Source organism: Pseudomonas sp. HK3 (genome assembly GCF_052920985.1).
Map to the genome: position 1 here is coordinate 1,275,416 of NZ_JBREXD010000001.1, position 115,343 is coordinate 1,390,758.

At 43.3% G+C, this 115,343-nt stretch carries 101 protein-coding genes, 1 tRNA gene and 3 pseudogenes (2 of these 105 running past the window's edge); 53 read left to right on the forward strand and 52 right to left on the reverse strand.

Translation table 11 applies throughout. The features are described from left to right. From ACU6U9_RS05930 to ACU6U9_RS05940, 3 genes are all read right to left on the reverse strand, one after another. On the reverse strand, positions 1-5,571 hold the 5' portion of the coding sequence (locus ACU6U9_RS05930) for an Ig-like domain-containing protein (RefSeq protein ID WP_446734135.1). It extends 24,453 nt beyond the left edge of the window; only the first 5,571 of its 30,024 coding nucleotides appear in the window; it begins with the start codon at positions 5,569-5,571; its stop codon lies beyond the left edge, outside the window. Beyond that, a complete protein-coding gene (locus ACU6U9_RS05935; RefSeq protein WP_446734136.1) occupies positions 5,564-7,615 on the reverse strand; it encodes an Ig-like domain-containing protein in 2,052 nt (683 codons plus the stop codon). The genes ACU6U9_RS05930 and ACU6U9_RS05935 overlap by 8 nt, the downstream gene beginning before the upstream one ends. A gap of 355 nt (positions 7,616-7,970) precedes the next feature. Further along, positions 7,971-8,633, reverse strand: a complete 663-nt coding sequence (locus ACU6U9_RS05940) for a TetR/AcrR family transcriptional regulator (protein ID WP_446734137.1) — start codon at positions 8,631-8,633, stop codon at positions 7,971-7,973. Between the two features lie 233 nt (positions 8,634-8,866). On the opposite strand from ACU6U9_RS05940, the gene ACU6U9_RS05945 reads away from it, so the two are divergent. The 7 genes from ACU6U9_RS05945 (at position 8,867) to elyC (ending at position 16,001) form a co-directional block, all read left to right on the forward strand. Continuing rightward, positions 8,867-10,309, forward strand: coding sequence for a coniferyl aldehyde dehydrogenase (locus ACU6U9_RS05945; RefSeq protein ID WP_446734138.1), 1,443 nt, complete (start codon positions 8,867-8,869; stop codon positions 10,307-10,309). An 11-nt stretch (positions 10,310-10,320) separates the two neighbouring features. After that, complete coding sequence (locus tag ACU6U9_RS05950; RefSeq protein ID WP_446734139.1) at positions 10,321-10,872, forward strand: twin-arginine translocation pathway signal protein; 552 nt, start codon at positions 10,321-10,323, stop codon at positions 10,870-10,872. Positions 10,873-10,893: 21 nt separating this feature from the next. Beyond that, entirely contained in the window at positions 10,894-12,486 is a 1,593-nt protein-coding gene (locus ACU6U9_RS05955; protein WP_446734140.1) for a GMC family oxidoreductase N-terminal domain-containing protein, read from the forward strand. 86 nt (positions 12,487-12,572) lie between these two features. Continuing rightward, on the forward strand, positions 12,573-13,052 hold the full coding sequence (gene coaD, locus ACU6U9_RS05960; protein ID WP_446734141.1) for a pantetheine-phosphate adenylyltransferase: 480 nt from the start codon (positions 12,573-12,575) through the stop codon (positions 13,050-13,052). A gap of 42 nt (positions 13,053-13,094) precedes the next feature. After that, a complete protein-coding gene (locus tag ACU6U9_RS05965) occupies positions 13,095-13,340 on the forward strand; it encodes a YfhL family 4Fe-4S dicluster ferredoxin (RefSeq protein WP_446734142.1) in 246 nt (81 codons plus the stop codon). A 152-nt stretch (positions 13,341-13,492) separates the two neighbouring features. Then, a complete protein-coding gene (gene ggt / locus ACU6U9_RS05970; protein WP_446734143.1) occupies positions 13,493-15,193 on the forward strand; it encodes a gamma-glutamyltransferase in 1,701 nt (566 codons plus the stop codon). A 55-nt stretch (positions 15,194-15,248) separates the two neighbouring features. Beyond that, complete coding sequence (gene elyC, locus ACU6U9_RS05975) at positions 15,249-16,001, forward strand: envelope biogenesis factor ElyC (RefSeq protein ID WP_446734144.1); 753 nt, start codon at positions 15,249-15,251, stop codon at positions 15,999-16,001. A 338-nt stretch (positions 16,002-16,339) separates the two neighbouring features. On the opposite strand, the gene ACU6U9_RS05980 is transcribed toward elyC, so the two are convergent. From ACU6U9_RS05980 to ACU6U9_RS06015, 8 genes are all read right to left on the reverse strand, one after another. Further along, entirely contained in the window at positions 16,340-16,954 is a 615-nt protein-coding gene (locus ACU6U9_RS05980) for a hypothetical protein (RefSeq protein ID WP_446734145.1), read from the reverse strand. Between the two features lie 64 nt (positions 16,955-17,018). Then, positions 17,019-17,711, reverse strand: a complete 693-nt coding sequence (locus ACU6U9_RS05985) for an HAD family hydrolase (protein ID WP_446734146.1) — start codon at positions 17,709-17,711, stop codon at positions 17,019-17,021. Position 17,712: 1 nt separating this feature from the next. Next, positions 17,713-18,372: a DUF484 family protein gene (locus tag ACU6U9_RS05990; protein WP_446734147.1), complete on the reverse strand. Its 660-nt coding sequence runs from the start codon at positions 18,370-18,372 to the stop codon at positions 17,713-17,715. A gap of 369 nt (positions 18,373-18,741) precedes the next feature. Beyond that, positions 18,742-19,581: a diaminopimelate epimerase gene (dapF, locus tag ACU6U9_RS05995; protein ID WP_446734148.1), complete on the reverse strand. Its 840-nt coding sequence runs from the start codon at positions 19,579-19,581 to the stop codon at positions 18,742-18,744. An 11-nt stretch (positions 19,582-19,592) separates the two neighbouring features. Then, positions 19,593-20,846 (reverse strand): diaminopimelate decarboxylase, encoded by a 1,254-nt coding sequence (gene lysA, locus ACU6U9_RS06000; protein ID WP_446734149.1) that lies wholly within the window; start codon positions 20,844-20,846, stop codon positions 19,593-19,595. 8 nt (positions 20,847-20,854) lie between these two features. After that, positions 20,855-20,986 carry an LPS translocon maturation chaperone LptM gene (lptM, locus tag ACU6U9_RS06005; protein WP_446734150.1) on the reverse strand — a complete coding sequence of 44 codons (132 nt, stop codon included), beginning with the start codon at positions 20,984-20,986 and terminating at the stop codon, positions 20,855-20,857. 79 nt (positions 20,987-21,065) lie between these two features. Then, positions 21,066-23,042, reverse strand: coding sequence for a class I adenylate cyclase (locus tag ACU6U9_RS06010; RefSeq protein ID WP_446734151.1), 1,977 nt, complete (start codon positions 23,040-23,042; stop codon positions 21,066-21,068). Then, positions 23,035-23,934: a class I adenylate cyclase gene (locus ACU6U9_RS06015; protein WP_446734152.1), complete on the reverse strand. Its 900-nt coding sequence runs from the start codon at positions 23,932-23,934 to the stop codon at positions 23,035-23,037. The genes ACU6U9_RS06010 and ACU6U9_RS06015 overlap by 8 nt, the downstream gene beginning before the upstream one ends. 353 nt (positions 23,935-24,287) lie before the next feature. On the opposite strand from ACU6U9_RS06015, the gene rpmB reads away from it, so the two are divergent. The 4 genes from rpmB to ACU6U9_RS06035 all read left to right on the forward strand — a co-directional run bounded on the left by rpmB (position 24,288) and on the right by ACU6U9_RS06035 (position 26,321). After that, complete coding sequence (rpmB, locus tag ACU6U9_RS06020) at positions 24,288-24,524, forward strand: 50S ribosomal protein L28 (RefSeq protein WP_283788708.1); 237 nt, start codon at positions 24,288-24,290, stop codon at positions 24,522-24,524. 20 nt (positions 24,525-24,544) lie between these two features. Beyond that, a complete protein-coding gene (gene rpmG / locus ACU6U9_RS06025) occupies positions 24,545-24,700 on the forward strand; it encodes a 50S ribosomal protein L33 (RefSeq protein WP_349632031.1) in 156 nt (51 codons plus the stop codon). A 381-nt stretch (positions 24,701-25,081) separates the two neighbouring features. Then, the gene (mutM, locus tag ACU6U9_RS06030) at positions 25,082-25,912 is read left to right on the forward strand and encodes a bifunctional DNA-formamidopyrimidine glycosylase/DNA-(apurinic or apyrimidinic site) lyase (protein WP_446734153.1); all 831 of its coding nucleotides are present in this window, start codon (positions 25,082-25,084) and stop codon (positions 25,910-25,912) included. A gap of 76 nt (positions 25,913-25,988) precedes the next feature. Further along, positions 25,989-26,321, forward strand: a complete 333-nt coding sequence (locus ACU6U9_RS06035; RefSeq protein ID WP_446734154.1) for a hypothetical protein — start codon at positions 25,989-25,991, stop codon at positions 26,319-26,321. 63 nt (positions 26,322-26,384) lie between these two features. Here ACU6U9_RS06035 and ACU6U9_RS06040 read toward each other — a convergent pair whose 3' ends face one another. Both ACU6U9_RS06040 and ACU6U9_RS06045 read right to left on the reverse strand, forming a co-directional pair. Next, entirely contained in the window at positions 26,385-27,047 is a 663-nt protein-coding gene (locus ACU6U9_RS06040) for an SDR family NAD(P)-dependent oxidoreductase (protein ID WP_446734155.1), read from the reverse strand. Positions 27,048-27,063: 16 nt separating this feature from the next. Further along, entirely contained in the window at positions 27,064-27,243 is a 180-nt protein-coding gene (locus tag ACU6U9_RS06045) for an NAD(P)-binding domain-containing protein (protein ID WP_446734156.1), read from the reverse strand. A 124-nt stretch (positions 27,244-27,367) separates the two neighbouring features. Here ACU6U9_RS06045 and ACU6U9_RS06050 point away from each other — a divergent pair, with 124 nt between their 5' ends. The 5 genes from ACU6U9_RS06050 (at position 27,368) to ACU6U9_RS06070 (ending at position 32,858) form a co-directional block, all read left to right on the forward strand. After that, positions 27,368-28,270 (forward strand): hydrogen peroxide-inducible genes activator, encoded by a 903-nt coding sequence (locus tag ACU6U9_RS06050; RefSeq protein WP_446734157.1) that lies wholly within the window; start codon positions 27,368-27,370, stop codon positions 28,268-28,270. After that, positions 28,255-30,345, forward strand: a complete 2,091-nt coding sequence (gene recG / locus ACU6U9_RS06055) for an ATP-dependent DNA helicase RecG (protein WP_446734158.1) — start codon at positions 28,255-28,257, stop codon at positions 30,343-30,345. Before ACU6U9_RS06050 ends, recG begins: the two co-directional genes overlap by 16 nt. Before the next feature lie 63 nt (positions 30,346-30,408). Continuing rightward, the gene (locus ACU6U9_RS06060) at positions 30,409-31,161 is read left to right on the forward strand and encodes a substrate-binding periplasmic protein (protein ID WP_446734159.1); all 753 of its coding nucleotides are present in this window, start codon (positions 30,409-30,411) and stop codon (positions 31,159-31,161) included. 174 nt (positions 31,162-31,335) lie between these two features. Further along, positions 31,336-31,476: a hypothetical protein gene (locus ACU6U9_RS06065; RefSeq protein ID WP_446734160.1), complete on the forward strand. Its 141-nt coding sequence runs from the start codon at positions 31,336-31,338 to the stop codon at positions 31,474-31,476. After that, entirely contained in the window at positions 31,473-32,858 is a 1,386-nt protein-coding gene (locus tag ACU6U9_RS06070; protein ID WP_446734161.1) for an HDOD domain-containing protein, read from the forward strand. Before ACU6U9_RS06065 ends, ACU6U9_RS06070 begins: the two co-directional genes overlap by 4 nt. On the opposite strand, the gene ACU6U9_RS06075 is transcribed toward ACU6U9_RS06070, so the two are convergent. The 6 genes and pseudogenes from ACU6U9_RS06075 to ACU6U9_RS06100 all read right to left on the reverse strand — a co-directional run bounded on the left by ACU6U9_RS06075 (position 32,776) and on the right by ACU6U9_RS06100 (position 37,246). Further along, the gene (locus ACU6U9_RS06075; RefSeq protein ID WP_446734162.1) at positions 32,776-33,582 is read right to left on the reverse strand and encodes a hypothetical protein; all 807 of its coding nucleotides are present in this window, start codon (positions 33,580-33,582) and stop codon (positions 32,776-32,778) included. The two genes, ACU6U9_RS06070 and ACU6U9_RS06075, sit on opposite strands and share 83 nt — an antisense overlap. A 2-nt stretch (positions 33,583-33,584) precedes the next feature. Next, the gene (locus ACU6U9_RS06080) at positions 33,585-34,895 is read right to left on the reverse strand and encodes a dicarboxylate/amino acid:cation symporter (protein WP_446734163.1); all 1,311 of its coding nucleotides are present in this window, start codon (positions 34,893-34,895) and stop codon (positions 33,585-33,587) included. A 2-nt stretch (positions 34,896-34,897) separates the two neighbouring features. Continuing rightward, entirely contained in the window at positions 34,898-35,266 is a 369-nt protein-coding gene (locus ACU6U9_RS06085; RefSeq protein ID WP_446735062.1) for an SCP2 sterol-binding domain-containing protein, read from the reverse strand. A gap of 146 nt (positions 35,267-35,412) precedes the next feature. Further along, a pseudogene (locus ACU6U9_RS06090) lies at positions 35,413-35,689 on the reverse strand (HU family DNA-binding protein). 28 nt (positions 35,690-35,717) lie between these two features. Then, positions 35,718-36,861: pseudogene (locus tag ACU6U9_RS06095) on the reverse strand (FAD-dependent oxidoreductase). A 208-nt stretch (positions 36,862-37,069) separates the two neighbouring features. Continuing rightward, positions 37,070-37,246 (reverse strand): rubredoxin, encoded by a 177-nt coding sequence (locus ACU6U9_RS06100; protein WP_446734164.1) that lies wholly within the window; start codon positions 37,244-37,246, stop codon positions 37,070-37,072. A gap of 167 nt (positions 37,247-37,413) precedes the next feature. Here ACU6U9_RS06100 and ACU6U9_RS06105 point away from each other — a divergent pair, with 167 nt between their 5' ends. The 4 genes from ACU6U9_RS06105 to phoR all read left to right on the forward strand — a co-directional run bounded on the left by ACU6U9_RS06105 (position 37,414) and on the right by phoR (position 40,997). Continuing rightward, positions 37,414-37,944, forward strand: coding sequence for a chorismate--pyruvate lyase family protein (locus tag ACU6U9_RS06105; protein ID WP_446734165.1), 531 nt, complete (start codon positions 37,414-37,416; stop codon positions 37,942-37,944). Positions 37,945-37,980: 36 nt separating this feature from the next. Continuing rightward, on the forward strand, positions 37,981-38,856 hold the full coding sequence (gene ubiA / locus ACU6U9_RS06110) for a 4-hydroxybenzoate octaprenyltransferase (protein WP_446734166.1): 876 nt from the start codon (positions 37,981-37,983) through the stop codon (positions 38,854-38,856). 98 nt (positions 38,857-38,954) lie between these two features. After that, positions 38,955-39,653, forward strand: a complete 699-nt coding sequence (gene phoB / locus ACU6U9_RS06115) for a phosphate regulon transcriptional regulator PhoB (RefSeq protein ID WP_446734167.1) — start codon at positions 38,955-38,957, stop codon at positions 39,651-39,653. Between the two features lie 36 nt (positions 39,654-39,689). Beyond that, positions 39,690-40,997 (forward strand): phosphate regulon sensor histidine kinase PhoR, encoded by a 1,308-nt coding sequence (phoR, locus tag ACU6U9_RS06120; RefSeq protein ID WP_446734168.1) that lies wholly within the window; start codon positions 39,690-39,692, stop codon positions 40,995-40,997. Between the two features lie 14 nt (positions 40,998-41,011). Here phoR and ACU6U9_RS06125 read toward each other — a convergent pair whose 3' ends face one another. From ACU6U9_RS06125 to ACU6U9_RS06160, 8 genes are all read right to left on the reverse strand, one after another. Next, complete coding sequence (locus tag ACU6U9_RS06125; protein WP_446734169.1) at positions 41,012-41,944, reverse strand: response regulator; 933 nt, start codon at positions 41,942-41,944, stop codon at positions 41,012-41,014. A 94-nt stretch (positions 41,945-42,038) separates the two neighbouring features. Next, positions 42,039-42,845: a hypothetical protein gene (locus ACU6U9_RS06130; protein WP_446734170.1), complete on the reverse strand. Its 807-nt coding sequence runs from the start codon at positions 42,843-42,845 to the stop codon at positions 42,039-42,041. Positions 42,846-43,598: 753 nt separating this feature from the next. Then, positions 43,599-44,354 carry a S1/P1 nuclease gene (locus ACU6U9_RS06135; protein ID WP_446734171.1) on the reverse strand — a complete coding sequence of 252 codons (756 nt, stop codon included), beginning with the start codon at positions 44,352-44,354 and terminating at the stop codon, positions 43,599-43,601. Between the two features lie 67 nt (positions 44,355-44,421). Next, a complete protein-coding gene (locus ACU6U9_RS06140; RefSeq protein WP_446734172.1) occupies positions 44,422-44,757 on the reverse strand; it encodes a DUF3392 family protein in 336 nt (111 codons plus the stop codon). Positions 44,758-44,988: 231 nt separating this feature from the next. Continuing rightward, positions 44,989-46,488, reverse strand: coding sequence for an ATP-binding protein (locus tag ACU6U9_RS06145; RefSeq protein ID WP_446734173.1), 1,500 nt, complete (start codon positions 46,486-46,488; stop codon positions 44,989-44,991). Continuing rightward, positions 46,478-47,176 (reverse strand): response regulator, encoded by a 699-nt coding sequence (locus tag ACU6U9_RS06150; RefSeq protein WP_446734174.1) that lies wholly within the window; start codon positions 47,174-47,176, stop codon positions 46,478-46,480. Before ACU6U9_RS06150 ends, ACU6U9_RS06145 begins: the two co-directional genes overlap by 11 nt. 109 nt (positions 47,177-47,285) lie before the next feature. Beyond that, a complete protein-coding gene (locus tag ACU6U9_RS06155; protein WP_446734175.1) occupies positions 47,286-47,996 on the reverse strand; it encodes a spondin domain-containing protein in 711 nt (236 codons plus the stop codon). Positions 47,997-48,009: 13 nt separating this feature from the next. Next, positions 48,010-48,708 (reverse strand): spondin domain-containing protein, encoded by a 699-nt coding sequence (locus ACU6U9_RS06160; RefSeq protein ID WP_446734176.1) that lies wholly within the window; start codon positions 48,706-48,708, stop codon positions 48,010-48,012. A gap of 454 nt (positions 48,709-49,162) precedes the next feature. Here ACU6U9_RS06160 and ACU6U9_RS06165 point away from each other — a divergent pair, with 454 nt between their 5' ends. Then, a complete protein-coding gene (locus tag ACU6U9_RS06165) occupies positions 49,163-49,666 on the forward strand; it encodes a hypothetical protein (protein ID WP_446734177.1) in 504 nt (167 codons plus the stop codon). Positions 49,667-49,712: 46 nt separating this feature from the next. Here ACU6U9_RS06165 and ACU6U9_RS06170 read toward each other — a convergent pair whose 3' ends face one another. The 7 genes from ACU6U9_RS06170 to ACU6U9_RS06200 form a co-directional block, all read right to left on the reverse strand. After that, positions 49,713-52,205 (reverse strand): Ig-like domain-containing protein, encoded by a 2,493-nt coding sequence (locus ACU6U9_RS06170; RefSeq protein WP_446734178.1) that lies wholly within the window; start codon positions 52,203-52,205, stop codon positions 49,713-49,715. Between the two features lie 132 nt (positions 52,206-52,337). Further along, a tRNA-Thr gene (locus ACU6U9_RS06175) sits at positions 52,338-52,413 on the reverse strand. A 171-nt stretch (positions 52,414-52,584) separates the two neighbouring features. Beyond that, a complete protein-coding gene (phoU, locus tag ACU6U9_RS06180; RefSeq protein ID WP_446734179.1) occupies positions 52,585-53,307 on the reverse strand; it encodes a phosphate signaling complex protein PhoU in 723 nt (240 codons plus the stop codon). A gap of 179 nt (positions 53,308-53,486) precedes the next feature. Continuing rightward, positions 53,487-54,278 carry a phosphate ABC transporter ATP-binding protein PstB gene (gene pstB / locus ACU6U9_RS06185; protein ID WP_446735063.1) on the reverse strand — a complete coding sequence of 264 codons (792 nt, stop codon included), beginning with the start codon at positions 54,276-54,278 and terminating at the stop codon, positions 53,487-53,489. A 159-nt stretch (positions 54,279-54,437) separates the two neighbouring features. Next, on the reverse strand, positions 54,438-56,114 hold the full coding sequence (gene pstA, locus ACU6U9_RS06190; RefSeq protein ID WP_446734180.1) for a phosphate ABC transporter permease PstA: 1,677 nt from the start codon (positions 56,112-56,114) through the stop codon (positions 54,438-54,440). 11 nt (positions 56,115-56,125) lie between these two features. Next, on the reverse strand, positions 56,126-58,384 hold the full coding sequence (locus ACU6U9_RS06195) for an ABC transporter permease subunit (RefSeq protein WP_446734181.1): 2,259 nt from the start codon (positions 58,382-58,384) through the stop codon (positions 56,126-56,128). 146 nt (positions 58,385-58,530) lie between these two features. After that, complete coding sequence (locus tag ACU6U9_RS06200; RefSeq protein WP_446734182.1) at positions 58,531-59,496, reverse strand: PstS family phosphate ABC transporter substrate-binding protein; 966 nt, start codon at positions 59,494-59,496, stop codon at positions 58,531-58,533. 230 nt (positions 59,497-59,726) lie between these two features. Here ACU6U9_RS06200 and ACU6U9_RS06205 point away from each other — a divergent pair, with 230 nt between their 5' ends. From ACU6U9_RS06205 to ACU6U9_RS06215, 3 genes are all read left to right on the forward strand, one after another. Further along, positions 59,727-60,239, forward strand: a complete 513-nt coding sequence (locus tag ACU6U9_RS06205) for a TRAP transporter small permease subunit (RefSeq protein WP_446734183.1) — start codon at positions 59,727-59,729, stop codon at positions 60,237-60,239. Further along, a complete protein-coding gene (locus tag ACU6U9_RS06210) occupies positions 60,239-61,606 on the forward strand; it encodes a TRAP transporter large permease (protein ID WP_446734184.1) in 1,368 nt (455 codons plus the stop codon). The genes ACU6U9_RS06205 and ACU6U9_RS06210 overlap by 1 nt, the downstream gene beginning before the upstream one ends. A 154-nt stretch (positions 61,607-61,760) precedes the next feature. After that, on the forward strand, positions 61,761-62,159 hold the full coding sequence (locus tag ACU6U9_RS06215) for an acyl-CoA thioesterase (RefSeq protein ID WP_446734185.1): 399 nt from the start codon (positions 61,761-61,763) through the stop codon (positions 62,157-62,159). Between the two features lie 255 nt (positions 62,160-62,414). On the opposite strand, the gene ACU6U9_RS06220 is transcribed toward ACU6U9_RS06215, so the two are convergent. The 5 genes from ACU6U9_RS06220 to uvrD all read right to left on the reverse strand — a co-directional run bounded on the left by ACU6U9_RS06220 (position 62,415) and on the right by uvrD (position 69,160). Then, positions 62,415-63,762, reverse strand: a protein-coding gene (locus tag ACU6U9_RS06220; protein ID WP_446734186.1) for an IS1182 family transposase whose coding sequence is annotated in 2 segments (ribosomal slippage) — positions 62,415-62,582 and positions 62,584-63,762 — 1,347 coding nt in all. Because the reading frame shifts where the segments join, the coding sequence is not laid out codon by codon here. A gap of 80 nt (positions 63,763-63,842) precedes the next feature. Next, the gene (locus tag ACU6U9_RS06225) at positions 63,843-64,544 is read right to left on the reverse strand and encodes a hypothetical protein (RefSeq protein WP_446734187.1); all 702 of its coding nucleotides are present in this window, start codon (positions 64,542-64,544) and stop codon (positions 63,843-63,845) included. 528 nt (positions 64,545-65,072) lie between these two features. Further along, the gene (locus ACU6U9_RS06230; protein ID WP_446734188.1) at positions 65,073-65,690 is read right to left on the reverse strand and encodes a hypothetical protein; all 618 of its coding nucleotides are present in this window, start codon (positions 65,688-65,690) and stop codon (positions 65,073-65,075) included. A 32-nt stretch (positions 65,691-65,722) separates the two neighbouring features. Continuing rightward, a complete protein-coding gene (locus ACU6U9_RS06235; protein ID WP_446734189.1) occupies positions 65,723-66,808 on the reverse strand; it encodes a TRAP transporter substrate-binding protein in 1,086 nt (361 codons plus the stop codon). A 150-nt stretch (positions 66,809-66,958) separates the two neighbouring features. Continuing rightward, positions 66,959-69,160, reverse strand: a complete 2,202-nt coding sequence (gene uvrD, locus ACU6U9_RS06240) for a DNA helicase II (RefSeq protein ID WP_446734190.1) — start codon at positions 69,158-69,160, stop codon at positions 66,959-66,961. 151 nt (positions 69,161-69,311) lie between these two features. Between uvrD and ACU6U9_RS06245 the strand changes: the two genes are divergently transcribed. Continuing rightward, positions 69,312-70,178, forward strand: a complete 867-nt coding sequence (locus tag ACU6U9_RS06245) for a MurR/RpiR family transcriptional regulator (protein ID WP_446734191.1) — start codon at positions 69,312-69,314, stop codon at positions 70,176-70,178. Between the two features lie 154 nt (positions 70,179-70,332). Next, positions 70,333-70,518 (forward strand): PA3496 family putative envelope integrity protein, encoded by a 186-nt coding sequence (locus ACU6U9_RS06250; protein WP_446734192.1) that lies wholly within the window; start codon positions 70,333-70,335, stop codon positions 70,516-70,518. 62 nt (positions 70,519-70,580) lie between these two features. Here ACU6U9_RS06250 and aroE read toward each other — a convergent pair whose 3' ends face one another. From aroE to ACU6U9_RS06275, 5 genes are all read right to left on the reverse strand, one after another. Then, the gene (aroE, locus tag ACU6U9_RS06255) at positions 70,581-71,408 is read right to left on the reverse strand and encodes a shikimate dehydrogenase (RefSeq protein ID WP_446734193.1); all 828 of its coding nucleotides are present in this window, start codon (positions 71,406-71,408) and stop codon (positions 70,581-70,583) included. 38 nt (positions 71,409-71,446) lie between these two features. After that, the gene (gene hemF / locus ACU6U9_RS06260; RefSeq protein WP_446734194.1) at positions 71,447-72,349 is read right to left on the reverse strand and encodes an oxygen-dependent coproporphyrinogen oxidase; all 903 of its coding nucleotides are present in this window, start codon (positions 72,347-72,349) and stop codon (positions 71,447-71,449) included. Between the two features lie 5 nt (positions 72,350-72,354). Continuing rightward, positions 72,355-72,906 carry an L-threonylcarbamoyladenylate synthase gene (locus ACU6U9_RS06265; RefSeq protein WP_446734195.1) on the reverse strand — a complete coding sequence of 184 codons (552 nt, stop codon included), beginning with the start codon at positions 72,904-72,906 and terminating at the stop codon, positions 72,355-72,357. A gap of 66 nt (positions 72,907-72,972) precedes the next feature. Further along, positions 72,973-74,097 carry a DNA-processing protein DprA gene (gene dprA, locus ACU6U9_RS06270; RefSeq protein WP_446734196.1) on the reverse strand — a complete coding sequence of 375 codons (1,125 nt, stop codon included), beginning with the start codon at positions 74,095-74,097 and terminating at the stop codon, positions 72,973-72,975. A 121-nt stretch (positions 74,098-74,218) separates the two neighbouring features. Further along, positions 74,219-75,268 (reverse strand): LysM peptidoglycan-binding domain-containing protein, encoded by a 1,050-nt coding sequence (locus ACU6U9_RS06275; protein ID WP_446734197.1) that lies wholly within the window; start codon positions 75,266-75,268, stop codon positions 74,219-74,221. Positions 75,269-75,395: 127 nt separating this feature from the next. Here ACU6U9_RS06275 and def point away from each other — a divergent pair, with 127 nt between their 5' ends. The 5 genes and pseudogenes from def to ACU6U9_RS06300 all read left to right on the forward strand — a co-directional run bounded on the left by def (position 75,396) and on the right by ACU6U9_RS06300 (position 81,281). Next, positions 75,396-75,911 (forward strand): peptide deformylase, encoded by a 516-nt coding sequence (gene def, locus ACU6U9_RS06280; protein WP_446734198.1) that lies wholly within the window; start codon positions 75,396-75,398, stop codon positions 75,909-75,911. A gap of 4 nt (positions 75,912-75,915) precedes the next feature. Next, positions 75,916-76,905 carry a methionyl-tRNA formyltransferase gene (gene fmt / locus ACU6U9_RS06285; RefSeq protein WP_446734199.1) on the forward strand — a complete coding sequence of 330 codons (990 nt, stop codon included), beginning with the start codon at positions 75,916-75,918 and terminating at the stop codon, positions 76,903-76,905. Next, the gene (rsmB, locus tag ACU6U9_RS06290) at positions 76,906-78,216 is read left to right on the forward strand and encodes a 16S rRNA (cytosine(967)-C(5))-methyltransferase RsmB (RefSeq protein ID WP_446734200.1); all 1,311 of its coding nucleotides are present in this window, start codon (positions 76,906-76,908) and stop codon (positions 78,214-78,216) included. It abuts the gene before it with no gap. Between the two features lie 146 nt (positions 78,217-78,362). Next, positions 78,363-79,743: pseudogene (gene trkA, locus ACU6U9_RS06295) on the forward strand (Trk system potassium transporter TrkA). 89 nt (positions 79,744-79,832) lie between these two features. After that, positions 79,833-81,281, forward strand: a complete 1,449-nt coding sequence (locus tag ACU6U9_RS06300; protein ID WP_446734201.1) for a TrkH family potassium uptake protein — start codon at positions 79,833-79,835, stop codon at positions 81,279-81,281. 63 nt (positions 81,282-81,344) lie between these two features. Here the strand turns inward: ACU6U9_RS06300 and ACU6U9_RS06305 are convergent, their stop codons facing one another. Continuing rightward, positions 81,345-82,235, reverse strand: a complete 891-nt coding sequence (locus ACU6U9_RS06305) for a lysophospholipid acyltransferase family protein (protein ID WP_446734202.1) — start codon at positions 82,233-82,235, stop codon at positions 81,345-81,347. Positions 82,236-82,354: 119 nt separating this feature from the next. Between ACU6U9_RS06305 and ACU6U9_RS06310 the strand changes: the two genes are divergently transcribed. The 7 genes from ACU6U9_RS06310 to ACU6U9_RS06340 all read left to right on the forward strand — a co-directional run bounded on the left by ACU6U9_RS06310 (position 82,355) and on the right by ACU6U9_RS06340 (position 93,494). Then, positions 82,355-83,989, forward strand: a complete 1,635-nt coding sequence (locus ACU6U9_RS06310; protein ID WP_446734203.1) for a response regulator — start codon at positions 82,355-82,357, stop codon at positions 83,987-83,989. Positions 83,990-83,997: 8 nt separating this feature from the next. Then, positions 83,998-84,651, forward strand: coding sequence for a sensor histidine kinase (locus ACU6U9_RS06315; protein ID WP_446734204.1), 654 nt, complete (start codon positions 83,998-84,000; stop codon positions 84,649-84,651). Between the two features lie 107 nt (positions 84,652-84,758). Then, positions 84,759-85,772: a glycine--tRNA ligase subunit alpha gene (gene glyQ, locus ACU6U9_RS06320; protein WP_446734205.1), complete on the forward strand. Its 1,014-nt coding sequence runs from the start codon at positions 84,759-84,761 to the stop codon at positions 85,770-85,772. Continuing rightward, positions 85,772-87,856: a glycine--tRNA ligase subunit beta gene (gene glyS / locus ACU6U9_RS06325; protein WP_446734206.1), complete on the forward strand. Its 2,085-nt coding sequence runs from the start codon at positions 85,772-85,774 to the stop codon at positions 87,854-87,856. The genes glyQ and glyS overlap by 1 nt, the downstream gene beginning before the upstream one ends. Positions 87,857-88,021: 165 nt before the next feature. After that, a complete protein-coding gene (gmhB, locus tag ACU6U9_RS06330) occupies positions 88,022-88,576 on the forward strand; it encodes a D-glycero-beta-D-manno-heptose 1,7-bisphosphate 7-phosphatase (RefSeq protein ID WP_446734207.1) in 555 nt (184 codons plus the stop codon). A gap of 123 nt (positions 88,577-88,699) precedes the next feature. Continuing rightward, positions 88,700-92,803 carry a GlyGly-CTERM sorting domain-containing protein gene (locus ACU6U9_RS06335; protein ID WP_446734208.1) on the forward strand — a complete coding sequence of 1,368 codons (4,104 nt, stop codon included), beginning with the start codon at positions 88,700-88,702 and terminating at the stop codon, positions 92,801-92,803. Between the two features lie 148 nt (positions 92,804-92,951). After that, entirely contained in the window at positions 92,952-93,494 is a 543-nt protein-coding gene (locus ACU6U9_RS06340) for a hypothetical protein (protein WP_446734209.1), read from the forward strand. A 73-nt stretch (positions 93,495-93,567) separates the two neighbouring features. Here the strand turns inward: ACU6U9_RS06340 and ACU6U9_RS06345 are convergent, their stop codons facing one another. The 5 genes from ACU6U9_RS06345 to dnaA all read right to left on the reverse strand — a co-directional run bounded on the left by ACU6U9_RS06345 (position 93,568) and on the right by dnaA (position 100,334). After that, positions 93,568-93,900: a YegP family protein gene (locus ACU6U9_RS06345; protein ID WP_446734210.1), complete on the reverse strand. Its 333-nt coding sequence runs from the start codon at positions 93,898-93,900 to the stop codon at positions 93,568-93,570. A 96-nt stretch (positions 93,901-93,996) separates the two neighbouring features. Then, positions 93,997-96,423, reverse strand: coding sequence for a DNA topoisomerase (ATP-hydrolyzing) subunit B (gene gyrB / locus ACU6U9_RS06350; protein ID WP_446734211.1), 2,427 nt, complete (start codon positions 96,421-96,423; stop codon positions 93,997-93,999). Positions 96,424-96,447: 24 nt separating this feature from the next. Next, positions 96,448-97,533, reverse strand: a complete 1,086-nt coding sequence (recF, locus tag ACU6U9_RS06355) for a DNA replication/repair protein RecF (protein ID WP_446734212.1) — start codon at positions 97,531-97,533, stop codon at positions 96,448-96,450. A gap of 252 nt (positions 97,534-97,785) precedes the next feature. Continuing rightward, positions 97,786-98,889, reverse strand: a complete 1,104-nt coding sequence (gene dnaN / locus ACU6U9_RS06360; RefSeq protein ID WP_446734213.1) for a DNA polymerase III subunit beta — start codon at positions 98,887-98,889, stop codon at positions 97,786-97,788. A gap of 14 nt (positions 98,890-98,903) precedes the next feature. After that, entirely contained in the window at positions 98,904-100,334 is a 1,431-nt protein-coding gene (gene dnaA / locus ACU6U9_RS06365) for a chromosomal replication initiator protein DnaA (protein ID WP_446735064.1), read from the reverse strand. 482 nt (positions 100,335-100,816) lie between these two features. On the opposite strand from dnaA, the gene rpmH reads away from it, so the two are divergent. From rpmH to mnmE, 5 genes are all read left to right on the forward strand, one after another. Beyond that, positions 100,817-100,951, forward strand: coding sequence for a 50S ribosomal protein L34 (rpmH, locus tag ACU6U9_RS06370; protein WP_283788779.1), 135 nt, complete (start codon positions 100,817-100,819; stop codon positions 100,949-100,951). Positions 100,952-100,956: 5 nt separating this feature from the next. Further along, positions 100,957-101,346, forward strand: coding sequence for a ribonuclease P protein component (gene rnpA, locus ACU6U9_RS06375; protein ID WP_446734214.1), 390 nt, complete (start codon positions 100,957-100,959; stop codon positions 101,344-101,346). Next, positions 101,309-101,590 carry a membrane protein insertion efficiency factor YidD gene (gene yidD, locus ACU6U9_RS06380; RefSeq protein ID WP_446734215.1) on the forward strand — a complete coding sequence of 94 codons (282 nt, stop codon included), beginning with the start codon at positions 101,309-101,311 and terminating at the stop codon, positions 101,588-101,590. Before rnpA ends, yidD begins: the two co-directional genes overlap by 38 nt. A 6-nt stretch (positions 101,591-101,596) precedes the next feature. After that, positions 101,597-103,252: a membrane protein insertase YidC gene (gene yidC / locus ACU6U9_RS06385; protein ID WP_446734216.1), complete on the forward strand. Its 1,656-nt coding sequence runs from the start codon at positions 101,597-101,599 to the stop codon at positions 103,250-103,252. A 188-nt stretch (positions 103,253-103,440) separates the two neighbouring features. Next, complete coding sequence (gene mnmE, locus ACU6U9_RS06390; RefSeq protein ID WP_446734217.1) at positions 103,441-104,814, forward strand: tRNA uridine-5-carboxymethylaminomethyl(34) synthesis GTPase MnmE; 1,374 nt, start codon at positions 103,441-103,443, stop codon at positions 104,812-104,814. A 69-nt stretch (positions 104,815-104,883) separates the two neighbouring features. Here mnmE and ACU6U9_RS06395 read toward each other — a convergent pair whose 3' ends face one another. Both ACU6U9_RS06395 and ACU6U9_RS06400 read right to left on the reverse strand, forming a co-directional pair. Then, entirely contained in the window at positions 104,884-105,717 is an 834-nt protein-coding gene (locus ACU6U9_RS06395) for an N-acyl homoserine lactonase family protein (protein ID WP_446734218.1), read from the reverse strand. A gap of 427 nt (positions 105,718-106,144) precedes the next feature. Next, positions 106,145-106,465 carry a hypothetical protein gene (locus tag ACU6U9_RS06400; protein WP_446734219.1) on the reverse strand — a complete coding sequence of 107 codons (321 nt, stop codon included), beginning with the start codon at positions 106,463-106,465 and terminating at the stop codon, positions 106,145-106,147. Positions 106,466-106,667: 202 nt separating this feature from the next. On the opposite strand from ACU6U9_RS06400, the gene mnmG reads away from it, so the two are divergent. From mnmG to atpA, 10 genes are all read left to right on the forward strand, one after another. Continuing rightward, positions 106,668-108,554: a tRNA uridine-5-carboxymethylaminomethyl(34) synthesis enzyme MnmG gene (gene mnmG, locus ACU6U9_RS06405; protein ID WP_446734220.1), complete on the forward strand. Its 1,887-nt coding sequence runs from the start codon at positions 106,668-106,670 to the stop codon at positions 108,552-108,554. A 98-nt stretch (positions 108,555-108,652) separates the two neighbouring features. Further along, entirely contained in the window at positions 108,653-109,270 is a 618-nt protein-coding gene (gene rsmG / locus ACU6U9_RS06410) for a 16S rRNA (guanine(527)-N(7))-methyltransferase RsmG (RefSeq protein ID WP_446734221.1), read from the forward strand. Positions 109,271-109,346: 76 nt separating this feature from the next. Then, on the forward strand, positions 109,347-110,120 hold the full coding sequence (locus tag ACU6U9_RS06415) for a ParA family protein (RefSeq protein ID WP_446734222.1): 774 nt from the start codon (positions 109,347-109,349) through the stop codon (positions 110,118-110,120). Between the two features lie 30 nt (positions 110,121-110,150). Further along, the gene (locus tag ACU6U9_RS06420; RefSeq protein ID WP_446734223.1) at positions 110,151-111,056 is read left to right on the forward strand and encodes a ParB/RepB/Spo0J family partition protein; all 906 of its coding nucleotides are present in this window, start codon (positions 110,151-110,153) and stop codon (positions 111,054-111,056) included. A 265-nt stretch (positions 111,057-111,321) separates the two neighbouring features. After that, positions 111,322-111,693 carry an ATP synthase subunit I gene (locus tag ACU6U9_RS06425; RefSeq protein ID WP_446734224.1) on the forward strand — a complete coding sequence of 124 codons (372 nt, stop codon included), beginning with the start codon at positions 111,322-111,324 and terminating at the stop codon, positions 111,691-111,693. Between the two features lie 24 nt (positions 111,694-111,717). Continuing rightward, a complete protein-coding gene (gene atpB / locus ACU6U9_RS06430; RefSeq protein ID WP_446734225.1) occupies positions 111,718-112,632 on the forward strand; it encodes a F0F1 ATP synthase subunit A in 915 nt (304 codons plus the stop codon). Between the two features lie 122 nt (positions 112,633-112,754). Continuing rightward, a complete protein-coding gene (atpE, locus tag ACU6U9_RS06435) occupies positions 112,755-112,982 on the forward strand; it encodes a F0F1 ATP synthase subunit C (protein ID WP_446734226.1) in 228 nt (75 codons plus the stop codon). A 45-nt stretch (positions 112,983-113,027) separates the two neighbouring features. Then, positions 113,028-113,498, forward strand: coding sequence for a F0F1 ATP synthase subunit B (locus tag ACU6U9_RS06440; RefSeq protein WP_446734227.1), 471 nt, complete (start codon positions 113,028-113,030; stop codon positions 113,496-113,498). Positions 113,499-113,510: 12 nt separating this feature from the next. Then, on the forward strand, positions 113,511-114,047 hold the full coding sequence (locus tag ACU6U9_RS06445) for a F0F1 ATP synthase subunit delta (RefSeq protein ID WP_446734228.1): 537 nt from the start codon (positions 113,511-113,513) through the stop codon (positions 114,045-114,047). 16 nt (positions 114,048-114,063) lie between these two features. Then, positions 114,064-115,343, forward strand: the 5' portion of a protein-coding gene (atpA, locus tag ACU6U9_RS06450; protein ID WP_446734229.1) for a F0F1 ATP synthase subunit alpha. The gene runs 265 nt beyond the window's last position; only the first 1,280 of its 1,545 coding nucleotides appear in the window; its start codon is at positions 114,064-114,066; its stop codon lies off the right edge, out of view.

Sequence of the window (115,343 nt, forward strand, 5' to 3'; positions counted from 1 at the left end):
TATGTCATCAGTTGCATTAATTTGCACCAGTACTGATTGCCCTTCAGTATATTCCGAGCCATCCAAGGGCGCAGCAATAGCAATCACTGGTTGCTCATCTTCTACAATTTTTAATGTTAAAGATTCAATGACTCTATGCTTATCTAAGTCGCCAGTTACTTCACCATAGGTATCTACCGCCTCAACCTTAAGGATTATTTTATTTCTTGATGCGTTTTCAGAATCAAAATCAGGGATATCAACAAAATAATTATAGGGTCCGCCTATCAATTTTCGTTCTGAAATCAAATTCTCTTGAGACGACTCTTCATGATATGCAAACAAGCGCACATATGCCAAACCAACATCATCAAAAGCATGCACGTTTACATATAAACGATCCCCTTCAATCACTTGAGAACCTAATACTGGCTCTACAATATCAAGGACGGGTCTTTCATCTACTCTAACAGGGAAGCTCAGTTCGCGAACTCTGCTATTCCCATTCGTATCTGTCACAACCATTTTCACCCAAAAATCTACTCTGTGATTCTCAGTGAAGGTATCTATTAACCCACCACCCAGTGAATTTAAAATGTCTTTCAAGTAAGGGACATGTAACAACCGTTTATATTCGGGTGTATCTATATTCACACTTGATGCTGGCACCGCATCATCTGCTGGTATCCCCGTAATATTTAAAAACTTATTATCAAAAGTTGGTGCTTGATAGCTACCATCAGGATAGCTCACTCCAAATCCAGTATATGCAGCAATAGAGTCGACTTTGACGTTATCAAAAGCTGAAATTCGCACTGTGAAGTCAGTATTCTCAATTGGTGCGTATGAAAAATCTGGATCTTTAATCACAAGCTCTGGTTTTATTTCATCGGCTACTACATTCAGCAATATGATATGTGAATTTATTGAGCCATCTACATCGGTAATTACCGCTTTAACTTCAACTTGTTCACTTTGTCGAACAATTCCTTGAGGCATCCTGATTTTATACTTTGCAACACCTGAATTGCGACTATCCTTACGACCAAATTGGTTTGCGATTGATTGAGTATATTTATTTTCTAATCTGTCATAAATAACATCAAACGCTGCATCGACCTCCATTACAGAGTCATCAACTGCTTTACTCGATGTTTCATAGCTAGACATAGCACCGTTTACAAAAAATTGAATTTGTTTCTTTGCATCTATTGTTCTGTCGTCAGCATATGCAACCATAGCTGTTAAATTAATCGAACCCGCTGCTATAAATTGATTTTCAACTGGAGAAAAAATCTGTACCTGAGGCTGAATATTTTCCATCGGATGAACAAAGAACTTTACAGACCGTACTTGGCCAAGTGTATCCATCACCTCTACTTCATACTCTGTTGTTTCTACTTGATCAAACGTGATCTCAAACTCTGGTCTATCCGTTTTTTGCCAAATAACTGCACATGGCTTGTCATAAAGATAAGGATCAGATACTAAAATTTTCTCACCAGTTCTAGTCAAACGATAAGCTTTTGCATGTTTTAAACCCACATCATCAGCAAGCTTAAATTTAGTAGAAAAATTAGCGCCAGCCCTAACCCAAAACTCACCATAATTTAAGCGCGTTTTATCCGTATATTCTATGGTACTAGACTCAAATGATTCCCAAGATATGGTTGGAGTATTGTTCTCTAACACATGAAGTTTCATTTCTTTAGTTACAACATTGCCGCCTCGATCTTTTACTAGCAATTCAAGCTTAGCGTCACCAGAGATGTACCTAAATGGATGCTCATATGTTAATGAAAGATTATTTAAACCATAAATACCTGTTGAACTTGACTGTTTTTCACCATTTAACCATAGAGACACCTCTCCTATTCCATAGCTATCATCCTTTGCCGAGAACTCTATGGCTTTTCTATCGCCTGGTTTGATGTTGCTCAATAATGTATTAAGCGTTAAATCTGGTGCTGTCTGATCTTGTTTAGTAATTTTTGTAAGCAAATGTTGAACATCGATATTTTGTCGAATGACGCTTTGGTAATCCGTTGCAAAAAACAATATGCTTAAATCATTATCGACTGTAACTGGAAGTAAAAATCTATTCTCTGTTTTCGATAATGCAGAACTTGATAAACTAGGTATTAGTCCGACTTCTGATATACCTGATACACTATCGGCAAGTATTACATTGATTTTTGTATACTTAGTCGTTCCAACAAAATCCTTCATTTCATCATATGTTAACGGATTAAATCTTGATAACGATGAAATTTCTTGATGTATTGATTTAATCGGCGAATCTTCATTTAATATATTGATTTTGATCCATGACAATTTTTGTATTTCGTTATATAGATTTGAAAGTATTTCATTTATATCTGTGCTACTAGCACTTATAACGTCAATATCTATACATTGATCCTCAGAGCCGTATGTGATTTCAAACTGAGTATCAATGGGCATTGATATATTATTTATATGAGAGTATTCCTCTTTGTTATATGTGAATAACGTATCATTTTTTATTTCTAAATATTTGTCGCCTTCTCGTCCAAAAGAATAATTTTTATTATGAGATTCTGGATAATTTACTGAGAAACCTGTTTCAGATAATATTGTCATCGGCTTCTGATATGCCTTATATCCTCCAATTTGGTAGCCTTGTGTCTTTTCTTCATAGACAACGGTTACATTTCGGTTATCTATATCACTTAAAGATGTGGCAATAAGTCCAGCTTGTAGGTCGTTATAAACCGCCGCTATATTATCTTCTAAAGTAACTCGAACAGCGCTCAAACCATTTTTTTGCCAAGATTCGTTCGGAAAGCTTTGATTAATTGACAATATTGGTGATGGATCAGGTATATAATCGAATTCAAAGGCTTTGTTTGTAATATTTCCAGTAGCATCTTCAGCTGTAGCAATTACAGTTACTGTATCTAATGTTAATAAATCTAGCCCATCTATTGCTTCTAAATTAACGCCCAATCCAGACATACTAAATTCACTATTTATTAAGTCGGTTTCACTAGCAATTTCATACGTATTGGTATTCGTATTGTTCGTAGCAAGAGATACGCTTACGGACTTCAAGCTTGTATCATCAGTAAACCTTAAATCAAATACTAATGGCTGCCCTTGATAGATAACGTCAACTGGTTTTGTTAATTCAATTATCGGTGCAATTGCGTCTGCAAGAATATTTATCTTAAAGTTTTCAGATTTAGTTTCGTTATCGCCATTATCAATTATTGAGAAACGTAAACCTAACTGTTTTCCTGAGTAAGCTGACAGTGCTTTTTCAAATAAAAGGCTACCGTTAAAATCTCGCTCGAATTGATCTACATATAGTATTTCACCAAAAGTGCCGGGGTTAGGAAGTTTAACTTTTTCGATCCGAGCCTTACTTATCAGTTTTTTCCAGGTCATTACTTCAACATTACCATCAGGATAAGTTAGCTCAGCCTTAAAGCTGTCTTCTGCTACTAAGTCATCCCATGCGATCGTAGGTATAAATTTATTATCAGAAGTCAATGCTGTAATATTTAATTCATCTCCAGGATATACATCCAAGACTAAATTCTCTGGCGTTACAATATTTAACTCGGGTGCATACTTATCACTCATTATTTCTAAATTTAATGGCGATTCGATTCTTTTACCATTACTCCCTATAACGAATGCATATATCTCTAATTCGCCTTGACGAGTACTTGGTACTCTGAAACTGCCATTATAATAAACACCTTCTTTTGCTTTATCTGCACCACCATTTTGGACCTCTAAAATCTCCTCAACAAGCAAGTCGCCATGTCGATTGATTCCATAACCAACTTGTGATATTCCAATATCATCACTTGCCAATATTGTTATAGGAACAACTTCACCTTCATAGTAACGTGCGCCTTGAGCTGGCAAGCGAATGCTTATAGATGGATCTTGGTCATTTTTAAGCTTGTAACGCCATATTGATTCACTTTTATTACCGAAGTCATCTATCGATTCTAGCTTAAGAACTGCATCAGTAGGAACGTCACAACTCGCATGCTTACAAAATAATTTTTGTGCTTGCACATTAACTGATTCAATAGTTTCAAAATCAACCACATCAAAAACTTTTGAATAAATAACATCATTAGCATTAAGCAATCTTAGGCTTTTAATACCGCTTACATCAAGCGCCTTAATGTTAAAATATATTTTATCATCGAGTATAAGTTCTGAACCTTGAGTAGGAGAACTAATGGTAGCTGACGGCCCTAATATATCCTTGCTTATCGATATATCTAATTCTTTAAAGCCGAATTCATTAGAGCTCTCACCCAAGTTATCGAACGCAGTCACTTTTAGTTTTAATTTTTTATCTACATTCCCAAAATTTAATGCATTTAACGATACATCCCAACTATAGTTCTGTCTTTTTCTCGGAATTAAGCCGGTTGATGCATCGGCCGTTTTTTTGATTATCGTTGTATCACCATCTTTAATTTCGAGCACCAAACGACTTACGGCTACATCATCCTTATCCTTACTAATTACACTTACCCTCAAGTCTTCTTTAGGATTTAATATACTAGAAGCTACACTTAATTCATTTACCTCGGCTCCTAAGTTTTTATTAACACGAATAACGGCCTGTGTACGCGATTCATTTTTATTTTTATCACGAGCAACGGCTGCTACTTTGTAGCTCGCATAGCTCAAGGAATCTGTGTTATTAAGTTTTGGGGTATCCACTAAAATAGCAACTGAAAATTGATTAAGGGTATTTGGAATCAATATAGGATCGAGCGTCTCAACATTAGATAAATCATCCGTTAATTGATAACCTATATCTATTTTTTTTAAACCATGGATTTCTAAATCTGCAATACCTACATTATCAAACCCAACAAACTTTAGAACTTGCGTTGATTGCTCAGGGACATTAGCAATGGATTCAGCACCTTCGGTACCATTAATTTCTGGAGATACCCAATCTATTACAGGTGGCCGATCATCATGCCCTAATGTCGCTTTAACTTTTTGGCTTGTGGATTTTTGTCCTGATGAATCGGTAACGATTGCCCATATTTCTAGTATTTGCTCTGCCAAAATATTATCAGGAGCAAGATATTCAACAGAATAAGGGGCTGTTAAATCAACACCAAGGCTTACACCATTAACAAAAAATTCAGTGCTTTTAACTAAAACATCATCAACAGCGCTTGCACTAACACGAATTTTTTCACCTTCAGTAATATATTGTGAATTAACGGGACTTGTTATTGTAGAGGTAGGGGGTTGATCCCCTGAAACTAATACCTTAACAGTGTTCGTTTCAATTAATTCTCCATGTAAATCCTTAGCTTGAAATTTAACACTTATTGACTCTCCAATACTTTCAGAAGGCACTAAATAGTTAAAACTTATCTTTTCTTGTTTGCTTGCAAATGCTCCTAAGTATTGAGTGGGCAATACATATAAATCCGTTTTACCTATTTTTTCTTTTTCTTTATTTTCTAAAAAACGCAAGTCAAATGTTTTTAAACTCTTCAATTTATCATTAATATACAGCCTAAATTCTGAACCTTGGTACAGGGTATCATCCATACCTATGCCTTCCAATTTTTATTTTTTGCCCTGCAGTAACTGTTGCATTATTCTCTGGTGATGCGACCAATACTGTAGGCTCTTTGTTTTCAATTATTCTAATTAAGCGAGTTTCATCACGATAAATAGAACCGTCATTTAGTGTATACTTGGCATATATTGACTGGGAGGTTTCATGAGTTGAAATAATTGGTGCTTTGAACTTCATCTCCCATACTTCAAAAAGATGCTTTTCTTTCTCGGTATCTACTTCTATGTTTCTTTCTTCTATTTTAGGGAACCTAGTAGAACCAATTTCTTCGTCATCCAAAAAGACTTTCACACTGGATATATTGCTATTAGTTCTGATATTAGGTTTTATTTCTCCCAAGTCGTGGGCTGCTCGATACCAAAAAAAACTGCCCTCAACAACAGCTAAGGCATTACTTGGGGACTCAAGTACGTAAGATGGTTTTGATGCCTTAATTTCCTCACCTACTGTCGCGGAAACAATAATAGATTCAGTTTGCTGGCCGATATTATCAATAACAACAGCACTGTAATTGAATGTTGAACCATTCATAGAATCAACAGCATTAATATTTAATGTATATGGATAATTATCGCGCGAGGCGATCTCATTACCATTTTGCTTAAATATTACCTTGCTCACCTGTACGTCATCACTCACATCAGCATTAATTTCTATTACCCCCCCTACCGTAACCCTTGAGGTCGTATTAAGCTGAATTTTAGGGTGAGCATCTTCAATAGACACTGGCAATGGGAACAATAAGCCTTCTAGTCGTGGCGATGAGACATTTAAATATATAGGAGATTCTTGAGAGATTTCAGCTTTTGATGCTATTTTTTTTGCACTAATATCAGCAAATTTAGAGACCGTATCCTCCAGTGACACAGAGAATGGGAAAGTATCACTTAGCTTAGCAATGGTTCCATCATCGAACTTTGCGCTTAATTGCGGTAGATTATGATATTGATTTAAACCAACCAGAGGCAGTACTGCATCATCCAAGTAACCTGTAAAAAATAAGGATGTAATTTTACGAGAGAATACTAATTCTATAGGCAAAACAACGGTTTCAGCACCTGGATAACTGACATTAACCGATAATCCTTTTTTATCTACTTCTTTTTTAGCAAATACAACACCTGATTCTGTCACGCCTAAAAATTCAGAATCACTGACTTCATAGCTCGCACCACTACCACGGCCAACCAGGGGAACCTCACCTCGAAACTTATATTTTACAACGGGAAGTATCTGCACATAATCAAGCATATTTGTTATTAATATGCTGTCATTAAGTGCGCTAAAGTCCTGAATCTCGTCATCTATAGTTTCGCCAGTATATTCAAACTCACTAACAACAGAAATATTGCCTGAAGCATCTACAGCCTCAGCCTCAATAATTAAAACACCATCACCAGCAATCACATCTAAAGGTAACAGCTTCGAAAATGGGATCGCCATTGAAATTTTTGTAGATAAATCGCTTGAAGGGTAAAATCGACCGCTAAAATCAATAAATGATTCACTTTGAACTGACTCAACAACGCCGCCTGCATTTCTTAAATCACTAACACGTAAGCCTTGTATTGATAAACTAAGATAAGACACATCTGTGTCATCTGAAACATTAAAGGACAGATTTACAACTTGTGAGGGCTCTATAGATATAGAAGATGATTGTAAGCTCAATAATGGCGGTTCATTTTCTAGAATAAAGCTTTCAGATATTGTTTCAACAGCACCATTCGTCTCAACGAGATCTAATGTAATCTGGCTTTGACTGGCCATTAGCTTTTTAAGACCTAAAAATTGACAGCCAACCTGTGAGCTAGGAAGCCTTATTGCATCTGAAACTAGATATTTAACAGAATTGTATTCGATATGAGAAAGGCTAGTACAATCAGAAACAGAGACTGAGAACTCTTTTTCTGTTTCAAAAGAAGATAATTGGGACAACAATCTAATATCTACATCAAGCCCATAGCTGGCAGTAGATAAAAGTAATGTAAACAAAGCCGCTAAGCGCTTCATATAATACAGTCCCTGTAGTATTTTAAAATTGCGCGGATCCTACTAGGTGTATACTGCCATTACAATTTTTTTGTGTTGAAACTAAGCCGATGATCTAAGTAATCAACATTCAAATACCACAGAACACATGTATGCCTATAAAAATTCACTAAATCATATCAGTTATCGTTTGAAGGAGCCTCCAACTCTTCCCCCTGCGATAAAACTTGTAATGACGTAAGTCACCGTTATCCGAACGGTAAACTCGATGAAGTTTAATTTTTATATAGCATGCGCCACTATAAAAAATATTTTCTATGCAAATAAAAAAAGCCAGCAGGGCTGGCTTTTTATTATACTGAATAATCAAATCTTTCTACGGCAAAGCCGATAACTGATCCAACGATTTACCCAGCTTGGCCGCAATAGCCGCCACGGGTTCTTTGTACTTTTCAGTTAAGAAAGGTCGCTCTAAAGCGAATATTTGATACACACCTGCATTGAGCAGTTCTCGGCTTTCTTCTTGAGCATTACTTACTAATAGGTTTGTATGCATAAAACCAAACCATGATGTGACTAGTATCCAAGTATTTAATGCGAGTGCGCGCAATTCTTCATCGTTAGCAGCGATGATCTCTGCACTGCGCAGTGCCATAAAAATGATTTCAGTTCGGCTTAAGCAGCGTTTAAAAAATGCGTTATAACGCTTATGAAGATCAGGGTCATTTTGCAACAAGTGCTGCAAATCACGATGTATAAAACGGTAATCCCATAGGCCTTGGAAAATAGCTTTTAAGTAAATGAGTTTATCGTTAACGGTTAACTCTCGCCCTTCTGGCAATTGTAAATTGTCATCGACTTTGGATTCGTATTCAAGGTAGATATCAAAGATGATTTGTTGTTTGTTTTTAAAGTGGTAATACAAATTGCCCGGACTAATACCAAGATGTGATGCAATATGATTAGTCGTGACGTTGCGCTCGCCCTGTTCATTAAACAGATCTAAGCTGGCTTGAATAATGCGATCACGTGTTTTCATACTGCTTTCCTATTAAGACTTTAAATCACCATTAATACTGTGGAGATTCCATCCCACAGCTTGCTGCATTTTGGCCGAACATTCTCGCAATCCTACCGTTTATTCGCAACGAAGAATTGATACAGGTATCTATTTCGGCCACCTGTGTAACAAATAAACATTTGACCTGTAGAGCAATAGCTCTAATAATAACTTAAATTCGCTACATTGCACACTAATAAGAGGATACTTGTATGGTCGCTACAGCCGCTCAAATGAATGACGAACAAGCTCAGATCACTTACTTGCATGGTGTATTTGCTAAGCAAAAAGCCGCCTATGCTAAGTCCCCTTACCCAAGTGTTCAGCAGCGCCGTAACGATTTAGACAAACTTGCCGCTATTTTGCGCGAATACAAAGATGAGCTGGCCGATGCCATGAACACCGATTTCAGCTGCCGCTCTAAAGATGAAACGCTACTGGCTGAAATCATGGTGACTCTTGAGGGCATCAAATATAACCGCAAAAACTTAAAAAAATGGATGAAGCCAAGCCGCCGTCATGTGAGTGCGTTGTTTGCACCTGCTTCTAATAAGGTGCATTACCAGCCTAAAGGTGTGGTCGGCATTATGGTGCCTTGGAACTACCCTATTCAATTAGCCGCGGCCCCATTGGCTGCCGCGCTTGCAGCAGGTAACCGTGCGGTTATTAAATTATCTGAATTTACACCAGCCACTAACGAAGTCATGCAGCGCATGTTTGCATCTGCGTTTGATGAAGACCAAGTGGCATTAGTGCTAGGTGAAGCGCAAGTAGGGGCTGAATTTTCTAACCTGCATTGGGATCATTTATTGTTTACGGGCTCAACCGCGGTTGCTCGTCATGTCATGAGCGCCGCGGGTAAAAACCTAGTGCCGGTAACCCTTGAGCTTGGTGGTAAGAGTCCTTGTATTATTACAGACAACGCGTCATTAAAAGGCGCGGCCGAAAGTCTTATTTTTGGTAAAGCCACCAATGCAGGGCAAACCTGTATCGCGCCAGATTATGTGCTGTGCCCCGCTAATATGATGGATGACCTAAAGGCACAATTGAAAGCCGCGTATAAAAAGTCGTTCCCAACGTTACGTAATAATAATGATTACACCGCCATTATAAACGAGCGTCAGTTTAATCGTTTACAAGGTTATTTAACCGACGCCCAAGAAAAAGGCGCTAGCGTTGAGGCATTAAATAATGCCAACGAAGACTTCTCTGGCACACGTAAAATGCCATTAACTTTAGTGACCAATACCACCGAAGACATGGTCATCATGCAAGATGAAATCTTTGGGCCACTGCTGCCAATTTTAGCCTACAACAATTTAAACGAAGCGCTTGATTACATTAACGCGCACCCACGCCCATTAGCATTATATTTATTTAGCCATAACGGCAATGAGCAAGAATACGTATTAGAAAATACACACGCAGGCGGTGTGGCGATTAACGATTGCTTAACACACATCGCGCAAGACGACATGCCGTTTGGTGGCGTAGGCGATTCTGGTATTGGTGCCTATCACGGTAAAGAAGGCTTTTTATCACTAAGCCATGCTAAATCTGTGCATAAGAAAGGTCGTTTCAATAGCGGTAAATTTATTCATGCGCCTCATGGTCGCTTAGTGCATCGCTTAATTTATAAATTCATTATTCGCTAATCAATATCACTATGAATAGACGTGATTTTTTAAAACTGGGGGCCGCCAGTTCGGCGGCGCTTACCGCGACAGCATTCACTGCAACCTTAACCGGTTGCTCTGAATCATTACCAGCCAATAGCCAATGGAAAGTGCTGCGCGAAAAAGATCGTGTTCTTTTGGCCGCCATTGCGCCTGTCATGCTAAAAGGCAGCTTGCCGAGTGGGCCTACAGCTCGACAGCAAGGTATTGAAACCATGCTCGAATACATTGACATCGGTATTTCAAAACTTGGGCCTCATAACACAAAGCAGCTGTCTGATTTATTTACATTGCTTAACTTTGGTTTAAGCCGAGGTTTAACCGCAGGCGTGTGGAGCAAGTGGGAAGACGCATCAGAAACTGAAATCGAAAACTTCTTAAATCGCTGGCGTGATAGCTCAGTGAGTTTATTTAATATGGCATACAACGGGTTAAATAAATTAATGTGTGCCACTTGGTTTGGTCAGCCAGCCGCTTGGCAAAACGTCGGCTACCCTGGGCCACTGTACCCTGAGCAATTAATTACAAAATCTTCACGATGAATTTGGCGGATAAGAATTAAAATGGCCATTCCTGATATTTTTAAGCAGCGCGCCCAGAGTGAAAACTGGGACATTATCGACGCTGGCAAACTACAAGCACACCAAACCATCGAAGCGGACGTTATCATTATTGGTACGGGCGCAGGCGGTGGAGTAAGCGCCGAAGTATTAAGCCAAGCGGGCTTAAATGTGGTGATGATTGAAGAGGGCGGCCTGTTTACATCTGACAGTTTCAACATGGATGAACTCCAAGCCTATGGTGACCTATACCAAGAAGGCGCGGGGCGTACCACTAAAGATGGCGCCATTAGTATTTTTCAAGGGCGCGCCGTTGGGGGCACTACGGTTGTCAATTGGACATCGAGCTTTCGCACACCCAACGACACCCTAACCCACTGGCAACAACATCATGGTGTAAAAGGCTTAACACCTGAAGCCATGACGCCCTATTTTGAGCAAATGGAAAAACGCTTAAATGTCGCTAAATGGGCCATGCCACCCAATGCAAACAACGATATATTAAAACGAGGGTGTGAGGCCAAAGACTGGAGCTGGGCAGTGATCCCACGTAACGTGACAGGTTGTTGGGATTTAGGCTATTGCGGCACAGGCTGCCCAACCAACGCCAAACAAAGCATGCTGGTCACTACCGTCCCAGAGGCCCTTAAAAACCGCGCCAAGCTGTTTTATCGCTGCAGCGCTGACCGCATTCTATTTTCAGAACATAAAGCCGAATCCGTTGAATGCTTAGCGCTCGGCCCTGATGGCAAAACCCCAACAGGGGCGCGCCTAAGCTTTAAAGCGCCACATATTGTCTTAGCGGGCGGCGCCATTAATAACCCAGGTTTATTGTTGCGATCTAACGCTCCTGACCCCCACAATCGCATTGGTAAACGCACCACCATTCACCCGGTTAATGCTAACCTTGCGAAAATGGATTCAGTGGTGAACGCCTTTCATGGTGCGCCGCAAAGTATTTACTCGGATCAATTCCAATGGAATACCGATGGCGGTATCGGCTTTAAACTAGAAGTCCCCCCCATGCAGCCCACAATGGGTGCGCAGATCGTGGGGTTTCATGGCTTACAGCTCACAAATACCATGGAACAACTGCCTAATTTACAAGGCACCATTGCCCTTTTACGAGACGGCTTTCATGAGCAAAGCCAAGGCGGCACCGTAGAGTTAGACGGCGGCGGCAAACCCGTGTTGGATTACCCTCTCACCGATTACATCTGGCAGGGCTTACGCAAAGCGCACCATGCTATGGCCGAAGTGCAATTTGCCGCAGGGGCCAAAAGTGTGATGCCATTGCACCATGACGCCACGTTTTATCAATCATTAAACGCCTGTAAAACCGCCATTGATTCGCTGCCACGGGAGCTGCATCGTCAGCGCCTCATGACAGCTCACCTTATGGGCGGCTGCACAATGGGTGAAGATATGAGCGAATCAGTCGTCAACAGCCAAGGCCGCTTTCACCATGCTGACAACCTTTACGTAATCGACGGCTCCGTGTTCCCCACCAGCATTGGTGCCAACCCGCAGTTGTCTATTTATGGCCTCGCCCTTAAGCAATCAAGTCAATTGGCCGCTATCATCAAACAAGGCTAAAATGTGTCACGGCGCTCACTTTTGTTGAGTGCCGTGGCTAAATTGATTAACATGCCGCACTAGCATCCCGCCCCAAGGCAGATTTCATGATTAAAGTGATCTATCCCGGAACATTTGACCCTATTACAAATGGTCATACCGACCTTATCGAACGCGCTGCGCGTATGTTCGATCAAATAGTGGTTGCTGTTGCCGAGAGCCCAAACAAAAAGCCATTGTTTGACCTTGAGCTACGCTGCGATCTAGCACGCGAAGTACTCAGCCACGTGAAAAACGTAGAAGTGGTTGGTTTCAACACATTGCTGGCTCACTTTGTAAAAGAGCAAAACGCGCAAGTTTTATTACGAGGCCTGCGTGCCGTATCGGATTTTGAATACGAATTCCAGCTAGCCAACATGAACCGTGCCTTAGCGCCGGATGTTGAAACCGTGTTCTTAACCCCTGATGAGCGCCATTCTTATATTAGCTCTACTTTGATTCGTGAAATTGCCCGCTTAAATGGCGACGTGAAGAAATTTGTCCACCCTGTAGTAGAAAAGCATCTGCTAGAGAAATTTGGCATTTAGCATTAAGCTGTTATTTAGAGTCTCAGATTCTAGGAGTAAAATATGGCCTTAATCATTACCGACGATTGCATTAACTGTGATGTTTGCGAACCTGAATGCCCTAACGAGGCCATCAGTGAAGGGGATGAAATTTATGTTATCGACCCTACAAAATGCACAGAGTGCGTAGGTCACTACGACGAGCCTCAGTGCCAATTAGTGTGCCCTGTTGACTGTATCCCACTGGACCCAGACAACGAAGAGACCCAAGAAGAACTCATGGATAAATACGAAAAGCTAACGACTTAAATCGTAAAACCATTCAATGAAACCGCTGCCATTATCACCAGCGGGTTTTTTATACCTGCTTTAAATTAAGAATCACTATTCCACACCACTCATTACCTGACGCGCCCTATTTATTATGCTTAGATAACAGCTAAATTATTTTGGGGTGTCTCATGAAAACGGTATTCGCATTTCGTTTATTACTACTCAGTTGTTTATTAAGCATCATTGGTTGCAGTAGTCATAATTCAGCAACCGAGCCAACACATAAAGGCGCAGTGGCATCGGCCCACCCACTTGCGACACAAGCCGGTATGGATGTTTTAAATGCTGGCGGTAATGCATTTGATGCAGCGGTAGCTACCGCAGCCGTGCTTGCAGTCGTTGAACCTTACAGCGCAGGCATGGGCGGTGGAGGTTTTTGGTTACTGCACGACGCCAAATCACAAAAAAATATTTTTGTAGACGCCCGCGAAAAAGCCCCGCTTAGCGCACACCGCGACATGTACTTAGATGAACAAGGTAATATCATCCCTAAGCTGTCCGTTAACGGCCCAATGGCGGCGGGCATTCCTGGGCAAGCGGCCGCGTTTGCACACCTAGCCGAAAAATACGGCCAGCTGCCATTGAACCATACACTGCGCGACGCCATAAAAATCGCAAACCAAGGTTTTACCACTGACCATCATTACGCAAAACTCGCCAACTACCGCAAAGGCGCACTCAACCAATATCCAAGCGCCGCAAAAATTTTCTTAGATAAAGGTCAAGTACCACAAGCTGGTTTCATGATTAAACAGCCCGATCTTGCTAATACGTTACAAGCGCTTGCCGATAATGGCTTTGATGGTTTTTATAAAGGTAATGTTGCCCAGCAGTTAGTTAAACAAGTACAAAAAGACGGCGGTATCTGGCAACTTTCTGACTTAGAAAAATACCAAATAATCGAACGAGAACCCATTACCAGCCAGTACCAACGTCATACCATTATCAGCGCGCCACCACCAAGCTCTGGCGGCATTGCCATCGCACAAATGCTTAACATGTTAGAAAGCTTACAACCTGAATTAAATTGGAAAACACTAAATGACGCGGATCAAATTCATTTATTAAGTGAAGTCATGCGCCGTGCCTATTTTGATCGAGCACATTATTTGGGTGACCCCGATTTCGTCAATGTGCCACAAGACAAGCTGCTTAATAAAAACTATAACGCCCTATTAGCGCAAACCGTTGATATGGATAAAGCCACAGATAGCAAAACACTGGGCAGCCAAGTTCAAATTTTTGAAGGTTTTCATACCACCCACTTAAGTGTGCTGGATAAAAACGGCAACCGTGTCAGTGCAACATTAAGCATTAACTTGCCGTTTGGCAGCGCCTATTTAGCAGACGGCACTGGTGTATTACTCAATAATGAAATGGATGATTTTTCATCCAAACCCGGTACACCCAACGCCTATGGCTTAGTCGGCAACGAAGCCAATGCCATTGCCCCAGAAAAACGTCCTCTGTCTAGCATGACGCCAAGCTTTGTCGAAAGTGACAGCCATGTTGCTATTTTAGGTACACCTGGTGGCAGTCGAATTATCACCATGGTATTTCTTGGCATGTTAGAACATTTACAAAACCAACCTGTTGAAAACTGGGTCGATAAAAAACGTTTTCATCATCAATATTTACCGGATGTCATTCAGCATGAACCCGATGCACTGTCTGATGATGTAAAAAAAGCACTCATAGCCAAAGGGCATAAATTAAAAAGTGTGGGTCGAAAATACGGTAACATGCAAGCGATATTACTAAACCGTAAAACCCAAGAAGTAACTACTGCTGCTGATAAACGGGCGGTTGGGCAAGCACTTGTACAATAGTATTTTGCAAGCATGCTTGCTTGCTACTTAATAATAACCATAAGAAATTTTTAGTATGCTAGAACTTGGATTTGTCATAAAAAAGACCATTGCTTTTTGGTTGATGCCTTTAAGTATTGTGGTTTTGTTATTATGTGCTTCGGTTTTTTGCTTATGGAAAAACCCTCAAGCACGTATAGGAAGAATTCTCGCCAGTATTTCTTTGATTCTTTTAATTGGTTTTAGTTGGCATCCACTTTCAACACCACTGCTGCGCAGCATCGAGCAAACCAACACGCCTTTCGATATGACACAAACGGTGGATTATGTGGTGGTGCTGGGCAATGAAGTTATTAGTGACCCGAGTATTCCGCTAAGTAGCCATCTTTCAAGCTCTGCTACCGCTCGTTTACTTGAAGGCTTACGGGTATTGAACGCCAATCCCAATGCACAATTAATTGTTACCGGCTATGCAGGGAAAAATTCAAAAAGCAGCGCGCAAGTTTATAAAGAAGTGGCCGTCAATCTAGGTATCGACAGTGAGCGCATCATAGCGATTGATTGGCCAAAAGACACAGAAGAAGAAGCACAAGCGGTTAAAAAAATTGTCGGCAGTCAAACCATAGCCGTAGCAACCAGTGCCAGTCACATGCCCCGCGCAATTCAATTCTTTTATAATCAAAATATTAACGCGATACCTGCCCCCACTTTTTATTTAGCGAAACAAGCAAAGAGTCAAAACTGGCGATTCAATGCAGCGGGGTTATTAAAGACAGAGCGATCGTTTTATGAATACATTGGGCAATTATGGCAGTGGTTAAAATCATAAGCCAGGCACTAAACTGCGTTTTTAATAGCAAACGTTACTATCAATACTGCTTTTAAACGCTAGAGGTTTCTAAAAAAAATACGTTTGAGAACCAGTACGCACGCCTAAACACTCACCCTGTTAATTTAACCAAAGTGGATTAAATTAACTAAATAACCTCATGAGAACAGTAAAGATGAAAATGCTCATGTTTAGCGTGCTAACACTCTGTTTGCTTGGGTGCCATCACAGCACCCAGCCTCAAACAACAGCGTTCAGTCCGTCAGTCCCCGTCGCTGAAAAATTATCAGCAAAGCCTGAATCATTAATGGCCGACTTTGCTCATCGATATTAAGGTTTTATTGGGTTTTAAACGTAAATGCTAAACCAATATTATTGCTAATATCGCCATTTACATAAGAAGAATAGCTCAAGTCCATCCAGAACATGTCCGTAAACTGGTAACCAATACGAGGTTTAAAGTACAAACCGGCATCAATATCAATATCTTCGTCAGGGCAGTTACTGCAATTATCAACTGAACGATCTGCGCGTATTTGCTCCATCCCGACTAGCACATCAACATTTAGTTTTTCGATGGCATGTCGATATCCGCCTTCAATAAAAAAGCTGATACCGCCTGCTTCTGCTTCTCTGGAGTCACGTCTGCCATTATAGGTCATGACATCAACATCGTATGAGCCATTATCGTCCATCATGAGCAAGCCAATACCAGCCGCCACTAAGAGGTTCGATTTCTTTCCTTGCCAATAAACATTCACACTTTGCATGCTATCGTCAATCAAGTTACTCGCTGCAACTTTTTCATCAATAGACATGGTTTGTAAAGAGAAGCCCCAACTATGATGGCTCGAACCATGGGTCTCTTGCGGCATTGATACAGGGGTGTTTTCCATCGCAATACTGGAAAGTGAGACAGCAAGTAAACTACTCGCTAAAAATGCGTGTTTCATAAAACGTATACTTCTATGTTAAAAATTGGCGCGCACAATACCCTATTAAATAGGTGTTGCGCGTTTAGGTTAATTCTCGAATGTGTCTAATCGTAAGGTGAGGCGCAAAGTCTTGCTGCCATTCGCGAGACCCGTCTTTGAGCCACGCGGTTTTCATACCCATTTCATGTGCTCCCAGCATGTCATGTACTGGGTGATCTCCCACATGCAATACAACACTAGCATCGCAACCTAAACGCTCAAGTGCGTGCTCAAAAATATCAGCATGGGGCTTGGGGCGTTCGAATGATTCCGCTTGCAAGCAAAAATCAAACGCGTGGCCTAAACCTGTTTTTTCAATATCGGCATTGCCATTGGTAATAGCAATTAATTGATAGTGAGATTTCAGTTCATCTAAGGTTGTGAGTACATCATCAAACAAGATAACGTTTTGACGAGCAGTATAAAAAGCATCAAAGCAATCCGCTGATAGTTGCTCGGCATGACTGTAACCAAATTCAGAAAACAATTGCTGCAAAAACTGTTGGCGAGCAAAACTGATTTTATTGGTTAAATGCGGATTCGATTTTATAAACTGTATTTTTTTGTCACGTAACTGCAACTGGGAGAGATTGGCTAACACATTGGGCGTATTATCTTGCATCCATTTTAACATGGCCTGTTCGGCCTGCAAGATCACAGAATGTCCGCTCCATAAGGTATCATCCAAATCAAAACTGATCACCTTAACACTTGAGGGAATAACAACATCCGACATACTAAAGTAAAATATCCAAACGGCGACTGATAATCTCACTTAAGTAATCTAGAAATAAGGTATCCATATTACTTTTGAAATAGTCATCATCTTTATGACCAATCGATAAAATACCCAAATCATTTTTAAGTAAGCACGCCGCCATAGAGCCAACCCTAGATGTATCATGAAAAAACAATTCCATTTGATCATCACTTAACTGGCCACAAAATGCTTGCTTACGACCAAAGTGACGCACCAATTGATCTTGCATTTCAACTTCGGTGACGGATTGCATGGTCATAGCGGGTACAAATAATGTGATGCACGCATGATCAACGCCATACAAAGCTATCATGGCTTGCTGCAGTGATTGCTCTACTTCTTCAATAGATTGCGCATCGAGCAAATCCAATGTTAAGCGGCGTGTTTGCTCAAATAAACGATCATTACGACGGGCATTATCCACCAGCTGTTGTAAGCGGTCATGCAGTTCGTTATTTTTTTCACGCAGAATTTTACTTTGATACTCAACTAACGAAACCGATGCGCCGGTTTCATGGGGCACATCAAGCTGAGCGACGATCTCAGGATAGTGACGAAAAAAATCAGGACGCTGCTTTAAAAATGCCGCCACTTCGCGCTCGTTAAGTGAGCTTTTATCCTGCTTCTTTTTTTCCATAACGTTTTTTAATTTCCGTTTTCTTTCAACGCTTTCAAGTCAAGTATAAAACAAGGAGCGCTAACCCATCCTCGTCATACCGTTTCTTTTAGCCACAAACTCAATTTTGTAGGGTAGGCATTGCCCACCATCAACAATCTGCGTCAGGCGATGCCTGACCTACCTAACGTTTTCATAACGGTTTTTAATTTCCGCTTTCTTTTAACGCTTTCACATCAAGTATAAAACGAGGGCGCTAACGCATTCTCGTCATACCTTTTCTTTTAGCTATAAACTCAATTTTGTAGGGTGGGCATTGTCCACCATCAACGATCTGCGTCAGGCGATGCCTGACCTACCTAACATTAAAACTCACGTTAACGCTGTGGGTCAAACTTGAATACGGCCTTCAAAAACACGCTCGGCCGGCCCTTTCATAATCACATCACCTTCGCCGTCCCAGCAAATGGTGAGAGAGCCGCCGGGTAAGTTTACTTGGACTTCGTTATCCACTAAGCCCCATTTATGTGCGATTACCATAGCGGCGCATGCGCCTGTGCCGCAGGCTAATGTCCAGCCGGCACCACGTTCATAAACCCGCAAATCCATTTCACCACGATCTTTAATTTGCATAAAACCAGCGTTAACACGCTTGCTAAACTGGGCATGTTTTTCAAGTTCAGGGCCAAGCTGGTTAACGATGTCGCTATGCACATCGTCAACCTGCATCACGCAATGTGGGTTGCCCATAGACACGGCTCCCACTGTCACTTGTAAGTTACCTTCGTTAAGCGGTAAATCTAACGTGTATTGATCTTGTTGCGCCGACACATCAAATGGCAACTTGGTCGGGTCAAAACGTGCATGCCCCATATTCACCACAACGTCGCCATCGTTTTCGATATTTAATTCGATGATGCCTGAGCTGGTTTCAACTTTAATCGGGTTCTTAGCCGTTAAACGCGCGTCATGAACAAAGCGAGCAAAACAACGTGCGCCGTTGCCACATTGTTCAACTTCACTGCCATCGGCATTGAATATACGATAGCGAAAATCCACCTCTGGGTTTGACGGTGTTTCGACAATTAATAGTTGATCAAAACCAATACCAAATTGACGATCACTTAACTGACGAACCAATTCTGGGCGAAACGCAAAATGTTGAGTGACTAAATCCACCACCATAAAGTCGTTGCCTAGGCCGTGCATTTTGCTAAAGCGTAATAACATTGCCGTGTGCCTTATTCTGAAATCAATGTCTCTAACATTAACTGATCCGAAATCGTTTCGCGACGACGAATTAAATGCGCATTTTCGCCATCCACCATCACTTCAGCCGGTTTGTTACGCGTATTGTAGTTAGACGCCATGGCAAAACCATAAGCACCTGAACTCATAACCGCTAATAAATCCCCTGACTGTAATGCGAGTTCACGGTCTTTACCTAAAAAGTCACCGGTTTCGCACACAGGTCCAACCACATCATAAGATTGCTTTGGTGTATTACTGCGAGGCTGTACTTCGACGATACGCTGCCAAGCGCTGTACAAAGACGGGCGAATTAAGTCATTCATGCCGCCATCAATAATGGCAAAGTGCTTATCACCATTATTTTTAAGGTATTCAACTTGTGTGACAAAAATACCTGCGTTAGCCGCAATAGAACGACCAGGCTCTAATACCAATTTTAAATTACGACCCGCTAGTTTTGGCAATACAACATCGGCAAAATCTTGTGGTGTTGGCGGCACTTCGTCGTCGTATGTCACGCCTAAGCCACCCCCTAGATCGATGTGCTCAAGTTCAATCCCTTGCGCTTTTAATTCATCAATCAATGCAAGTAAGCGATCAAGCGCATCGAGGTAAGGGTCGATTTGTGTCAGCTGTGAACCAATGTGGCAATCCACCCCTTTGATTGTAATGCCTTCTAATTCATTAGCGCGGGCATACACATCCTTGGCGGTATCGATATCCACACCAAATTTGTTTTCTTTTAGGCCAGTTGATATATACGGATGCGTTTGCGCGTCAACATCTGGGTTTACACGTAAAGACACGGGGGCTTTTACGCCCATCTCAACAGCCACGTCGTTTAAGCGCTCAAGTTCCGCCGCGCTTTCTACGTTGAAGCAATGCACACCGACTGCTAATGCTCGGCGCATTTCATCAGCGGTTTTTGCCACGCCTGAAAACACCATTTTATCCGGTGAGCCACCTGCTTTAAGCACACGCTCTAATTCGCCAACCGACACAATGTCAAAACCTGCGCCCAGTTTTGCCAGCACATTCAACACTGCAATATTAGAATTAGCTTTGACGGCATAGCACACCAATGCGTCTTGACCCTTTAATGCCTCAGCGTAGGCTAGGTAATGTTGACTAAACGCTTTACGAGAATACACATATAACGGCGTGCCAAACTTATCGGCTAAGTCACTCACGGCGCAGTTTTCGGCAAATAGCTCGCCGTTTTGATAATCAAAAATATCAGTCATAACAATTCTTAGCCTCTCGGCTGGCCTTGTGTAGTGGACATGGCGGCGTCTGATTGAGACGTATCTTGTGGTAAATACAAGTCCCCTTTTTGCCCGCAACCGCAAAGGGTTAGCACAGCGAGTATCATCAAATAGCGCATGTCGATGGCTCATTAAAATAAAGGCGTCGATTATAGGGGTTTAGCGGCAAGCTGGATAGGCCACAGCGCAGGAAACACGCTAGGAATTGGCATTATTGTCCTGTGGATAAAGCTCAATAAGAGCCTGATTAAGGCGCTGTTCTAGTTTGTACTTATAATCGAGGTAACTGCAAGTTTGCAGCACCTTGTTACCGTTGCGGGTGTGTAGGCGGTCGGAAATCGCAATATCCGTGATATACACAGGGTAAGGTTTATTGTGTTGGCGTAGATTCACAAGATGCCGCACCAACGCTTTATAGACTTGGTCGCCGTATTCCATTTGACTGAAATCATCTTGATCACACTGCAAGATAAAACCGATTTTATCGTTGGCGTCAAAATCCACCTGAGCATGCACATCAAAATAACGCCCTTGTCCCAGACCCTCTTTTGGGCGAATGGGTCGCATGGTCAGCGGGGTTTCTTTGGTGGGTAACATGATTTCAAAGTATTCGATTTGCCGTTGCTGCACGGTTTCATTTTCGCCATAACGATAACGGTTCTGGCGATACTCAACTTGGCGTAAAAAATGGTTTAATGGGTTTATTAAAGCGGCTTCGTTGTATATGGGAGTGCGCCATTGAATCAAGGAACCGCGCTCATCAATCACATATATTTGCGCCTGTTTTTCTTGCTTTAAGTAATACACTTGCAGGGCATCAGGGCGGCCACTCTCACAAATCATTTTAATAACCGAGCCACGTAATGCATGGCTATCGAGCATAATTTGACTGTAAACACTTTGAGGCTTTGATAGCTGTTTAAACAACTGCAATGGCTTATCGTAATGATAAATAACAGGGCGACCATCACTAAATTGAATCAAATGATAAACGCTGGATATTTGTAAAATATATCGGCGCCTTTGATTGGCTTTTGCCCCATAAAAACAATCGCGCACCTCGCTCATAACCTTTTCAACGCGCTCAGCAATGGCCTTTGGGCGGGTCGCACAATAGCAATAAACCTTCAGTTGTGGCGGTGCTTGAGTACAGTTTGGCGGGTAAGACATTAGGTAATCTTCGATGACTCGTAATAACGCGTTTTGGCCTTCATAACGGTTCACCAATACTTCGCGCCAACTGTTAAAGACCATCTGGTCAATGGTCAGTACTAAATTTTCTTTCAGCGCACTGTAACCTAATGAGTCCGTGCGATTGGATATTTTATGAATGCCACGCCGCGTGTAATGACTCATTGGGTCCACGAATACATTAATATATAAGCTGACGTGCCGCGGTACTGGCGGCTCATCAAAGTTAACCTCAATGTGCTCGGTTAATGGGGTCTGATGAAAACTGTTGATAATCTCTTTAAGCTCATAATCTTGACCATGCTGGCGGCCCTGATACATGACCACATTCGTGCCTTTTGCCATCACTTGATTAACATGGCTCCACGCCAAAAGTTCGATCAAACTGGATGATTTTTTGATGGCATTCTGCGCACCGCCCGGACGCGCAATCCCTGTGTATAAACTCCAAGCCATTTGCGGAATACGCTGGCGAATATTCTGCCGGTTCAAATGCAAGCTGAGTTTATCTTCTTGAATATCTTTACTGATCCCTGGGTTGATTAAATCAATTTTGCCCGGCTTGCGGTCAAACGTGGCATACAGCTTATGCCCCAATAACGTCATATCTTTTGCGGTCAGCATGGTGTCTTGTTGATAGCTGCGACCAAAATGAGATAAAAATTTATAACTATGAATCAGCTCATTCACTAGGGTTTTGCGCTCTTGCACCACAGTATGAACTTGCCAATGGGCACGATTATCCAAGTGCAATAACAGACCTTCTGTCCAACCCCATTCCGTGATGACGGGCTTTAAAAAATCGCGTTTCCAGTGCTGACGCCGTGCCGACTGGCCCATTGCAATATTCGCTTTAAAATAGATACATCGGCGTACAAGCTCCAACCGGCCCACTTCATCGCGGGCGAGCAAATACGCTTCAAGACGGTCGTAGAGCAGCAAATAAGGGTCTAGCTTTTCAAGATTGGTATCGTCTTTAAACATTCGCGCTTTTAAATCTAAACTCAGCGCACGCACATCCGGATAAACTACTGGCGTAAGCTTCGGTTAAAAATAATTTAAGAATCGATTTGTACGGGCTACCAATGGCTTTGTAGAGCTGCCACATGCCGGCTCCCACAAACTCCCCTGCGGGAATACTTCCTATGCCACCAAAATCAATCACCTCTTCAGGCTGAACAAACCCTTGTGTTTGCAGGCGGTAAACAAAGTCGTCGTAATTATTTTCATGCTCAACTGGCACCAGCCACCACAAGGGGTAACACCCACAAAGCAAAATACTGGTGCGGTAAAATTCGTCTAACAACAAGTGATGCTGAGCACTGCCGCAATCCTCACCGTCTAAGTCATTACGATCCCCTTTGACGAACTTTTCTGCATCCATTAAAAAAAAATGGACTTCCAAACCAATGTTATCGGCCCACTTCTCGATGGCGCTGGCCTTTTCTTGCAGCAAATCTAGCTCGTCCTGCGCGATGCTGGGCTCATGACATAACCAGATATCCAAGTCGCTGCCGCCGCTGTGGCCAAGCGAACCACAGCTGCCCATGATAAACATACTCTTAATTGTTGTTTGGCCTGAGCGGCGCTGGGAGTACTGGAAACCCATTGCCAAGCCAGCAGCGGCTCGCAGGGTATCTTTAGTCGGAGAGTAGCGCGCAACACCACAAGGGCACTCATACCCCACAAAGCCAGGCAGCTTCTCGTGATTCACGTGATACAACAGGCCAATGATGTCGAGTAATACCCGCTGACGCTCGGTTAATGCCAACTGGGTACGCTCTAAACGATATTGGTTGTAGGTCAGAAAACGCTTAACCACTGCCGTAGCGAGGTTCTGATCAAACCCCTTCGCGCCTTTGGTTAAATCTGCCATATACAAAAACCACCTACATCGACTGCGTCACTGAAAATAATCGCTGTTTTTTTAGACAAAACAGCAAAGACAAATAGCGCCAGAGATTCAGGCTGTTATACTCCGCCGCGCTACGTCTTCTATTGAGTATAGAGCCATTCATGGCAGGGACCGGATTTCAACGAAATTCACACGCCCCAAGTTCACTTTTTACTCAATCTCCTTGCTATTGTTTGGAGTTTTTGATATAAAACGCAGCTCTTTTTAGACGGGGTAGCCCCTTCAACAAGTCATTGGCTTGGAAGGCGCGTCAACACTAGCCCCGAACGAATTTTTTTAATTAGTCGCATATTTCGATAAATCGGGGCATAACAATGGCTAAAGTTTGTCAAGTTACGGGTAAACGCCCTGTAACAGGTAACAATGTATCGCACGCTAACAACAAAACTAAGCGTCGCTTCCTTCCAAACCTTCAAACACACCGTTTTTGGGTTGAGAGCGAAAATCGTTTTGTAAAACTACGCCTTACTACTAAAGCAATGCGTATCATCGACAAAAAAGGCATCGACACAGTTCTAGCTGAACTACGTGCTCGCGGCGAGAAAGTTTAAGGAGTCCTACCATGGCTGCAATTCGTGAAAAAATCCGTATGGTTTCTTCTGCTGGTACTGGTCACTTCTACACCACTACTAAGAACAAACGCATCATGCCTGACAAGTTGGAAATGAAGAAATTCGATCCTACGATCCGTCAGCACGTTATGTACAAAGAAGCTAAAATCAAGTAATTGATTTTTGATTGTTTGTATAAGAAAAAGCCCGCTTTTAAGTGGGCTTTTTTCTGCCTGCCGTTAGACGTTAGACGTTAGACGTTAGACGTTAGACGTTAGACGTTAGACGTTAGACGTTAGACGTTAGACGTTAGACGTTAGACGTTAGACGTTAGACGTTAGACGTTAGACGTTTTTTTGAGACCATACTTATTTCAAGTCAAGTCTTTAGAGTACATCTCACATCTCACATCTCACATCTCACATCTCACATCTCACATCTCACATCTCACATCTCACATCTCACATCTCACATCTCACATCTCACATCTCACATCTCACATCTCAACATTATGCTAAACTGCCTCTTCCGTTTTCTGTCTAGCGTACAGCCTCAAAATGCCTGAACTTCCTGAAGTCGAAACCACGTGCCGCGGCATTGCTCCCCATATCGAAGGTAAAGCCATTGCTAAGTTGCAGGTGCGTCAGCATCAACTGCGCTGGCCAATTCCTGATGATCTAGCTAAGCTCATTAAAGGGCAAACGGTACTGGCAGTACGTCGTCGCGCAAAATACATTTTAATCGACATTGGTAAAAGTCGTGTCAAAGGCACGGTCATTATTCATTTGGGTATGTCTGGCTCATTACGAGTGATAAAAGGCGAGCCGCCTGAGCCGTTAAAACACGAACACTTTGATGTGGTTTTCTCTAAAGCATTACTGCTACGCTTCACAGACCCAAGACGCTTCGGCGCTTGTCTTTGGCAAGACGTAAATAGTGATGACAATAAATGGCTCGATCATCTCGGCCCTGAACCCTTAAGTGATGACTTTAATGGTGAGTATTTGTTTAATCGCAGCCGTAAACGCACCAGTGCCATTAAAACGTTCATCATGGATCAAAAAACGGTGGTAGGTGTGGGCAACATTTACGCCAGCGAGTCATTATTTTTAAGTGGCATCAATCCGACAAAAGCCGCCGGTAAAATCAGCAAAGCAAAATACGAGATATTTGCCCAACAAATCAAAGAAGTACTCTCTAAAGCCATCGCTCAAGGCGGCACCACGTTAAAAGATTTTGTGGGCGGCGACGGCAAACCTGGTTACTTTGCCCAACAACTGCATGTTTATGGTCGTAAAGATGCGCCTTGTTCGCAATGTGATGCCCCCATAAAACAGATCACACAAGGGCAAAGGAGCACATTTTATTGCGCCAATTGTCAAAAATGATGATGTGCTCGCCATCTCACAGAAAAAGCTGATATAGTTCGCTCAATAATAAGTGTCATGTACAAGGACAATAACAATGCTAAACCTTACTAGCCAACTGAAACACGGCATCATGATTCTTGCTGCAATGCTCATGTTTGCACTCCCGATGCACGCTCAAGCACAACAAATAGACGAGACACCGTCTGCAGCGGCTATGGCATTTGACGGCTTAATTGTGCGTCCTTTGACATTAGTGGCTACCGCAATTGGTTCTGTCATTTGGGTTGCGACACTGCCATTTAGTTTATTAGGCGGTAATGCAGGCGAAGCGGCTGAAGTGCTTGTAATGACACCCGCTAAAGCCACTTTTATTCGCTGCTTAGGCTGTACCAGCAATGGTCGTAAAATTGAATATGAAGACGAGTAATTTTTTACTGCATTCATAAAAAAGGCGTCCTTAGTAGACGCCTTTTTTATTGGTCATTAAACGTTAATAGCCCATGTCCGTGAGTATTTCTTCATACCCTTTCTGGTAATACTCGTACTTAAATTGATAACCTGCCTTTAGCAAGCGTTTGTTGGATAACCGCTTATTCCCACGGCGTGTGGCTTCTGGCACGTCATGATCAGGTTCGACATCGCTAATACGGTCTTTCAGCCATTCGAGGATTTCAAAAAAAGTCGTCGGGACCGAATCTGTACCGATATACAACTCATCTAACGGTTTGCCCGCGATGTCTTGTTCGATAATAAACTCGAGAACCCCAATACAGTCATCGCGATGAATACGATTGGTCCACAGATCCGGCTCAGGCTCACAATGGCTGCCCCCTTTTGCTTGATTGATTAAACGCGTGCGCCCTGGCCCATAAATACCACTAAAGCGTACTAAGGTATGGGAATAATCACTGCCTTGTAACTTGGATTCAGCCTCTAACATTTTACGCCCAGCAAACGCGGTCGGTGTTGCTTCGGTTAATTCATCCACCCATGAGCCATCATGCTGTGAGTAAACACTGGTACTGGAGACAAAAATAACGCGCTTGGGCTGTGCATGCTGTTGTTTAAGTAGGGCCAGAATATGCACAAGACCATGCACATAATATTTGTCGTACCCTTCTTCTGAGAACTCAGGGCTAGCAATGGAATACACGACGTAATCCAAGTTTTCAGGGATTTGGCCGATTAAGGGTTTCCATATCCGATACATCAGCACTTAATGTGGTGACACCCTCTCCAATACTCTTGTCACTGCGGCGCATGCCCCACACAGTATGACCTTTTGCAGCAAGGGATTTGGCTAAACCGCCACCAATATCACCACTGCCTACGATTAGAATACGCGACATATCTACTCCTTATGATAGAAAGCGACTATCATGCTTTATTTACGTCACTGCCCTCGTTAAGCTTAGACGATAAATGCATTGAGGCTTTGAGCGCACTATATCGGATTCATAAGGTAATCTAAATATGACGTTATCAGAATTAAAATACATCGTAGCGCTTTCTCAAGAACGTCATTTCGGCCGCGCGGCCGAACGCTGCTTTGTCAGCCAGCCAACATTAAGTGTCGCCATCAAAAAGTTAGAAGGCGAGCTGGGCATTAGTTTATTTGAACGTTCTAAAAACGCCGTGTCCGTTACACCGCTCGGCGAACAAGTCGTGCATCAAGCTCAAATTGTTCTTGAAAACGTGCGCACGCTCAAAGACATTGCCACCGGTGGTAAAGACCAATTAAAAGGCCCGCTTAAAATCGGCGCGATTTTCACCATTGGCCCTTACTTGTTTCCACATTTGATTCCTCAAGTGCAGCAGCTGGCCCCAGAGATGCCGCTATACATTGAAGAAAATTACACCCGCGTATTACGCAAAAAACTGCGTGAAGGCGAGCTTGATGTCATCATCATTGCACTCCCATTTAATGAGCCTGATGTGCTGACAAAACCCCTGTACGATGAAGCGTTCGAAGTGCTTTTACCCAAAGGCCACGATTGGTTAAAACACAAAACCATTAGCCCAGAGCTACTGCCCGACAGCGATTTATTACTGCTCGGTGAAGGTCACTGCTTCCGCGATCAGGTATTGGATATGTGCCCTGCGCTTAATCGCAATCAAAACACCAAGTTAAAATCCATCGCCGAAGGCAGCTCTCTTGAAACACTGCGCCACATGGTGGCATCCGGCCTTGGGATTACGGTTTTACCAAAAAGCGCCACGGGTGTGGGCCTGTATGCAAATGGTTGGTTAGAAACGCGCCCCTTCGTACGCCCAGCGCCTTCACGTACCGTGGCCATTGCTTGGCGTGCCAGTTTTCCTCGACCAAAAGCGGTGGATTTAATCACCCAAGCGGCCAGCTTATGTCGACTGTTTTAGAGCAATCACTGGGCAGCTCACCTGTCACTGAATTAAAAAACGTTGGGAATAAGTTTGCCGAAAAACTGGCCAAACTTGGTATCCGTAGCGTGCAAGACTTGCTGTTTCATTTGCCCATGCGCTACCAAGACCGCACTCGCATTACCCCCATTGGAGGCTTGAATCCGAATATGGATGTGGTCATCGAAGGTGAGATCATGTTGGCCGACGTGGTTTTCGGTAAACGCCGCTCACTGGCGGTGCGCTTGCAAGATGGCACAGGTACCATCACGCTGCGCTTTTATCATTTTAGTGGGGCACAAAAAAATAATTTAAAAAAAGGGGCGCGTATTCGCTGTTACGGCGAAGTACGCAGAGGCCGAGCTGGGCTTGAGTTGTATCACCCTGAATACCAATTTGTTGAAGACCTCACCACCTTACCCACAGAAACAACCTTAACCCCTATTTACCCAAGCACCGAGGGATTAACCCAAGCGCGTTGGCGTCAGTTGATGGCGCAAGTGGTGGTACTGTTAAAAAAAGGGCGCGCCATTGACGACCTTATTCCTCAAGCATTGTTAGAGCCATATCAGCTACCTGATTTACGTAGCGCCTTACTTTATTTGCATCAGCCGCCTGTCGGCGCCAATTTACACGAGCTTGAAAACAATCAGCACGCCACACAAAAACGCTTAATCATGGAAGAACTGCTCGCCCATAATTTGTCATTGTTAAAAATGCGCGCGGCCATTCAACAAGATCAAGCGCCTATTTTGCCTGAGTCAAAAACGCTAAATGACGCCTTTTTAGCTGGCCTACCGTTTAGCCCAACAGGTGCACAACAGCGTGTGGTCACAGAAATTCAGCAAGATTTGCTTAAGGGCTACCCCATGCTGCGTTTGGTGCAAGGCGATGTGGGTTCCGGTAAAACCCTAGTGGCGGCATTGGCTGCACTAAGCGCACTGGAGCAAGGCTATCAAGTAGCGCTCATGGCACCCACTGAAATTCTTGCTGAGCAACATTTAAAGAACTTCCAAACGTGGTTTGAGCCACTGGGGATATCTATCGCATGGCTTGCTGGCAAGGTAAAAGGCAAAGCTAGGGTGGCCACTATGTCGGCCATTGCCAATGGCGATGCGCAAATGATCATCGGCACCCATGCATTATTTCAAGAAGACGTGGCGTTTTCAAAATTGGGGCTCGCCATTATTGATGAACAACATCGCTTTGGTGTGCACCAGCGCTTGGCTTTGAGACAAAAAGGCAAAGCCATTAGCCCTCATCAACTCATCATGACCGCCACACCAATTCCTCGCACTTTAGCCATGAGCGCCTATGCTGATTTAGATACCAGTATTATTGATGAGCTGCCGCCAGGACGAACACCTGTGAATACCGTTGCAATTGATCAGCTACGCCGCGAACACGTCGTCGAGCGAATTAGAGGGGCTTGCTTAAGCGGGCGTCAGGCGTATTGGGTGTGTACATTGATTGAAGAAAGCGAAGCGCTTGAAGCCCAAGCCGCCGAAGTCAGTGCGCAAGCATTACAAACGGCCTTACCCGAACTTAAAATAGGCCTCGTACACGGTCGCTTAAAGTCTAAAGAAAAAGCGGACATCATGGCCGCATTTAAACAAGGCGATATTCATTTGTTGGTCGCCACAACCGTCATCGAAGTGGGGGTTGATGTACCAAACGCAAGTTTAATGATCATTGAAAACCCCGAACGTTTAGGCTTAGCCCAGCTACACCAGCTACGCGGGCGAGTGGGCCGCGGCACAACAGAAAGCCACTGCGTGCTCATGTACAACACGCCACTGAGCCAAGCAGGCAAGCAACGTATTCAGGCCATGCGGGATACCACTGACGGCTTTAAGATTGCTGAGATTGACCTAGATATTCGCGGACCAGGAGAAGTTCTGGGCACACGCCAAACCGGCTTGATGCAAATGCGCATAGCCGATTTACAACGTGATGGGTATTTACTAGAGGATATAAAGCATTGGGCGCAACTTTGCCGCCAGCAAGCGCCTCATATCGTAGAATTATTGATAGAGCGCTGGTTAGGCGAAAATATACGCTACGGCCAAGTGTGAATTTTTTGATCAATTAGGTAGAATACGTCGCCGCATTCTCACCGATATTTAAATGGACCTACTATGACAATTAAAAAGATTTTATTGTTTGTTGTTTTAACAACCTCTATTTTCAGTGCAACTGCACAGTCTGAAACAAAGTTCACTTTTTATACTGAACAGTTTCCGCCATACAACATGACCTCCGACGGTAAAGCATTTGCCCATAAAGCCGAAAATATCTCGGGTTTATGTACTGATATCGTTAAACAAATGATCACGCACTTACCATATAAAAACCAAATCAAGCTGCGTAACTGGGATTACAGCATCAACAAGGTTAAGCAAAAAGAAAACCACGCTCTTTTTTGTGCTGCGCGCTCACCTGAACGTGAAGACAGCTTTTACTGGGTAGGTCCACTGACAGAAATTCGTTGGACTCTATTTGCAAAACCCGGTTCTGACATCACATTAAAAACACTAGAAGATGCCAGAAAGTACCGTATTGGTGGCTATAACGGCGATGTTATGACCCGCTTCTTACAGGACAAAAAATTCAATGTTTCGTCTATTGCCAACGACAGTGTGAACCCTAAACGTTTGCAGTTAGGCCAAATTGATTTGTGGATTGCTGATGAATTATCGGGTCCCTATGTGGCCTCCGATAGCGCCGATATTGATGACTTAAAACAAGTGCTAACGTTTAAACAAACCCCATTGTATTTGGCTGTTAATAATCAAACAGACCCTAAAATCCTACGCACGATTAACGAAGCATTTGAAAAGGTTCGTAAATCAGGTCATATCAATGTTATTGAGCGTTCTTACGGCCGATAATCTCAGTCACGCCTAATCCATTTGATTAGGCGTGACGGGTAAAACATGAACTTGGCCACAGTTACGATATACCGTTGTGGCCCATTATCCGCGTTATTTATGCACAGTTAAAATAACCAAACCACTAAGGTTAGTGGCCACGTTACCTCTGCACTAGACAGCATGGTCAATCCCATGCTGTTATCTATCCGTATTTATTTTTTAGCACCCAATATCGTAACTCATTCCCATCAAGTTAAAGGCATCACGCCTGTTAATCTTGCCAGTGTTGCCTATAGTTATCGTCAGAGTCTTGAATTACAGGCAGTCTCATGACACTTCCTAGCCGCGTTCAGCAAGTACTAGATGAATGGCAAATAACCTATTCTGTCTCACAACCGAGTCCGTCTATGTCAACCGAATCCTCACGTAGCATCGCCACGACGCAATTAACCATTCTTGAAGATGGCTTCGGGCGTATTCAAATCATTCATCCGTCCAATCGCATTTTAGATCTAAACAAAATACAGGCTCACACAACCCGCAAATTTGTGCCTGTCAGTAAAACGAAAGTGAATGAGATTCGCCAAGGCTTAAATTTAGAAGCCATCCCCGCGCTTCCACAAGTAACGGGCTTAGAAACGTTCGTCGATGAAGCGTTATTAGAACAAGATGAAATAGTCATGACGCTAGGTAAAGACCAAGCGCTGCACATTGCAAAAAATGACTTTCAAACCCTTGTTAGCAGCGCCCGTGTTGGTGACTACAGCGCTGTGATTCCAACCGTAAAAATGCCGGGTAAACAATGGCAAAAAGCAGATCAAACCCATATTCATAGCGCCATCACGCATTTTACTCAGTTACGCGTGACCCAGCGCCTAGAAGAAACCCTTGATATGCCACCCATGCCAGAGACCGCGCAGAAGATCATAGATTTGCGCATGGATGCCGACGCCGAAACCGAAGAACTCGCCAAATTAGTGGGAAAAGACCCAGGCCTAAGCGCACAGGTGATCAGCTGGGCCAACAGCCCTTATTATGGTGTCAGTGGCTCAATCTCAAACATTGAAGAAGCCGTCATACGCGTTTTGGGGTTTGATCTGGTCATCAACCTAGCGCTGGGGTTATCGCTGGGGCGAACCTTGTCTGTTCCTAAAAATGGCCCGCAAGGTTACATTCCCTTTTGGCAGCAAAGTGTCTACAGCGCCGCGCTTATGGTGGAGTTATGCCGAGCCATCCCTGTGGATAAGCGACCGTCTCCAGGTATCGCCTATCTATGTGGCTTGTTACATAACTTTGGTTACTTGATTTTGGGGCATGTGTTTCCACCGCACTTCAACATGATTAACCGCCACATTGATGTGAACCCAAGTATTAATCGCTATTTTATTGAGCAGCACCTCATGGGCATTACACGTGAACAAATCAGTAGCAGTTTATTTAAACAATGGAATTTACCTGAGGAAGTGTGCCTAGCCATTCGTTACCAAAACGAACCGGATTACGATGGTGAGCATAATGTACTGAGCTCAATGCTTTACATCAGCGCACGCTTGCTGCGGCAGCAGCAAGTAAACGATGCCCCTCTTGAGCCCATACCCAATGGGCTCATTGAGAAACTTGAATTAGATATGACTAAGGCTGAAGCCGCTTTGGAGAAGGTGATGGAGGCCAAGGACGATCTTCAGGAGATGGCACGTCAGCTTCATCAAGGCTAATCACTAATGGCACCGCCAGAAGCTGTGCCCGTAAATTAGCAAAGTGCTCACTAATCGCACTCGCGGTGGTATCCACCCATGGGGTTAAGCCTTTAGCCACATCGGCAAATGTTTTTAGTTTTGCTTCGCCTGTTTGGCGGAAACTATAAAAATAAAACGCCGCGAGTTCACTATTAAGTTGCACCCGAATTTTGTTTTCTTGTGCTTGCCAGCGCTTTTCAACCGCCGTTTCAAGCTGTGACACGGGGATTTGTGCTAAGCCAAGACCATGGCAGGTTTTCCATAATTCTTTGCGTAAAACAAAATTAAGTTCTTCTGACATGTATTGAATATCTGCAACCAACTTCGCGCGCTGATGATTAGGGGTTTGCGTTTGCAGTTTAAAAAAGTACTCTCGTAATGCTTCTCTGTCTTTTGGTTTAAGCGCACTCTTTTCGAGTTTATCTCGCTCTGTCCAAGTGGGTGAACGCCATTGGCTACTGCGATCCGCACCCTTGGCCTTCAACGATTTTTCTAGCTGACTCCCGATTAAGCGCTCATCTAAAAAATGGATGCGCTCCACAACACCCGCTTGCATCTTAGGCTCTAGACCCATCAAGCATGCAGGGCGCAACGTTTTCCAAAATGGCGATAACTGTGAAGCCAATGATTCAATATTTGAACTAGGAGACGCTGCCCACAACGCTGTCGGGCTCAGCAATAAAACACATAACAGCCAACGCATATTTACGACTTACCTTTTGCTAAATCACTTTCTTCATCCACCAGCCCAGCGTCTGGATCATTAAACACGGCTTCGTCTAGCTGTTTTTCTGATTTTGCAATGATACACGAGACAGTCGCATCACCTGTGACATTAACCGCCGTGCGCATCATATCCAATAATCGATCCACACCAATAATCAGTGCAATCCCTTCGACGGGTAAACCAACCTGTGTTAACACCATCGATAACATGACCAAGCCCACACCCGGCACCCCACCTGTGCCAATTGAGGCTAATGTTGCGGTAACAATAACGGTTAAGAAGTCCATGGCATCTAAATGAATGCCATAAGCTTGAGCAATAAATACAGTCGCAACACCTTGCATAATGGCGGTGCCATCCATATTCAAAGTGGCACCCAATGGTAGGCTAAACGAAGCGACTCGGTTATCCACACCTAATCGTTTTTCCACTGTGCGCATGGTCACAGGTAGCGTGGCATTACTCGATGCCGTGCTAAATGCAAACAACTGCACGCTGCGCATTTTATTTAAAAACATAATGGGGCTTATACGCGCCATCCCAGAAAGCATAATCGGATACACAAGCAATGCTTGTAGCAACAACACCAATACGACCGTGCCGAAATAAACCGATAACTCTTGAATGGCACCTAAGCCTTGGCGCGCAAATAAAGTGAACAACAATGCAAACACACCATAAGGGGCGAACTTCATCAACATGGTGACGAGGTTTAATATTATGGTGTTCCAATCTTCGAAATTCATGCGGATGCGCTGACCCGGTTCTGCGCTGTTCGCAATCGCCATCCCCAATAACAAGGCAAATACTATGATTTGCAGCATCTTACCTTCAGCCATCGCCGCAATGGGATTGCTCGGAAAGATATCAATCATAACCTGAGCAAATGACGTACCTTGGTTAATATTAAGGGAAGCATCACTGGTCAGGTTGGCGCCCACACCCGGCTCAAATATCCAAGCAAAGCCCATGGCAAGTGAAATAGCCACGGCAGTGGTAAACAAATACAGTACCAATGTTTTACCGCCTAAGCGGCCTAGCTGTTTACCTGAGCCTAAACTAGCCGCACCACACACAAGCGACACCAATACCAATGGCACCACTAAGAGCTTCAAGGTGGCAACAAACACTTTACCGACGACAAAAAATAATCCCCCCACGAGCCAATCGTTAAGTACAACATCAACCCAAGGGTGTAACCCTAGAATTAATTGAGCGCTCGCACCCAAAACAATGGCGAGTACCATCGCAATCAATATTTGCTGAGTCAGCTCGTGAGGATGTTTCATGATTATTTCTTTTTATTTGGTTTTAGATATTTGGTTAAACCTTGGAACCACATTACTTCAGCAAAGTTGCCACTGATCACTAAATCTTTACTTTGAATGCCTGCCATAAATGCATTTTTATCTTTGGCAGTTAAAATGGCCATACCAGTCGCCGCATCTTTAAAGCTTAGAGTAAATGTTGGGTCTTTAGTTAAACCTGCAGAAGATTTCACCTTACCATCTTTCACAGTAAAGTTGCGACCGCTGCCACTTGCGGTTTGGATTTGAAACACAACATCCTTGCCATCAATGTATTCAGCGCACGCTGGATTATTTTTTGCTGCTTTTTTTAATAGCTGGGCAAACGCCCATAGTAAAAATTTAAACTTCAACATGGTTAGCCACTTTATAATTAGTAATGAGAATGTAACAAGCGCATAACGCGCCGCGGCATCATATCACGGTCAAAGGCTACATCAATATTAGGAGGGGTTTTGCTCAGCCCTGCGGTAAAAACAGGGCCTGAACAAGGAGCGGCTTAGCCGTTTACTGCGTCTTTTAACGCTTTACCCGGTTTAAAGCCAACAGAGTTACTTGCTTTAATGGTAATGGCTTCACCCGTTTGAGGGTTTTTACCTTGGCGTTCAGCGCGATGCTTTTGCACAAAGCTACCAAAGCCCACAAGGCTAACTGGGTCATTTTTACGTAGTGGACTCAGTAATTTGGTCTGTAATGATAGTAATGATTTCAGCGGCTTTGTCTTTGCTGATATCAGCTTGGTCTGCTACATACGCAGCTAATTCAGGTTTACGCATTATGCTATCCGATTTTTTATTGTTGTTATTACGCCAGCATCGCTGGCAATTCCTTGTTCAAAGCCATCTTTTCAGCAACACAGTCCCCGGTCAAGGCATAACCCAGCAAATTCCCGCCAGAATCCTTAAAAAGCGCCTTAATATGTGGACTTTGCCCATCAATTTGCCATTCACCTTGGGTATTTTCCGCAGGCGGACACGTCACGACAGGCAAGCTAGGGGTCTTCACCATCACTGGCATCACTGGGTATTTCACCTCAGTCGGCTGACCAGACAAGGTTTTTGCTAAGGCACGGGCGCCATTCATGAGTGGTAAAACGTACAACAAATTTAACCCGGCAACTTCAGCACAATCGCCCAGCGCATAGACATTTTCGGCACTGGTTTGTAGTTGCTGTGTTCACCACAATGGCACGATTCACTTCGATGGCAGCTGCTTGCGCTAATGCCACGCGGGGCTTTAAACCCACGGCACTTAGCATGACATCCGCTTGTAACTGGGTGCCATCGGACAGGTGAGCGACATATTGCTCACCGTCTTTAATAACTGAGGTCACCGCTTTTTCTAAATGCAGTGTTACGCCCAGTTTTTGTAACGCTGGTATCAGCGCTTCACCACACGCGGCTGGTACTAAGCGTGAAAGAGGCTGAGCGTCTGGTGCAACCAAATCGACCTCAAAGCCAGCACTGGCTAAATCATGGGCGTATTCACACCCTACGAGACCCGCTCCCATGACTAACACCCGCTTTTTACCCTGTACGGCTGCGTGAAATTTTGCGTAATCCATTAAGTCGTTTACGTGATACAAATGCTCCGCACCGTCAATTGGTAACTGGAATGGCTCCGCACCTAACGCCAGCACTAAATCCCCATAAGCTAAGGCCTCATCCCCCAGCATCACTACTTTGTCAGCGGGATTAATGGCCGTGATGGATTGATGGGTGCGGATCTCAATTTTTAACTGTTCGACCATGGCACCAGCGTCATTCATCGCCAAGCCATCAGCGTCTTTGCCCTTACTAAAGCCCGTACTGAGCATAGGCTTAGAGTACTGACGACCATCATCTGCGGTAATCATGATCACTTGACGTTCGGCATCGGCCTTACGAAATTCTTTTACCAAGTTATAACCAGCTAAACCGGTTCCAATTACCACGAGAGGTGCCGTCATGAGGTGCCTTCTTAATTTGAGAGACGCTAACTTTGCGTCAGGCGATGCCTGACTTACGACGTCAGAATATTTGGTTGTTCACTTACTATTGCAAACGCCACAACCATAAGCTGCTCGGTTGTGACAGTGGTTTTTATCTTAGCATTACGAGCTAAACCGTATGCCTACGGACTTGCCAGCCAAGCGGGCTCGCAAATATGAATGCCGTTTAAATTTCGATCATTTCAAAGTCGTCTTTACCCACGCCACAATCTGGGCATAACCAGTCTTCTGGCACATCGCTCCAAAGGGTACCTGGCTCTAAGCCTTCTTCTGGGCAACCGATTTCTTCATCGTAGATCCAACCACATACGATGCATTGCCATTTTTTATAATCTTGAGCCATAAATCTTCTCCCAATTTTTTCAGCGTCGAACCTTACCCAAAACTGTTGCCCTACACAATTACTCTCTACGGTTAATAACGACAAGCTAGGTCAACAAAGTCCCATGTCCACTTGATTTCGGTATCGGATTGAGCCATTGTGCGCCGATATAAAATTAAGGCTTAAGCATGCTCGCGTTATCCACATCATTTACTATGCAACCTTGGCAAAGACTCACCCCTATGCCCCGCAGTATTGTGGATAAGCCTTGGCGTCACTGGTTATTAGACACCGGCTCTCTGACTCAAAACGTAAAAGACTTAGCCCCTGGGCGCTTCAGTTTGCAACTGCTTGATCGTCGTTTTGATCAGCCTTCGCTATCTGAATGCAACGCATTAAATATTAAGCCTCGCCATGAAGCATACATTCGTGAAGTGACATTATGCGTAGACAACCAAGCGCATATTTATGCGCGCAGTATTATTCCACGAAGCACCTTAACCGCCAGCGAGCGACAATTACTGACGCTTCAAACCACACCATTGGGTGAATTTTTGTTTGCTCATAAGAATATGCGTCGCGGCCCAATCGAAATAAAACAAGGCCAGCTAAATGGCCAAACCGTTTGGGCACGTCGATCTATTTTTTATGTTAACGACAAACCCCTTTTGGTTTGTGAATACTTCTTACCCAGTTTGCTACAGGTTAAAAGTGAATAAGGGTAGAATGTTGGCACATGTGAATTTGGCGACCTTATGACTTGGCTTACCGATCGTTTTCCTAAATTGCCTTTTTATATTCAATTGATGCGCTTAGATAAGCCAATTGGTATTTATTTATTACTGTGGCCAACGCTTTGTGCGCTATGGATTGCCGCTGATGGCCACCCAAGTGTCAGCCATGTTTTTATTTTTGTCGCGGGTGTCGTTCTAATGCGCAGCGCAGGCTGTGTGATTAATGATTACGCTGATCGCCACGTGGATGCCCACGTAAAACGCACACAAGCAAGACCCCTTGCACAAAAAGTCGTTAGTGAAAAACAGGCTTTAGCATTATTTATTGGTCTGTGCATCGCATCATTTATTTTAGTGTTATTTACCAACACCTTTACCGTTTATTTGTCCGTTGGCGGATTATTGTTAGCCTTCATGTACCCTTTTATGAAGCGCTACACACACCTACCACAGATTGTTTTAGGTGCTGCGTTTGCTTGGTCGGTGCCAATGGCATTTGCCGCTGAGCAAAATACCTTACCGGATGTGGTTTGGCTCCTCTATGCCGCAACACTTACATGGACTGTCGTGTATGACACCCAATACGCCATGGTTGACCGTGATGATGATATAAAAATTGGCATTAAAAGCACGGCCATTTTATTTGGCGATGGCGATAACGTTATTATCGGCGTTTTACAAATCATCACGATCATTAGCTGGCTAATGATTGCATCTAATATGGGTGCAACCTGGCCGCTATACTTAGCAATTACAGTGGCTGCAGGCCTTTTTGGTTATCACCAAATGCTCACCAAAAATCGAGATCGTGATTTATGTTTTAAAGCATTTTTGCATAATCATTGGGTTGGAGCCGTGTTATTTGCCGGTTTATTCGTTCACTACCTAATGATCTAACGTGCTTAATTGATATGTGTATAAGCACATGTCACATATCTGTCATACTTACGTTGTGTAATATGCTTGTCATTAAATAGAAAATTAGAGCAGCCTCTATGAAGCAACAAGGAAAAAAAATCTTAATCGTGGATGATGAAGCATCTATCCGCGAAATGATTGCAGTGGCCTTAGAGATGGCCGGCTATGAGTGCTTAGAAGCCAGCAATACCCAAGACGCTTACAGCATGATTGTGGATGAAAGCCCTGAAATGGTCTTGCTCGATTGGATGCTGCCTGGTACCAGCGGGCTAGAATTTGCACGCCGCCTTAAACGCGATGATCGCACCGCAGAAACCCCTATCATCATGCTCACCGCTAAAGGTGAAGAAGATAACAAAATTCTTGGCCTAGAAGCCGGTGCCGATGATTACATCACCAAGCCTTTCTCTCCTCGTGAACTTGTTGCGCGCCTTAAAGCGGTATTACGCCGTAGCACACCTCAAGGCATGGAAGACCCTATTGCAGTTGAAGGCTTAATTCTTGACCCTGTCTGCCATCGCGTTAGCGCGAATGATGCTCCACTAGACATTGGGCCTACCGAATACCGCCTATTGCAATTTTTTATGACTCACCAAGAACGTGCTTATAGCCGCACACAATTGCTGGACCAAGTTTGGGGTGGTAATGTCTATGTTGAAGAGCGCACGGTTGATGTTCATATTCGTCGTTTACGCAAAGCATTAGGCAGTGACTTTGAACATTTAATTCAAACTGTTCGCGGTACGGGTTATCGTTTTTCAACGAAAGCGTCATAACATAAATTTCGTTTTTTTGTTTGGTATGTAGTTTATATGAAGCATGATTGGCGTTCGGCCATTCGCCGGTTGATTTTTAGCTTGGCTCTCGCATTTGTTGTAGGTTGGAGCCTAGACATTTTGGCTTACACACTGATGGCGACTCTTGGTGTGTATCTTGTCTGGCATTTGCGTCAATTACATAAGTTACAACAATGGCTCACCAGCCGCGATATGGATGAGCCGCCCACAAGTCATGGCTTGTGGGGCAGTATCTTTGATGATGTTTATCGCTTGCAACGCCGCCAAGAAAAATCCCGCAATAAACTAAGAGCCATGTTAAAACGAGTGCAAGACAGTACAGGTGCACTTAAAGACGGCATTCTCATGGTCGATAGTAATGGCAACTTAGAATGGTGGAATCATGCCGCCAGTACACTATTAGGGCTGCAAAATACCAAAGACATCGGCCAAGCGATTACAAATCTTGTGCGCCATCCAGATTTCAAAGCGTACTTTGATAAAACCCATTATGACTCCCCACTTGAGATCACCAGCCCGATCAATAACGATGCTATTTTAGAATTTCATATCACTCTGTTTGGGCGTAAAGATAGGCTGATTGTTTGCCGAGATATTTCCCACTTGCATCAACTTGAAGCAATGAGACAAGATTTTGTGGCCAATGCCAGCCATGAACTGCGCACACCTTTGACCGTCATCTCGGGTTATTTAGAAACGTTTATTGAATACAAAGAAACGCTGCCCGCTCGCTGGGGCCGTGCCTTGCAACAAATGCATGAGCAAAGCCAACGCATGCAGAACTTAATCAATGATTTATTAGTGTTAAGCCGCTTAGAGACCAATCAAGGGTCCGAACATAACAAAGTAATTGTTCCGTCTATGCTGACTGCATTAATCGCCGATGCAAAATCATTAAGTGGCGACAAACAACACATCATTAAATTGGAATGCGAAGACTTAGATTTATTAGGGGTAGAAACGGAGTTAGCCAGCGCCTTTGGCAATTTAATCTTTAATGCGGTGAAATACACACCGCAAGGTGGCGAAATAAACGTGCACTGGTGGCAAGACACATCCGGCTTACACCTAGAGGTCAGAGATAATGGCTTAGGCATCGACCCTAAACACATTCCAAGGTTAACCGAACGTTTTTATCGTGCTGACCCAAGTCGACACAGCGATACCGGTGGCACTGGGTTAGGTCTGGCCATCGTCAAACACACCTTATTAAGACACGACGGCCATTTGCATATTAGCAGCCAACTTGGCAAAGGCAGCTGTTTTACGTGTCACTTTCCTATATCGCGTAAAGTTGTTGAGCCGAAAGTTATTAACGGCTAACAGTTGCAAATTGATCAGCGCACTTTCGCAACAAACTTGGAAAGTGCCGCCAATTTTTCAGGGTCTTCATCTTCATAACGCACCAATAAATTGAACAGCTCCCCATCGATGCGTTTATCTGGTGAGCTTACCGAGCACACAAAGCAATTCACACGCGCCACGATGTCTTCTTCTTTGCTGACAATATCCACCACCACTTGATCAAATAGCCCCGGAACGCCCTGGTCCCGTTTTACCACCAGTATCATTTCATTCAAATTAATATCTTTAACGATGCAGCGTAGCTCTTGGCCTTGAGATGTACGCACATGGGCCAATGCCATACTCTTATTTGATGCTTTTTTACTTTTCGGTTTATCGACCAGTTTTTCAGAAGGTGACGCTCCGGTTAATAGGCTTGCAGCATCAGGGGCTTTTTTCTTAGGTTTAGCCGCAGGTGCTGCGCCTGTGAGTAGGCTTGCATTGTTGGGACTGGCCGCTGGTGCAGCAGGAGGGCTCGCGCCCGTCAGCAGGCTCGCGTTGTCACTTTGCTGGGCCTGACGCGCGGTTTGCTTGGGACTAAAGTTGTAAAACTTATATATCAGCCGGGCGAGTTTGGTACCAAGCTGCTCATTATTAAATGGCTTGCCAATATAATCACTGACGCCCGCTTCAACCGCTTTGATGATATGGCTTTTTTCAGAGCGACTGGTGATCATCAAAAAGGGGACTTTTGCGTAACGCTCTTCGGTACGCATCCACTGCAATAGCTCTAGGCCGCTCATGTTGGGCATTTCCCAGTCACACAGCAGCACATGATAAGTGCCCGATTTCATTTTAATTTGCGCCTGCAAGCCATCTGCTGCGTCATCAACCTGCGCTGTCGGGTACTGCGCCTTGACCGCTTTACGCACAAGGTCTCGAATAAACCGAGCATCATCAACCACTAAAATATTCAGTGCCTTCATGGCCACTCCAAAAATGACGTCTCATTTCAGAATAGCACAGGATTTTTGCGCTACTGGCCCAATCAAAGCCTAATTACCTTAGACGATGCATCGACTATAAGTTGACCCCTGTCGCCACTAATCGTAGGTGGGTTTCACTCACGCCAATTTGTTTTAAATCCATACCTCGAAACTGCAAATCTTGTGTCACCAGCGTTTGTAGTGAACCCAATATTTCATCTGGGCAGTTTAAACCGGCATAGATTCCCGTTATTAAGCCCCTAGGTATCTTGCTATTGAGCTGCCCTTCTTTGTTTTGATCAAGCACACTAAGCGGGCGAAGTAAGCGCCACTCTTGCTCGTATGCAAAGTGCTCAGCTCGACGAAATAATGCCGGAAACGGGCTCTGCTTTGATGGCAACGGCGGGCGAGCATCGTCGTATACAAGGCTCTGAAATAATTGCGGCTTGTCATTAAAGCTAGGTTGTCGGAAATATGGGTGTTCATCGTTCAGCTTAATCGCAACGCCCGTATCTGCGCCGAGACTTTGCCATAGCCCCTGTTGATAAATGTTTTTATATACCCTTAGACAGGCGACTTTTTTATATTCATCAAGTGATGCCAGCCCCAGCTGTTGAGGAGTCTTAGGGCGTTGAATTTGTTTTTCGATAAGATCTCGTTTTTGCTTGGTTTGCTCTAAATAATATTCAAACGTCACCATCGCCTTAATGTGAGGCTCAAGCGCTTGGTACATTTTTTCGATGGCTGCAGCAAATTCGCTATCACTTAGCGGCTGATTGGCACCGGGCATGTGCACCCTTTTATTTTCAATAAATGGATCATCTAGCTCAATAACTGAACAAAACGGCAAGCGCAGCTGTTTGAGTAATGGCAGTTGTTGTAACGATATAAAGGCAAACATAGGCATTCAGTTATTTTTTGTAAGTGTAGTGGTGAATGATGCAAATGGCCTAGTAAGCAATGGTCTATTTCATTTGTAGGAGATCTCCTACACGGATTGTGAGAAATAAGAAGATATTACTACACGATATTACGCCAAACGGACTAAAGCTGCCCTACAGCCTGCGCCGTTGCTAAGGCCAATAATATCGCACTATAAGTGATCATATATTTGTGTCCGCAGTACACAGACAAAGTTCAGTTTTTTGCTAAATTAGAGCCCGTTCAGGACGAACCAACAAGGATGCCAGTAACGGATTAACTGGTTAACACGGAAGTGTGACGAAGGATTGATAGACCGCTATTGGAAGGTGGACCTAGGGTGCTTTGACAGGGAATAACTAGGATTGATATTTCCTGTCACTTTAGCTTCCACCGCTTTTTTAAGGAATAATAAAGCGTTAAGACAGAATGGATTCAGTTAAAAGGTGGGACCTTTTAACGGTGCTTTGATTGATATACCTAGGATGGGTATGTAATCAGCAACACCTACTTTTCAGGATGAAAAGTAAACGTCAAACGGACAGACAACCGATTTAAACGCTTATTTCTAGGATGAAGTAAGCCAAGGAGTGCATCATTGGATGATGCCGTAATCAGGATGATTCGCCACAGGATGGCACACTTCACGGAAGACAGATTCAGCAACGCATGATGCGCTTATAACCATGGACTGGTTTAATGCTGAATTCCCCCTATTTTTACCACGTACCATTTACCACAACGTATTAAGCCACATGGCTAAACGCCAAGATGCACGATGCAGTTGCTTCTCAATGATGTTATCTGCCATTAACAAATATTCATCGCTCAGTAACGTATTCTCGGGCGCTAAATAGACAGAATTTACCGTGATTTGATGGCTCTCTTCTGCCCATTTTACTGGGTTACTTACATTGACGCTCATTTGGTCAGCGACGATTTTATTGGCACCAGATACAACGTCTTTATCAAAACGCTTAACCAGTTGGTTATCCCAAAATTTATGCAACGATATGCTTTTGTCTTGGTATTTTATTTCGTACCAGTTACCGCCTCTGTCTTCAAACAAACCGGCATGCAATGGTTGGTGCACATCTGCAATTAAATGAATCAGCATCCTTAGTGCAAGCGTTTGCTCTTTCTTGCTACCGGTTTTGGCAATCTGACTAAAGTCTTTAATAGCTTCAACCACGCACTTGTTTTTCTTACAGTCGCGGGCTCTCACATAGTTAGAAGCGTTTTTTGGCATATTGACGTAGTGCAGAGGTTTTAAGTAATTAAAGTCTTCATTACTTTTTATTTTATCGGCCCACACACTGGCTTGAACAAAATTATGCTCGCCAGAACCCAGTAAGCGCTCCACCGATTGTTTTGCAAATGGGGTCAAATGCTGCCACGCCGCAGCGGCCACCATCTTGTGGCCAAGGTCGCTAAACGCCAACACACTTTGGCTGAGCATAAGGAATACAACTAACAGAATTTTTTTCATAACGGCTTATTATTTTTGTTATATGAGCGCGCAGTATAAAGACACCGTCATAAGCTTGAAAGGCACCCTAGCCTTTTTTGTGAAAACGCTCGGCTAATGCACCCAAAATAATAAACGCGGTTAACACCACAGGTGCAAAAAAGACAGCCGGTATTTGATGTATTAATTTATGCACTTGCGCAGACCCCCAAACCGTTAATGCTCCGTAACCCAGTGTGCACAACACAACAAACGCCATGATACGCACCACAAATGGATAAGGCTTTACAAACACTCTCACGGTTTTATTAATGGCATCACCATAAATTACTAATAATGTCGCCACAAATGCCACGGCCAATTGCATGCTATAAGGTTTTAACCATGCGTTTGCTTGCAATAAAAGATCTGTTATCCCATTCATGAGATTCCTCGTAGATATATTGAGCAGCATTGATCGGCACAAACTGCCAGCGATAACGGCTGTGAGTGCCTGTCAGTTTAGATTGGATTGAGTGTTTTTCAATTTGCGTCATGATGCGACACAAGAAATGCGATACGCATGCTAATAATGCACAATATTATGAATGAACAGATCGATTTTTTATTGGATTGGCCGTCAAATGACGACCAAGATATGTATTAGAGTGACGCTTTAACGGGTAATAACCGCATTAGCTTCATCTAAAAAAAAGTAAAAACATGTGCCTTTACCCAGCGTGCTAGTCACATGAAGTTCACTGCCATGAAGTTCTATTATCCGTTTACAAATAGATAACCCCAGCCCGCTGTTTTCGCCTTTTCCTTTTATACTGTTGCTCGCACGAAAGTGATTTAAAAAGATATCATTGATTTCATCGGATGGAATACCAACGCCTGAGTCCTGTATTTCGATGGCCCAGCGCTGTTCACCTACGTCCCGTAATCGAATTTCAATTTTATCGCCACTCATAGAATGGCGCATGCCATTATCAATTATATTACTCAATACGCGATTCAGTTTTTGGTAATCCCCCATTAATAAAATAATGGATTCTTTTGGATGAACATCAAGCTGTATGTTTTTTTCATTCGCTTCGAGTAAGCGCTTGCTTATGACATCTTGGGCTAATTCTGACATGGAGATGGGTTCTTTATGCAATTTAGCATCGCCGCTATCAAGATAAGCCAGTTCAAATAATTGTTCGATAAGTTCGCTAATGTTAGTTGCGTTTTTCATGGCAACCTCAATTAGCGCACGACCATTATCTGTATTACCGTGTTTAAGTAGCCAGGTTTCGAGATAGCCTTGCAAAGACGTCAGTGGGGTTCTTAAGTCATGGCTGGCATAAGAGATAAGTTCGCGCCTTAATTCGTCGGTGTTTTTAACTTTTTGATACTGATTATTAAGCACATCAATTAATTCGTTAAAACTATTACCAAGCCGTTCTATTTCATCATTTGAATCGGCTTTCCATTGACTTAACGGCATTGATGTATTTTCGAATCCACTTTCACGATACGCTTCAATATCCGACGTCAAACGACGTAACGGCCGAGTTAACATAGCAAACAATAATAATGTCACGATTAATGTCATGAACAAAATAAGTAAGACGCTCCAGCCTCCTAATGTCACGATATGGCTATTTTGCAATAAGCTCGCAATGTCATCATAAATTTCACCGCCAATAATAATATACAAATACCCTTTTAGTTCTTGGCCTGCATAAATAGGGGCAACAGAAAATATTTTTTGCTTATCGGGCGAGCGAGGGTCATCCCCCAAAATAGGAAACGGTTTGCGTTCTTTTATAAAATCATTAATGGGTGCAATATCGACGTTCGATCGCTTAATGCGCTCGGGATCAGCTGAATACGTCAATATCTTGCCCGTCGGGCTAATCACATAAAATTCAAAACTGGGGCCTAATATCATCATACTGCTAAATGCATGTTTAACCGCAGGGTAATGAATGTCATTGCCATTGAACAATTGATTATCGTGAATAATATGTTCGGCTAATTTTAAATGCAGCTTTTGCTCAATTTCGCTTTGATAGTCTTGCGTTAACGTTTGAGCCAGTATGGTTAACACCACCGCAATGACCATAAAACACGCCAATAGCAGTAACGATAGCTTGCTGTAAAACGATGAAAATAATTTATGTATCACTGAATTTATACCCTACACCCCAAATGGTTAAAATATATTTAGGGTTCGATGGATCATGCTCTAATTTATTGCGCAAACGATTAATATGGGAGTTAACAGTGTGTGAGTAGCCGCTGTGTTGATAACCCCATACGCCATCGAGCAATTGATTACGGCTAAACACTAAACCAGGTTGGCGTGCCAGATATAAAAGCAAATCAAACTCTATACTGGTTAATTCGATTAGCTGATCGCTTAAAAAGACCTTTCGTTTTGAGATAACGATTTTTAACCCATCAAATTTCAACGTCTCTTCGTGTTCGGCTGGCTTAGCTTGCATCATATCGGAACGACGCAACATGGCTTTAATACGCGCTTGCAGTTCGCGAATACTAAACGGTTTAGAGAGGTAATCATCTGCGCCCATTTCTAAGCCGACCACTCGATCGGCTTCGCTGTCGCGCGCAGTTAACATTAATATGGGCGTATTAATTTTTTGCGCTCTCAGTTCTCGGCAAATTTCTAAGCCGTCTATTTCTGGCAACATAATATCCAATACAATGGCATCGTATTGCCCTTGCATTGCCATGGCTAAACCTCGCCCGCCATGATCACAGGGATCAACTGAGTGCTGTAAATCTTTGAGGTTCATTGTGAGGAGGTTATTGATGTCATGATCATCTTCAATGACGAGAATGCGCTTTTCCATGAATGCTGTACCGGTTAAATAAAACTAACAACATCACACAGAATCCCTGTATGACCATCGAAAATCTGACGGCCATACAACGTACAAGTTCCCGCTAAATTTACATGGCTTAATTTACACGCGTTACAGTGAGTATCGCAGCTGGGTTATCAAACTTATGACGACTGTCTAACACAGACGCACTATGGCCATCATCACTGCCCACTACGCCTGGGTGTCTAGAAACCACATTCGTATCGGTGCGCTCAGCATTAAAGCCTTCGCCCATTTGGCCGGGAATGGTATTCACTAATTCGCTGTTCACTTCTGTGCCAGCATCGTAAACACCCAATGATACTGTGGCGGATTCGCCCATCGATAAATCAGCAATAGACAAACCAGTGACACCTGTAAACGCGTCATTGGTATTCACTAGCATGGTGCTCACCGACAAATACGTGGCTGTTGTTGGGTTATCGAGCGTCACCAATAGCGTTTCATAAGCGCCCGGCATAATCGCCCCTGCACCCGATGCCATGGCTTGCTTGCTGACATCATCAAGTGCTAGCACATCTGCATTCGCGCCCCCTTCTGCTAACGTTTCTAACGCAACAGACGCGGGCGACCCAACTGACCAAAGGCGATACGATTGTGAATGCATCAGCACGGCAACCGGTGATAAGGGTTGATTGCTGGTGACATTGGTAAGCGTGATTTCATAATTTGCAGGTGTTGGTGCATCGGTATCACCACCGCTATTGCTGCTACCGCTGCCACATGCACTGAGCACACTGGCCATGGTGACGAATGCCAGAGCATGATTCCATTTTATGTTATTCATAATGAGGCTCCGATTACTTAACAGTAACAACAAGTTTGGCAACAGGGTTTAACCAACGGTGAATGCGGCTATCGACATCACTGATGCCACCATTGCTGTCTGTGTCACCCACATTACCGCGGTGAATATGAACCATGGCATTGGTTTCGCTGCTCGTCACGCCAGTCGCACCTGTGCCTGCATCGCCACCGGGTGCCGCTGGAATGCCCGCATTGCCAGAAGGCCCACCTGACATGCCCACAATGATTTCATCATTGGCTTCTGTGCCGGCATCGTAAGCATTCAAGTAAACCGTGTAGGTGCCCGCTGTTTGAGGAATTTCCCAAGCATTTAAACCCACAAAACCATCATTGGTTGGTAGCAACATGGCGGTAAGGGATAAGTGCGTGTTTGAGCCCGTATCGAAATTCATCACGTCCGCCGAAACAGATGGGGCTAATAAGCCAGCCGCTGGGTTTTCTGATGTCATCGAGCCCGCAGCCGCGCCTGATACTAAATCGGCGATTGAGCCCCCTTCGGCCATGGCCTGAACAGCCGACGATGCAGTCGCGCCCGCTTCAAACACATGAGTGCCTGCACTGTGGGCGTTAATAAAAATCGGCGTGAAATGCATGCCGTGGGTCAAGTTAGTGATTTCTAAATCCACAACTTGCGCAAACGCAGCCGAAGAAAAAGCCAGTGGCATCGCCAGAACAAGAGATTTTAATTTCATGTGAGATCCTTAAACAGTGAGTAATGAATAACTACAGGATCAACATTAAATGAAAGAGTTAACACAGCCTTCACAGAGTTCTAACAGAAGTATCACAAGACATCATATTTTCATCTCGACAGACATCTTAAGGAATGAATCACTCGAACAGCATGACAAAGAAGCACCACAACTCGACTTTTGCTTGAAACCAAAAGGCGATCTTTACACTGAGCCGTGTAGGGATTTGTAATTCATTTTTTTGGCGCATTTTTCAGACGCAATAAAAATAAAACTTAAATCATTGAATTGCTTAGTAAAAATATTTTTATTGAGCCAGATACACTCTGTAATGGATGCTTTAGGGCTATATGTAAAGTGGTTTGCTATAGCCCAATAATATAGCGCCCCCCTAGTGAGATTTGGGGTTTGTGTCACACTTAATCTCACCCCAGAATTTGAAACGGACTGTCTCATGAATCAAAACTATCGCTTAGGAGATTTACTGACCAGCCGAGGCATCATTACTCAAAGTCAGTTAGAAGAAGCCCTGATTTATCAGCAACAGCATCAGCTTACGCTGGGCAAATCATTAGTAGCGCTAGGCCACACCAATAAATCGAAAGTACGTCGTACTCTTATTAAGCAACACTGGCTGCGTAAAGTGGCAGCGGTTACGGCTTTGGTCATGGCACCGCTTTCGTTTTGTAATGCGAACAGCGAACTTGAACAACTGCCGGAGTATTCATACACCCAGGTGGCGCAAAGCCCATGTTCTTTTCAAGCCATCGAAGGCAGCTACAGCATCAACATGAATGAACAAGAACTAGACACAGTACAGGCTGCAACAGCCGCACTTTGGTATGTATCACAAGGTGGTATTGATAACGGCGCGCTAGCTGATGTGCCCGTGCAATTGCATTTGAGCAGTGAAGGGTTCGAAAGCGGCGTTTCATTGAGTTTAAGTGTGCGGTTTTAAAATAAATAAGCCTTACAAAAAAGAAGGCTTAGGATAATAAGATTATTTACTTATCAAATAAATTGATTCTAACTTTAACGCCTTTTTCCCAATGCTCTAAATCTTCTGATCGCCAGATAATAGGCCTAGGGTTTACTCTAAAAGAAAGTCCAGGTGATTTATTTCTAAGAAATAATATACCACCACCAAACACCCATAATTTATTATCTGCAACAACATATTGCTGACCATAAGATCTACCGTTTATGTTAGCAATTGAATTGTTATCAATGCGATTCCAATCAAATCCATCAGAAGACGTTAACATAAAAGGGGCATCCCAATTATCTGCACCTATAGCTATCAGCTGACCATTCAACGTTTTTACTATTAAATCATCAGGGGATTTGGGTATAAATGGTAACTCAAAGTTTACTTCTTCCCAAGTTTTCCCATCGCGACTATTCCAAAAATTACTTATCTTATACCCCAATAGCCCAGAGGGAGTAAATTTACCTTCTTGTAACCATAGCTGGTCCTTAAATACATTTACACCTAACCAACCATAACTGTTGTCTTTCAGATTAAATTCAACTTCTTTATGCCAATCATTAAAATTTGTAGTAGACCAAACAGAGACAGTTTTCAACTTGAGTTCTTCAGAATATTCAGAATTAAATAGCCAAAGTTTTTCTTTAAAAGCAACCAATTCAGAACTTGAGCGTTTATTAGAAATGTTAATTGGCAGTTTTTTTTCAGATTTCCCCCAAGTAATTCCATTGTTAGAGAACCATATATCATTTTTTTCTTCTCTATTACGATTACTTGAATTGTATCCATAACCACCTAGTAGCCACAATTTATCTTGATATTCAACTGTTTTAAAATATTCTCTTAGGCCAAATTCAGCTTGCTCCGATTCTAATGTCCAATTGAAACCATCATTCGAAGAGTAAATATGCTTAGCCCTTTGAATATCTTTATAATCTGCATAGTGCCCTGCATAGCCTCCAAGCAATAAAAACCTGTCTTTATAAAAAACAACTTTAGATCTTGAATTAAAAGGTACCGGTGTATTTTCTAACTCTAACCACTGTAGTCCATCTGAAGAAATTTCAACCTGATTAACTACACGTCTACCATCACGGCCATATTCACCACTGATATTCCATATTTGATTTTGATGTACCACCTTTTCTCCTTCAAAAGAGGAGCGATTCTCATCATCAAAAGAGGAGTTAAATTCTTTCCAACTAAACCCATCTTCTGACAGCCACATCTCTGATCCAAAGTTATAGCAATATAATTTATTATTTAATTTATAAATGTTTCCACTAGGAAAATTTTGAAATCCTTTTTCGTTGACTCGTGAAACTTCTATTTCTACTTTTTTCCAAGTAATGCCATCTTCAGAAACCCAAATAATTCCTTTTATGCCTAAAGCAAGCAAACGACCATTAAATTCAACTATGTTAGAGTTTAATTCATCCAAAGGTATGTTGTGCTCAAGTTTCGTCCAGTTTTTACCCGTATTACTTGACCAAATATGTATCGAATTTTCTTGGCTGTCTTTAGTAACTACCCATAGTTTTTGATCAAACTCAAATATGTGCTGTAATGCGTCTTCAAATGGAAAATTTGTTTCAACTTGATTCCAAATTTTTCCATCCAATGATGCCCAAGCTTTTAATGACGCTTCGCTTGAATTTCTATCAATATTAACAAGACCACCGAATAGCCAAATTTTATCTTGGAATACAATACTATTAGCATCATAAAGCTTACCAAATGGAGCATTGTCTAACTCCTTCTTCCAGTTGACACCATCAACGGTAGACCAGGCTTCAGCACCTGCATCCCAAAGATAATCAGATGTGCCATCTACACCACCTATTATCCAAACTTTGTTATCAAATGAGACAATACTTCCATTAGATTTCCCTGTTAACTCTTCTAAAGGGAAGTTAAGATTTAAACCACTTGATTTGTTTTCATTAGTAAAATGGTAAGACGTTTTGTCATTTAACGTTGTTAGTTCATCATTTACCGAACCAACAGATAAATAATTGAGCAACCCAGAGTTACAGTTTGAATTATTTAAAAAATCGCACTCGAAATTTTTTGTTCGATATAACTGAAGACCCTCTACTTCTTCTGGTAAATTCAATACTGTATTTTCTTCACCCATCCAAGCGACCATGGTAAATCCTACTTGAATTTGGTAGGTACTACTTACTTGTGGAAAGTTTTCATCTGCAAATTGCTCTGCCATAATTTGAGCATTACCTACAGAGTGTGCCGTAACTAATCCTTCTTTACTAACGGACGCAACATCAGTATTACTACTTGAGTAGATTATATCCCCGTTACCTAGGGCCGAAGCAGCGTTTTGATAGGTTTGTCCGACATCTAAAGACATTCTATTAGTCTGCTCAAACGATATACGGTTCTCTTGGAGTATTTTATCGTTTGCAGGGTTGTTACTTCCCGAACCACATGAACACAGAAAACTTATACAGATGTATATACAAATAAAACGGATAGAAACTGGACTGGTCATAAAATTTCCTTATTTACAAAGAGTCGCTTTACGTATCATGGCCCTTTTGGTGAAAATTTGACCATTTACATATTTAAGAATTTTTAAGCAAAAAAAAAGCCCGCTTATTACTAAGCGGGCTTTAAAAATTCGTGGTGCCGACACCAAGAGTCGAACTCGGGACCTACTGATTACAAGTCAGTTGCTCTACCAACTGAGCTATGTCGGCACGAATTGGAGCGCATTTTATGGAGAAGTTGCTTCGGGGTCAAGCCTTTTCTCTCACTGTTTTTAAGATTTTTTCAAATACTTTCAAAGGCTTAGGTTTCAAGCGGCTTTCAGCGAGTTATCCACATGCCCGCTGAAGCTTATTCCTTAAATGGCGTGGTCAGTCACGCTATCAGTTGCGATCAACCACGCGTTCCATTTCATCAATGCTGATGTGGCGTACGTCTTTGCCTTTAACAAGGTAGATCACGTTCTCAGCGATGTTACGGGCATGGTCGCCAATGCGTTCAAGGGCACGTAGCGACCAGATCACATTCATCACACGCTTAATTGAGCGCGGATCTTCCATCATGAAGGTGACCATTTCGCGCATGGCGCTTTCATATTCGCGGTCTACGTCTTTGTCTTCTTGTGCCACGGCAAAGGCGGTATCCACATCAAGGCGCGCAAACGCGGTGAGTGCACTTTGTGTCATTCGACGTACGCGGTCGCCAATGTGACGAATCTCAACGTAACCACGGGGGGATTCACCTTCTTCACATAGCTTCATGGCTAGGCGAGCGATTTTGGCGCTCTCGTCGCCAATGCGTTCTAGATCGTTTACCGCTTTGCTGGCTGCAATCACTAAACGCAGGTCACTGGCTGCTGGCTGACGACGGGCGATAATGCGTGTGCATTCTTCGTCGATGTCGATTTCCATTTGGTTAATGCGTTTGTCGGTGGCGCGCACATTCACCGCAAGGTCGCTGTCGGCTTCAATCAACGATTTAATCGCATCGCCAACTTGCTGTTCGACCAAGCCACCCATTTCTAATACGTGGCTTTTTACACGTTCTAGCTCATCATTAAATTGCTGACTGATGTGGTCAGTATGGGCATCGTTTGTTAAGTCCATGGTTTTCCCCTTAGCTATGTCTAGCTGAATATCATTTGCCAAGCACTGTTTCGTTTATGATGACGAACAACAGGGTTTATGGCGTCGCTCTGATCTAGCCAAAAATCTCGTGTATTCAGTTATCAATCACGAGGCATTTAACAAAGCCAGAGCCAATCAATTTGCGTGTGGTTTACTGCCTAGCCGTAACGACCCGTAATGTAGTCTTCGGTCTGTTTCTTCTGTGGGTTGGTAAACACTTGATCGGTATCACCAAACTCAATCATGTCACCCATATACATGAAAGAAGTATAGTCGCTGACGCGAGCGGCCTGTTGCATATTGTGCGTTACGATAGCAATGGTGAAATCGTTTTTCAGTTCGTGAATCAGCTCTTCGATTTTTAATGTTGAAATAGGGTCTAGTGCAGAAGCTGGCTCATCTAGTAAAAGCACTTCAGGTTTCACCGCGATGGTACGAGCAATCACAAGACGTTGCTGCTGACCACCTGACATGCCCAAGGCACTTTCGTGTAGGCGATCTTTTACTTCGTTCCAAAGGGCTGCGCTTTTTAATGCCCATTCAACGGCTTCATCAATTTGACGCTTTTTATTAATCCCTTGGATACGCAAACCATAGGCCACATTTTCATAAATGCTTTTTGGAAATGGGTTTGGCTTTTGGAATACCATGCCAACACGACGACGCAGCTCGGCAACATCGACCCCTTTTTCATAAATATTTTGCTCATCCAGTAAGATTTCACCCGTAATACTGCACCCATCTACTAGGTCATTCATACGATTAAAACAACGCAATAACGTTGATTTACCACAACCCGATGGTCCAATAAACGCGGTTACGCGTTTTTTCGGAATGATCATATCAATGCCGTGTAGTGCTTCTTTATCACCATAGCTTAGACGCAAATCATTTACTTTTAGCGCTGGAATTTCTTTGCTGATATCCAGATGCTTTGATTCGCGACCCATGGAAGATATATCAAGACTGTGGCCTTTTTTCTCTGTTGTTTGTGTCATTATTTCATTCACTATATTTTTAAATTCGGTTTCACATGTTTCAGTTTAGTCGTGACTGATCTGAAACATGTCGCTGCTGCACATCCCTACGCTCGCGTTGCATCCATGACGTTACATCTCTAATGATTTGTATTTTTCACGTAGATGGTTACGGATATAAATCGCAGATAAATTCAATAAGGCGATCACAATCACTAATAATAATGCCGTGGCGTATACCAATGGGCGAGCCGCTTCAACGTTCGGGCTTTGGAAACCCACATCATAAATATGGAAGCCAAGGTGCATGAATTTTTGATCAAGGTGTAAAAATGGATAGTTGCCATTTAGTGGCAAGGTTGGCGCCAACTTCACTACACCAACCAACATAAGGGGAGCTACTTCACCTGCGGCACGGGCAACAGCTAGGATCACACCTGTCATCATGGCGGGGCTTGCCATCGGTAAAATAACGCGGGTTAGGGTTTCCCATTTGGTTGCACCCAGCGCTAAAGAACCTTCACGAATCATACGCGGAATACGGGCTAAACCTTCTTCCGTGGCAACAATCACAACTGGCAACGTTAACAGCGCTAAGGTAATGGATGCCCATAACAAACCAGAGGTACCAAATGTTGGTGACGGCAATGCTTCTGGGTAGAAGAGTTCGTCAATGGTGCCACCAAGAAAGTACACAAAGAAACCTAGACCAAATACACCATAAACAATCGATGGCACACCGGCTAGGTTATTCACAGCGATGCGAATAATCTTGGTAATGGTGCCTTGCTTGGCGTATTCACGAAGATACACTGCTGCCACGACGCCCAAAGGCGTCACCATGATGGCCATTAAAATAACCATAAGTACGGTGCCAAAAATCGCAGGGAAGACCCCACCTTCAGTGTTGGCTTCGCGAGGGTCGTCACCTAAAAACTCACCCACTTTAGAAAAGTAATGACCGACTTTTTCAAAGAAGCTCATATTGTTTGGTTCAAATGCACGAACGACTTCGGACATTTCGATATGCACACTTTGTCCACCCATTTCGATGGCGGTGAAGTGGTCACGGGCCAACGCGGCATAAAGCGCATTAAGCTGTGCTTGATAACCTTGATACTCAGCATCGAGGGCTTGACGCGCCTGCTCTAGCTCGGCTTTTTGTTCTTCGCCGTAGTTATTTTTTAACTCATAAGAACGCTGCTTTAAACGTAGGCGTTCAATCTCATAGTTAATCGCGCCAATGTCATGCTTTTGAATATCAATGATTTCATCATGAATGGACAATGCACGCTCAATTAAGGTTTGAAAATGCTGCCATGCCTTATCATGATCTTGCTGACCATCTGCAACCAGTGTTTCACCTTCATAGACTTTATCTAAGAAACCGTAAAAATTACCCCACTCACGACGTTCAATCGCCATGGCTTTTTCAGGGTAATCAATATTACTTAGGTGATGCTCAAGTACCCAGCGGAAGTCGCCACCATAAACATCGCGGTTACCCACTTTAATTAAAATTCGCTTGGCTTCTGTGGCGCCATCTTCGGTATTCAAGCCAATGGCTTTTAGTTGTGACTGAGGCACCATCTCGCTATCGCTAATTTGACCCATCACAATAGCAGGCGTGTTACCCGGTAATATATAAGTGGCCTCCATGATTTTACCCGGCCAAAAATGCACAAGGCCTTTTGCCGCAATAAACCCAATTAAACCCAACACCATAATGATACTAATGGAGACAGCACCGGCATTTAACCAAATAAATGGTGAGCCGGATTTAATCCATTCTTTAACTGAAACTCTCATGAATCGATCTCCTACAACTGACCGTATTTAGTGCGTAAACGCTGACGTATGGTTTCAGCTGCGGTATTGAATACAAAGGTAAACAAGAACAAGACAAAACCGGTTAGGAAAAGAATGCGATAGTGGGTACTGGCCACTTCAGACTCTGGGATTTCTACCGCGATATTGGCGGCCAAGGTACGCATGCCTTCAAAAATATTCATATCGGTAATCGGTGTATTACCCGTTGCCATTAATACGATCATGGTTTCACCTACCGCACGGCCTAGACCAATCATTAGGGCAGAGAAAATACCAGGGCTCGCGGTTGGCAAAACAACTTTGATCATGGTCTGCCAAGGGGTTGCACCTAAGGCAAGTGAACCATAGGTTAAGGATTTTGGCACACTGAAAATCGCATCTTCAGCGATGGAAAAAATCGTTGGTATCACGGCAAAGCCCATGGCAAGGCCAACGATTAAGGCATTACGCTGACTAAAGGTCACGCCAAGGTCGTTGTTCAACCAAGTTGTCATTGAGCCGCCAAAGAATAGGCTTTCAAGGGCTGGGCTAAATTGAATAGCCACATAAACCGCTAAAATAATAACCGGAATCAGTAAGATTGAATCCCAGCCATCTGGCACCGCATGACGAATCTTGGCGGGCAAATTCACCCAAGTAAAACCAAACGCTAACATGGCGATGGGCACCACGATCATCATAATAAAAATGCCGAGCAAATTATTTTCAATGAAAGGCGCTAATACCAAGCCTGCAAGAAAACCCAAAATAACCGTAGGTAAGGCTTCCATTAATTCGATGATCGGTTTGACCTTACGGCGTAAAGCTGGAGCCATGAAGTAAGCGGTATAAATTGCACCCGCGATAGCAAGTGGTGCAGCCAGCATCATGGCGTAAAAAGCACCTTTTAACGTACCAAACACCAAAGGCACCAAGGAGTACTTAGGCTCAAAGTCAGATGATGAAGACGAGCTCTGCCAAGTGTATGTGTCACCTTCATAACCTTCATACCAAACCTCATCCCACATAGATGACCATGAGATTTCTGGGTGCTCATTATCGACTTTAAAATGGGTAATCTTGCCGTCTTCAGTTTCGATTAATAAGTCTTTCGCACGCGGGCTAATCGTCAGATTGACGATTTCGCTATCGACTAATTTTTCATTAAATAGGGTGCGATGGGCAGTACTGTGAAAAATTGCTACGTGACCTTCAACACTGGCAACAAAGAAGCCTTTACGACGTTGCTCAGTTGAAATGGTTTTCACTTCACCGTGTTGCATCTCAAAGTTACGTACTTGTTGTAAACGCCACTTGCCTTCTTTACGTGCCATGAACCATTGGCTCACTTGGCCAGTGCTGGTACCAATTAACAGTGAGTTCTCACCTAATAGCATATCCAGACTGGTAATCACCCCCACATCATCCAGCGTCACGGTTTGCTCTAATGCGCCACGCTCTAAATTAATAACATGCAATAGTCGTTTATCGGCCAACACAAACATCCAGTTCATGCCTTGATCGATTTCAACTTGATTAATGTCGCCTGATATTTTCGGCAAGGTGATGCGCTCAGATTCAAGCACCACTTCATCACTTAAGAAATCTACTTCTTTATTAAAACGTGTTACGTGCAGCAACCCTGTTTCGTCGATGGCGGCTAAAACAAACGCATCTTCGCCATCACGTAATGAAATATTTTTAACTTTGGTTGGCTGATCAAATATCTGTAATGGCGTTTCGCCATATGGAAAATCAACTTTCGGCGTAATCAAACGCACGTCGTTTGGGTAGGTAATTCGGTAGTTGTGCTTGGCAATGAACACATCGCCATCTTTGTTAACAAACGCCATTTCGCGAGAAGCTTGGGTATTGATATCGTATGCACTGATATCACCTTGCAACGGTAAGCGATACTGCTTAATGACATCACCATTCTCTACTGCAAAAAAGGTGAAATCACCATTGCCTTGAATTCGCAACGCCACTTCGGCTTGCTCTTCCATGGCTAATAATAATGTGGGGGATGCAGATGTTGCCTGTTGACTAGGGATGTCGTATTGAGCCTTTTGCTCAACATCGGCTGGCACAAACATAGGTGCCACTTCGTAAAGTAAATAAAAGAAAATTAATAGCACAGCACCAATAATGCTTAGGCCACCAACGGCAATACCACCTTTTGCAAGCTGGTCTTTAATCGCACGGCCCTTACGATGACGTCTCAAGGCGGGCGTATCAAAATTAATTTCGGGTGTTGAAGGCGTACTCATAATTCGCTTTATCACTTTGTTAGCTAAAACGGCGGGCCATTGTAGCGGCATTGCCGAGTGTTATATACATAACGGGTTCATCAAATACGCTAACGGGGGATAAATCCCCCGAGCGTTTTTTACTGCATGATCATCAACTAGCTATATTACAAACCTAAGCTCTTAAGCGTTTTCTTAACCACTTTTGCTGGTAATGGAATGTAACCATCTTTTGCAACAATGCCTTGACCTTGTTGAGACAAAATCATTTTTAAGAATTCACGCTCAATTGGCGCAAGCTCTTTATTTGGCTTTTTGTTTACATAAACGTACAAGAAACGAGACAGTGGGTAACTACCGTTTACTGCGTTTGCAGGCGTTGCAGAAATATAATCGCCACCTTTTTTAGATAACGGCACAGCACGAACACTCGAGGTTTGGTATCCCATACCTGAGTAGCCAATGCCATTTACTGATGAAGATACGGCTTGTACAACAGACGCTGAACCAGGCTGTTCTTTCACTGTGTTTTTGAAGTCACCTTTACAAAGAGCAATTTTCTTAAAGTAACCGTAAGTACCCGATACAGAGTTACGACCGTAAAGCTCAACTTTTTTACCGCTCCAAGCGCCAGATAGGCCGACATCGCCCCAAGTATCCATTGATTTAGCGACGCCACATTTGCGTGTACGAGAGAAGATGGCATCCACTTCTTTCATCTCAAGGCCTTTGATTGGGTTATCTTTGTTTACGAATACCGCTAGAGCATCAATGGCAACTGGAACCGCTGTTGGCTTGTAACCAAATTTGTTTTCGAAAGACTCAATTTCTTTATCTTTCATTTTACGGCTCATCGGGCCTAGGTTTGAAGTACCTTCAGTAAGCGCTGGAGGCGCAGTAGAAGAACCGGCCGCTTGAATTTGAATATTCACATTTGGATATTCACGTTTAAATCCTTCAGCCCATAACGTCATCATGTTAGCTAGCGTGTCAGAACCCACACTGGATACGTTACCAGATACACCGCTAGATTTGGTGTAAGCTGGGATGTCGGCATCGACAGCCGCCATAGCTGGTAAGCTAATGGCGCTTGCCGCTAAGGTCATTGATGCAAGTAGTTTTGTTAGTTTCATTTGCTCTCTCCTTTTGGAGTTATTCGCTTTATGTACGCTACCTAATATATTTCACATATGTGACAGTAATATTACAAGCTGTCATACAGTCACAATCCCGTAATATTGGCGGCTTATTACCAAAACAACTGCAAGCCTGCATGAATACTGACATGCCGCGTCTTTTATCCCCAACACAGTGTTAAAACATGGTTATAATGCCCAGCATTTTTTACTAATCAGCTGCTTATATGACCTCAATCCAGCTTTATATCGAAACACTGATTACCCGAATTGGTTTAGCCACACGTTACTTGGGTCTTATTCTTGTTATCAACACGGCATTGGTTGTCGCGCTGCGCTATTTATTTAATTGGTCACCCATCGCCCTACAAGAAACCATGACATATTTTCACGCCAGCTTATTCATGCTCGGCGCTGCGTATACCTTGCAGCAAGACGCCCACGTGCGAGTCGATGTGTTTTACCAACATATGAGCGAGCGTAACAAACACTTGGTTAATTTATTTGGCACATTGCTCTTATTGCTACCCACCTGCGGTTTTATTTTTATGATTTGTCTGCCTTACGTCAGCAGCAGTTTTGCCATGGGTGAGCGCAGTGTTGAAGGTAATGGCCTGCCTTTCTTGTATCTATTAAAGGGGCTGTTATTGCTCATGCCTATATTGTTAAGCCTACAGGGTATCGCCAATTTGATTCGCCACAGCCTAGCCCTTAAAAATATCAATAAGGAGGCCGTGTAATGGAATATATGCCTTTTGTGATGTTTCTTGTTGTATGTGCGGTATTAATGCTTGGCTACCCAGTGGCCTTTACCCTATCGGGCGTGGCATTAATGTTTGCCCTGCTAGGCACTATTACAGGACAGTTTGACGGCGCTTTTTTAGAAGCCTTACCAAATCGCCTATTTGGCATCATGAGCAACCAGCTCTTGATTGCGGTGCCACTGTTTGTGTTTATGGGCATCATGCTTGAGAAGAGCAAGATTGCCGAGAACCTACTTAAAACCATGGGAGGCTTATTTGGCTCTATGCGCGGCGGTTTGGCGATCTCTGTGATTCTAGTGGGCATGCTGCTCGCTGCCAGCACTGGCATCATAGGTGCCACTGTAGTGACCATGGGGGTGATCACACTGCCCACCATGTTAAAAAACAACTACAGCCCGGCTTTAGCCACTGGCACCATTTGCGCCACCGGCACATTAGGCCAAATCATTCCGCCTTCTATGGCGCTTATTCTGCTCGCTGATGTGCTTTCAAGCGCTTATCAACAAGCACAACTTAAAATGGGGATTTTTAGCCCTGAAACCATTTCGGTGGCGGACCTCTTCATGGGTGCCGTTATTCCAGGGCTGATTTTAGTCGTCGCCTACATTGTGTACGTACTCGTACTGGCATGGCTTAAGCCGGAAGTCGCCCCCGCCATGGCCCAAACCGATCATAATGCGAGCTGGGGGCAAGCCATTAAACAAATGGCACCGCCACTTTTGTTAATCATCGCTGTATTGGGCAGCATATTAAGCGGCATTGCCACACCCACCGAGGCGGCAGGCGTGGGCGCCATTGGTGCCACTTTGCTTGCATTTTTGAACAAGAGCTTAAGCATTAAACAACTAAAAGAAACCATGGATGGCACCTTAAATGTTACCGCCATGGTGTTTATGATCTTCTTTGGGGCCGCGGTATTCTCCCTTGTGTTCCGTGGCTATGGCGGTGATGAATTAGTTGAAAGCTTCTTTCAGGATATGCCTGGTGGTGTAATCGGAGCGACCATTGTGGTCATGGTCGTTATCTTCTTTTTAGGGTTTATTTTAGACTTTATCGAAATCACATTTGTCGTGGTACCCATCGTTGCACCCGTGTTATTAGCCATGGGGTTAGACCCTGTTTGGCTGGGTATCATGATCGCCATTAACTTGCAGACCAGTTTCTTAACACCACCCTTTGGCTTTGCTTTGTTCTATTTAAGAGGCGTCGCTGGTGACACCGTGAAGAGTATGGACATTTACAAAGGCGTCATGCCGTTTATTGTCATCCAATTAATGGTGTTAATACTGCTGGCATGTATTCCTGAGCTAGCCACATGGCTGCCTGACCAAATTTATAACTAACGTAATGGGGCACTAAAAAGCCCCATGGTTCACAGTTTTTTCCATGACTGAGAAATGATTCATGGGATTGTGAGCAACAACAATGTGTTCGCTTGTATTGCAAAACCAATGGGAGTAAAACGGCTCTCATTAATAAACATAATAAGATATCCCCATGAATGAATTTACTGAAGATACCCCCTTACCTAATGGCAGGTTAACACTGCGCATTATTCCCGCTCAAGCCGATTGCAACGCAAACGGTGATATCAGTGGCGGCTGGGTATTGGGTAAGATGGATTCAGCCGCAGAAGATACTGCACGCATGATCTCTAAAGGTCGCGTTACCATGGTAGCCAGTGAAGCCACAGCCTTTTTATCCCCGGTAAAATCAGGGAATGCCATTTGCTGCTACACAAAAGTAAAGGAAATTGGCCGCTCATCCATTCACGTACAAGTAGAAGTATGGAGCCAAAATACATTTTACGATGAACTTACCAAAGTCAGTGAGTCAACGTTTATTTATGTGGCCATGGATGACAATGGTCGTATTAGACAGGTGCCGCAGGATTAGTTAAGCGGGAGACGCTCTAACGTATTCGTTTCGCCTTGCTGATTATCAATTAAAAATGGGAGCTAAAGGCTCCCCAGACTGCTGATAAACCCCAGTGTTTTCACTGGGGTTTATTCATTTCAGGGCAATTTAAGCGCCTCCTTGCTCAATTTATTCTCACCTCATATATCTCAATTTAATATTCCACCCACACTTATCGAGCTTTAGTTTGGCCTGATAAGGCTTTTCTGACAGGCATTTTTAATGCAAAGCGCTTTACGCTGCCATTAATGCGATCTTTTTCATATTTTGCGCAGCGGCCGTCATTAAGCACTGCATTTGCACTTTGTGTTTGCCTCGAAATTGCGCGTAGCGATAGCCGTGTAATTGTTTGGCATCTGCAAAACTTCTTTCCACCGTTTCCTTTCGCCTTGCGTAAAGTAGGTTTGCCTTTGTCTGTTAAGCGGTGTTCGTTGATTCTATCCTTGCTGCCTTCCCAAACATGCCGCGTGATCACTTTTGTGTGATTTTGACTTTTGGTACAGCGCGTTAAGTCTGGGCAGTGTTGGCATGCGTTTGCGTCGCTATGATATTGGCGATAGCCTTCTCGAGTGGTGGTGCGATAAAAAACATTCTGTCCTTGTGGGCAGGTGTAGAGATCTTGTGTTTCATCGTAAACGTATTGGTTTTTGTAGAAATACCCTTTTTTATGCGTGGGTCGTCTGTAGCCCATGACACCATAAAGGTTTCTATCTTCGATGCCTTTGCATAACGCTGCGGTAAAATACCCAGCATCCAAACCCACATGCTGAAGATTAAATCCAAAACGTTGCACCTGTCTGTCGAGTCTTGCTAGATACGGGACACTGTCGTGAACATTACCCGCTGTGACGTGTACGTCGGTAATGATGTTGCAGCGTGCATCAACTGTGCGATGGTCTAAATAGAAAAACCCCTTTGGCTTGTTATCACGCACCATGTAGCCACTGTCTTTGTCTGTGGTGCTTTGTTTGATGTCTCTCGATTTATTGGGCGTCTCTGACCGCGACGCCAAGGGCTTTTTTCCGTGATCTAGCCTGTCTTGCTCAACCGCTTTATCCAGCTCATCCATATACGCTTGGCGTTCAGCTTGTGCTTGCACTTTAATGTGCTTGTTTTTATTGGCATTGGCTTTCAAATGAGTAGAGTCGGTATAAAGGGTGGTTCCGCCCACCAGCTTCTTCTTCATGGCTTGCAGCACGATTTCATCAAAAATCTGCTGATAGACATCGGATTCTTTAAACCGTCGAATACGGTTTTGGCTTAAGGTGGAGGCATCGGGAATCTTGTCGGTTAACCCAAGACCTAAAAACCACCGATAGGCCACGTTAACCTGAACCTCGCGGATTAATTGGCGCTCGCTGCGCACGCCAAATAAATAGCCGATGAATAATAATTTGAACATCAAAGTGGGATCTAACGCCGGTCGGCCGTTATTGGGGCTATAAAAGTCTTTGACTAAATCGTGAATAAAACTGAAATCCACTTTCTGCTCAATCTTGCGCAGAAGATGGTCATTAGGCACAAGCTCGTCAATGGAAACGAACTCAAGTTGCGACTGTGTTTGGGGGCGGTCATTTAGCATGGCCCTATTATAAAAAATCCTCACCTAAAAAGGCGAGGACTTTGTCAGCAGTCTGGGGAGCTAAAGGCTCCCGTTTTTATTTACGCCCCTAACAACTCTATTTTGATACGCCTTTCTTTCAACATATCTTTAGTTACTGTTCTCCATACATCTAAAAAAACACTTAATATATTTTTGTCTTTTTCAATCGTTACCGATTTATAAATTAGAGTGATATTTTTATAGTCGTCAAATTCAAATTCTCCTTTATTGAATTTCCTCATAATTTCATCAAAATCATGATTAGCATTGGATGAAACCGTATTAACCCCTTTTAGCATTTCAATAGTATAACTACTTCTATTTTGATCAAAAATAATCGCTGAATGCCGTTGATTTAAAGAGGGATCCTCTATAACTAAGCTTAATTTCTTTCGTACTGAGTTAATTTCATCCTCATTATTATTTTCTTGAAGTTCGAGTATTGATATAAGCTTTTCAAGCTGATTCGTAATTGTCTCGGTTATATCCTCCTTCTCATGTAAAATATCATCTGTGTGATACTCCAACCCGATATGTTCAAAAATATTCTTAACATCTAACAATAAATACTCCTCTAGTGATTCAATTAGATCATCAAAACCATCCGCATGCTTTCTTAATGTAAAGGGATCCAAGAATTCAAAGGTTTCATTAAAGTACGATATTAATAATTGCTTCGTGGATACCCAATCAAACCAATCACAGCATTCACCTTTACGGCTATATATTATTTTGCTATTGAATGTCGGCCACTCTTTCACAGATTCTAATAATTCAACTATATCACCCAGCCCCTGTCGGGTGTTTAAATACCCCCCAAACTCCTTCTTTAAAATCTAAAATTAGAACCTCACCTTGTACCGTAGATTCAAGATATTCTAAAGAGAACTGATATTCAGATGTAAGGGGCTTACGAACCGTCTTTCCAAATTTAAAAGTATCAGTATGGGTTATGATGTATGTTAGCTTTGTAAATGATTTCCAGCTTGGGGCGAGTAATTTTAACTTTGGCATTTATTTTAGATTATTCTTCATTTAATTCTGCCCATTATCCTTCATCAAATGAAAAGATCAAAAACGTTTTTGTATATAGCTATGAATGAAAATGGGCGTATTCGTCAGGTGCCACAGGATTGATTCGGATGTCGGATGTCGGATGTCGGATGTCGGATGTCGGATGTCGGATGTCGGATGTCGGATGCTAATAAAAAATAAAACAGGAGCAAGTTACTCCCGTTTTATTGGTTAATTATTTGGTAAATGCTTATTCGGCAGCTTTATGAACTAACTTAAAATATAGTATCATTAATGAATTTATTTCTTTCTCGTCTTTTTTCTCTATCGAATCTTTTTTTATCTTTAGGTGGTAATATATAAAATATATTAAATTTCTGTACTTTATTATTAGGAAATTTAATATCAATTTTAGACGGTTTAATAGAAATATCCGTGCCACTGTTCCTATAGCTAAAAAGACTGCCTGTTGATTGCTTATTGGATAGAATAGGGTTTATTTCAAAAGAAAAATGCTCGGATCCTTTTAATACACTTTTTCTGAGATCAAGTTTTTTTGAAAGTAAATAGCTATAATAGAACTCTATTGGCACATCTACCATTACTTTTGATTTTGGAGGGAGTTCTAAATTAACTGGTTCAGTTGAAAAAATAGCATAGTTATCATAATAGACGCTTATTCTTAAATAATAATCAGATATAACTTTATCTGTTAAATTTTCAATTTCCATATATTGGACTGAAGAAACTCTATCATTCGTAGAGTCTTTTACCACAAATGACCCATAATCCATTGATAGCCTTCCAATGCCAAGTTGGTGTAATACTGCACAACCCGACATTGATAATATGACAAAAATTAATGATAGTTGCTTAATACACACATTACGCATTTAAACTAAATCCTTTTATATAAAAAAATCAATTAAAAAGAACGCGCATTCAAATACGCTTGTTCCGATATTTTGTGATACTCAACCACATCATCTCTATAAGCTTTAAACGATTCGTATACTTTTTTGCTCATTGGGTCTTTCGCTGCTAGCTCCTCTAGTACCTCATACGATAAGCCTTTCAGCTTTTGTAATACGTCGTCAGGATAAGCGCGTACATCAACACCGTGTTTATTGATAAGATTTTGCAGTGCTTTGTTATTACGAGAGGTATATTCGTCAAGCATGTCTTGGTTGGCAGCACGAGATGCGACCTTCACAATGGCTTGCAAGTCTTTTGGTAAAGCGTCAAACGCATCTTTATTAACCGTGTATTCCATCATGGAGCCTGGCTCATGCCAGCCTGGGTAATAATAATATTTAGCGGCTTTGTATAAACCAAATGCTAAGTCGTTGTACGGGCCCACCCATTCGGTGGCGTCGATAGCACCCGTTTGCAAAGCGGTAAATAATTCAGCGCCCGGTAAAGTGACTGGGGTGCCACCGGCGCGTTGTAATACTTCACCGCCCAAACCAGGAATGCGCATTTTTAGACCATCTAAGTCTTTTAGGCTGTTAATTTCTTTATTAAACCAGCCGCCCATTTGTACACCTGTATTGCCCCCGGCTAATGGAATCAAATTAAACGGCGCATACACTTCTTGCCACAATTCCATCCCCCCACCGTAATGGATCCAACCATGCATTTCTTGTGCGGTTAGACCAAACGGTACCGATGTAAAAAACTGTGCCGCTGGCGCTTTGCCTTTCCAATAATAAGCACCACTATGACCCATTTGTGCGGTACCACGAGAGACGGCATCAAATACTTCAAGTGCAGGTACTAATTGGCCAGCGCCATAGACTTTAATTTTTAAACGCCCAGCGGACATTTCTTCGACCATTTTGGAGAATTTTTCTGGGCCTGTGCCTAAACCGGGGAAGTTTTTTGGCCAGCTAGTAACAAGCTTCCACTCAAATGTTTGTTGTGGCTCGGCGCTTTTTACAGCGGCTTCGTTGGCTTTTTCACCGCAGGCGCTTAGCAATATTGCCAACACACCCATTAGTAGTATCTTCATTTATATATTTTCCTTTTTATTTTAGTTTTATATTATTAATACTTTTATAGATAAAGGGTAATTACTGACCATCGTTTCGTAGCGATTTAAATTAGTTCTTTGTATCGCGCACAGGGGCGCGACTCTTACCGTTAAAAACTTAATTAGACGCTATTCATCCATGGGTTTTAAATTGGCATACGCCGATACCAGCCATTTAGTGCCATCAAAATCAAATGATACTTGTAAGCGAGTTTGCGGCCCTTGGCCTTCCATATCCAATATCACGCCTTCACCAAATTTATCATGCCATACGCGTTGACCAATGTTTAAGCCGGTGGCTTCTTTGGCGCTCTGTGTGCTGAAATAATTGGATACTGGTTTTTTTACCGTACTTTTTAATCGCACTTCTTGTAAATATTCTTTTGGAATTTCGCGAATAAAACGTGAAGGCGAGTTGAATGTTTCTTGGCCATGTAATCGTCGACTTTCGGCATAGGTCATCACCAATTTTTCCATGGCGCGAGTGATGCCCACATAGCACAGTCGGCGTTCTTCCTCTAAACGATTAGGGTCATCTGCCGACATTTTGTGAGGGAACAGTCCTTCTTCGACACCGGCTAGAAATACCAGTGGAAATTCCAAGCCTTTGGCACTGTGCAACGTCATCATTTGCACGCTGTCTTCAAATTCGTCTGCTTGTGAGTCACCAGCATCCAGTGCAGCTTGGTCGATAAACGCTGCCATTGGTGACGAATACGCAACCGCTTCTTCACCTTCTGGCGGAATTTCTTGCATGGCTTCAGGGTCAAAACTTTTGGCTGCCGTAACTAGTTCGTCTAAGTTTTCTAATCGTGCCTGGGCTTTTTCACCTTTTTCTTTTTGGTGATGCTCAATTAAGCCGCTATTTTGAATGACGTGATCTACTTGTTCATACAGCTCAACGTTTTGCGTGCTCACTTCCATTTCATCAAGCAGTGTTTCAAATTTGCTGAGCGAAGTAATGGCACGAGCCGTTAATAATTTTTGGCGAATGCTTTGTTCAAGTGCTTGCCATAACGAGGTGCCATGCTCACGGGCAAACGAGCGCAATTGCTGTACGGTTTTTTCACCGATGGCACGGGCCGGCACATTAATGACGCGCTCTAATGCCGCATCATCATGACGGTTTAATAACAATCTCAAATACGCCATGGCGTTTTTAATTTCTAAGCGATCATAGAATCGCTGCCCCCCGTAAATACGATACGGCAGGCTTGCGCGTATGAACGCTTCTTCGATCACTCGCGATTGTGCGTTGGAGCGATACAAAATCGCGCAGTGCTCATAACGTTTATCTGGATTGGCTTTTTTCCATGTTTCAATTTCGTCGCAAATAAAGCGCGCTTCGTCTTGCTCATTGAAGGCACTGTAAAGCGAAATAAGCTCGCCCGCTTCACCGTTTGTCCAAAGGTTCTTACCCAAGCGAGATGGGTTGTTATCAATCACGGCGTTTGCGGCATTCAGAATATTGCTGGTACTGCGATAGTTTTGCTCTAATTTGATTTGCTGCGAGCCAGTGAAATCTTTGGTGAACTGCTGAATATTTTCGATTCGCGCACCACGCCAACCATAAATAGATTGGTCATCATCCCCTACCGCCATCACGGGTACCACATTACCAGCCAGCACACGTAACCAAGCGTACTGAATACTGTTGGTGTCTTGAAACTCGTCTACCAAAATGTAGCGAAAACGATTTTGGTATTGCGTTAATACGGCGGGCTGGTTTAACCACAACTCATGCGCGCGTAATAACAATTCGGCAAAGTCCACCATGCCTGCACGCTGACAAGCTTCTTCATAGGCACCATAAATGGTGACCATGGTTTGTGCCCACTCATCATTAAAAGGCTGAATGTGTGCGGCTCTTAATCCTTCATCTTTTTGCTCGTTGATGTACCACTGCGCTTGTTTTGGCTGGTAGGTATTTTCATCAATGTTCATGGTTCGTACGATACGCTTAATTAAGCGCAACTGATCGTCACTATCAATAACTTGAAAGTTTTCAGGTAAATTCGCTTGCTTCCAATGAGTGCGCAATAAACGGTGAGCCAAAGAGTGAAATGTACCAATCCACAGGTGACGCGGGCTAATACCCGTTAACTCTTCAACGCGGTGACGCATTTCTTTTGCGGCTTTATTGGTAAACGTTACCGCTAAAATAGAGCCAGGACTGATGTGTTCAATCTGCATTAGCCAAGCAATGCGATGCACTAGCACCCGCGTTTTACCCGAGCCTGCGCCCGCCAAAACCAATTGGTGATTTAACGGTGAAGCAACCGCTTCGCGCTGTTCGGGATTTAACCCGTCTAAAAGTTCGGTAACGTCCATAACACGGTGTCTTGCAAATGAGCGGGCATTATATCGGAGCATGGCAGTGCTTGCAGCGATTACTGTCCATCCTTACAGTGAATTGTATTAACACTTCTTGTGACAAAAGACTTTAGGCTATACTTGCGCCAAAGCATGAAGTGAGCCCACAGTGCCCCATCAAAACCCTTTTATTGATCTAATCCGCCAATCCATACCCAAGATGCGAAAGTCTGAGGTTAAGGTTGCGCAGTACGTGCTCAGTAATGTGGATGCCGTCATTCACATGCGCATTGTCGACTTGGCCCAAGAAGCCATGGTGAGCGAGCCCACTATCGTACGTTTTTGCCGAGCTTTGGGCTTAAACGGTTTCCAAGCCTTTAAAGTACGCATGGCACAAAGTAATACGGTGCATCATAGTCTTGGTCAGTTTTCTATTGCGGAAGATGACACCAGCTCGGACATCATTAAAAAAATTTTCGACACTAGTATTAACCAAATTATTACCACGCGTAATTTTTTAGATTCTGCCCAAGTAGCCGCCGCGATTGCCGCTCTAAATAAATCAAAACGCGTTGAGTTTTATGGTTTTGGCGCATCGGGTGCAGTGGCCATGGACGCCATGCATAAGTTTTTCCGCTTACAATTTTCGACCGTGGCTTACTCTGATCCACACATGCAGTGCATGTCTGCTGTTACCTTACAAAAAGACGATGTAGTGGTGGCCATTAGCCAAAGCGGTCGCACCAAAGACTTGTTACATGCAATGGAAATGGCACAGCAACAAGGTGCGCATGTGATCAGTTTGTCACCTCCCAACACTCCAGTAAGTGATTTAGCCGACCTGCCAATACATGTGGATATCAAAGAAGATACCGATGTATTTACACCCATGACGTCGCGCATTGCGCACTTATTAGTCATCGATTGTTTGGCGGTGGGCGTGGCACAACGCAAAGGGCCCGAGTTTGATGAGCACTTAGCGAAAGTGAAAAAAAGCATCAGTTCATTGCGTCACAGCGAAAAAGCGATCAAATAATCATCAAAAAAACCAATGATATTCTCTTAGAACACCCATTTATTACAGTTTGCCATGTTAAGTGATTGTTTTTTGAACCATTTATTGTCATGCTGTTGTCACCTTTATTAATAACAATAAGCCGTCTTAAGACAGGTAATCAAAAGGGTGATCCATGGAAGCAACTGCAGTCATCAAAGACCAAGCAAGCGAAGAGCTGGTTAATTTTGATAAAAAAGGAAATATCGTGGTATGCAAAAAGAGCGAGGCATCGGCCAAACTCGTTGCACGGCGAGCAATCGAAGCACACCTAGAGCGCAAGAAAATGCAGCTCGATGATTACTGGGATTTGGAAGACTAAATAAAAAAGCACCTTAGGTAGCCCTAAGGTGCTTTTTTTATATCTGCTTTTATCAACAGGGGCTATTTACCCTGTATTTGTTCGCGAAGATCCGTGAGCACTGCAATACTGTTTGGCTTAATGCCACGCCACAGTTCAAAGCTCACAGCCGCTTGTTCAACCAACATCCCCAAGCCATCAATGATTTTTTTAGCCCCTAAGTTTTTCGCCCAGACTAAAAATGGGGTTAGCTCTTTGCTGTACATCATGTCGTATACGGCGGTGTTGGGTGCAATCACAACATCGGGTAATGGCGGTAATTCGCCAGCCAAACTGGCGGAGGTACCATTTATAATCACATCAAACGGTTCGGTTAAATCGGTAAATTCTTTTGCTTCAATGCTCCCGAACACCTTAAAGCTATCGGCTAAAAGCTGAGCTTTTTCAAACGTACGATTCACAATCACAATATGCGCTGGGTCTTGCTCTAAAAAAGGCTGCAAGATGCCTCGCACAGCGCCACCCGCCCCAATCACTAATATGCGTTTGCCTACGATGTCTTCTTGCTGATTCATGACCAGGTCTCGCACAAGACCGGCCCCATCAGTGTTGTCCCCAAGAATAGAGCCGTCTTCTTGTAGCACTAACGTATTCACCGCTTGAGCCGTTTGAGCTCGTGGCGTAAGCGCTGACGCCAGTTGATAAGCCTGTTCTTTAAACGGAACCGTAATGTTCAAGCCTTTACCTGAACCTTTAAAGAAATCTTTTACCGCTGGCTCAAACCCTTCAGTCGGTACCAGCATGGCGCTGTAGACTAGATCTTCCTTTGCTTGTTCAGCAAATTGAGCATGAATACTTGGGCTTTTACTATGATTAATGGGATTGCCCATTACCGCATATAAGTCGGTCACTCAAATAGCCTCTGTGGCGAATGATGTTGAAAACATGATTAAGCTAACCAATCTTTTTGCACTAAAAAGTCAGTGTATAATTTAGCTTCAGCGCTACCGTCTTCTGGTTGCCAGTTATAATCCCAGTGCACTATCGGTGGCAGCGACATCAAGATTGATTCTGTACGACCACCGGTTTGTAAGCCAAAAATAGTGCCACGATCAAACACCAAATTAAATTCTACATAACGGCCACGACGATAGCATTGAAATTTACGCTCGCGTTCACCAAATGGCGTATCTTTACGTTTTGCCATAATAGGCCGATACGCTTTGATAAAGTGGTCACCCACGCTTTGCATGAAGGCGAAGCTTTTATCAAAACCTTCTTCACTTAAATCATCAAAAAATAAACCGCCGACACCGCGCGGCTCGTCTCGATGTTTAAGGTGAAAATATTCATCACACCAATTTTTATATTTTTCATAGACGCCATCACCAAATGGATCACAGGCATCTTTAGCCGTTTGATGCCAGGCGCGTACGTCATCGTGATTGCCATAATACGGGGTCAAATCAAAACCACCGCCAAACCACCAGACAGGCTCTTCGCCTTCTTTTTCGGCGACAAAGAATCGCACGTTAGCATGGCTGGTAGGCACATATGGATTGTGCGGATGAATAACTAAACTTACCCCCATGGCTTGGAAGCTACGCCCATTTAGTTCTGGGCGGTTAGCCGTGGCACTTGGCGGAAGCGTGTCACCAAATACATGGCTAAAATTAACACCGCCTTTTTCAATCACACCACCATTGGCCATCACTCGCGTACGACCGCCGCCGCCTTGCTCTCGAATCCAGTTTTCTTCAGTAAACGTTGCACCACCGTCTTCTGCGGCCAGCTGTTCACAAATATTATCTTGCAGCGCTAATAAATACTGCTTTACTGCGTCTATGTTCATTTTGGTTATCCTCGAATAACTCGCCCAGTTTGCATATCAATAATACGACTGGGTGCATTTGCCAAACCCACAGGGCCTGACAAAATAAAATCTAAATAAGGGCCTAACACACACTTCGCTTGGATCGCGCTTCGTACGGTTGGTTTGCCTGAAAAATTAGCGGATGTGGACACAACAGGGCCACCCACTTCTTTACAAAGTTGCTGCACCATTGGATGAGAGCTAACACGAATGGCCACCGTATCAAATTGCCCATGGACCAGCTGAGGTACACGATTTTTATGAGGGACTAACCAGGTTACGGCACCAGGCCAGCTATCCGTTAATTTTTTAATGGTTTGTTCATCAGCGTCGTGTAATAAAAAGTCGAACTGCTCAATACTGGCCGCTACTAAAATTAAACCTTTATGGGCATCTCTTTTTTTGATCTCAATCACCCGCTCTAACGCGCGCTCATTGAATGGGTCACAACCTAATCCCCAAACCGTTTCAGTTGGGTAGGCAATAACACCTGCATCCTGAATTACTTTACTTGCTATATATATTGGCCAACGCATGTTGTGTGCTTTGAAAAGACAGAATGCGCAAGTTACCTAAGCTCAGGCGTTGATGCAAGAGGCAGCCTAACAGCGAGCATAGACACCTTGTGTTTGTGTCAGAATACCCGCCAATTCTAACTCCATTAACACCATTGAAAGTTGACCTACATCTAGGCGAGTTTTATTGACTAAACTTTCCATATCTAGGCCGTCATAATCTAGCGCGCTGTACACTTTTAACTGCTCACCGCACAAATCTAAGTGTGCATTATTTTCTTGTGCGCAATCTTGTTGACGGCTAACCCCTCTATTTACCTGACTTATTTGCAAGTTGAGTTCTTCCATCACCTGTTCTGGCTTTTCAATTAACTTAGCGCCTTGGCGAATTAAGTAATGACAGCCTGCTTTTTGCGGATTATGTATCGCACCTGGAATCGCCATGACTTCCCGATTTTGCTCAAGCGCTTGGCGCGCGGTAATAAGCGACCCACTTTTTAATGTCGCCTCAACAACTAAGGTCGCCAAACTTAAGCCACTTACGATTCGATTACGTCGAGGAAAGTGTCCTTTAATCGCTTTTGCACCCAATGCAAATTCGCTCACTAACGCACCTTTTTCTAACATTTGTTCGGCTAGCTTCGCATTTGCTTTTGGATAAATACTATCAATGCCCGTTCCTAATACACCAATGGTTGTTCCGCCCACATCAACGACACCTTGATGGGCAAGCGCATCTACACCACGCGCTAAACCACTCGTTATGGTTAGGCCCAAGTTAGTCAGCTGTTGGGCGAAATCATACGCTTGCTGTGCACCATTGCTGGTAGGGTATCGACTGCCCACCATAGCCACTTGTGGAAAACTAAGTGACTCTATATTGCCTTTCACCATCAATAGAGGCGGAGCTGTGGCGATTTGCTTTAGCTGCTCAGGATAATGCTCACAAGCCAGTGTTAATAAGTGATGCCCAGATTTTTGTGCCCATGTGAGTGCTGAGTCGACACTTTTACTCGGGTTATTAGGTGGATGAAGACCAATATGCTCAGCGCTTTTTTCGCTTAAGCCAATGGCTTTCAGTTCCTTTTTTTGCAGTGAATATATCCCTTCTAAAGAAACATCCGCTGTTAGTATTCTGTGTAGGGTTTTTGGTCCTACACCTGGGACAAGCGCTAAATTTATCCACGCTAATTGTTGTGATGTCCAATCCATGGCCATAGCTTCCTTGCGTCTTAACTTACGGCCATAAAAAAAGCCTTTGGTTACTTTAACCAAAGGCTTTTTTGAAGGTATCAGGCGATAGACTTAAATATTAGTATCGCCAATTAACGCGTTACTGCGGGCTGCGCACTGCATCACCGACTGATAATGGCACTTTTGCTCTTAAAATAAGGCCATAGCTGACTTTTTCAAACACCCGAAATAACATCATAAGCCCTGCACGCTCAGAAGGCAGTTTTACTTTTTGACGGGTGACACGATCAATAATGGTATTGCCTTCTTTGTATATCGCCAATACATTCCCCTCTGTTACACCGTCACGATCACCTTGATTAATCACCACCACTTGGTATTGTCCGATCTGTGTAACACCACCTAACACCGCAATCATACGACCATACACATTATCAGGTGGAGAGCTTGGTATAAAGTTGGCAACCACTTGGCGATCTTCTGTGGCCAGTAAGCGATCGCCTGCCATTACCTCTTCGCGAGAATTTGAAAGGGACAAAGTCGCCACGTCACCATCCCATGCCTGTACTGATCCAGCACCGACTTCACGGGCTTCAAGACCTAAAACCTCAGATGTATCTGGGTCTACAAAAACCTGGCCTTTACGAAAGATACCGTAGCCCGCTTGCGGCTCTTCATTTTTTTCAAAACCACGTGCGTATACTTTACCGCCACCGCCAGCCAAAATACGATTATCATCACCTGCTACGACGTAAGGCGCACCGCTTAATTGCTTACTTTTTACAATACGGCTATTGCTCATAAAGCTAGAGATCGCCGTCATGGGAATCGGCGGAATAGCGCTCGCTAAAACCGTGATACGAGCAGTTGGTGTTAACTTTACAACTTCATTTGCAGCAGCTGATCGTTCGGTAACGGTTACTTTCACTTCTTTGCCACGATAAACCAAGCCAATGGTATCACCGGGATAAATTAAATGAGGGTCTTCAATTTGCTCATTGATTTGCCAAATCTCAGGCCACAACCAAGCGTCTTCTAAGAATTTCTGCGATAAATCCCATAGGGTATCGCCGTCTTTGACCACATATTCAACCGGATGGCCCGGTTTTAGATCAGTCGCGTGAGCGATACCAGCACCACTGACAATACATAAAGCCAGAGTAATGCTTTTGAGAAAGGGTTTGAGCATGGGTTAATCCCTTATTTTTATTTGTATGCAGCGGTTATGAGACAACCGACTGCTACATTGGATATAATAGATACATACAATATTAGCAGGGCCTATGCCCTAATGACTACTAAGGCATCACAAGTTTATGGCTATATTAGATATTTTAGAGTTTCCTGACCCTCGCTTACGCACAAAAGCGAAGCCAGTCACTAAGGTAACGGACAAACACCGTCAACTTATTAAGGATATGTTCGATACGATGTATGAAGCACCGGGCATTGGCCTTGCCGCTTCGCAAGTCGATGTGCATGAAGAGATCATTGTTGTCGATATAAGCGAAAACCGCAGCGAGCCACTTGTCTTTATCAACCCTAAAATCACGGTATTAGAGGGTGATAAAGAGAAAATGCAAGAAGGCTGCTTAAGTATTCCTGGCTTTTATGAAGAAGTTGAGCGCGTTGAGCACTGCTTAATTGAAGCCATCGACAAAGACGGTAAAGAATTCAAGCTTGAAGCCACGGGCTTACTGGCCGTTTGTATTCAACACGAAATGGATCACCTAGACGGTAAGCTGTTTGTGGATTACCTATCGAGCACCAAACGCGACCGTATTCGTAAAAAATTAGAAAAGCAGCACCGTTTAGCCGCTAAGCACGCGTAACTGCATGCCGAAGTTTCTTCGGCATGATCATTTTTACCCTAAGGATATCCCCTTGAGAATTGTATTTGCAGGCACGCCCGATTTTGCCGCTCGCCATTTAGAGGCTTTATTAAAAACGTCTGCCAATATTGTGGGGGTCTACACTCAGCCTGATCGCCCTGCCGGTCGCGGTAAAAAACTGCAACCCAGCGCGGTTAAACAAATGGCGCTTGATAACGGCATTGAAGTTTATCAGCCATTAAACTTCAAAGCCGCTGAGGATGTTCAACAGCTTGCCGACCTTAAGCCCGATTTATTTATTGTGGTTGCCTACGGTTTATTATTGCCTCAGTCCGTTTTAGACATACCCACACTGGCTTGTATCAACAGCCACGCCTCATTATTGCCACGCTGGCGCGGTGCCGCGCCGATTCAACGAGCCATTGAAGCTGGTGACGATAAAACTGGCGTCACCGTCATGCAAATGGAGCTTGGTTTAGACACAGGCCCAATGCTTTATAAAGCGGACACGCCAATTATGCCCAATGATACCGGCGGCAGCTTACATGATCGCCTTGCCAAAATTGGCAGTGAAGCCGTTGTGCATGTCGTCAGTAAATATGCTCAAGGCCCTGTCTTAGGTGAAGTGCAAAATGATGAGCTTTCTACCTATGCTCATAAACTGAATAAAAACGAAGCGCTCATCGATTGGCGTCAAGACGCCAAAGACGTGGTGCAAAAAATTCGTGCTTTTAACCCTGTCCCCATGTGTTACACCTTGCTAGGGGATCATCGCATTCGCATTCTACAAGCACAGGTTTACCCTAAAGTGCATACCGCGATTGCAGGTACCGTTTTGTCTGTGAATGAAATGGGCATCGTTATCGCCTGTGGCAACATGGCCGTATCCCTTGAACAAATTCAACTGCCCGGCAAAAAGCCGATGCAAGTGGCCGACATATTAAACGGCAAACATCCCTTCAATGAACACTATGTGTTAGCCAGCGAGCTTTAAATGTCAGCAGTATTAAATAGTCGAGCCCTTGCCGCATTGGCCATGCTTGATGTGGTAGACGAACAAAAAAGCCTTACGTCGGCATTAGCCTATTTTGCTAAACAAGGGTTAGAGCAAGATAAACCGCTTCTACAAAGCCTGTGCTTTGGTAGTTGCCGGTATTTTTTCTCTATTAATGCACTGAGTAAAATTTTATTAGTTAAACCATTACCTGAATCTGCTCGTGCTATTCACGCCCTCTTATGGGTGGGCTTATATCAACTGGCACACAGTGATATATCAGAACATGCCGCCATCAATGAAACGGTCGAGGCCTGTGAACAACTGAACCTAGGTAAATTTAAAGGTGTGTTAAACGCTATTTTGCGCCGCTTTCAACGCGAGAAAGTCGAACTGATGGCAGGCTTAAAAGACAGTGATGTTACACGCTACGAGCACCCTAAATGGTTCATTAAACTGCTCAAGAAAAACTGGCCGCAGCAATGGCAAGCCATTTGTGAACAAGGCAACCTTAAAGCCCCTCTGTGCTTGCGTAACAATGTACGATCACAAAACAGAAGTGATTACTTACAAATCCTTAATGACAAAGAAATAAGGGCACTAGAAGGAAAGCATGCGCTTACTTCTATATATTTAGAGCAAGCTTGCGATGTGACTCAATTACCCGGCTTTAGCGAAGCCAGTTGCAGTGTACAAGACGAAGCCGCTCAACTTGCGGCCCAATTGTTGGCACCTCAAAAAGGCGAACGCATCCTAGATGCTTGTAGCGCCCCAGGTGGTAAAACGTGCCATATTCTTGAGTACAGTGATAACCAAGCCAGCGTACTTGCATTGGATGCCGATGCAAAACGTTTAACGCGCGTACAAGAAAATTTAGAACGCCTACAATTATCCGCAGACGTAATCCAAGGTGAGGCTCAAAACCCAGAAGCTTGGTGGGACGGAACACCATTTGATCGCATTCTTTTAGACGTGCCTTGCAGCGCCACCGGGGTCATAAGACGCCACCCCGACATTAAGTTACTGCGTAAAAAAGAAGATATTGATAACCTTGCGCAATTACAGGGTCAAATTCTAAGAAAAGCATGGTGTTTATTAAAACCAGGCGGCACATTGCTTTACGCCACTTGCTCCATTTTATCCGTAGAAAACAGTGATAATATCGCGGCGTTTTTAAGCGAGCAAACAGATGCACACCTGGCTCCAATGACGTTATCCACAGGCATGGATACCGGCTTTGGCTGGCAGTTGTTCCCAACTAAATTGGGACATGATGGCTTTTTTTACGCGCTATTAACCAAGCAGCTTTAACAAAAATAATACAGCCTCAATAACTCCTTGTTGAGGCAGGTAAGACAAGGCAAAAACCGTTTAAGCAGACACATAGCAACGCTATATCAACGCTCATAACGGTTTTTAACGCAGTACTGGCAACGCAAATAGGTTTCATCAGTAATATGAAAATTATAATACTAGGCGCTGGCCAAGTAGGTGGCACTCTGGCTGAACACCTCGCCACAGAAGGTAATGACATTACTGTTGTGGATACTGATGCTGAACGATTAAAAGAATTACAGAATCGTCTCGATATTCGTACCGTACGCGGAAAAGCGTCTTACCCCCATATATTAAGCCAAGCAGGCGGCGATGATGCCGACATGTTAGTGGCCGTCACCAATAGTGATGAAGTGAATATGGTGGCCTGTCAGGTTGCCCACTCACTGTTTAAAACCCCCACCAAGATTAGCCGCATTCGGGCGCAAGAATATACCCAATCCCAAGAGCTTTTTGGCAACCAAGGGGTGCCAATTGATGTCTTTATCAGCCCAGAGCAAGTGGTTACTAACTACATAAAACGATTACTGGAATTCCCGGGAGCCCTTCAGGTTCTCGACTTTGCTGAAAATAAAGTGAAGTTAGTGGGCGCTAAGGCGTATTACGGCGGGCCATTAGTGGGACAAGAGCTGCGCTATCTACGCGAACATCTGAAAAGTGGCGTGGATACTCGTGTTGCTGCTATCTATCGTCGTGGCCAAGCCATCTTACCGGCTGCGGATACCGTCATCGAAGTGGACGATGAAGTGTTCTTTATCGCCGCCACAAAAGATATACGTACGGTAATGGCCGAAATGCGTCGCAGCGAGCAACCCTACAAACGGGTAATCATTGCGGGAGGGGGGTAACATTGGCGCGCGCTTGGCTCAAGTACTGGAGCCGTTTTATAACGTTAAGCTGATTGATCACAATATACAGCGCTGCCAGCGTTTAAGTGAAAAAGTGAAAAGCAAAACCATCATTCTAAATGGCAGCGCCACAGACAAAGAGTTACTGCTTGAAGCTAACATTGAAAATACCGATGTATTTTGTGCATTAACCAATGACGACGAAGTGAATGTCATGTCTTCTATGCTCGCCAAGCAGTTAGGCGCGCGTAAGGTGATGACACTCATCAACAAAGCTCAGTACGTTGATCTTGTACAAGGTCAAGGCATTGATATTGCGATTAGCCCAAGCCAGACCACCATCGGTAGTTTACTCACACATGTACGCCGTGGCGATGTAGCGAATGTTCACAGCTTACGCCGTGGTGCCGCTGAGGCCATTGAAGCCATTGCCCATGGCGATGAGAATACATCCAAAGTAGTGGGTCGACGTCTTGATCAAATTCATCTGCCTGAAGGCTCTACCATTGGTGCAATCGTACGCAAGGATCAGGTTTTAATTGCCCATGGCGATGTCGTTGTTGAAAGTGAAGATCATGTGATTTTGTTCGTACTGGATAAAAAACGCATTCCTGAAGTGGAGCGTTTATTCCAAGTCGAATTAGGCTTCTTTTAAACACCAATTAATAATAAAGATTCAATGTAAGGGCAACCTTACACCTGCTGAAGATGGCAGGCTGCTATTTTTAATGAGTATAAACAACTATGCATCCAGCCATAATTTTTCGCATCTTGGGTATTTTACTCATGGTCTTCAGCCTTGCGCTGTTACCACCCATGGTAATCAGTGTTATTTATCAAGATGGTGCCTTGAGTGCATTTGCAGGTGCATTGGGTATTAACTTTGCGGTAGGCGCATTGTGTTGGTTTCCTGTTCGAAAACGTCGCCAAGATTTAAAAACCCGTGACGGCTTTGTGGTCACGGTTTTATTTTGGCTGGTATTAGCGGTATCGGGGGCATTGCCTTTAATGCTCGCCGAAAGCCCTGGGCTAAATTTTACGGATGCTTTTTTTGAGTCGCTCTCGGGCTGGACAACAACCGGGGCAACCGTGATTACAGGCATTGATGCATTACCTGAATCCATTCTGTTTTATCGCCAGTTATTACAATGGCTTGGTGGTATGGGGATCATCGTACTGGCCGTGGCCATCTTGCCCATGCTCGGTATCGGGGGCATGCAGCTTTATCGTGCTGAAACCCCGGGCCCTATGAAAGACAGCAAGTTAACCCCCCGCATAACCGAGACAGCAAAAACCCTTTGGTATATTTACTTAGCGCTGACCATTGCCTGCGGCATTGGGTTTTACTTAGCCGGCATGGATGTATTTGACGCCATTTGCCATGCTTTTAGTACCATTGCCATTGGTGGCTTTAGTACCCATGATGACAGCATTGGTTATTTTGATAGTTACCTTATTGAAAGTGTTGCTATCTTTTTTATGATCATCAGCGCATTTAATTTTGCCCTTCACTTTTATGCATGGCGATTCAAATCGATCCGTCATTACTTTGCAGACCCTGAAGTAAAAACCTTATTAATTGTTTTATTTATTGCAGCAATTGTGACCTTTACCACGTTGGTGATAAGTAAAAGTTATGACCCTAATGAAGCATTACGGTTTGGTTTATTTGAATTAGTCAGTATCGCGACGACCACAGGTTATGCCGCAGCTGACTTTTCATTGTGGCCCGCCTTTTTACCTTTCTTATTGTTCTTTTTGGCGTTTATGGGCGGCTGTGCAGGCAGTACCGGCGGTGGCTTAAAAGTGATTCGTGTCTTGTTGATTTACAAGCAAGGCAGTCGTGAAATGAAACGATTAATCCACCCAAATGCAATCATTCCTATTCGAATTGGCGGTCGTCCAATCGATGACCGTGTAGTTGAAGCCGTTTGGGGATTTTTCAGCGTGTATCTAATGCTGTATTTGATTATGACGATTCTGCTTTTGGCAACGGGAATGGATTTTGTTTCGGCTTTTTCTGCGGTTGGTGCTTGTATAAATAACCTAGGGCCGGGCTTGGGCGATGTGGCTGCTAATTACGCCAATATTAGTGATTTTGCTAAATGGGTTTTAAGTTTTGCAATGCTGCTTGGACGCTTGGAAATATTTACGTTATTAGTGCTATTTACACCGGTGTTTTGGCGTCAATAATTCACGTTTATTAACGCGATAGGAAGGTGGTTACAACCGTATCCACCTTACCCTATCAGGTCCTCACAGCCCGGTATAATACTTGGCTGGATTCTTTTTAAAGCGCTTATAGTCCCATTGGTATTGAGCAGGTGCATCCGCAATACACGCTTCTATGCCTTTATTCATAGCAAGGGCGCTCTGCTCTACGTCTTCACTGTAAATTGCATCATCCAGAGCACGAAACACCAGTTCAAACCCTTTCTCTGTGCGTAAAACATAAGCAAACAGCACAACCCCTTTAGGATTTTTTTGAATCATAGAGTGCACAATTTTTGGGGTCAAAGTATTGATGCCAAAAAAATTCGCCCACACACCCGATTTTAACGAGGGCTCTTGATCGGGCAGAATCATGGTCACTTTTTTATCTTCATAGTGCTTAAAAAATGCCTTAACCCCTTCACGCGTTCCTGGCACCATTTTCGCGCCGCTGTCTTCGCGAGCGTCGAGCATGGCTTTTTCAAACCCAGGCATTTTGGCAATTTTATATAAGGTCATTAATTGGCAGCGCTGCGGTAACCAACAAGAGAGGAACTCCCAGTTGCCAATATGGGGCGTTAAAATGAGCACGCCCTCTTCTTTCGCTATTGCCTCATCAAACAAGTGTTGATGGCGCACATTTTCGATCTTAGTGGCATTGCGTTCAAACTTTTCAACCGTCCCGCCCCAAGCTATACCCGTCTCGGTTATGGTCTTAGCGGTCTCTTGCATGCTGGCTTTCGCCAGTGCTTTACGCTGATCAGCAGGCATGTCAGGGAAGCACAGCTCCAAGTTCTTTAGCGTCACTTTATACATTCGAGTATTCGTCGCACATAACAGGCTCCCAATGGCACCGCCTAGCCTACGCGCTCCGACTAAACTTAGAGCCCCTAAAGAGTGAATCAACCCAAGAGCCAACGCCGACTTAATATCCATACCCAACACTTATTTCAATTATGACAAAAGTGCGACTTTGCCTTATTTAGATAATTTTCTCTACCTGCTGCGAATTATTCATCTTTGACTATTATTTAATAAGTTAATAGGGATAAGTTATGACCAATTTAGATGCCATGCTTGCTGGCAAGCGCATTCTTGCGGTGGATGACCTAGTTGAGTCACGTAGCGCAATGAAGAAAATGCTGGTCATTCTTGGTGCCACAAAGGTTGATGTGGCCATGGATGGGGACGAAGCCACCGAATTTATCCTGCATAACGACTACGACCTAGTCATAAGTGATTACAATCTTGGCCGTGGCCGTGATGGCCAGCAAATATTAGAAGAAGCCCGCTTTATTCGCCGTTTAAAAGCCACCACGACATTTGTCATGCTGACTGGCGAAAATGCCATGGACATGGTGATGGGTGCCATTGAATACGAGCCTGATGATTATGTTACCAAGCCCTTCACGATAGACATTATGCGCCAACGTTTAACTCGAATACTAACTATAAAAGAGCAGCTCTACCCAATTAATAACGCCATTGACCGACAAGCAAAAAAGGAAGTTCTGCAGCTTTGTGATGAATACATCAAGACTAAACCCAGACTTAAAAATAGAGTCGAGCGTATTAAGGGGCGCACACTCATGTCATTAAAGCATAATGATGAGGCGCTGGAGCTTTATACAAACATCTTAAAAGACCATGAAGTGACATGGGCCTTGCTTGGCAAAGCCACTTGTTTATTTCATAAGGGCAAATACAAAGAGTCTAAAGAATTACTCGAATACACCATTCAACAGCACCCCAAATATGTGCAGTGCTATGACCTAATTGCCAAAATTCACCTGAAAAATAAAGACCTGCAATCGGCTCAAAATATTTTAGTATCTGCAACCCAAGTCTCCCCCAAGCAAGTGCTTAGGCAAATGGAACTTGGCCGAATTGCCTTTGCCAATAAAAACCTCGAAGTCGCAGAATCAGCGTTTCGTCAATCGGTAAAATTAGCGCGTCATAGCTGCTATCGGTCTGTAAAAAATTACTTATCATTTGCAAAATCGGTTCAGCATAAAATTTCACCTACCAACAGCCGAGACACCCGCGCAGGCAGTGCGGATGCCTTCAAAGCCATTGAAGAGGTAAAGGCAATCTATTCCGATAGCCCAGAATATGTGCTTGAAGCCACCATCATTGAAAGCACGACCTTTACCAACTTAGGTAAAGATCTTGATGCAAAGGCCAGTGCCGATAAAGCCGAAAAAATATTGGCCGGAATCAATGATCCAAATAACTCAACATTGCTGGCCATGGCCAATGTTTTTATTGCCACTAAGCAACATGCCAAAGCGCAAGACTTACTCAATGAATTATCTAAATCTGAAAATCTATCTCGCTCAGAAGAGCGCGAACTTGAGCGCACAAAAAGTGAAATCAGTGAACAAGTGGTACGCGAATACACCACTGAGATTAACGACAAAGCCATTAGCTTTTTTGAGCGCGGACAACTATCACAGGCCATTGAGTTACTAGACCAAGCCACGGCTTATAAAGAAGCTGGGCTTGCAGTCTTACTCAATGCGATACAAGTAAAAATCACCTACATGGATCAACGTGCGGCATCCAAAGAAATGATTGATGATGTAAGCGATCTACTGCGCCGAGTGGGTGATATTCCGGCCAATGACGATCGCCATCAGCGCTGGCTACTACTTAAGAAAAGCCAAGAACGACTCGTTCGTATGATATAGGCAAAATAATGAGCTTTGATATTAATACCCTGTTAAGTGCCCAATTACATGATCTAAAAAATCAAATGCAAGCCTTGCTCAGCGTTGAGTCTGAGTTGATCGATGCGTTACAACTTAACCCCGAACAACAAGCTTTAATGGATAAACTACAAGGACACAGTAACAACTTAAGTCATCGGCTGATCGAGTTACTGTCTATTTTAAAAATTCAAAATCAAGCGTTTCGACCAAACGTTGATGAGCATTGGTTAATGGACAGCATCTCCCCATTAGCCTCAGAATTTTTGCAATTACACCAGCTAACCGTAAATGCACTCTTCGACAATGACTTTAACCAATTTTATGATGAGCAACTGCTTAACATTGCACTGCATAATGCCTGCATGAATGCTCTCCAAGCAGGCGCCAGTGAGGTCACCATTAATGTTGAAGATCATGACGACGGCCACTGGGTTATCATTATTGATGATAATGGTCCTGGCTTTGAAACAGACCAAATCGATGATCAAGCTGACTTCACCCCACACGGTGCTGATAGCGGCCTAGGTTTATATTTAATCGAACAAGCACTCCAAGCTCATAAGCGTAATGGTAAAACAGGCTCGGTTATCATTAACAACCTCCCCTCAAAGGGCGCTCAGTTGCGCCTCGTATTTCCTTAAATCTCGCCACATGACTGACTGCGCAAAGCCTAAGCAACACCCTAGTATCTAAGGCCCTTGGCCCGTATAATCGTGTGCTTTTCTGTTTCCAGATTCGGTAGGCCACAGTGTCCGCAAATAATTACGACGTAAAAACCTTTCAGGGGCTTATTGCTACCCTGCAAAACTTTTGGTCACAGCAAGGCTGTGTTATCAACCAACCCATCGATCTTGAAGTGGGTGCAGGTACTTTTCATACCTCAACATTCTTACGCGCCATTGGCCCAGAAACTTGGAACGCCGCTTACGTACAACCGTGTCGCCGCCCTACCGATGGCCGCTACGGTGAAAACCCAAACCGTCTACAGCATTACTATCAGTTCCAAGTCGTGATGAAGCCATCACCGCTGGACATCCAAGACAAATACCTAGAAAGCTTAAAAGTCATCGGTATTGATACCGGCGTTCACGACGTACGCTTCGTAGAAGATAACTGGGAAAGCCCGACGTTGGGTGCCTGGGGTCTAGGCTGGGAAGTGTGGCTTAACGGCATGGAAGTTACCCAGTTTACCTACTTCCAACAAGTGGGCGGCCTTGAATGCTACCCGGTGACAGGTGAAATTACGTATGGTCTTGAGCGTATCGCTATGTACCTACAAAACGTAGACAGCATTTTTGATCTGGTTTGGTGCTACGGCCCTGACGGTTCAAAAGTGACTTATGGCGATGTCTTCCATCAAAACGAAGTAGAGCAATCGGCTTACAACTTTGAACACGCCGATGTGGACTTTTTATTCCAAGCGTTCAACCAACACGAAAGCGATTGCGCGCGTTTAATTGAAGCGGGCCTTGCACTGCCAGCTTACGAGCAAGTATTAAAAGCCTCCCACGCCTTTAACATGCTGGATGCTCGTCACGCCATTTCTGTAACCGAACGTCAGGGTTACATTTTACGCGTACGTACCTTGGCGCGCTCCGTTGCCGAAGCTTACTTTAAATCTCGTTGTAAACTTGAGTTCCCTCTGGCACCTGCTGCCCTTCGTAATGAAGTGCTTGCCAATGTGGCCGCAGAAGAAAAAGCCGCCTTTGAAGCCGCTGCCAAAAAAGCCGCAAAAGACGCCAAGAAAAAGGGAGCCAAATAATGACGGATTCAAATATTGTTAGCCATGACTTTTTAGTTGAGATTGGTACCGAAGAGCTGCCACCAAAAGCATTAAAAAACCTAGCCGCTGCGTTTCAGGCCGGTATTGAAGCACACTTAAAAGCAAAAGAAATTAGTTTTGTAAGCAGCAAACTATTCGCTGCACCGCGTCGCTTAGCGCTTCGCCTTGAAGGTTTAGAAGCCCAAGGTAAAGACAGCAAAGTTGAAAAATTCGGACCGTATACCAATGTCGCAATTGGCGCCGACGGTAAACCGACCAAAGCCGCTGAAGGCTTTGCCCGTTCAAACGGTATCAGCTTTGATGAAGTTGGCCGTATTACTGATGATAAAGGTGAACGCCTTTATTACGCTCAAGACGTCGCCGGTGCTAAGGCCACTGACGAGTTACCGGTTGCTATTCAAGACTCACTGAATAAATTACCGATCCCTAAACGCATGCGTTGGGGTTCAAGCCGTATTGAATTCGTGCGCCCTGTACACTGGATTTTAATGTTGCTTGATAACAAAGTGGTTGAAGCTAACATCCTAGGTGTTGCATCCAACTTCTTTACTAAAGGTCACCGCTTTCACGCAAACCGTGAAATCGCCATCACTAGCCCAGCGGCTTATGAAGGCATCCTAAAAGACCAAGGCAAGGTGTTGGCTGATTACGAAGAACGTAAAACGATGATTCGCGCACAAGTTGAAGCCGAAGGCACAAAACTGGGCGGCGTTGCGGTAATCGATGAAGACCTATTAGACGAAGTGGCTTCTTTGAACGAATGGCCAACGGCCCTTGCGGGTAAGTTCGACACTGAATTCTTAGAAGTCCCGTCTGAAGCGTTAATCAGCTCAATGAAAGAACACCAAAAATATTTCCACGTGGAAACTAAAGACGGCAAATTAATGCCTAACTTCATCACAGTTTGTAATATTGAATCGAAAGATCCACAACAAGTGATCGAAGGTAACGAGAAAGTCATTCGTCCACGTTTAAGCGATGCAAAATTCTTCTGGGACACTGACCGTAAGAAAACCCTAGAAAGCCGTTTCGAAAAACTCGACACCGTTTTATGGGTACAAAAACTGGGTACGCTTAAAGACAAGTCTGAGCGTTTAATGAAGCTCGCTGCACAAATCAGCTCTGCAATGGGCGGCGATGTAAAACTCGCTGAACGCGCCGCTAAATTGTGTAAAACCGATTTACTCTCTGACATGGTTTTTGAATTCACTGACCTGCAAGGTCTAGCGGGTTCTTATTACGCGCAACACGATAGCGAACATGCTGAAGTGTGTGCCGCCATGAACGAACAATACATGCCTGCGTTTTCGGGTGATGATCTGCCTGCAACCGTAACCGGTACAGCACTAGCGTTAGCAGACCGCCTAGATAGCCTTGTAGGCTTATTTGGTATTGGCCAAATCCCAACAGGTGGTAAAGACCCGTTTGCGTTGCGTCGTGCCTCTTTGGGCGTGCTGCGTTTGTTAGTTGAGAAACAAATTAACATTGATCTTAGCGACTTAATCGACTGGGCCATTGATAACAACTGGCCAACCGAATTAAAAGCGGAAAACAAAGGCAAACTAACCGAATACATGTTGGATCGTTTCAGTGCTTGGTACCAAGACCAAAACATTCCGACGGTTGTTTTCCAAGCGGTTCGCGCTAAAGGCATTACGCAGCCATTAGATATTAATAAACGCGTTCATGCGGTTCATGCGTTCTCTAAACTAGATAGCGCTGAAGCATTAGCCGCTGCCAACAAACGGGTATCGAATATTCTGGCGAAAAATGATGCGTTTAAAGAAGGTGCAAAAATTAATACGGCACTTTTACAAGACGAAGCAGAAAAGAATCTTTGGAGTCAGCTTCAGTCTATTGGCCTTGAAGCCCAGCCACATTTTAATCGTGGTAATTACGAAGAATATCTAACTACCCTTTCCGCCTTAAGAGAGTCCATTGATGGTTTCTTTGATAACGTAATGGTTATGGCTGATGATGAAGCCGTAAAACAAAACCGTTTAGCTATTTTAAATGAAATTCACCGCCTGTTCTTCAAAGTGGCTGACGTTTCAACGCTTTAAGAACATCTGTAGGAGTCGCACCCTGTGCGCGAATTCAGAGGCCTGATAAATAGGCTTCTGATTAGATGGTGAGTAACGAATTGGCATTCTCACCATCTAATCTCCTAAACATAAATTAGATAATTTTGTTCGCGCACAGGGTGCGACTTCTACAAGGTTATTTTCATGTCTTCAACTCCCAACAAACTCATCATCCTAGACCGTGACGGCGTCATTAACTACGACAGTGACGACTACATCAAAACCGTTGACGAATGGATTCCCTTACCAGGCTCAATGAAAGCCATTGGTAAGCTTACTCAAGCGGGTTACAAAATTGCCGTAGCAACGAATCAATCAGGTATTGCGCGCGGTTATTTCAGCGTTGAAACGCTTAATGCTATGCATGAAAAGATGATTAAGCTGGTGGCAGAACACGGTGGCAAATTTGATTTTATTGCTTACTGCCCACACGGCCCAGATGATAAGTGTGACTGCCGTAAGCCTCTGCCTGGATTGATTCATCAAATTGAAAACGCTTTAGGTGTATCCGCAAAAGATTGCTACATGGTGGGTGATAGTTTACGTGACTTAGAAGCAGGCGTTGCTGCGGGTATGAAGCCAGTATTAGTTAAAACTGGTAAAGGTGAGCGCACGATAGAGAAAGGTTTTAAGCTTGAGGGCGTGATGGTTAAACAAGATTTATTAGAACTTGTAGAAAATTCAACCAACTTAATTTAAATCACGTTTTGGCCTTTTTTAAAATGCGGATATATTTGAGCTAAAACACTCTGACCTATAGAATCCATGGCGACTAATAAAAAGGATTCCGTCATGGATATAAGGAAAGCCCTGATTAGCTCCTTGCTAATCAGTTCTTCGGCGTTCAGCGCTGTTGATAATCAATTTATTAAATCTCTGGATGCATCTCGAATTACATTAGCAGGAAGCCTAGGTAAGGCTGCCATGTTTGCGGTGCAAGCAGATGATGATGATGATTTGGAAATTTTTACAACAGCATCAAGTATTGCTCATTATGATAATGACCGGAGGGATATTGGTAATGACCATTGGATACTACTTGACCGAAGTGCTAGTGATACAGATTACAACATAATTGCCAGAGGTGAATTGCAATCACCAGGTAATTATTATTTAGCGCCTAAAACCGTAAGAGCATACCTATCTAGCTTCCAAGTAAATCATCAAAAAATTCTATTAGGTCATGACAAAGGTAAACTCACCACAATAGAATTTGTAGATAACCCAGACTCAAATCAACATACCATTTTAAGTAACACACTGCTGCTAACCGATATTTTGCCAAATGAAGGGGCTGACCTAGGACTTGGATTCGACCCAAACGAAGACGGAATAAATTCAATTGTCTCTCTAACTGGCACAAATAAACAAGAGTATATTATTCTTTGTACAGATGGCTTAATTCACGCCTATGACGAAACACAAAAAAGCATCATTTCTTCTGTAAATTATGTAGAAATTGGTAAAGGGTGTTTAACCGGAAATATCGATTATGAAAAGGTTAACGACGAATATGATGAAGAGTTAATTGTTAGTACGGGATACGTTTATACCTTTAATGGGCTAAACTTTGTAGAGAAAATCGAATTTAAAAATACATTTGAATTCGATCCGAAAAATTCTCATTTGGCTAATATTGATGATGACCTAGCACTAGAACTACTTCAACAAATGGGTTCTACGGAGATAAGTCCAGACGGGAGTAACCTAGTTAGGAGTGCAGTGAATTACAAATCTCTAACGAATGCCTCTCCTTGGGTCCTTATGCCATCAACTGCAAATGCTGATTATCACTTCGATGTTGTTGATAGTGATGATAATGGAATTAGTGACATATTGTTCAATTACATTGATTATGAAGTAACACCTAATCAGGTTAAGATTGTGCAAGTGGCCTGGGATACAAACCTAGATAGCCATATTATTAAAAATGAAGTCAACTCACCTCTTCCTGAATTAGCCACTATTAAATACCTTCCTACAACTCTCACGAATGGTACACCGAGCAATTATTATTATTTTTTAGCGAATACTACTGGCGATACGCCTAGTGCGACTAAACACAACCCTTTAAATCCTTTGCTTTCTAGGCTAAATAGCGATTTGTCGGTTTCTTGGAGCGGTCTAATCAGCACTGCTGCAAAAAGTTTCGATATAATTGCTAAAACACAAGCCGATAATACTCTCAATGATTTCAACCTAGTCCAATTAGAGCAAGCTAATTTAGACGGCAATGAAGACTACTTCTTCACATATAAAAAGTTTGATATTACAAATTTTGACATGGTGGATATTATTCTGCCTGATTTTTTGGATAATGAGATCACATCCGTTAACGTACTATCTGCCTTTGATCTTGATGTAGATGGTATCGACGAATTACATATAGCAGGACAAGCTAGTTATACAACACCATCAGGCATTATCCTCAGTTCAAATCTAGATGGTAGTGACTATGGTCGCATAGATGCACTAAACAATATTACAAACATGCAGTTTGGGAATTATAATAATTCGTTAACACCCGACATATTTGCCTCAGAGTATGGGTATGAAGACGGAACATCTGTATCTTATTTATTTCATTTCGACAACATAAGCACCGCTCTCGGCAATTATGATACAGAAGCTTTAATTTTTTCAGAAAAAACTGATTTTAATAAGGCAATCCCTTTAAATATTAAAGGAGATAATAAACTTGAAATATTAGGTATCAATGATAAAAACTTATACTCATATAATCTAAACCCCTTAGATGGTGAAAACGACTCTTATCATTTAAACGGCCAAGACCTAAGTAACTTCACACCCATTAAGCTTCATAGCCGCGATTATAATTTTGCTTTAGCTTCTAGTGCTTCGGGATTGTTATACTTAATTGAACCAAAAAACATGGAAATATTGGTAGTAAAACAAGCATGCGATGAAGAATTTTCAATAATTAATAGTATTCGTGCTGATAATAATGCAGATGTTGCTTTAGCAGTTTGTGGCCAAACTTTAAAAAGTTGGTTTATAAGTTATGACGAAGAAATTCTAGATCATGGATATACCTTGGTTGATCTGCCTGATTATGACTTAGGTAATGTCACTACATACGAAGGGCAGATTATCCCCCTAACCACTGATGAGGGTATTTCCCTTATTACTCTATTTAAAAATCAATATCTTCGACTATCGATCAACAATGAAATGTTTAATGATGATGATGATGATGGTTACCTTAACTTTCAAGATCACTTTCCCACCGAAACTAGCCAATGGTCCGACGACGACTTAGATGGTCTAGGTGATAACCCAGCACCAGCCTCTAATCCAGACCCATCATTAAATGACATCGACAATGACGGTGTACTAGATGACGCTGATCCAGATAACAACCCTGAAAATGACTTTGATCCAAGCAACGATTCAGATAACGGCGCACCTATCTTTATCAATACTTTTGATACTGTTCATACTTCCTCTGCTAACACATTAACAACCATCAGTATTATTACTCCTACTGCTACCGACGTATTTGATGACCATAACGCTACAGACATACTTATTTCAGCGTCTACAAACGGGTTAGCATTAAGCCAAAAAATCGATAACCATGAGATTGATTTAGTTTCGGGACGTCATTCAATTTTGTGGAAAGCAACCGATAACGCAGGCAATACCACATCTGCTAACCAGATAGTAAACCTCTATCCAAGTGTTGCCTTTACACAAAGTACTTCCACTATCGGTGAAGGACAATCTTCAATAATTGAAGTAACACTATCCGGAGAATCGCCTGTTTACCCTTTTGATGTAGAAGTAACAGTAAACTCTACATCTGCTAATAACGCCGATGTGAACGAGGATATTACGACTAACTTGACCGTTCGTTTTGAAAGCAGTGAAACATCAAAAACATTCACGTTAAGTGCATTAGATGATGATATTGCTGAGTCTGATGAAACGTTAACGTTAAGTATTGCAGACACTTTTTCTGCAAACTCTTGGACAATTAATCCAGTTAAAAATACGCATATTTTAACTATTGTTGATGTGAATGAAGCACCTGTAGTCAGTATTGAAAGTGAACAAAATGGAGCCAAAACAACGTCACCTGATCATATCAGTGGCATCATAACTCTCTCCTCAATCGTAACAGACGCTAACAATATAGATGCTCATACCTATCTGTGGGACCTAAGCTCCCTGGGTCTTGGTAATAGTTTACTAAATACCGTCACAATTAGCCCTGAAGTGATCACGCCTGGGGTGTACACCTTCACGTTAACCGTCACAGATAACGGCTTACCTGCTAAATCAACCATGGCTACCTTTACGTTAAACTATATTTACGGGGATAGTGATGCAGATGGCGTAGCGGATAACCTAGATAAATTCCCTACTAACCCTAACGAATGGGCAGACAATGACGGTGATGGTTTTGGTGACGAAGAAGAAGACCGCTTCCCTGAAGACGCCACTGAGCATGCCGATGATGACAATGATGGCACAGGCAACAACGCTGACCCATTTGATGACAACCCTAATGAAACAAAAGACACTGATAATGATGGCGTCGGTGATAATTCTGATGCATTTCCAAAGGATTTTAACGAGCAAGTAGACAGTGATGGTGACAAGGTCGGTGATAATACCGATGCATTCCCTAAAGATCCTAGTGAGCAGTATGACTCAGACGGTGATGGTGTCGGTAATAATGCGGATGCATTCCCACAAGATCCTAAAGAAACAAAGGATTCTGATGGTGATCGCGTAGGCGATAATTCCGATTTATTCCCTTTTGATGCAAAGCGCAGTAAGGAAGAGAAAGTTGAGGAAAAAGAAAAGGAAGAAGACGGGTTTGGTTCCGGTGGCTCTCTTCCATTTTTCTGGCTATTGATACTTCTCCCTCTATTAATAGTGAAACGTAAAACGTATTAACCAATACTTTTATAAATCCTATCAGCTTTGTAAGTTGGTAATTACACTCAAGTTAACATTGATAAAGCCTTATGTTTACATAAGGCTTTTTTTATTATTCAAATATTAGTACCCTTACGCCCGTTATTAATACGAGTAAGGATACTTCGTGAAAACACCAGCTATTGCGTTAACTTGTCTTTTAAGTGCTTCTTTTGGCCATGCCTCCTCTGTTCATAACTACGTAGAAGCGGGCTTGGGTGCCAACAAATTATTTTCCTTTAATAACAAAACGAATGACACATTAAGCGATTATTCCGTCGCGCCATCCGTTAAGTTATTAGCAGGCAGTCGCTTGAATCAAACTCGTACATTATGGTTTGAACTAGGGTATAGCCATAATGGTGAAATGAAGTATCGAGATACAAAACTTTCAAGCCAATCACTTTTTACTGGCTTAAAGTTATCGACTGACCCTGTTAAAAATACGTCGATGTTTGTTCGTGGTGGTATTGGTAAAACATGGTCTGAATCTGCCACTGCGAGTGAAAGCACTGAAACAAATCAAAGCACCCACTATTATGGCGCAACAGGTGTTAGCTTTCGTTTAGATTACAAAAAATCAGTCGTTCTCGAATTACAACATATAAACGATGAGGGCTCTGACGAAGCCATTAATGGCCTATTTTTAAATTTTAATCAGTTTATATAATTTATATTTGAAATTTTTCACATAAAAAGCCCGCTTAAGTTTCACACCTAAGCGGGCTTTTTGTTGTCTCAATTTATGTTAAATCAAACACGCTTGAAACTAAACCGTTTGTTTTAACTGACTCTTTACCTGTATCACTGGATTGCTTCGAATGATACATTTGGCTAATCCCGATCGCTTCATGATTATCGGCGCGTAATACAAAATAAAAGCGTTCGTCTTGAGCAATTTTATCCACGAAGTTACCGTCAAATTGACTGTTTACTCGCACAGACTCGATGGCTTTTTCTGCATTATGCTTTTGAGTATAACCTTCACTGGCTAGAATAATCTCACCATTTGCTGCTTTTAGGTGGTAGTAGAACTGCTGATCTTTACCTATAAATATTTCGTATTTTCCTGACATGATATTCCCTTTCTTTAGACATAAAAAAACCGCTTAGTCAGACTAAGCGGTTTTTATCGAAACGTCTAATATATCGAAACAAAGATCATCGGCACATTAAAAATCTAAGTTCTCTACCAACAATGCATTGCTTTCAATAAACGCACGACGAGGCTCCACTTCATCGCCCATAAGCGTAGTAAAGATTTGATCCGCCGCTACCGCATCTTCAATCGTTACACGCAGCATACGACGCGCTTCAGGGTCCATGGTGGTTTCCCATAGTTGTTCTGGGTTCATTTCACCCAGACCTTTATAACGTTGAATACTGTAGCCACGACGGGCTTCATTCATTAACCAAGCCAGTACATCTTCAAAGCTTGTCACTTCTGATTTACGCTCACCACGTTGAATATAGGCACCTTCTTCAACAAGATCTTGCAAGCGTTCACCTAGTGAACAAATAGTTTTATAAATATTTGAATCAAAAAATTCATGGCTCAGTACGTAGTCAGTCGGGATACTGTGGTTAATCACTTTGATATCCGGCAAGAAGATATGACGTTCATTATCTTCAACCACCTCAAGCACCACACGGGAGTCATTACCTTTAGGATCATCAAATCGATTTTGTAGTTGCTCGTTCCAAGCTTCTACTTTTGCACGATCTTTTAAGTCTTCTTGCGTTAACTTAGGCATATAGATCATGGCTTTAAGTACACGCTCAGGGTATACACGACCAAGACGATCTATGTTTGCCAACACGCTACGGTAGTTATTAACCAGTTCTTCTAGCTTCTCACCGCTTATACCAGGGGCTTGTGCATTCACATACAAAGCAGCGCCATCTAGAGCGGTATTCGTTAAGTATTCTTCTAAAGCGGGGTCATCTTTGATGTATTGCTCGTGCTTACCGCGCTTGATCTTATAAAGCGGTGGCTGTGCAATGAAGATATGTCCACGCTCAATAATTTCAGGCATTTGACGGAAGAAGAAGGTCAATAGCAGTGTACGAATGTGAGAACCATCGACGTCGGCATCCGTCATGATAATGATACTGTGATAACGCAGCTTATCAGGATTGAACTCTTCACGACCAATACCGCAACCTAATGCCGTGATCAATGTCCCTACTTCAACCGACGACAGCATCTTGTCAAAGCGTGCTTTTTCTACGTTAAGGATCTTACCCTTAAGCGGTAAAATAGCCTGTGTGCGACGATCTCGGCCTTGCTTGGCAGATCCGCCGGCCGAGTCCCCTTCCACTAAGTATATTTCAGATAGTGCAGGATCTTTTTCTTGGCAATCCGCTAATTTACCCGGTAAACCTGCAATATCTAATGCCCCTTTACGACGGGTCATTTCTCGGGCTTTACGGGCGGCTTCACGAGCACGAGCCGCGTCCATCATCTTGCCAACTATTTCTTTGGCTTGCTGAGGCTGCTCTAATAAAAAGTCATTAAAACCTTTTGTCATTTCTTGCTCTACAGCGGTTTTTACCTCTGAAGAAACCAGCTTATCTTTGGTTTGCGAACTGAACTTAGGATCAGGCACTTTCACAGAAACAATGGCGGTTAAGCCTTCACGAGCATCATCACCCGTTGTGTTTACCTTGTTCTTTTTAGCAAGGCCTTCGCGTTCAATATAATTATTTAGCGTACGCGTTAAGCCACCACGGAAACCGGCTAAATGCGTCCCACCATCGCGCTGAGGGATGTTATTGGTAAAGCAATAGATGTTCTCGCTGTAGCTGTCATTCCACTGCATAGCCACTTCTACGCCGATACCGTCTTCACGAGAATCGCCATCTAAACGGAAGTAAAATATGTCGTTAACCGCGGTTTTATTCAGGTTTAAGTATTCAACAAAGCTTCTCAGGCCGCCTTCAAATTCGAACACATCTTCACGATCACTGCGCTCATCTTTTAATACGATGCGAACGCCTGAGTTCAAGAAGCTTAGTTCACGTACGCGCTTAGCAAGCTGATCGAAATTAAAATGAATATTGGTAAATGTAGCAGGGCTTGGGTGGAAATGAATCGTGGTACCCGTTACGTCTGAGTCACCGACTGTCGCCATAGGAGCATCCGGTACACCGTGGGTGTAGCTTTGCTCCCAGATTTTACCCGCTCGACGAATCGTCATTTTAAGCTTATCTGACAAGGCGTTTACAACCGAGACACCCACGCCATGCAAGCCGCCAGAAACCTTATAGCTGTTGTCATCAAATTTACCGCCAGCATGCAGCACCGTCATGATCACTTCAGCGGCCGACACACCTTCTTCTTCGTGAACATCAGTAGGAATACCACGGCCGTTATCACTCACGCTGATTGATTCATCAGGATGGATGATGACTTTAATTTCGCTACAGTGGCCCGCTAGGGCTTCATCGATAGAGTTATCGACAACCTCGAACACCATGTGATGCAGGCCGGTACCGTCATCGGTATCACCAATATACATTCCGGGACGTTTACGTACTGCATCTAGGCCTTTCAGTACTTTAATACTGGAAGAATCATAGGTGTTTTCAGTGCTCATGGATCAGACTCCTGGCAGAACTGTTTATTCTTGATTTAAGGTCCCATGTTCCACGTGGAACGTTTTAATAAGGCTTTGTGGGGACCAACAATCCGCTATTTGATCTGCTTCAACAGCGGTAACAAAGACCTGACATTCTAATTCTTCTAGGAGGCTACATAAAGCTTTTCTGTGGTTAATATCCAGTTCTGCGCATAAATCGTCTACAAGGAATATACAAGGGCGATTTGAGGCCTCTCTATAGATCTGTGCCTGTGCTAATTTAAGTGCGCACACGACCATTTTCTGCTGTCCACGAGATAGAACCTCCATTGCGGGCAGTTTATTCGCTTTAATGCGTAAATCCGCTCGCTGCGGCCCTAACTGGGTAAACCCCATTTTAAGATCGCTCAACCAGCTTTCTTCTAGTAATTCGTAGTAATCTCTATCTTTACCCCAACCCTGGTAAAACCCCATGGATATCCCTAAGTCAGGATTCAGCCTATCCATAAAATCATCAAATACGGGTTTCAGACGCTTAATATACATCTGACGGGAGTTGTTAATAATGTCAGCATGCTTAGCCAATGACTCGTGCCAAACTAACCGTTCTGTCTCGCTAGCCCCACCACTTCGTAATAATGCATTACGGGTTTGATGTGCTTTTTTAAAGTTACGCCATACATTGATAAAGTTAGGTTCCACGTGGAACACTCCCCAATCAATGTATTCTCGCCTAAGTTGAGGGCTCCCCTCTAATAAGCGAAACATTGTAGGATCAAGCAACTGAATCGGTAATATAGACGCGAGCTCTGCAGCACTTTGTAGCCATTCCCCATTAAGCTTAATACGACGCTCACCTTTAATATTCCGCTCAACACCTAATTGATAGTGGCTCTTTTGAACACACAGTTTGCAAAAGGCTGTTAAAGACTCAGTGCCATGCTGTATCAAATTCTTTTGTTTATGAGTCCGAAAACTTTTGCAGTAAGCCAAGTAATAAATGGCTTCTAACAAGCTGGTTTTACCCGAACCATTTTCGCCATAAATTAAATTGATTTGAGAGCTAGGCTCAAAGGAAAGCGGTGTTAAATTACGAACGCCTTGTAGCATCAGGCTATCAATACTCATAAGTCATTGAATCTAAATATGTTTTTGAGGGTATGTGCAGTTAACTTAAGCGTCATTGAGGTCACAAAAATAATAGAATCCACAGTTTTCTAGCAATAGTTATCAACAAAGCAATTCGACTTCACACTTCGTTCAGATATAAAAAAAGGACTGAGATGCACATTTTATAACGTATAAATGTGCACATTCAGTCCTTTATTAACGCAAAAGCTGTTGTATCAAAACAAGCAACTTTAATACTACATAGCCGCCTTACAGACGCATCGGCATAACAACATAAAGGGAATCGCCACCCTCTACTTCTTCCATTACCGCAGAAGAGTTTGCATCCGCCAGGGTCATCTTCATATCGTCGCCATCAAGCACCGACAATACATCTTGTAAGTAACTGACATTAAAGCCAATTTCTAAAGAGTCATACTGATAATCAACACCAATGCTCTCTTCCGCTTGCTCCTGCTCAGGGTTATTTGCAACCACTTGCAAAGAGTTTTCATCTAGCAGCAAACGCACACCACGGTACTTCTCATTAGAAAGTATGGCAGTACGTTGAAAAACATGACGCAACGCTTGGCGATCAGCAATCAATACTTTATTACCGTTACGGGGAATAACACGCTCGTAGTCAGGGAATTTACCGTCTACCAATTTAGAGGTGAACGTATACTCACCCACTTTTGCACGAATGTGGTTATTGCTTAACATCAGCTCAACGGTGGACTCTGGGTCCGTCATTAACTTAGCAAGCTCTAAAACCGCTTTACGCGGTACGATGACTTGAGTTTTGCCTTCCATTTCTAGGTCAACGGGTACACCACAAGTGGCCAAACGATGGCCGTCTGTGGCAACTGCACGTAGCTGATCGGCCTTAACCTCTAATAACAATCCGTTAAGGTAGTAGCGAACGTCCTGTTGTGCCATAGCAAAGGCAGTGCGATCAATAACACGGCGTAACTGCACCTGAGGCACATTAACGGTAATCGTCGCTTCAATATCGTCAACGTTAGGGAATTCATTGGCAGGTAAGCTCGATAATACAAACTTACTGCGACCCGCTTGTAATTGAACTCTGTGGTCATCTTGGCTAATCACAATGGTGCTTTGATCAGGCAGAGACTTACAAATATCCATTAATTTTTTAGCAGGAACGGTGATATCACCATCCACACCTGGTTCTAATAATTGCGCGCTACCCACCATTTCTACTTCAAGATCAGTACCTGTCAGTGACAATTGATCACCTTTAACTTCAAGGAGAACATTAGACAGTACAGGTAATGTTTGACGACGCTCAACAACGCCGGCAACCAACTGTAGTGGCTTAAGTAGGGCTTCCCTAGTGATTGTGAATTTCATGCCTTTCCCACTCTTTAACTGGTCAGTGACCGCAATAGGTTTTTATAATCTTCGCTGATGTCTGCGTTGATCTCACGCAGTTCTTTTATTTTGCGAACGCCGTGCAGAACCGTTGTGTGGTCCCGCCCACCAAAAGCATTGCCAATTTCAGGCAAGCTATGATTGGTTAATTCTTTACTTAATGCCATGGCAACTTGTCTTGGCCTGGCGATCGAACGAGACCGACGCTTAGATAGTACGTCGGACACCTTAATTTTGTAATATTCGGCAACGATACGTTGGATATTATCAATACTGACCTGCTTGTCTTGTAATGCCAATAGGTCTTTTAAGCTTTCTTTGATAAATGGCAACGTTATTTTAGACCCAGTGAAGGCTGAGTTCGCAATAACACGCTTTAAAGCGCCTTCTAACTCTCGAACATTGCTTCGAATTTTTTGTGCCACAAAGAAAGCCGCCTCATGAGGAAGATCGATTCCCTCTTGTTCTGCTTTCTTCATTAATATGGCAACACGAGTTTCTAACTCAGGTGGCTCAACCGCTACAGTTAAACCCCAGCCAAAACGACTTTTCAGTCGGTCTTCTAAGCCGTTAATTTCTTTAGGGTAGCGGTCACAGGTTAAAATCATCTGTTGGCCGCCCTCTAATAAGGCATTAAAGGTATGGAAGAACTCTTCTTGGCTACGCTCTTTGCCTGCAAAAAACTGGATATCATCGATCAATAAAGCATCAACAGAGCGGTAATAGCGTTTAAACTCATTAATCGCATTTAACTGTAATGCTTTTACCATATCAGCAACAAAGCGCTCAGAGTGTAAGTACACTACCTTAGCATTAGGGTTTTCACTTTGTATGTGGTTGCCCACAGCGTGCATTAAGTGAGTCTTACCTAGGCCAACACCACCATATATAAAGAGTGGGTTGTAAGAGCCGCCTGCGTTCTGAGAAACTTGCTGAGCAGCTGCATGAGCGAGCTGATTCGATTTACCTTCTACAAAGCTATCAAAGGTAAAACGTTTATTAAGACTACTTTGATGCTGAATGCTGCCTTCAACCTGAACTTTACGTTTAGGCTCTTTAATAGCAGAAGGCGCTCTTGTAGCCCTAGGGGTTCGTTCGGTTTTTTGGGTAGCAACAGCCTGCGCACGAGCTTCTGCTTTAGGTGCAGGTTTAATAGGCGCGGGGGCTATAAAAGCAGGTGTACTTGATTGAGCACCGATATCTAACTGGAAAGATAAAACCTGTCCACCGTTCAATTCTTCTAATAAAGATTGAATACGATTAGAGAACTTATCTTTCACCCAGTCTTTTACAAATCGATTAGGCGCAGACACAACCAAGCCAGAATCAGATTCACTGGCTCTTAGTGGGCGTATCCAGGTATTAAATTGTTGTGCTGGTAACTCATCTTGTAAGCACCTGACACATTCATCCCATAATGCCAGCACGGCAGGACTCCATCTTTAAACAGCAGAGCATTGTACCAATATTATTAAAGTTATCCACAGAAACTCGGCAAAAGTGCTGTGGATTACCTATGTGTATAGTCGGGATAGAAATGTGAATAACCGACGACTTTCAATGACATGTGTATAACCCCTGTTTTCATCAACAAGTTATCTTGTGCTTCTGCTCAGCTTTTACGCCTTATATACAAATGTTACTATCTCTGTAAAGCATTGTATTTAAAGGGCTTTAGCCTGTTATCCACAGAAAAGGGCTTTACCATTAATAATAACTAATCATAAATAAACATATAAAACATAAATATATATATTAATTAATAATACTTAACTAAGTTAAAAATCGAATTTCAGAAAAAATGAATTAAATACGAATTAACCAAAAGATTGATTGAATACATTGGCTGTTTTCAATACAATCCGCTCCCTTATTTTTATTGTTAATCCAGTTTGAGAGACAAGGCATGAAACGTACTTTTCAACCTAGCGTGCTAAAGCGCAAACGTACTCACGGTTTCCGCGCACGTATGGCAACCAAAAGCGGTCGTCAAATTTTGGCTCGTCGCCGTGCCAAAGGCCGTAAACAACTTACTGCTTAATCGCAATGACCAGCACGGTATTCCCGCGCCACGTTAGACTTCTGACGGCAGGGGATTATCGAAGGGTATTCGACCAAGCAGACGCCAAAGCCCAATCGAAGCAAATCCTAATTCTTGCAAGACGCAATGAATTAGGGCCTGCCAGACTGGGCTTAGTTGTGGCGAAAAAACATGCCAAGCGAGCCGTTGATCGTAATGAGATCAAACGTATTGTGCGGGAGAGTTTTCGTCATCATCAGTTCGAGTTAGAAAACTTTGATTGTGTTGTACTGTCGCGAGCCGGTGCAAAAGATTTGGATAAAACCGAATTAAGACACATGGTGGACCAACTTTGGACACGGTTAAGGCAAAAACCAAATGGCAACCGTTCCAGACAAAAACCACGTAAGCAATAAATCTTCGGTTTTAACCAATTTTATTGCCTTACCGATCCGTTTTTACCGCATTGGTATCAGTCCTTTGTTACCAAGTCGTTGCCGACACCTCCCTACTTGTTCAGAATACGCCCTCGAAGCACTAGAAATGCATGGTCCTTTCCGTGGTCTGTGGCTAAGTATTAAGCGAATTGGTCGTTGTCATCCTTGGGGAACCCATGGATACGACCCAGTTCCCCATAAAGAATTATCTAATAAGAGCTAATTATCAATGGATGCAAGAAGAGCAATCATTCTGATCGGCATAGCCGTCATATCGTATATGCTGGTATTGCAGTGGAATGACGATTACGGCAAGCGCCCTGTTACACAAAATGTAATGACGTCCCAGTCTAATGTATCGTCATTACCAGACATTCCTGCTGAGCAGTCGGCAAATCAAGATATTCCTGATGTCAGCAACGATGAGCCTAAGTTAGAACAGGCAAACATGGCTGTATCAACGGACTTAATCGAAGTGCAAACGGATGTTTTAGACATTCGAATTAACCCTAACGGTGGCGATATTGTTTATGCCGCGTTAAAAGCATTCCCACAATCACTTGAAGACAAGAACATCCCATTTGTTTTGTTAGAGCAAAACAATATGCGTACCTTTGTGGCACAAAGTGGTTTAGTTGGCCAAGACGGTATTGATAAAGGAAGTCGCGCATTATTTTCAGCCGCGAATACTCAGTATCAAATGACGGATGGCGAAAATGAATTGGTAGTAACGTTATCGATTGTTAAAAATAATGTCGCGATTGATAAAGTCTTTAAGTTCAAACGCGGTGAATATTTAGTGGATGTGGGTTATGAAGTGAATAACCAGTCTGCGAATACTTGGAAAGCCAATTTTTATGCGCAGTTTAAGCGTGATAAAAGCGCTGATCCTTCTAGCATGGAATCAATGGGGATGGCCTCGTATTTAGGCGCGGCTGTGACGCGCCCATCTGAGAATTACTATAAAATTGATTTTGATGACATTGAAGAAACCCGTTTTAAAGAAACCATTCAAGGTGGTTGGGCCGCTTTCCTTCAGCATTATTTCTTAAGTGCTTGGGTGCCAAATGCTGAAACATCCCACACCTACAACACACGCAAAGCGGGTAACAATTACATTGTGGGTTACTATGATGAAGCACTAAGTGTTGCTGCTGGTGAGCAATCTTCAACCTTTACCAGTTTATACCTTGGCCCTAAAGACCAATACCGTTTAGCGGATATTTCACCATATTTAGATTTAACGGTGGATTACGGCTGGTTATGGTGGGTGGCAAAACCATTGTTTTGGCTATTACAAGCGATTCATAGCGTTGTAGGTAATTGGGGCTGGGCAATTATTTTCTTAACTGTTTTGGTTAAACTAGCGTTCTTCCCATTATCAGCAACCAGCTATCGTTCAATGGCGAATATGCGCCGTGTTGCGCCTAAGCTCACAGCATTACGTGAACAGTACGGTGATGATCGTCAAAAGTTAAGCCAAGAAATGATGGGCTTGTATAAAAAAGAACGCATTAATCCACTTGGTGGGTGTTTGCCGATACTTGTGCAAATGCCGGTATTTATTGCACTTTACTGGGTGTTAATGGAATCGGTTGAATTGCGCCAAGCGCCGTTTATGTTCTGGTTACAAGATTTATCGATTAAAGATCCGTACTTTATTTTGCCATTGATCATGGGTGCGAGCATGTTTGTTCAAATGCAGCTTAACCCAACACCGCCTGACCCAATGCAAGCAAAAGTAATGAAGTTGATGCCTATCATCTTTACGGTGTTCTTCTTGTTCTTCCCAGCGGGTCTTGTACTTTACTGGGTAGTGAACAACTTGTTATCGATTGCGCAGCAGTATTACATTACTAAGCAAATCGAAAACGAAGCAAAGTAAAGTAAAAACGCTTAATGTTAGACGGGAGACGAGAGACACTGAATGTGTTTTTCGTCTCCCGTTTTTCGTTTTAATGAGAGCGTTCGTTGCCCCTTAAATTGTGCATTCTTTCTATTTACTTGCCTGTGCTAAAATAGCGCTTCCCGTCACCCTCTTTACGTTTATACATCAATTAAAGATTAAGAATTATGGAACTAGGTCAACTAAACACAGATACCATTGCCGCCATTGCAACCGCCCCTGGACGAGGTGGCGTCGGCATTGTGCGTGTGTCTGGGCCTAAAGCAAACGCCATTGCTGATCGCATGCTGGGTTTTGTGCCTAAAGCCCGTTACGCCCATTATTGTTCATTTAAAGATAAAACTGAGCAAACCCTAGATGAAGGGTTAGCTTTGTACTTTGAAGGCCCTCATTCGTTTACGGGTGAAGACGTGCTTGAGCTTCAAGGTCATGGTGGCCCTGTGGTGTTAGATTTCATTTTAAAGCGCGTGTGTGAGCTTGGCGCACGAACAGCTCGCCCTGGTGAGTTCAGTGAACGAGCGTTTTTAAATGACAAAATGGATCTAACACAAGCTGAGGCCATTGCGGATTTAATCGACTCCGCGTCTGAACAAGCGGCTCGTTGTGCCGTGCGCTCGCTGCAAGGCGCTTTCAGTAAGCGTGTTCATGCATTGGTTGAGAGTTTAATTGGCCTGCGCATTTATGTGGAAGCGGCCATTGATTTTCCTGAAGAAGAAATCGATTTTTTAAGTGATGGCAAAGTTGAAGGCGACTTAAAAGCCGTTATGACCAACCTTGCCAATGTGATGCAAGAAGCCAATCAAGGCACACTCTTACGTGAAGGCATGAATGTGGTGATTGCAGGACGCCCTAACGCAGGGAAGTCATCATTGCTTAACGCGCTTTCTGGCCGCGATACGGCCATCGTGACACACATCGCAGGCACTACCCGCGACGTACTGCGTGAACATATCCACATTGATGGTATGCCGCTGCATATTATCGATACGGCTGGATTGCGTGAAACCCCAGACGAAGTAGAAAGCATTGGTATTGAGCGCGCGTGGAACGAAATATCCCAAGCGGATCGTGTGTTATTAATGGTGGATGGCACTGAAACCACATCGACCGAGCCTCACGATATTTGGCCTGACTTTGTTGATCGATTACCGCATCCTGAGCGCATCACGGTTATTCGTAATAAAGCGGATTTAACCGGCGAAACGTCTGGATTTATGTCAAGCGAGGCCTCGACAGTTATCAGTATTTCAGCAAAAGATGGTGTCGGTATCCAAACCCTGCGCGAACATTTAAAAAGTGTTATGGGTTTTGATGCGGCTAGTGAAGGCGGTTTTATTGCGCGTCGCCGTCATATTGATGCGTTAAACCAAGCAAAAGAGTTTTTAGATAACGGCTTAGATCAATTACTTGGCGCAAGTGCTGGAGAGTTGTTAGCAGAAGACTTACGCATGGCGCAAAATGCACTCAATGAAATTACTGGCGAGTTCACCAGTGATGATTTACTGGGCAAGATCTTTGGTAGTTTTTGTATTGGTAAATAAAGATTAACGGTTTAGCTAAAATAAAAACGCAGCCTAAGCTGCGTTTTTTTATGGCTGATGCTAAAAAAATTATTGATAAAACTCAGGTGAATGCTTGATTGTTTGGTTTTGTTCAATGTCGTGTTGAATCCAAAACTGGGCATTTTTATTTTCTACAAACTGTTCAATTTTTTCCATTGCAGCAAGTGTTTGTTCTTTATCAAAATTAAAAGAAGGCACGCGTCTGTGCACGCGATTTTTTGTGAAGTGGTAAAGGTCACCTGATAACACAATAGGGCCTGTCTCATCTAGGTTAACAAACAGCACCTGATGCCCAGGGGTATGACCAGGTGCGGTTTTAATCACAACCTTACCATCACCAAACACATCGTAATCACCGTTTAATACTTTAATTTTACTTTTATCTAATTGCTCATAACTTGCAGGGTTAAACCCAAATTTAGTTGGGTCTTCACCAAACGCTGCGTCGTATTCAGCTTGTTGTATCAATAGCGATGCGTTGCCAAATAAATTCGCGTTGCCTGTGTGGTCGCCATGAAAGTGAGAGATAGCAATAAAGTTTATGTTGTCAGGGTTTACATCTATGGCCGCGAGTTGCTCTGATAATGGATGAGTAACGGTTAATTTTAATTTACCGCCAAATGCTTCAATCCCTTCAGGACCAAGTGCGTCTGCTAATCCTGCATCCCAAATCATGGACCCTTTTTTATGTTGGATAAGGTAACAACTATCAGTGAGGTGTTTGGTCTGGCCTTCGTCAACACCGGGAGAGAAAATAGAAATGTCTCTCACTTCAACATGGCCGCAATCAAATACATGCAACGTTAAATCGGGTTCATTAGAACTGCAGGCACTGAGTAGCACGGTTGAAAAAAGCGCTAATGTAAATGGTTTGAATTTCATAACGTATTCCTTACGAATGCTAATGCTGAACAAAAGCGTATTGTGTGAAATTTTTTGGCGGTTGTTATGTGAAAGATGAATGAATATTAGATTCATGTCTATCTATCCACAAAATATAAACTGTTAGTAAAGTGTTGATAGCCTTTTACTAACCTATTGATGACTTAAAGCCATATGACGATTCATTCAAAATAATTGAGGCAAAAATCGCCGATAATGGATTAAAAAGAGCCTGTGTATAAGCTGTTAGTTAGTGTGGGTAAGTATAAAATTAAGCTGTGGATAGTTGTATTTAGACCTGAAAAACCTAGGTTATCTCAAATTTGTGGATAACCATGATTATTTACAGATATGCACACTGGTTTGTGATCCTTGAATTTTGATTATTGAGTGTGGATATATTTATGCATCACAAAAAGGTCATAAGTTATTTATCCACAGATTGCCCTGTAGATAAGTTGGGGGTAACTTCTATACGGCCATTTATAGTGGTGTAATCAAGGCCTATAATGCGATTAAGAACACCAAGAAAGCTGGTCATATCATCTGGCGTGCTGATAAGGGTATCAATGCTGGCACCTTGGGGCATAAGGGCCATGGCTCTTTCTTGGCTATCACCACCGGGTATTTGTAAAAAGAGAAAATTGAAGTTTTCTGCGTGGGCCATAAAGGTTGAGTCAGTGGTACGCAAGCCTGAGCAACCTGTTAATAGACTAAAAGCTACGATGCTAAGAATGAAAGGTTTCATATTTGTTGCCTAGTAAAGTGGGTGCCAAGTCAGTTTAACGAGATACGCGCATTTTAATCCATGCTTGTACCAGATAACCGCTATCTGTAGCCCGTTGTGTCTAGCGTATAAAGCCCCCTATCTATATAATGCCCGCCCTGGTGAATTTTTGAGCAATAAATAATCAGGTTATTGCTCTTTTGGTATGTGCAGAGGTAATTACGTGGATTTTCCAAAGCGTTATGACGTGATTGTAGTGGGCGGCGGCCATGCTGGTACCGAGGCCTGCTTGGCGGCTGCACGCATGGGGTGTAAAACCCTATTAATCACCCACAGCATTGAAACGGTTGGGGTAATGTCATGTAACCCGGCCATTGGTGGTATTGGTAAGTCACATCTAGTGAAAGAAATAGACGCTTTTGATGGCGCGATGGCGCGCGCCACTGATAAAGGCGGTATTCAGTTTCGTACCCTAAATAGTCGTAAAGGCCCTGCGGTACGTGCGACCCGTGCCCAAGCAGACCGTGCGCTGTATAAAGCGGCGATTCGCGAAATTGTGGAAAACCAGCCTAATCTTGAGTTTTTTCAACAAGCTTGTGACGATTTAATTGTTGAAGGCGATACCGTAAAAGGCGTGGTGACTCAGGCAGGCATAAAAATTTATGCAGACTCTGTGGTGTTAACCACAGGAACGTTCTTGGGTGGCGTTATCCACATTGGTTTGGATAACTACCAAGGCGGTCGTGCGGGTGATCCACCATCAAATGCCCTTTCTCAGCGATTGCGTGAACTGCCATTTAATGTGGGTCGTTTAAAAACTGGCACCCCTGCCCGTATTGATGCGCGCAGTGTGGATTTTTCTGTGATGCAGCGCCAACCGGGTGATGCCATTACGCCTGTGATGTCGTTTATGGGGAGTCAAGCCGACCACCCAGAACAAGTCGATTGTTTTATTACCCATACAAATGAAAAAACCCACGACATCATTCGTGGTGGTTTAGATCGTAGCCCAATGTATTCAGGGGTTATTGAAGGCGTAGGCCCACGCTATTGCCCGTCGATAGAAGACAAGGTCATGCGTTTTGCCGACAAAACATCGCACCAGATTTTTGTTGAGCCAGAAGGTTTATCCACACATGAGCTTTATCCGAATGGCATTAGCACCAGTTTGCCTTTCGACGTGCAGGTGGCGCTTATCCACAGCATGAAAGGGTTTGAAAATGCGCACATTACCCGCCCAGGTTATGCCATCGAATACGATTATTTTAATCCACAGGATTTAAAACACAGCTTAGAAACCAAGCATATGAATGGTTTGTTCTTTGCTGGGCAAATTAACGGTACAACCGGTTACGAAGAAGCGGGTGCACAAGGCTTATTAGCTGGCACAAACGCAGCACTTCGTAGCATGGAAAAAGACGCTTGGTATCCTCGTCGTGACGAAGCCTACTTGGGCGTACTTGTGGATGATTTAATCACCATGGGCACAGATGAGCCTTATCGAATGTTTACCTCCCGTGCCGAATACCGTTTAATTTTACGTGAAGATAACGCCGATTTACGTTTGACCGAAAAAGGCCGTGAGCTTGGCCTAGTGGGCGAAGAGCGTTGGGCGGCATTTTGCATAAAACGTGAAGCCATTGAGCGTGAAACGCAGCGTTTAAAAAGCACGTGGATTCAGCCTAATAGTAGCGAAGCTAAACAGCTCGATGATTTAGTTAAAACCCCGTTAACGCGTGAATACAGTTTAATGGATTTACTAAAGCGTCCTGAAATTGAATACAAAGATTTAGCGAATCTAAAAGGCGAAGCAGTATCAGACCCACAAGTGTCTGAACAAGTCCAAATAGCGGCTAAATATGAAGGCTACATTGTGCGTCAGCTTGAAGAAATTGAGCAAATGCGCCGCTATGAAAACACCCTTTTGCCTAAGGATCTTGATTACTCAAAAGTAGGTGGTTTGAGCAATGAAATACTGCAAAAACTTTCGACTATGCAGCCTGAAACACTAGGCAGTGCCAGTCGGATTCAGGGTGTAACACCCGCTGCATTAAGCCAGCTGCTCATTTATTTGAAAAAGCACCACAGTGTGCAAAAGCAAAGTGCTTAAAAAATAATTTACATATGTGTGGGGGCGCTTGCGCGCGATAAATAACTTGTCGCGCGCAAGCGTCCTCCCACATGTTTGTTACTCAGTTTGGATATTCCATGTACAAAGCGTTATTAAATACCGGTCTTATCAAACAAGGCTTAGAGCTTAGCGATGACAAAATTGAACTGCTATTGGCTTATCATGCGCTATTGGTTAAATGGAACAAGGCGTATAACTTAACGGCGGTACGTGACCCAAGAGAAATGATCAGTCGTCATTTATTAGACAGCTTAAGCATCCTGCCGCATATCACTGGCGAGCGTATTTTAGATGTGGGTACGGGTCCGGGTTTACCTGGCATCCCTATGTCGATTTATTTTCCACAAAAGCAATTTACCTTGCTCGATAGCAACGGCAAAAAAACGCGCTTTTTAACGCAAAGTAAAATTGAGTTGAAGCTAACGAACATGACGCCAGTACAGTCTCGAATTGAATCATTCGACGCTCCATTATTTGATGCCATCACCAGTCGTGCATTTGCCACCTTAAAAGATATGGTGGACGGCAGTATCCACCTACTCAAGCCAGATGGCTATTTTTACGCCATGAAAGGTATCTATCCTGAGAGTGAAATACAGCAATTGGATGATAGAGTGAGTGTGGTAGACTGTTTTGCTTTGCACGTTCCCGGTGAAGACGGGGAGCGACACTTGGTGAAAATCAAAAAGAATTAGCAAACCCCAACCGTTCGCACTCGCTTACATTACAAGCATCGAATGGCCAAGGCGTTGACAATAATAAAGGTGTTTTGTGGGTCGAATCATAGCAATAGCCAATCAGAAAGGTGGCGTGGGTAAAACCACCACCACGGTAAACTTGTCTGCGTCTTTGGTTGCCACCAAGCGTAAAGTATTGGTGATCGATTTAGACCCTCAAGGTAACGCCACAATGGGCAGTGGTGTTAACAAGCATGAGCTTGAGCTGTCTGTTTATGATTTGTTGGTCGAAGGCACACCTGTTAAAGACGTGAAACAATCAACAGACCCAGCCGGTTATGATGTGATTCCGGCTAACGGCGATTTAACGGCCGCAGAAGTGGCGTTAATGGAGCTGGATAATAAAGAGAGCCGCTTAAAAACAGCATTGGATGCGGTGAAAGATCAATACGATTATATCTTGATTGATTGCCCGCCCTCTTTAAACATGCTCACGGTAAATGCCTTTGTGGCGGCCGATGGCGTTATTATTCCCATGCAATGCGAGTACTATGCATTAGAAGGGTTAAGCGCCTTAATGGGTACAATTGAACGAATCAAACAAATTAATCCTGACCTTGAGATTGATGGATTATTGCGCACCATGTATGACCCAAGAGCCAGTTTAACCACAGACGTATCAGCCCAGTTGATTAATCACTTTGGCGATAAAGTTTACGGGACAGTGATTCCCCGTAACATACGTTTGGCAGAAGCACCAAGCTACGGCATGCCGGTGCTGCATTATGATAAAACCTCCCGTGGTGCCGTCGCGTATTTAGCCTTAGCGGGTGAAGTGAATCGCAAAAATAAATCGGTCGAACATTAATATTACTTTTCATTAAGCGGCAACAAGAACATGGCAAAAAAACGTGGATTAGGTGGAATGGGTTTGGATGCCCTACTGGCAGGTGCGGCTAGTCAAAGCAATAGTGCGCAAGCAGAAGCTGATGCTCCCTCAACCGATACCGCTTTTAGCAAAGATGTTCTCAAGCAATTGCCTGTTGAATTTTTACAGCCAGGCCAATATCAGCCGCGTAAAGACATGCACCCAGAAGGCCTAGAAGAACTAGCCGCTTCGATTAAAGTGCAGGGCATCATGCAACCGATTGTTGTGCGTGCTATCTCTCCTAATAGTAATAATAGTAAATACGAAATCATAGCGGGTGAGCGTCGCTGGCGTGCGGCACAAATGGCTGGCTTACATGAAGTGCCTGCGATTATTCGTGACGTAGCGGATGATGCCGCCATTGCTATGGCTCTGATTGAAAACATTCAGCGTGAAAACTTAAACCCAATGGAAGAAGCGGTTGCACTGCATCGTTTGCAAATTGAATTTGAACTCACGCAACAACAAGTCGCCGACGCGGTAGGTAAGAGCCGCGTCAGCGTAACCAACTTACTGCGCTTAATGAATTTGAATGACGACGTTCGTATTTTGCTTGAACATGGCGATATCGAAATGGGTCATGCTCGAGCGTTACTGGGCCTGCAAGGCGAACATCAAAGTGAAGCCGCACGCCAAGTCGTCGCCAAGGGGTTTACGGTTCGCCAAACAGAAGCACTGGTGCGTACTTGGCATGAGCAAAAAGCGCCAACAGTGAAAGCTAAAGCGGATCCTGACATTCAGCGCCTTGAAGGCAGCTTGGGTGAGCGTTTAGGCGCAAAAGTCGAATTGAAACACAATGCCAAAGGCCAAGGTAAATTAGTCATTAGTTATTCTAGCCTTGATGAGCTGGATGGCATTTTAAATCATATAAAATAATCACTTCTAAAATGGCCGCTTGATTTTGAGTGGCCGGCTATTTCATTGCTAATCCCCACCAAGCCATCTACACTGCCTCACGATTGTGCAAACTTTGCTCAGAAAATCAATATACTGAGTCTGAAATGCACAATTTAAATGCGAATAAAGTGAATGGCTGGTTGAAGCTAAGCGGTATAGCCAATATAATTCTGCCCGCCTATTTTTAGGTAATTGACTTAAATCATGAAGTGGCAGTTGGCGAATTAAAGCCATTGGAGAGAGCGTGAGTCAGACCATAAAACGCCCTCCGGTATATAGAATAACCCTGTTTCAATTAGGGTTAAGTGGCGTAATAGCCCTTTTGTTTATGCTGAAAAGCCAAGAGGCTGCCATATCCGCATTAGCGGGTGGATTGATATGTGCTGTCCCCAATGCCTACTTTATACACAAGGCATTTAAATACAGTGGCGCACAGCAAATGGGTTACGTACTGCGATCTTTTTATCAAGGTGGTACGTGGAAAATAGTATTAACGGCCATTGGTTTTGTAGCGGCGTTTAAGTTAATACACCCGATTGATTTTTTGGCTTTGTTCAGTGCATTTATTGCTGTTCAAGTCGCAAACGTTTTCGCTTCAAGAATTGCAAATTTATAAACCTTTAAAAGAAGAGTGTGGCATATGGCAGGTACTTCCTCTACCGACTACATAAAACACCATCTCACCAACTTAACCTACGGCGAATTGCCGGCCGGTTATGAGCGTGCAGATGGTTCAGTTATGACTGAGAGTTCTTGGACTCTTGCACAAACAGCACAAGAAGCCGGCGACATGGGCTTTATGGCATTGCATGTTGATAGCTTGGCATGGTCAATCGGCCTTGGTGCTTTGATTATGTTCATCTTTTGGCGTGCCGCTAAAAATGTAACGACTGGTGTGCCATCAGGCATGCAAAACTTTATAGAAAGCCTTGTTGAATTTATCGACAACACCGTAAAAGAAAGCTTCCATGGCCGTAACCCTCTTGTGGCCCCTCTTTCTTTAACCATCTTTACTTGGGTATTTATGATGAACCTAATGGATTTAATTCCAGTAGACATTATTCCTAAGTTATTTGAACTTTCATGGGCGGCTGCAGGTAATGATCCTCACCATGCATTCATGAAAATCGTACCTTCTACAGACCCTAACATTACCGCAGGCCTAGCATTATCTGTATTTGCGCTAATGATCTTTTACGGCATTAAAGTAAAAGGTATCGGTGGTTTTATTGGTGAGTTAACGCTACACCCGTTCAATGCTAAAAACCCGTTTGTACAAGCTCTGTTTATTCCAGTGAACTTTACTCTAGAAATATTAGGTTTAATTGCTAAGCCAATATCGCTAGCACTGCGTTTATTCGGCAACATGTATGCCGGTGAGATGATATTCATTCTAATCGCGCTAATGTTCTCAGCTGGTTTGGCAATGGGTATTTTTGGTGGTGTTTTACAGTGGGCATGGGCAGTATTCCATATCTTAGTAATTACACTGCAAGCATTCATTTTTATGATGCTAACAATTGTATATCTGAGCATGGCTCACGAAGATCACTAGGCAACAGTTTAAGGCTTATGTAAATAAGCCTTAAAAACTCGCGCTGAAATGAAAACGATTTTTAACCCTTTAACTTAACCGTTAATTTTAACCTTAACCCTAACCTTAAATAGGAAACTACTATGGAAATGATTTACATCGCAGCCGCACTTATGATCGGTCTTGGTGCTCTAGGCACTGGTATCGGCTTTGCTATTCTGGGCGGTAAGCTTTTAGAATCTACAGCTCGTCAACCTGAACTAGGTCCACAACTTCAAACTAAAACCTTCCTTATGGCTGGTTTACTTGATGCTGTACCAATGATCGGTGTTGGTATCGCTATGTACCTTATCTTCGTTGTTGCAGGTTAATTTTTAACTATACAACTCAAAACAACGAATTTAGAGGACTAAGGCGTGAATATTAATTTGACTCTGATCGGCCAGATCATCGCCTTTGCTGTTTTCGTTGCATTCTGCATAAAATTTGTTTGGCCTCCGCTAATCAATGCTATGCAAGAACGTGCAAAGAAAATTGCGGATGGTTTGGACGCAGCAAACCGCGCTGAACGTGACTTGAAATTGGCTCAAGAAAAAGCCACTTCTCAAATGCGTGAAGCAAAAGAGCAAGCTGCCCAGATCATTGAGCAAGCGAACAAGCGCGCTACCCAGATTATTGATGAAGCCAAAGATACGGCCCGTCAAGAAGGTGAGCGACTTAAAGCCGCAGCTCAAGCGGAAATAGATCAAGAAGTTAACCGCGCGAAAGAAACTCTACGTACTCGAGTTTCAGCACTAGCAGTAGCCGGCGCTTCTAAAATCCTGGAAACCTCAATTGATGTTGAGAAGCACAATGTGCTTCTTGATAAATTGGCAGAAGAGCTATAAGCGAGGTTTACCATGGCTGAACTTTCAACATTGGCACGTCCATACGCGAAAGCAGCCTTCCAAGCAGCTGTTGACGCTGGTAATTTGCAAGCATGGTCAGCCATGCTTTCAGTTACTAGCAATGTAGCCCAACAAGACCAGGTGGAAGAGGTTCTATCTAACCCTAGTCTTACAGGCGCACAACAGGCTCAAATATTTATCGATGTTTGTGGTGATATTTTGAACGAATCAGGTCAAAACCTGATTAATGTTCTAGCGGAAAACAGACGTATTTCGCTTTTACCACAAATATTCGAGCAGTTTGAGCACTTGAAGGCCGAGCTAGAAAAAGCAGTAGATGTAGAAATCATCTCAGCTTTCGAAGTAGCGGACGATACTAAGCAAAAATTGACTCAAGCTCTCAAAGTCAAACTTGAAAAAGACGTACGTGTTACTACTTCTGTTGATAAAACATTAGTAGGCGGCGCCATCATCCGTGCGGGTGATATGGTGATCGACGGTACTCTTAAAGGCAAGTTGGCCAAGTTAGCCGAAGCGATGAACTCCTGAGTTTGAGGGATAAAGCATGCAGCAACTAAATCCTAGCGAAATTAGCGATGTGATCAAAAGCCGTATCGAGAAACTCGATACGTCTTCTGAAGCTCGCACCGAAGGTACCATTGTATCCGTCGCTGACGGTATCGTGCGTATCCACGGACTAGCCGACGTAATGTACGGCGAAATGATTGAATTTGATGGCGGCCTATACGGCATGGCTCTTAACTTAGAGCGTGATTCTGTAGGCGCAATCGTATTGGGTGATTACCTTCCACTACAAGAAGGCCAAAAGGCTCGTTGTACTGGTCGTATCCTTGAAGTACCAGCAGGTCCTGAATTATTAGGTCGTGTTGTTGACGCTCTTGGTAACCCAATTGACGGGAAAGGCCCTATTAATGCAGCAACGACTACTCCGGTAGAACGTATTGCACCAGGCGTAATTTCTCGTAAATCTGTAGATCAACCTGTACAAACTGGTTATAAATCAGTTGATGCAATGGTTCCTGTTGGCCGTGGCCAGCGTGAGCTAATCATCGGTGACCGTCAGACTGGTAAAACAGCGATGGCGATCGATGCGATCATCAACCAAAAAGACTCTGGCATTAAGTGTGTATACGTAGCCATCGGTCAGAAGCAATCTTCTATTGCGAACGTTGTTCGTAAACTTGAAGAGCACGGCGCAATGGAAAACACCATTATCGTTGCCGCTTCTGCATCTGATCCTGCATCTATGCAGTTCTTATCGCCATACGCTGGTTGTGCAATGGGTGAATACTTCCGTGACCGCGGTGAAGACGCTCTAATCGTATATGATGATTTGACGAAACAAGCTTGGGCTTACCGTCAAATTTCATTGCTATTGAAACGTCCTCCTGGTCGTGAAGCATACCCTGGTGACGTATTCTATTTGCACTCTCGTCTACTTGAGCGTGCATCTCGCGTAAATGCAAACTACGTTGAGCAATTCACCAATGGTGAAGTGAAAGGTAAAACCGGTTCTTTGACTGCGTTACCGATCATCGAAACTCAAGGTGGTGATGTATCTGCGTTCGTACCAACAAACGTTATTTCCATTACTGATGGTCAGATCTTCTTAGAAACTAACCTATTCAACTCAGGTATTCGTCCTGCGATGAACGCCGGTATTTCGGTATCGCGTGTTGGTGGTTCAGCACAAACTAAGATCATCTCTAAATTAGGTGGTGGTATCCGTCTAGCCTTGGCTCAGTACCGTGAACTAGCAGCGTTTGCTGCCTTCGCATCTGACCTAGATGACGCGACTCGTGCTCAGCTTGAGCATGGTAAAAC

What these genes read in the sequence shown, in the direction of transcription:
- ACU6U9_RS06315 (WP_446734204.1), top strand. Translation starts at nt 83,998, where the DNA reads ATGAGCTTTGATATTAATACCCTGTTAAGTGCCCAATTACATGATCTA.
- coaD (WP_446734141.1), top strand. Translation starts at nt 12,573, where the DNA reads ATGATTAAAGTGATCTATCCCGGAACATTTGACCCTATTACAAATGGT.
- ACU6U9_RS06075 (WP_446734162.1), bottom strand. Translation starts at nt 33,582, where the DNA reads ATGCGTTGGCTGTTATGTGTTTTATTGCTGAGCCCGACAGCGTTGTGG.
- ACU6U9_RS06105 (WP_446734165.1), top strand. Translation starts at nt 37,414, where the DNA reads ATGCTCGCGTTATCCACATCATTTACTATGCAACCTTGGCAAAGACTC.
- ACU6U9_RS06235 (WP_446734189.1), bottom strand. Translation starts at nt 66,808, where the DNA reads ATGAAGATACTACTAATGGGTGTGTTGGCAATATTGCTAAGCGCCTGC.
- ACU6U9_RS05990 (WP_446734147.1), bottom strand. Translation starts at nt 18,372, where the DNA reads ATGGAAAAAAAGAAGCAGGATAAAAGCTCACTTAACGAGCGCGAAGTG.
- ACU6U9_RS06210 (WP_446734184.1), top strand. Translation starts at nt 60,239, where the DNA reads ATGGAATATATGCCTTTTGTGATGTTTCTTGTTGTATGTGCGGTATTA.
- ACU6U9_RS06200 (WP_446734182.1), bottom strand. Translation starts at nt 59,496, where the DNA reads ATGAAACTAACAAAACTACTTGCATCAATGACCTTAGCGGCAAGCGCC.
- mnmE (WP_446734217.1), top strand. Translation starts at nt 103,441, where the DNA reads ATGGAACTAGGTCAACTAAACACAGATACCATTGCCGCCATTGCAACC.
- ACU6U9_RS06345 (WP_446734210.1), bottom strand. Translation starts at nt 93,900, where the DNA reads ATGTCAGGAAAATACGAAATATTTATAGGTAAAGATCAGCAGTTCTAC.
- ggt (WP_446734143.1), top strand. Translation starts at nt 13,493, where the DNA reads ATGAAAACGGTATTCGCATTTCGTTTATTACTACTCAGTTGTTTATTA.
- ACU6U9_RS06155 (WP_446734175.1), bottom strand. Translation starts at nt 47,996, where the DNA reads ATGAATAACATAAAATGGAATCATGCTCTGGCATTCGTCACCATGGCC.
- dnaN (WP_446734213.1), bottom strand. Translation starts at nt 98,889, where the DNA reads ATGAAATTCACAATCACTAGGGAAGCCCTACTTAAGCCACTACAGTTG.
- yidD (WP_446734215.1), top strand. Translation starts at nt 101,309, where the DNA reads ATGGCAACCGTTCCAGACAAAAACCACGTAAGCAATAAATCTTCGGTT.
- dapF (WP_446734148.1), bottom strand. Translation starts at nt 19,581, where the DNA reads ATGTTATTACGCTTTAGCAAAATGCACGGCCTAGGCAACGACTTTATG.
- ACU6U9_RS05955 (WP_446734140.1), top strand. Translation starts at nt 10,894, where the DNA reads ATGGCCATTCCTGATATTTTTAAGCAGCGCGCCCAGAGTGAAAACTGG.
- ACU6U9_RS06130 (WP_446734170.1), bottom strand. Translation starts at nt 42,845, where the DNA reads ATGTTTGCCTTTATATCGTTACAACAACTGCCATTACTCAAACAGCTG.
- recF (WP_446734212.1), bottom strand. Translation starts at nt 97,533, where the DNA reads ATGAGTATTGATAGCCTGATGCTACAAGGCGTTCGTAATTTAACACCG.
- ACU6U9_RS06080 (WP_446734163.1), bottom strand. Translation starts at nt 34,895, where the DNA reads ATGAAACATCCTCACGAGCTGACTCAGCAAATATTGATTGCGATGGTA.
- glyS (WP_446734206.1), top strand. Translation starts at nt 85,772, where the DNA reads ATGACGGATTCAAATATTGTTAGCCATGACTTTTTAGTTGAGATTGGT.
- ACU6U9_RS05935 (WP_446734136.1), bottom strand. Translation starts at nt 7,615, where the DNA reads ATGAAGCGCTTAGCGGCTTTGTTTACATTACTTTTATCTACTGCCAGC.
- lptM (WP_446734150.1), bottom strand. Translation starts at nt 20,986, where the DNA reads ATGCGCTATTTGATGATACTCGCTGTGCTAACCCTTTGCGGTTGCGGG.
- ACU6U9_RS06065 (WP_446734160.1), top strand. Translation starts at nt 31,336, where the DNA reads ATGCTGTTATCTATCCGTATTTATTTTTTAGCACCCAATATCGTAACT.
- ACU6U9_RS06150 (WP_446734174.1), bottom strand. Translation starts at nt 47,176, where the DNA reads ATGGAAAAGCGCATTCTCGTCATTGAAGATGATCATGACATCAATAAC.
- ACU6U9_RS05980 (WP_446734145.1), bottom strand. Translation starts at nt 16,954, where the DNA reads ATGAAACACGCATTTTTAGCGAGTAGTTTACTTGCTGTCTCACTTTCC.
- gmhB (WP_446734207.1), top strand. Translation starts at nt 88,022, where the DNA reads ATGTCTTCAACTCCCAACAAACTCATCATCCTAGACCGTGACGGCGTC.
- pstA (WP_446734180.1), bottom strand. Translation starts at nt 56,114, where the DNA reads ATGAGAGTTTCAGTTAAAGAATGGATTAAATCCGGCTCACCATTTATT.
- recG (WP_446734158.1), top strand. Translation starts at nt 28,255, where the DNA reads ATGTCGACTGTTTTAGAGCAATCACTGGGCAGCTCACCTGTCACTGAA.
- pstB (WP_446735063.1), bottom strand. Translation starts at nt 54,278, where the DNA reads ATGGGTCGCGAATCAAAGCATCTGGATATCAGCAAAGAAATTCCAGCG.
- ACU6U9_RS06165 (WP_446734177.1), top strand. Translation starts at nt 49,163, where the DNA reads ATGAATCAAAACTATCGCTTAGGAGATTTACTGACCAGCCGAGGCATC.
- rsmG (WP_446734221.1), top strand. Translation starts at nt 108,653, where the DNA reads ATGTACAAAGCGTTATTAAATACCGGTCTTATCAAACAAGGCTTAGAG.
- ACU6U9_RS06310 (WP_446734203.1), top strand. Translation starts at nt 82,355, where the DNA reads ATGACCAATTTAGATGCCATGCTTGCTGGCAAGCGCATTCTTGCGGTG.
- def (WP_446734198.1), top strand. Translation starts at nt 75,396, where the DNA reads ATGGCTATATTAGATATTTTAGAGTTTCCTGACCCTCGCTTACGCACA.
- ACU6U9_RS06215 (WP_446734185.1), top strand. Translation starts at nt 61,761, where the DNA reads ATGAATGAATTTACTGAAGATACCCCCTTACCTAATGGCAGGTTAACA.
- phoR (WP_446734168.1), top strand. Translation starts at nt 39,690, where the DNA reads ATGAAGCATGATTGGCGTTCGGCCATTCGCCGGTTGATTTTTAGCTTG.
- ACU6U9_RS06400 (WP_446734219.1), bottom strand. Translation starts at nt 106,465, where the DNA reads ATGAAACCTTTCATTCTTAGCATCGTAGCTTTTAGTCTATTAACAGGT.
- ACU6U9_RS06205 (WP_446734183.1), top strand. Translation starts at nt 59,727, where the DNA reads ATGACCTCAATCCAGCTTTATATCGAAACACTGATTACCCGAATTGGT.
- gyrB (WP_446734211.1), bottom strand. Translation starts at nt 96,423, where the DNA reads ATGAGCACTGAAAACACCTATGATTCTTCCAGTATTAAAGTACTGAAA.
- ACU6U9_RS06140 (WP_446734172.1), bottom strand. Translation starts at nt 44,757, where the DNA reads ATGAATGGGATAACAGATCTTTTATTGCAAGCAAACGCATGGTTAAAA.
- ACU6U9_RS06010 (WP_446734151.1), bottom strand. Translation starts at nt 23,042, where the DNA reads ATGTTTAAAGACGATACCAATCTTGAAAAGCTAGACCCTTATTTGCTG.
- ACU6U9_RS06445 (WP_446734228.1), top strand. Translation starts at nt 113,511, where the DNA reads ATGGCTGAACTTTCAACATTGGCACGTCCATACGCGAAAGCAGCCTTC.
- rpmH (WP_283788779.1), top strand. Translation starts at nt 100,817, where the DNA reads ATGAAACGTACTTTTCAACCTAGCGTGCTAAAGCGCAAACGTACTCAC.
- rpmB (WP_283788708.1), top strand. Translation starts at nt 24,288, where the DNA reads ATGGCTAAAGTTTGTCAAGTTACGGGTAAACGCCCTGTAACAGGTAAC.
- ACU6U9_RS06035 (WP_446734154.1), top strand. Translation starts at nt 25,989, where the DNA reads ATGCTAAACCTTACTAGCCAACTGAAACACGGCATCATGATTCTTGCT.
- mutM (WP_446734153.1), top strand. Translation starts at nt 25,082, where the DNA reads ATGCCTGAACTTCCTGAAGTCGAAACCACGTGCCGCGGCATTGCTCCC.
- ubiA (WP_446734166.1), top strand. Translation starts at nt 37,981, where the DNA reads ATGACTTGGCTTACCGATCGTTTTCCTAAATTGCCTTTTTATATTCAA.
- ACU6U9_RS06045 (WP_446734156.1), bottom strand. Translation starts at nt 27,243, where the DNA reads ATGTCGCGTATTCTAATCGTAGGCAGTGGTGATATTGGTGGCGGTTTA.
- ACU6U9_RS06135 (WP_446734171.1), bottom strand. Translation starts at nt 44,354, where the DNA reads ATGAAAAAAATTCTGTTAGTTGTATTCCTTATGCTCAGCCAAAGTGTG.
- lysA (WP_446734149.1), bottom strand. Translation starts at nt 20,846, where the DNA reads ATGACTGATATTTTTGATTATCAAAACGGCGAGCTATTTGCCGAAAAC.
- dprA (WP_446734196.1), bottom strand. Translation starts at nt 74,097, where the DNA reads ATGGATTGGACATCACAACAATTAGCGTGGATAAATTTAGCGCTTGTC.
- ACU6U9_RS06050 (WP_446734157.1), top strand. Translation starts at nt 27,368, where the DNA reads ATGACGTTATCAGAATTAAAATACATCGTAGCGCTTTCTCAAGAACGT.
- yidC (WP_446734216.1), top strand. Translation starts at nt 101,597, where the DNA reads ATGGATGCAAGAAGAGCAATCATTCTGATCGGCATAGCCGTCATATCG.
- ACU6U9_RS06070 (WP_446734161.1), top strand. Translation starts at nt 31,473, where the DNA reads ATGACACTTCCTAGCCGCGTTCAGCAAGTACTAGATGAATGGCAAATA.
- ACU6U9_RS06265 (WP_446734195.1), bottom strand. Translation starts at nt 72,906, where the DNA reads ATGCGTTGGCCAATATATATAGCAAGTAAAGTAATTCAGGATGCAGGT.
- uvrD (WP_446734190.1), bottom strand. Translation starts at nt 69,160, where the DNA reads ATGGACGTTACCGAACTTTTAGACGGGTTAAATCCCGAACAGCGCGAA.
- ACU6U9_RS06160 (WP_446734176.1), bottom strand. Translation starts at nt 48,708, where the DNA reads ATGAAATTAAAATCTCTTGTTCTGGCGATGCCACTGGCTTTTTCTTCG.
- ACU6U9_RS06300 (WP_446734201.1), top strand. Translation starts at nt 79,833, where the DNA reads ATGCATCCAGCCATAATTTTTCGCATCTTGGGTATTTTACTCATGGTC.
- elyC (WP_446734144.1), top strand. Translation starts at nt 15,249, where the DNA reads ATGCTAGAACTTGGATTTGTCATAAAAAAGACCATTGCTTTTTGGTTG.
- ACU6U9_RS06125 (WP_446734169.1), bottom strand. Translation starts at nt 41,944, where the DNA reads ATGAAGGCACTGAATATTTTAGTGGTTGATGATGCTCGGTTTATTCGA.
- ACU6U9_RS06305 (WP_446734202.1), bottom strand. Translation starts at nt 82,235, where the DNA reads ATGGATATTAAGTCGGCGTTGGCTCTTGGGTTGATTCACTCTTTAGGG.
- hemF (WP_446734194.1), bottom strand. Translation starts at nt 72,349, where the DNA reads ATGAACATAGACGCAGTAAAGCAGTATTTATTAGCGCTGCAAGATAAT.
- phoB (WP_446734167.1), top strand. Translation starts at nt 38,955, where the DNA reads ATGAAGCAACAAGGAAAAAAAATCTTAATCGTGGATGATGAAGCATCT.
- ACU6U9_RS06230 (WP_446734188.1), bottom strand. Translation starts at nt 65,690, where the DNA reads ATGCGTAATGTGTGTATTAAGCAACTATCATTAATTTTTGTCATATTA.
- ACU6U9_RS06060 (WP_446734159.1), top strand. Translation starts at nt 30,409, where the DNA reads ATGACAATTAAAAAGATTTTATTGTTTGTTGTTTTAACAACCTCTATT.
- atpB (WP_446734225.1), top strand. Translation starts at nt 111,718, where the DNA reads ATGGCAGGTACTTCCTCTACCGACTACATAAAACACCATCTCACCAAC.
- ACU6U9_RS06250 (WP_446734192.1), top strand. Translation starts at nt 70,333, where the DNA reads ATGGAAGCAACTGCAGTCATCAAAGACCAAGCAAGCGAAGAGCTGGTT.
- ACU6U9_RS06015 (WP_446734152.1), bottom strand. Translation starts at nt 23,934, where the DNA reads ATGGCAGATTTAACCAAAGGCGCGAAGGGGTTTGATCAGAACCTCGCT.
- phoU (WP_446734179.1), bottom strand. Translation starts at nt 53,307, where the DNA reads ATGGACTTAACAAACGATGCCCATACTGACCACATCAGTCAGCAATTT.
- ACU6U9_RS06420 (WP_446734223.1), top strand. Translation starts at nt 110,151, where the DNA reads ATGGCAAAAAAACGTGGATTAGGTGGAATGGGTTTGGATGCCCTACTG.
- ACU6U9_RS06195 (WP_446734181.1), bottom strand. Translation starts at nt 58,384, where the DNA reads ATGAGTACGCCTTCAACACCCGAAATTAATTTTGATACGCCCGCCTTG.
- ACU6U9_RS05940 (WP_446734137.1), bottom strand. Translation starts at nt 8,633, where the DNA reads ATGAAAACACGTGATCGCATTATTCAAGCCAGCTTAGATCTGTTTAAT.
- ACU6U9_RS06275 (WP_446734197.1), bottom strand. Translation starts at nt 75,268, where the DNA reads ATGCTCAAACCCTTTCTCAAAAGCATTACTCTGGCTTTATGTATTGTC.
- rsmB (WP_446734200.1), top strand. Translation starts at nt 76,906, where the DNA reads ATGTCAGCAGTATTAAATAGTCGAGCCCTTGCCGCATTGGCCATGCTT.
- ACU6U9_RS06395 (WP_446734218.1), bottom strand. Translation starts at nt 105,717, where the DNA reads ATGAAATTCAAACCATTTACATTAGCGCTTTTTTCAACCGTGCTACTC.
- atpE (WP_446734226.1), top strand. Translation starts at nt 112,755, where the DNA reads ATGGAAATGATTTACATCGCAGCCGCACTTATGATCGGTCTTGGTGCT.
- ACU6U9_RS05945 (WP_446734138.1), top strand. Translation starts at nt 8,867, where the DNA reads ATGGTCGCTACAGCCGCTCAAATGAATGACGAACAAGCTCAGATCACT.
- ACU6U9_RS05965 (WP_446734142.1), top strand. Translation starts at nt 13,095, where the DNA reads ATGGCCTTAATCATTACCGACGATTGCATTAACTGTGATGTTTGCGAA.
- ACU6U9_RS06100 (WP_446734164.1), bottom strand. Translation starts at nt 37,246, where the DNA reads ATGGCTCAAGATTATAAAAAATGGCAATGCATCGTATGTGGTTGGATC.
- ACU6U9_RS05985 (WP_446734146.1), bottom strand. Translation starts at nt 17,711, where the DNA reads ATGTCGGATGTTGTTATTCCCTCAAGTGTTAAGGTGATCAGTTTTGAT.
- ACU6U9_RS05950 (WP_446734139.1), top strand. Translation starts at nt 10,321, where the DNA reads ATGAATAGACGTGATTTTTTAAAACTGGGGGCCGCCAGTTCGGCGGCG.
- rnpA (WP_446734214.1), top strand. Translation starts at nt 100,957, where the DNA reads ATGACCAGCACGGTATTCCCGCGCCACGTTAGACTTCTGACGGCAGGG.
- ACU6U9_RS06170 (WP_446734178.1), bottom strand. Translation starts at nt 52,205, where the DNA reads ATGACCAGTCCAGTTTCTATCCGTTTTATTTGTATATACATCTGTATA.
- fmt (WP_446734199.1), top strand. Translation starts at nt 75,916, where the DNA reads ATGCCGAAGTTTCTTCGGCATGATCATTTTTACCCTAAGGATATCCCC.